The sequence below is a fragment of the Pseudomonas sp. LBUM1651 genome (genome assembly GCF_059716135.1).
Map to the genome: position 1 here is coordinate 3,662,136 of NZ_CP166805.1, position 114,674 is coordinate 3,776,809.

Annotated in this window: 106 protein-coding genes and 5 pseudogenes; 62 read left to right on the forward strand and 49 right to left on the reverse strand. The window is 57.0% G+C overall.

The features are described from left to right. Positions 1–434: 434 nt before the first annotated feature. On the reverse strand, positions 435–1,010 hold the full coding sequence (locus ACA066_RS16975) for a TetR/AcrR family transcriptional regulator (RefSeq protein ID WP_497695849.1): 576 nt from the start codon (positions 1,008–1,010) through the stop codon (positions 435–437). Positions 1,011–1,330: 320 nt separating this feature from the next. Here ACA066_RS16975 and ACA066_RS16980 point away from each other — a divergent pair, with 320 nt between their 5' ends. From ACA066_RS16980 to ACA066_RS17000, 5 genes are all read left to right on the forward strand, one after another. Further along, positions 1,331–2,047 (forward strand): hypothetical protein, encoded by a 717-nt coding sequence (locus ACA066_RS16980; RefSeq protein ID WP_497695850.1) that lies wholly within the window; start codon positions 1,331–1,333, stop codon positions 2,045–2,047. A gap of 331 nt (positions 2,048–2,378) precedes the next feature. Then, complete coding sequence (locus tag ACA066_RS16985; RefSeq protein ID WP_497695851.1) at positions 2,379–2,981, forward strand: flavin reductase family protein; 603 nt, start codon at positions 2,379–2,381, stop codon at positions 2,979–2,981. A gap of 203 nt (positions 2,982–3,184) precedes the next feature. Further along, a complete protein-coding gene (locus tag ACA066_RS16990; RefSeq protein WP_497695852.1) occupies positions 3,185–4,504 on the forward strand; it encodes an MFS transporter in 1,320 nt (439 codons plus the stop codon). A 25-nt stretch (positions 4,505–4,529) separates the two neighbouring features. Next, positions 4,530–5,282, forward strand: coding sequence for a maleate cis-trans isomerase family protein (locus tag ACA066_RS16995; protein WP_497695853.1), 753 nt, complete (start codon positions 4,530–4,532; stop codon positions 5,280–5,282). Between the two features lie 21 nt (positions 5,283–5,303). Then, the gene (locus ACA066_RS17000) at positions 5,304–6,224 is read left to right on the forward strand and encodes a LysR family transcriptional regulator (RefSeq protein WP_497695854.1); all 921 of its coding nucleotides are present in this window, start codon (positions 5,304–5,306) and stop codon (positions 6,222–6,224) included. 139 nt (positions 6,225–6,363) lie between these two features. Here ACA066_RS17000 and ACA066_RS17005 read toward each other — a convergent pair whose 3' ends face one another. Both ACA066_RS17005 and ACA066_RS17010 read right to left on the reverse strand, forming a co-directional pair. Further along, positions 6,364–7,104, reverse strand: a complete 741-nt coding sequence (locus ACA066_RS17005) for an SDR family oxidoreductase (protein WP_497695855.1) — start codon at positions 7,102–7,104, stop codon at positions 6,364–6,366. 249 nt (positions 7,105–7,353) lie between these two features. Next, positions 7,354–7,944 (reverse strand): 2-hydroxychromene-2-carboxylate isomerase, encoded by a 591-nt coding sequence (locus tag ACA066_RS17010; protein WP_497695856.1) that lies wholly within the window; start codon positions 7,942–7,944, stop codon positions 7,354–7,356. A gap of 83 nt (positions 7,945–8,027) precedes the next feature. On the opposite strand from ACA066_RS17010, the gene ACA066_RS17015 reads away from it, so the two are divergent. The 3 genes from ACA066_RS17015 (at position 8,028) to ACA066_RS17025 (ending at position 11,284) form a co-directional block, all read left to right on the forward strand. Then, positions 8,028–8,594, forward strand: coding sequence for a TetR/AcrR family transcriptional regulator (locus ACA066_RS17015; protein WP_497695857.1), 567 nt, complete (start codon positions 8,028–8,030; stop codon positions 8,592–8,594). Positions 8,595–8,956: 362 nt separating this feature from the next. Then, positions 8,957–10,168 (forward strand): MFS transporter, encoded by a 1,212-nt coding sequence (locus tag ACA066_RS17020; protein WP_497695858.1) that lies wholly within the window; start codon positions 8,957–8,959, stop codon positions 10,166–10,168. 21 nt (positions 10,169–10,189) lie between these two features. Then, the gene (locus ACA066_RS17025; RefSeq protein WP_497695859.1) at positions 10,190–11,284 is read left to right on the forward strand and encodes a Gfo/Idh/MocA family protein; all 1,095 of its coding nucleotides are present in this window, start codon (positions 10,190–10,192) and stop codon (positions 11,282–11,284) included. Positions 11,285–11,288: 4 nt separating this feature from the next. Here ACA066_RS17025 and ACA066_RS17030 read toward each other — a convergent pair whose 3' ends face one another. Beyond that, complete coding sequence (locus ACA066_RS17030) at positions 11,289–12,173, reverse strand: LysR family transcriptional regulator (protein ID WP_497695860.1); 885 nt, start codon at positions 12,171–12,173, stop codon at positions 11,289–11,291. A gap of 147 nt (positions 12,174–12,320) precedes the next feature. On the opposite strand from ACA066_RS17030, the gene ACA066_RS17035 reads away from it, so the two are divergent. The 6 genes from ACA066_RS17035 to ACA066_RS17060 all read left to right on the forward strand — a co-directional run bounded on the left by ACA066_RS17035 (position 12,321) and on the right by ACA066_RS17060 (position 18,783). Further along, complete coding sequence (locus ACA066_RS17035; protein ID WP_497695861.1) at positions 12,321–13,421, forward strand: alkene reductase; 1,101 nt, start codon at positions 12,321–12,323, stop codon at positions 13,419–13,421. Between the two features lie 284 nt (positions 13,422–13,705). Beyond that, positions 13,706–14,593, forward strand: coding sequence for a LysR family transcriptional regulator (locus tag ACA066_RS17040; protein ID WP_497695862.1), 888 nt, complete (start codon positions 13,706–13,708; stop codon positions 14,591–14,593). A 361-nt stretch (positions 14,594–14,954) separates the two neighbouring features. Continuing rightward, the gene (locus tag ACA066_RS17045) at positions 14,955–15,713 is read left to right on the forward strand and encodes an SDR family oxidoreductase (RefSeq protein ID WP_497695863.1); all 759 of its coding nucleotides are present in this window, start codon (positions 14,955–14,957) and stop codon (positions 15,711–15,713) included. 517 nt (positions 15,714–16,230) lie between these two features. Further along, on the forward strand, positions 16,231–17,352 hold the full coding sequence (locus tag ACA066_RS17050) for an alkene reductase (RefSeq protein ID WP_497695864.1): 1,122 nt from the start codon (positions 16,231–16,233) through the stop codon (positions 17,350–17,352). Positions 17,353–17,417: 65 nt separating this feature from the next. Beyond that, on the forward strand, positions 17,418–17,819 hold the full coding sequence (locus tag ACA066_RS17055) for a nuclear transport factor 2 family protein (RefSeq protein ID WP_497695865.1): 402 nt from the start codon (positions 17,418–17,420) through the stop codon (positions 17,817–17,819). 394 nt (positions 17,820–18,213) lie between these two features. Next, positions 18,214–18,783: a TetR/AcrR family transcriptional regulator gene (locus tag ACA066_RS17060; protein WP_497695866.1), complete on the forward strand. Its 570-nt coding sequence runs from the start codon at positions 18,214–18,216 to the stop codon at positions 18,781–18,783. Between the two features lie 292 nt (positions 18,784–19,075). Here ACA066_RS17060 and ACA066_RS17065 read toward each other — a convergent pair whose 3' ends face one another. After that, positions 19,076–19,594: a winged helix-turn-helix transcriptional regulator gene (locus tag ACA066_RS17065; protein WP_497695867.1), complete on the reverse strand. Its 519-nt coding sequence runs from the start codon at positions 19,592–19,594 to the stop codon at positions 19,076–19,078. A 177-nt stretch (positions 19,595–19,771) separates the two neighbouring features. Here ACA066_RS17065 and ACA066_RS17070 point away from each other — a divergent pair, with 177 nt between their 5' ends. The 5 genes from ACA066_RS17070 (at position 19,772) to ACA066_RS17090 (ending at position 24,315) form a co-directional block, all read left to right on the forward strand. Next, complete coding sequence (locus tag ACA066_RS17070) at positions 19,772–20,557, forward strand: SDR family NAD(P)-dependent oxidoreductase (RefSeq protein ID WP_497695868.1); 786 nt, start codon at positions 19,772–19,774, stop codon at positions 20,555–20,557. 62 nt (positions 20,558–20,619) lie between these two features. Continuing rightward, complete coding sequence (locus ACA066_RS17075; protein ID WP_497695869.1) at positions 20,620–21,042, forward strand: tautomerase family protein; 423 nt, start codon at positions 20,620–20,622, stop codon at positions 21,040–21,042. A gap of 191 nt (positions 21,043–21,233) precedes the next feature. Continuing rightward, positions 21,234–21,869, forward strand: a complete 636-nt coding sequence (locus ACA066_RS17080; RefSeq protein WP_497695870.1) for a YbhB/YbcL family Raf kinase inhibitor-like protein — start codon at positions 21,234–21,236, stop codon at positions 21,867–21,869. Positions 21,870–22,020: 151 nt separating this feature from the next. Then, complete coding sequence (locus ACA066_RS17085) at positions 22,021–22,761, forward strand: enoyl-CoA hydratase-related protein (protein WP_497695871.1); 741 nt, start codon at positions 22,021–22,023, stop codon at positions 22,759–22,761. Positions 22,762–23,454: 693 nt separating this feature from the next. Then, positions 23,455–24,315: an aldo/keto reductase gene (locus ACA066_RS17090; RefSeq protein ID WP_497695872.1), complete on the forward strand. Its 861-nt coding sequence runs from the start codon at positions 23,455–23,457 to the stop codon at positions 24,313–24,315. A 133-nt stretch (positions 24,316–24,448) separates the two neighbouring features. On the opposite strand, the gene ACA066_RS17095 is transcribed toward ACA066_RS17090, so the two are convergent. Continuing rightward, positions 24,449–25,666, reverse strand: coding sequence for a hypothetical protein (locus ACA066_RS17095; protein WP_497695873.1), 1,218 nt, complete (start codon positions 25,664–25,666; stop codon positions 24,449–24,451). 409 nt (positions 25,667–26,075) lie between these two features. Further along, complete coding sequence (locus tag ACA066_RS17100; RefSeq protein WP_497695874.1) at positions 26,076–26,441, reverse strand: histone-like nucleoid-structuring protein, MvaT/MvaU family; 366 nt, start codon at positions 26,439–26,441, stop codon at positions 26,076–26,078. 972 nt (positions 26,442–27,413) lie between these two features. Between ACA066_RS17100 and ACA066_RS17105 the strand changes: the two genes are divergently transcribed. Further along, a complete protein-coding gene (locus ACA066_RS17105; protein ID WP_497695875.1) occupies positions 27,414–28,679 on the forward strand; it encodes an OmpP1/FadL family transporter in 1,266 nt (421 codons plus the stop codon). Positions 28,680–28,872: 193 nt separating this feature from the next. Next, positions 28,873–29,364 carry a DUF302 domain-containing protein gene (locus tag ACA066_RS17110; RefSeq protein ID WP_497695876.1) on the forward strand — a complete coding sequence of 164 codons (492 nt, stop codon included), beginning with the start codon at positions 28,873–28,875 and terminating at the stop codon, positions 29,362–29,364. 196 nt (positions 29,365–29,560) lie between these two features. On the opposite strand, the gene ACA066_RS17115 is transcribed toward ACA066_RS17110, so the two are convergent. Both ACA066_RS17115 and ACA066_RS17120 read right to left on the reverse strand, forming a co-directional pair. Next, positions 29,561–30,538, reverse strand: coding sequence for a hypothetical protein (locus ACA066_RS17115; protein WP_497695877.1), 978 nt, complete (start codon positions 30,536–30,538; stop codon positions 29,561–29,563). 927 nt (positions 30,539–31,465) lie between these two features. Then, complete coding sequence (locus ACA066_RS17120) at positions 31,466–32,389, reverse strand: site-specific integrase (protein ID WP_497695878.1); 924 nt, start codon at positions 32,387–32,389, stop codon at positions 31,466–31,468. 138 nt (positions 32,390–32,527) lie between these two features. Between ACA066_RS17120 and ACA066_RS17125 the strand changes: the two genes are divergently transcribed. From ACA066_RS17125 to ACA066_RS17135, 3 genes are all read left to right on the forward strand, one after another. After that, positions 32,528–33,478, forward strand: a complete 951-nt coding sequence (locus ACA066_RS17125; protein WP_497695879.1) for a DNA-binding protein — start codon at positions 32,528–32,530, stop codon at positions 33,476–33,478. Between the two features lie 242 nt (positions 33,479–33,720). Further along, positions 33,721–34,032 carry a DNA-binding protein gene (locus ACA066_RS17130; RefSeq protein ID WP_497695880.1) on the forward strand — a complete coding sequence of 104 codons (312 nt, stop codon included), beginning with the start codon at positions 33,721–33,723 and terminating at the stop codon, positions 34,030–34,032. 244 nt (positions 34,033–34,276) lie between these two features. After that, positions 34,277–34,489, forward strand: a complete 213-nt coding sequence (locus ACA066_RS17135) for a hypothetical protein (protein ID WP_497695881.1) — start codon at positions 34,277–34,279, stop codon at positions 34,487–34,489. 52 nt (positions 34,490–34,541) lie between these two features. Here the strand turns inward: ACA066_RS17135 and ACA066_RS17140 are convergent, their stop codons facing one another. Continuing rightward, positions 34,542–35,030, reverse strand: coding sequence for a hypothetical protein (locus tag ACA066_RS17140; protein ID WP_497695882.1), 489 nt, complete (start codon positions 35,028–35,030; stop codon positions 34,542–34,544). Positions 35,031–36,454: 1,424 nt separating this feature from the next. Between ACA066_RS17140 and ACA066_RS17145 the strand changes: the two genes are divergently transcribed. The 5 genes and pseudogenes from ACA066_RS17145 to ACA066_RS17165 all read left to right on the forward strand — a co-directional run. Then, on the forward strand, positions 36,455–37,102 hold the full coding sequence (locus ACA066_RS17145; protein ID WP_497695883.1) for a hypothetical protein: 648 nt from the start codon (positions 36,455–36,457) through the stop codon (positions 37,100–37,102). Then, positions 37,089–38,972, forward strand: a complete 1,884-nt coding sequence (locus ACA066_RS17150) for a TnsB C-terminal domain-containing protein (RefSeq protein ID WP_497695884.1) — start codon at positions 37,089–37,091, stop codon at positions 38,970–38,972. The genes ACA066_RS17145 and ACA066_RS17150 overlap by 14 nt, the downstream gene beginning before the upstream one ends. Before the next feature lie 234 nt (positions 38,973–39,206). Continuing rightward, complete coding sequence (locus ACA066_RS17155) at positions 39,207–40,163, forward strand: TniB family NTP-binding protein (RefSeq protein WP_497695885.1); 957 nt, start codon at positions 39,207–39,209, stop codon at positions 40,161–40,163. Next, the gene (locus ACA066_RS17160; protein ID WP_497695886.1) at positions 40,156–42,648 is read left to right on the forward strand and encodes a TniQ family protein; all 2,493 of its coding nucleotides are present in this window, start codon (positions 40,156–40,158) and stop codon (positions 42,646–42,648) included. The genes ACA066_RS17155 and ACA066_RS17160 overlap by 8 nt, the downstream gene beginning before the upstream one ends. 258 nt (positions 42,649–42,906) lie before the next feature. Then, positions 42,907–43,260 (forward strand): annotated as a pseudogene (locus ACA066_RS17165) (glutathione S-transferase); the annotation flags it as partial. Positions 43,261–43,552: 292 nt separating this feature from the next. Here ACA066_RS17165 and ACA066_RS17170 read toward each other — a convergent pair. Together ACA066_RS17170 and ACA066_RS17175 are read right to left on the reverse strand one after the other, a co-directional pair. Continuing rightward, positions 43,553–44,485 (reverse strand): hypothetical protein, encoded by a 933-nt coding sequence (locus tag ACA066_RS17170; RefSeq protein ID WP_497695887.1) that lies wholly within the window; start codon positions 44,483–44,485, stop codon positions 43,553–43,555. A 187-nt stretch (positions 44,486–44,672) separates the two neighbouring features. Beyond that, the gene (locus tag ACA066_RS17175; protein ID WP_497699898.1) at positions 44,673–45,023 is read right to left on the reverse strand and encodes a YdcA family protein; all 351 of its coding nucleotides are present in this window, start codon (positions 45,021–45,023) and stop codon (positions 44,673–44,675) included. Between the two features lie 132 nt (positions 45,024–45,155). Here ACA066_RS17175 and ACA066_RS17180 point away from each other — a divergent pair, with 132 nt between their 5' ends. Both ACA066_RS17180 and ACA066_RS17185 read left to right on the forward strand, forming a co-directional pair. Next, positions 45,156–45,839, forward strand: coding sequence for a response regulator transcription factor (locus tag ACA066_RS17180; protein ID WP_497695888.1), 684 nt, complete (start codon positions 45,156–45,158; stop codon positions 45,837–45,839). Beyond that, positions 45,817–47,211 carry a sensor histidine kinase gene (locus ACA066_RS17185; RefSeq protein ID WP_497695889.1) on the forward strand — a complete coding sequence of 465 codons (1,395 nt, stop codon included), beginning with the start codon at positions 45,817–45,819 and terminating at the stop codon, positions 47,209–47,211. The genes ACA066_RS17180 and ACA066_RS17185 overlap by 23 nt, the downstream gene beginning before the upstream one ends. 141 nt (positions 47,212–47,352) lie before the next feature. Here the strand turns inward: ACA066_RS17185 and ACA066_RS17190 are convergent, their stop codons facing one another. The 3 genes from ACA066_RS17190 to ACA066_RS17200 are packed head-to-tail and all read right to left on the reverse strand — an operon-like array spanning position 47,353 to position 49,608. Then, a complete protein-coding gene (locus ACA066_RS17190) occupies positions 47,353–47,763 on the reverse strand; it encodes an SRPBCC family protein (RefSeq protein ID WP_497695890.1) in 411 nt (136 codons plus the stop codon). Positions 47,764–47,791: 28 nt separating this feature from the next. Further along, positions 47,792–48,589: an SDR family NAD(P)-dependent oxidoreductase gene (locus tag ACA066_RS17195; RefSeq protein ID WP_214384449.1), complete on the reverse strand. Its 798-nt coding sequence runs from the start codon at positions 48,587–48,589 to the stop codon at positions 47,792–47,794. 2 nt (positions 48,590–48,591) lie between these two features. After that, entirely contained in the window at positions 48,592–49,608 is a 1,017-nt protein-coding gene (locus ACA066_RS17200) for an aldo/keto reductase (RefSeq protein WP_497695891.1), read from the reverse strand. A 116-nt stretch (positions 49,609–49,724) separates the two neighbouring features. On the opposite strand from ACA066_RS17200, the gene ACA066_RS17205 reads away from it, so the two are divergent. Both ACA066_RS17205 and ACA066_RS17210 read left to right on the forward strand, forming a co-directional pair. Continuing rightward, positions 49,725–50,624 carry a LysR substrate-binding domain-containing protein gene (locus ACA066_RS17205; protein WP_497695892.1) on the forward strand — a complete coding sequence of 300 codons (900 nt, stop codon included), beginning with the start codon at positions 49,725–49,727 and terminating at the stop codon, positions 50,622–50,624. Between the two features lie 240 nt (positions 50,625–50,864). After that, positions 50,865–51,782 carry a LysR substrate-binding domain-containing protein gene (locus tag ACA066_RS17210; protein WP_497695893.1) on the forward strand — a complete coding sequence of 306 codons (918 nt, stop codon included), beginning with the start codon at positions 50,865–50,867 and terminating at the stop codon, positions 51,780–51,782. Here the strand turns inward: ACA066_RS17210 and ACA066_RS17215 are convergent. Beyond that, positions 51,703–52,296, reverse strand: coding sequence for a DinB family protein (locus ACA066_RS17215; protein ID WP_497695894.1), 594 nt, complete (start codon positions 52,294–52,296; stop codon positions 51,703–51,705). The two genes, ACA066_RS17210 and ACA066_RS17215, sit on opposite strands and share 80 nt — an antisense overlap. Before the next feature lie 430 nt (positions 52,297–52,726). Between ACA066_RS17215 and ACA066_RS17220 the strand changes: the two genes are divergently transcribed. Next, the gene (locus ACA066_RS17220; protein ID WP_461950043.1) at positions 52,727–53,044 is read left to right on the forward strand and encodes a DUF2388 domain-containing protein; all 318 of its coding nucleotides are present in this window, start codon (positions 52,727–52,729) and stop codon (positions 53,042–53,044) included. A 68-nt stretch (positions 53,045–53,112) separates the two neighbouring features. Here the strand turns inward: ACA066_RS17220 and ACA066_RS17225 are convergent, their stop codons facing one another. Together ACA066_RS17225 and ACA066_RS17230 are read right to left on the reverse strand one after the other, a co-directional pair. Continuing rightward, a complete protein-coding gene (locus ACA066_RS17225; protein WP_497695895.1) occupies positions 53,113–54,042 on the reverse strand; it encodes a pyridoxal-phosphate dependent enzyme in 930 nt (309 codons plus the stop codon). Positions 54,043–54,144: 102 nt separating this feature from the next. Next, entirely contained in the window at positions 54,145–54,936 is a 792-nt protein-coding gene (locus tag ACA066_RS17230; protein WP_497695896.1) for an SDR family NAD(P)-dependent oxidoreductase, read from the reverse strand. 123 nt (positions 54,937–55,059) lie between these two features. Here ACA066_RS17230 and ACA066_RS17235 point away from each other — a divergent pair, with 123 nt between their 5' ends. Beyond that, positions 55,060–56,004, forward strand: coding sequence for a GlxA family transcriptional regulator (locus ACA066_RS17235; RefSeq protein WP_497695897.1), 945 nt, complete (start codon positions 55,060–55,062; stop codon positions 56,002–56,004). Between the two features lie 113 nt (positions 56,005–56,117). Continuing rightward, on the forward strand, positions 56,118–56,777 hold the full coding sequence (locus tag ACA066_RS17240) for a methyltransferase family protein (RefSeq protein ID WP_497699899.1): 660 nt from the start codon (positions 56,118–56,120) through the stop codon (positions 56,775–56,777). A gap of 124 nt (positions 56,778–56,901) precedes the next feature. Here ACA066_RS17240 and ACA066_RS17245 read toward each other — a convergent pair whose 3' ends face one another. The 5 genes from ACA066_RS17245 to ACA066_RS17265 form a co-directional block, all read right to left on the reverse strand. Then, positions 56,902–57,570 carry an HAD-IA family hydrolase gene (locus ACA066_RS17245; protein WP_497695898.1) on the reverse strand — a complete coding sequence of 223 codons (669 nt, stop codon included), beginning with the start codon at positions 57,568–57,570 and terminating at the stop codon, positions 56,902–56,904. 88 nt (positions 57,571–57,658) lie between these two features. Further along, on the reverse strand, positions 57,659–58,066 hold the full coding sequence (locus tag ACA066_RS17250) for a response regulator (RefSeq protein ID WP_497695899.1): 408 nt from the start codon (positions 58,064–58,066) through the stop codon (positions 57,659–57,661). Positions 58,067–58,482: 416 nt separating this feature from the next. Further along, positions 58,483–58,743 carry a pentapeptide MXKDX repeat protein gene (locus ACA066_RS17255; protein ID WP_497695900.1) on the reverse strand — a complete coding sequence of 87 codons (261 nt, stop codon included), beginning with the start codon at positions 58,741–58,743 and terminating at the stop codon, positions 58,483–58,485. Positions 58,744–58,795: 52 nt separating this feature from the next. After that, positions 58,796–59,575: a molybdopterin-dependent oxidoreductase gene (locus tag ACA066_RS17260; RefSeq protein WP_497695901.1), complete on the reverse strand. Its 780-nt coding sequence runs from the start codon at positions 59,573–59,575 to the stop codon at positions 58,796–58,798. Beyond that, the gene (locus ACA066_RS17265) at positions 59,572–60,192 is read right to left on the reverse strand and encodes a cytochrome b/b6 domain-containing protein (RefSeq protein ID WP_497695902.1); all 621 of its coding nucleotides are present in this window, start codon (positions 60,190–60,192) and stop codon (positions 59,572–59,574) included. Before ACA066_RS17265 ends, ACA066_RS17260 begins: the two co-directional genes overlap by 4 nt. A gap of 188 nt (positions 60,193–60,380) precedes the next feature. Here ACA066_RS17265 and ACA066_RS17270 point away from each other — a divergent pair, with 188 nt between their 5' ends. Beyond that, a complete protein-coding gene (locus ACA066_RS17270) occupies positions 60,381–61,316 on the forward strand; it encodes a class I SAM-dependent methyltransferase (RefSeq protein WP_497695903.1) in 936 nt (311 codons plus the stop codon). Between the two features lie 135 nt (positions 61,317–61,451). Here the strand turns inward: ACA066_RS17270 and ACA066_RS17275 are convergent, their stop codons facing one another. Then, positions 61,452–62,225 carry a helix-turn-helix transcriptional regulator gene (locus ACA066_RS17275; RefSeq protein ID WP_497695904.1) on the reverse strand — a complete coding sequence of 258 codons (774 nt, stop codon included), beginning with the start codon at positions 62,223–62,225 and terminating at the stop codon, positions 61,452–61,454. 111 nt (positions 62,226–62,336) lie between these two features. Here ACA066_RS17275 and ACA066_RS17280 point away from each other — a divergent pair, with 111 nt between their 5' ends. Further along, positions 62,337–63,440, forward strand: coding sequence for a polyamine ABC transporter substrate-binding protein (locus ACA066_RS17280; RefSeq protein ID WP_497695905.1), 1,104 nt, complete (start codon positions 62,337–62,339; stop codon positions 63,438–63,440). A 173-nt stretch (positions 63,441–63,613) separates the two neighbouring features. Continuing rightward, on the forward strand, positions 63,614–64,732 hold the full coding sequence (locus ACA066_RS17285; RefSeq protein ID WP_497695906.1) for a DmpA family aminopeptidase: 1,119 nt from the start codon (positions 63,614–63,616) through the stop codon (positions 64,730–64,732). Here ACA066_RS17285 and ACA066_RS17290 read toward each other — a convergent pair. Then, a pseudogene (locus tag ACA066_RS17290) lies at positions 64,689–64,895 on the reverse strand (flavodoxin family protein); the annotation flags it as partial. The gene ACA066_RS17285 and the pseudogene ACA066_RS17290 overlap by 44 nt on opposite strands. A 1-nt stretch (position 64,896) precedes the next feature. Here ACA066_RS17290 and ACA066_RS17295 point away from each other — a divergent pair. Then, a pseudogene (locus tag ACA066_RS17295) lies at positions 64,897–65,190 on the forward strand (TetR/AcrR family transcriptional regulator); the annotation flags it as partial. 232 nt (positions 65,191–65,422) lie between these two features. Here the strand turns inward: ACA066_RS17295 and ACA066_RS17300 are convergent. Further along, positions 65,423–66,040 (reverse strand): TetR/AcrR family transcriptional regulator, encoded by a 618-nt coding sequence (locus ACA066_RS17300; protein ID WP_497699900.1) that lies wholly within the window; start codon positions 66,038–66,040, stop codon positions 65,423–65,425. A 164-nt stretch (positions 66,041–66,204) separates the two neighbouring features. On the opposite strand from ACA066_RS17300, the gene ACA066_RS17305 reads away from it, so the two are divergent. Continuing rightward, entirely contained in the window at positions 66,205–66,645 is a 441-nt protein-coding gene (locus tag ACA066_RS17305) for a hotdog fold domain-containing protein (RefSeq protein WP_497695907.1), read from the forward strand. 127 nt (positions 66,646–66,772) lie between these two features. Here ACA066_RS17305 and ACA066_RS17310 read toward each other — a convergent pair whose 3' ends face one another. The 4 genes from ACA066_RS17310 to ACA066_RS17325 all read right to left on the reverse strand — a co-directional run bounded on the left by ACA066_RS17310 (position 66,773) and on the right by ACA066_RS17325 (position 69,494). Further along, positions 66,773–67,462: a GNAT family N-acetyltransferase gene (locus ACA066_RS17310; RefSeq protein WP_497695908.1), complete on the reverse strand. Its 690-nt coding sequence runs from the start codon at positions 67,460–67,462 to the stop codon at positions 66,773–66,775. Between the two features lie 268 nt (positions 67,463–67,730). Next, a complete protein-coding gene (locus ACA066_RS17315; protein WP_497695909.1) occupies positions 67,731–68,300 on the reverse strand; it encodes a YceI family protein in 570 nt (189 codons plus the stop codon). 217 nt (positions 68,301–68,517) lie between these two features. Beyond that, entirely contained in the window at positions 68,518–68,970 is a 453-nt protein-coding gene (locus ACA066_RS17320; protein WP_497695910.1) for an Ohr family peroxiredoxin, read from the reverse strand. 71 nt (positions 68,971–69,041) lie between these two features. Then, positions 69,042–69,494: an Ohr family peroxiredoxin gene (locus ACA066_RS17325; RefSeq protein WP_497695911.1), complete on the reverse strand. Its 453-nt coding sequence runs from the start codon at positions 69,492–69,494 to the stop codon at positions 69,042–69,044. A 279-nt stretch (positions 69,495–69,773) separates the two neighbouring features. Between ACA066_RS17325 and ACA066_RS17330 the strand changes: the two genes are divergently transcribed. From ACA066_RS17330 to phnE, 4 genes are read left to right on the forward strand one after another with little or no spacing between them, the layout of a single operon-like run. After that, positions 69,774–70,625, forward strand: a complete 852-nt coding sequence (locus tag ACA066_RS17330; RefSeq protein ID WP_497695912.1) for a putative selenate ABC transporter substrate-binding protein — start codon at positions 69,774–69,776, stop codon at positions 70,623–70,625. Then, positions 70,622–71,419: a phosphonate ABC transporter ATP-binding protein gene (locus tag ACA066_RS17335; protein ID WP_497695913.1), complete on the forward strand. Its 798-nt coding sequence runs from the start codon at positions 70,622–70,624 to the stop codon at positions 71,417–71,419. Before ACA066_RS17330 ends, ACA066_RS17335 begins: the two co-directional genes overlap by 4 nt. Then, on the forward strand, positions 71,413–72,240 hold the full coding sequence (locus tag ACA066_RS17340; RefSeq protein ID WP_497695914.1) for a PhnE/PtxC family ABC transporter permease: 828 nt from the start codon (positions 71,413–71,415) through the stop codon (positions 72,238–72,240). The genes ACA066_RS17335 and ACA066_RS17340 overlap by 7 nt, the downstream gene beginning before the upstream one ends. After that, positions 72,237–73,004, forward strand: coding sequence for a phosphonate ABC transporter, permease protein PhnE (gene phnE / locus ACA066_RS17345; protein ID WP_497695915.1), 768 nt, complete (start codon positions 72,237–72,239; stop codon positions 73,002–73,004). Before ACA066_RS17340 ends, phnE begins: the two co-directional genes overlap by 4 nt. A gap of 17 nt (positions 73,005–73,021) precedes the next feature. Here the strand turns inward: phnE and cydB are convergent, their stop codons facing one another. The 5 genes from cydB to ACA066_RS17370 form a co-directional block, all read right to left on the reverse strand. Then, positions 73,022–74,020 carry a cytochrome d ubiquinol oxidase subunit II gene (cydB, locus tag ACA066_RS17350; protein ID WP_497695916.1) on the reverse strand — a complete coding sequence of 333 codons (999 nt, stop codon included), beginning with the start codon at positions 74,018–74,020 and terminating at the stop codon, positions 73,022–73,024. Further along, entirely contained in the window at positions 74,020–75,396 is a 1,377-nt protein-coding gene (locus ACA066_RS17355) for a cytochrome ubiquinol oxidase subunit I (protein ID WP_497695917.1), read from the reverse strand. Before ACA066_RS17355 ends, cydB begins: the two co-directional genes overlap by 1 nt. Before the next feature lie 170 nt (positions 75,397–75,566). Further along, on the reverse strand, positions 75,567–76,262 hold the full coding sequence (locus ACA066_RS17360; RefSeq protein WP_497695918.1) for a phosphoribosyltransferase: 696 nt from the start codon (positions 76,260–76,262) through the stop codon (positions 75,567–75,569). 213 nt (positions 76,263–76,475) lie between these two features. After that, on the reverse strand, positions 76,476–77,123 hold the full coding sequence (locus ACA066_RS17365) for a hypothetical protein (RefSeq protein WP_497695919.1): 648 nt from the start codon (positions 77,121–77,123) through the stop codon (positions 76,476–76,478). 646 nt (positions 77,124–77,769) lie between these two features. Next, the gene (locus ACA066_RS17370; RefSeq protein ID WP_497695920.1) at positions 77,770–79,128 is read right to left on the reverse strand and encodes an MATE family efflux transporter; all 1,359 of its coding nucleotides are present in this window, start codon (positions 79,126–79,128) and stop codon (positions 77,770–77,772) included. A 440-nt stretch (positions 79,129–79,568) separates the two neighbouring features. On the opposite strand from ACA066_RS17370, the gene ACA066_RS17375 reads away from it, so the two are divergent. Next, positions 79,569–79,841, forward strand: coding sequence for a hypothetical protein (locus ACA066_RS17375; protein WP_497695921.1), 273 nt, complete (start codon positions 79,569–79,571; stop codon positions 79,839–79,841). A 69-nt stretch (positions 79,842–79,910) separates the two neighbouring features. On the opposite strand, the gene ACA066_RS17380 is transcribed toward ACA066_RS17375, so the two are convergent. Genes ACA066_RS17380 through ACA066_RS17390 form a run of 3 tightly spaced genes read right to left on the reverse strand, consistent with a single transcriptional unit; the run spans position 79,911 to position 81,456 of the window. Further along, positions 79,911–80,198, reverse strand: coding sequence for a hypothetical protein (locus ACA066_RS17380; protein ID WP_497695922.1), 288 nt, complete (start codon positions 80,196–80,198; stop codon positions 79,911–79,913). Beyond that, positions 80,195–80,917 carry a peptidoglycan recognition protein family protein gene (locus ACA066_RS17385; RefSeq protein ID WP_497695923.1) on the reverse strand — a complete coding sequence of 241 codons (723 nt, stop codon included), beginning with the start codon at positions 80,915–80,917 and terminating at the stop codon, positions 80,195–80,197. Before ACA066_RS17385 ends, ACA066_RS17380 begins: the two co-directional genes overlap by 4 nt. Then, positions 80,917–81,456: a PAAR domain-containing protein gene (locus tag ACA066_RS17390; protein WP_497695924.1), complete on the reverse strand. Its 540-nt coding sequence runs from the start codon at positions 81,454–81,456 to the stop codon at positions 80,917–80,919. Before ACA066_RS17390 ends, ACA066_RS17385 begins: the two co-directional genes overlap by 1 nt. A gap of 460 nt (positions 81,457–81,916) precedes the next feature. On the opposite strand from ACA066_RS17390, the gene ACA066_RS17395 reads away from it, so the two are divergent. From ACA066_RS17395 to ACA066_RS17410, 4 genes are all read left to right on the forward strand, one after another. Beyond that, positions 81,917–82,189 carry a hypothetical protein gene (locus ACA066_RS17395; protein ID WP_497695925.1) on the forward strand — a complete coding sequence of 91 codons (273 nt, stop codon included), beginning with the start codon at positions 81,917–81,919 and terminating at the stop codon, positions 82,187–82,189. A 310-nt stretch (positions 82,190–82,499) separates the two neighbouring features. Next, on the forward strand, positions 82,500–83,045 hold the full coding sequence (locus tag ACA066_RS17400) for a PAAR domain-containing protein (RefSeq protein ID WP_497695926.1): 546 nt from the start codon (positions 82,500–82,502) through the stop codon (positions 83,043–83,045). Positions 83,046–83,055: 10 nt separating this feature from the next. Next, a complete protein-coding gene (locus ACA066_RS17405) occupies positions 83,056–83,850 on the forward strand; it encodes a hypothetical protein (RefSeq protein WP_497695927.1) in 795 nt (264 codons plus the stop codon). Then, entirely contained in the window at positions 83,847–84,197 is a 351-nt protein-coding gene (locus tag ACA066_RS17410; RefSeq protein ID WP_497699901.1) for a DUF7079 family protein, read from the forward strand. The genes ACA066_RS17405 and ACA066_RS17410 overlap by 4 nt, the downstream gene beginning before the upstream one ends. Positions 84,198–84,268: 71 nt before the next feature. Here the strand turns inward: ACA066_RS17410 and ACA066_RS17415 are convergent, their stop codons facing one another. Further along, a complete protein-coding gene (locus tag ACA066_RS17415) occupies positions 84,269–84,682 on the reverse strand; it encodes a winged helix-turn-helix transcriptional regulator (protein WP_497699902.1) in 414 nt (137 codons plus the stop codon). A gap of 99 nt (positions 84,683–84,781) precedes the next feature. On the opposite strand from ACA066_RS17415, the gene ACA066_RS17420 reads away from it, so the two are divergent. From ACA066_RS17420 to ACA066_RS17430, 3 genes are all read left to right on the forward strand, one after another. Next, positions 84,782–85,702, forward strand: coding sequence for an aromatic alcohol reductase (locus tag ACA066_RS17420; protein WP_497699903.1), 921 nt, complete (start codon positions 84,782–84,784; stop codon positions 85,700–85,702). 182 nt (positions 85,703–85,884) lie between these two features. Next, positions 85,885–87,018 carry an aminotransferase class V-fold PLP-dependent enzyme gene (locus ACA066_RS17425; protein ID WP_497695928.1) on the forward strand — a complete coding sequence of 378 codons (1,134 nt, stop codon included), beginning with the start codon at positions 85,885–85,887 and terminating at the stop codon, positions 87,016–87,018. 229 nt (positions 87,019–87,247) lie between these two features. Continuing rightward, positions 87,248–87,556, forward strand: coding sequence for a hypothetical protein (locus ACA066_RS17430; RefSeq protein WP_497695929.1), 309 nt, complete (start codon positions 87,248–87,250; stop codon positions 87,554–87,556). A 111-nt stretch (positions 87,557–87,667) separates the two neighbouring features. Here ACA066_RS17430 and ACA066_RS17435 read toward each other — a convergent pair whose 3' ends face one another. After that, complete coding sequence (locus ACA066_RS17435; RefSeq protein WP_497699904.1) at positions 87,668–87,982, reverse strand: DCC1-like thiol-disulfide oxidoreductase family protein; 315 nt, start codon at positions 87,980–87,982, stop codon at positions 87,668–87,670. 207 nt (positions 87,983–88,189) lie between these two features. Here ACA066_RS17435 and ACA066_RS17440 point away from each other — a divergent pair, with 207 nt between their 5' ends. Further along, a complete protein-coding gene (locus ACA066_RS17440) occupies positions 88,190–88,741 on the forward strand; it encodes a chalcone isomerase family protein (RefSeq protein WP_497695930.1) in 552 nt (183 codons plus the stop codon). A gap of 19 nt (positions 88,742–88,760) precedes the next feature. Continuing rightward, positions 88,761–89,285 (forward strand): DUF3833 domain-containing protein, encoded by a 525-nt coding sequence (locus ACA066_RS17445; protein ID WP_497695931.1) that lies wholly within the window; start codon positions 88,761–88,763, stop codon positions 89,283–89,285. Positions 89,286–89,698: 413 nt separating this feature from the next. On the opposite strand, the gene ACA066_RS17450 is transcribed toward ACA066_RS17445, so the two are convergent. Next, positions 89,699–90,193: a cupin domain-containing protein gene (locus ACA066_RS17450; protein ID WP_497695932.1), complete on the reverse strand. Its 495-nt coding sequence runs from the start codon at positions 90,191–90,193 to the stop codon at positions 89,699–89,701. Between the two features lie 296 nt (positions 90,194–90,489). Between ACA066_RS17450 and ACA066_RS17455 the strand changes: the two genes are divergently transcribed. Next, a complete protein-coding gene (locus ACA066_RS17455; protein WP_497695933.1) occupies positions 90,490–90,930 on the forward strand; it encodes a phage infection protein in 441 nt (146 codons plus the stop codon). Positions 90,931–91,016: 86 nt separating this feature from the next. Here the strand turns inward: ACA066_RS17455 and ACA066_RS17460 are convergent, their stop codons facing one another. From ACA066_RS17460 to ACA066_RS17475, 4 genes and pseudogenes are all read right to left on the reverse strand, one after another. Beyond that, positions 91,017–91,361, reverse strand: coding sequence for a cupin domain-containing protein (locus ACA066_RS17460; RefSeq protein ID WP_497695934.1), 345 nt, complete (start codon positions 91,359–91,361; stop codon positions 91,017–91,019). A 238-nt stretch (positions 91,362–91,599) separates the two neighbouring features. Beyond that, on the reverse strand, positions 91,600–92,664 hold the full coding sequence (locus ACA066_RS17465; RefSeq protein ID WP_497695935.1) for an alpha/beta hydrolase family protein: 1,065 nt from the start codon (positions 92,662–92,664) through the stop codon (positions 91,600–91,602). Between the two features lie 157 nt (positions 92,665–92,821). Further along, complete coding sequence (locus tag ACA066_RS17470) at positions 92,822–93,148, reverse strand: low molecular weight protein tyrosine phosphatase family protein (protein ID WP_497695936.1); 327 nt, start codon at positions 93,146–93,148, stop codon at positions 92,822–92,824. Positions 93,149–93,196: 48 nt separating this feature from the next. Continuing rightward, positions 93,197–93,286, reverse strand: a pseudogene (locus ACA066_RS17475) (winged helix-turn-helix transcriptional regulator); the annotation flags it as partial. A gap of 408 nt (positions 93,287–93,694) precedes the next feature. Here ACA066_RS17475 and ACA066_RS17480 point away from each other — a divergent pair. Together ACA066_RS17480 and cls are read left to right on the forward strand one after the other, a co-directional pair. Next, entirely contained in the window at positions 93,695–94,255 is a 561-nt protein-coding gene (locus ACA066_RS17480; RefSeq protein ID WP_497695937.1) for a lipid-binding SYLF domain-containing protein, read from the forward strand. Positions 94,256–94,448: 193 nt separating this feature from the next. Then, the gene (gene cls, locus ACA066_RS17485; RefSeq protein WP_497695938.1) at positions 94,449–95,744 is read left to right on the forward strand and encodes a cardiolipin synthase; all 1,296 of its coding nucleotides are present in this window, start codon (positions 94,449–94,451) and stop codon (positions 95,742–95,744) included. 58 nt (positions 95,745–95,802) lie between these two features. Here cls and ACA066_RS17490 read toward each other — a convergent pair whose 3' ends face one another. After that, positions 95,803–96,492 carry a winged helix-turn-helix transcriptional regulator gene (locus tag ACA066_RS17490; protein WP_497695939.1) on the reverse strand — a complete coding sequence of 230 codons (690 nt, stop codon included), beginning with the start codon at positions 96,490–96,492 and terminating at the stop codon, positions 95,803–95,805. Positions 96,493–96,595: 103 nt separating this feature from the next. On the opposite strand from ACA066_RS17490, the gene ACA066_RS17495 reads away from it, so the two are divergent. Then, on the forward strand, positions 96,596–97,537 hold the full coding sequence (locus ACA066_RS17495; RefSeq protein ID WP_497695940.1) for a carbon-nitrogen hydrolase family protein: 942 nt from the start codon (positions 96,596–96,598) through the stop codon (positions 97,535–97,537). A gap of 72 nt (positions 97,538–97,609) precedes the next feature. Next, positions 97,610–98,044, forward strand: a complete 435-nt coding sequence (locus tag ACA066_RS17500; protein WP_497695941.1) for a GFA family protein — start codon at positions 97,610–97,612, stop codon at positions 98,042–98,044. A 79-nt stretch (positions 98,045–98,123) separates the two neighbouring features. On the opposite strand, the pseudogene ACA066_RS17505 reads toward ACA066_RS17500, so the two are convergent. Next, positions 98,124–98,333 (reverse strand): annotated as a pseudogene (locus tag ACA066_RS17505) (hypothetical protein); the annotation flags it as partial. A 222-nt stretch (positions 98,334–98,555) separates the two neighbouring features. Here ACA066_RS17505 and ACA066_RS17510 point away from each other — a divergent pair. Then, positions 98,556–100,052 (forward strand): methyl-accepting chemotaxis protein, encoded by a 1,497-nt coding sequence (locus tag ACA066_RS17510; protein ID WP_497695942.1) that lies wholly within the window; start codon positions 98,556–98,558, stop codon positions 100,050–100,052. A 377-nt stretch (positions 100,053–100,429) separates the two neighbouring features. Here ACA066_RS17510 and ACA066_RS17515 read toward each other — a convergent pair whose 3' ends face one another. Then, positions 100,430–101,890: an L-lactate permease gene (locus ACA066_RS17515; protein ID WP_497695943.1), complete on the reverse strand. Its 1,461-nt coding sequence runs from the start codon at positions 101,888–101,890 to the stop codon at positions 100,430–100,432. Between the two features lie 130 nt (positions 101,891–102,020). Here ACA066_RS17515 and ACA066_RS17520 point away from each other — a divergent pair, with 130 nt between their 5' ends. After that, complete coding sequence (locus ACA066_RS17520) at positions 102,021–102,509, forward strand: Lrp/AsnC family transcriptional regulator (RefSeq protein WP_497695944.1); 489 nt, start codon at positions 102,021–102,023, stop codon at positions 102,507–102,509. Between the two features lie 740 nt (positions 102,510–103,249). On the opposite strand, the gene ACA066_RS17525 is transcribed toward ACA066_RS17520, so the two are convergent. Beyond that, entirely contained in the window at positions 103,250–114,073 is a 10,824-nt protein-coding gene (locus tag ACA066_RS17525; protein ID WP_497695945.1) for a peroxidase family protein, read from the reverse strand. Positions 114,074–114,674 lie beyond the last annotated feature (601 nt).

The following is a 114,674-nucleotide window of genomic DNA, read 5'->3' on the forward strand; positions in this document are numbered from 1 at the left end:
TGACCGCCTTGAGCGGTCTCGAATACGACGCCGACACCGCTGAACGCTGCGGCTGGATCAATCGTGGGTTACTAGCCACAAAAATCCGCGACTTCGTTCAGCTAGCACGCATCGCGAGCTTTTCCGCCTCTCGCAATCATCAAGTTGGTCGCTATCCAAACAAGCACGATTAGCTCCACGTGTTAAGTGAGGGCTCCCCGCAGTTCTGGAGAGAAATCCAATTGTCGGAGGTACAAGAGCGCCTTACTTAAATGCTCGCGAATGGCGATCACACGAAAGGACCGATGGAGGAACTCGGAACGAACCTCACGTCCTTTGCTGAAAAAATTTGCTCGTTAGGAGGGAAGCTCTGACCCAACTGGGGCATACGTCGGTAAGCAGCTGCTAATCGATTACTGATCTCAGGAACGGTGATCGTATTACAGAGCCAACCTTCATGCAGTGACGCCATGAGATTGAAGTATCAACGCTTTCATATTGGCTAAAATTTCCCGGGCGAGATCAACATCACCCACTGCGCGCGACATGCTAACCGCGCCAACAAGTGCCGTAAGTATGGCTATTGCCTGAGCCCTCCCCCCCTCTCCAGCTTCAACGGTCTGAGCAATTTGCCCTACATTCCTGGTGAACTGCTCAGCAATGACCCGCTGGACTTGCGGCCCAGCATATCTCGCCTCCCCCACGAGTACACAAATGCCACAACCACCCGGCACCAATGCATGTGCCGGGCTAAGCCACACATCCACCAGATCTACTAGTCGGGGCTTCTTACCAGACAAAAAAATTTCGTCGATTTTTGACTGGCCTTTCTGCATTGCCCGTGCGGCAGCTTCTGCAATCATCGCATCACGCGACTCGAAGTGCCCGTAGAACGCACCTTTTGTGAGTCCAGCGCTTTGCATCAACTCCCCGACGGCAATGCTATCCAACCCTCGTTCGCTTATCTGGCGGGCAGCCGCGTCCAAAATACGCTCCCGGCTGGCCGCTTTCGCTGCCTGTGAATACCCCATTTTGTGTTCACCGAAAAAATCTTGACAAAATAAAGTACGACCGTAATATTTTATCAGCAGTACGATCGACCTGCAGATTGTAAGACATTTGAACGCGTTGGTCTCTGCTTGTACTGAAGGTCGTTTACAGGACCTGCGTCGACAAAAAATGAGGTTAACTCCCTGATGATCGAATGGGAGGAATGCTTCCGTGGATTTGTTGAAGGAGTTCTTTCCGTGCCTCGTACGATGTAAACAGCTGGCGAAACTCGGAAAGGTAAGCCGCATCTTTTCGACCTGATTGCAGCGCAATGAAGATCAACACCACGAGCGAGTGCGTTATGAATACATTACTTGAGCAAGCGGTTGCAGCGCACGGTGGGCTTGCGACCTGGAAGAAGCTACATGGAGTGTCCGCCCAACTCGACATCGGCGGATTCATTTGGCACGCCAAAGGCCAGCCTGACATGTTCAAAGACGTCGCACTGGAGGCGGATCTGCAAGATCAAAGCGTCACCATGATCTCACGGACGTCCGGGTGGAAAGGTGACTACACGCCAGACTTGGTTCGAGTCGAATCAACAGGCTCGGTCGAGCAGCGCTACGAACCGCGGAAATCCTTTGATGGACATGTACAGCAAACGCAATGGGATCGACTGCACGCTTTGTACTTCTGCAGCTACGCACTCTGGACCTATCTAAGCATTCCGTTTATCTACACCCGACCTGATTTCCACACGGAGGAACTATCCGAGCACGAGGAAAATGGAGAACGCTGGAGGCGGTTGAAGATCACGTTTCCGGACTCGATTGCCAGCCACTGCCGTGAGCAGATTTCGTACTTCGGTGAAGACGGCTTACTTCGCCGCCACGACTACACGGTAAATGTGTTGGGGGGTGCACCCGGTGCTAACTATGCGTCGAATTATCAAAATGTAGGCGGCATCCTCGTTCCGATGTCCCGACGGGTATTTGCATATGACGCATCGGGAAAAAAGATTGATGACCCACTTCTCGTGTCCATCGATTTTCGCTCGATTGCCTGGCGCACAAACTGAGCGCTGATCCAAAAACCTTTCCTTCAAACCAAGCCATCGACGCTAAAAACTCTACGATAAGCCGAGAATCCAGCGTATTCCGACCCTCTTTGGAGGCGGTTCGAGCTTGGTGTGAATGATTTTTTTCGGCAGCATGTCGCATCGAATTCCGTTTAAGCCGGTTTCTAAGGTGTCGGGATTCCGCTCTCTTTTCGGCTCTGTCGCGAAAACCTCTCCAATGTGCCCTGCACCTTTTTATGCAGCGCATCACCCCCATCAATGCATTGCACGCCCCCTTCCCGCGCAGCGCGGGCCTCGCCTTTCAAGAAGGATTTCAAGCATGGTTGATAAAATGTATTACTACGAACCGGCTCAAGGCCATGGTTTGCCCCACGACCCTTTCAATGCCATCGTTGGCCCCCGGCCCATTGGCTGGATCTCTTCACACGACAACGACGGTCGCCTGAACCTGGCGCCCTACAGCTTTTTCAGCGCCTTCAACTACTCTCCGCCGATCATCGGTTTTTGCAGTGTCGGCCGTAAAGACAGCCTGAACAACATCGAACAAACCGGCGAGTTCGCCTGGAACCTGGCCACCCGGCCATTAGCCGAGGCCATGAACCAGAGCAGCGCGATGGTCGTTCCGGATGTAGACGAGTTCGCCTTAAGCGGTTTGACCGCTGCTCCCTCAAAAGTCATCGCAGTACCCCGAGTGCTGCAGAGCCCCGTCTCGTTCGAGTGCAAGGTGACGCAAATAATCCAATTGCAGCAGCTCAATCAGGAAAAGGTGCCGAGCTGGCTGATACTTGGTGAAGTGGTTGCTGTACACATCGACAAGGAGTTGCTCAAGGACGGGATTTACCATACGGCTACCGCTAAACCGATCCTGCGAGGTGGTGGCGCGGGTGATTATTTTGAACTGGGCGAGCTCTTCCAGATGTGCCGACCAAGGTAATCAAGTAGCACACCCTCATTGATTGCCATTCTCTATGGCACCTCACCCGCCATCGCTATCCGCGATGGCAGGCTCGTGAATAGCTGATATACGACATTTTTTCCCCTCCTAACATCGGTCGCACATGAGCACTCGTTCGCCGATGGCCTTCTTCGGCGAACGGGTATCCAAAAATAATAATGTGAGTCCCGCGAGGTTTAACTATGAAATCCGTAACTGCCAGCTCCACGGCCGGCGCCCCTGTAGTGGATGGAGTTGGTCAATTGACCACCAGTCAGCGGTACGTGACGTTGGGGGGCTCCTGGGCTGCCTGGCTGTTTGATGCGTTGGATGCGACAGTCTTTGGTTTTGTTCTGCTGGCGGTCGCCAAAACCTTCTCAGTTGGGCTGGGCGACGTGGTCTCCACGGTTGCCTGGTTCCTGCTGGCCACCGGTATCGGTGGATTCTTCCTCGGTAATCTTTCCGACAAGATTGGCCGCAAGAAAACCATGATGCTGTCGGTGTTCGTCTACGGTACCGGCACCTTGCTCTGTGCTTTTGCCGACAGCCTGTGGCAGCTCAATGTGTTCCGCTTCTGTGTCGGCATCGCCGTGGGAGGTTTGTGGTCCGCTGCGGCCGCGTTGGTGTCGGAGATCTGGCCGCCGGCCGGACGCGCCAAGGCCTTTGCTGTGATGCAGACCGGTTGGTCGGGTGGCGGTTTGCTGGCCGCAATTTTCGCCTGGACGATCCTCGACGGCGGCAACCCTGAATCCTGGCGAAACCTGTTCATCTACGCCTCAATTCCAGCCTATTTTACCCTGGTGTTCATCTGGCTGTTCGTCAAGGAATCGCCGGTCTGGCTGGCCAACCGCGAGTTCATGCGCAACAACACCGACAAGGGCCGATTGATGGAAATCTTCCGCCCGCAATACCTGAAAGTGACGCTGCTGGGACTGAGCATTTCAGTACTGGGTATGTACGGCTACTGGATCATCACCACCTTCATGCCGGCCTACCTGCAGAACATACTGAACGTTCGAATCGACCAGGCTCCGGTGTTTGTTATCTGGATCGGTATCGGCGCCACCATCGGTTATCTGGCCTACGGCTACCTGGCGGAAAGCATTGGCCGTCGTTTGTCGTTCGCAGTGTTCTTTGCCGGCATGGCGATCATGGTGCCGGTATTTGCCTACTCCGCGACCTTGATGCCGTTGACCGACGGCAAGTTGCTGTTCACCACCCAGAACGTTATTACCCTCGGTTCGCTGGCCGCACTGTTGGGCTTCTTCACCGGTTATTTCAGTGGTTTCGGCGCCTGGTACTCGGAGTTGTTCCCGACCAGCATCCGTTCTACCGCGTCGGGCTTCTGCTTCAACTTCGGGCGAGTCGGTGCTATCGCCGGCATCAAGCTGGTACCGGTGCTGATCCCGCTCATCGGTTTCACGGCCACTATTTCTCTCGCCTCCGTTTCCTACGTCATCGCCGCTGTCATGGTGTTCACGTTGCAGGAAACCAAAGGTACCCAACTCACCAGCGGCAACTGATCAGCACTGTACAAAGGAAAAACCTATGAAAAACTTTCGAATCGGCCAAATCGTACCCAGCTCCAACACCACGATGGAAACCGAAATCCCGGCAATGCTGACCTCACGCTACGGGCTATTTCCCGAAGAGCATTTCACCTTCCACTCCTCGCGCATGCGCATGATGCACGTCAGCCCTGAAGAGTTGAAAAAGATGGACATCGACAGTGACCGCTGCGCGCTGGAACTGAGCGATGCGCGAGTGGATGTCATGGCTTATGCCTGCTTGGTGGCGATCATGTGCCAGGGCCCGGGCTATCATAAAGTCTCGCAAGAGCGCTTGAGTAAAACCGTGGCATCCAACCACTCGACCGCTCCTGTACTCAGTTCCGCGGGTGCGTTGATCGATAGCCTGCACATGCTCGACTACAAGAAAATCTCGATCATTACGCCGTACATGAAACCGCTGACCCAGCAGGTCATCGACTACATTGAGGCGGCTGGCATCGAAGTGGTCGATTCCATCAGCCTGGAAGTGTCCGACAACCTGGAAGTCGGTCGTCTGGACCCGATGAACCTGGTGGCCCACGCCGACCGGCTGAACATTGGACAAGCCGATGGCGTGGTGTTGTCGTGCTGCGTGCAGATGCCGTCGTTGCCGGCGATCCAGACCGTGCAAGATCGCCTCGACAAACCAGTGCTATCGGCGTCGATCGCCACCGTTTACCAGATGCTGAAAACCCTGGGTCTCAAGGCCGAAGTGCCGAACGCCGGTCATCTGTTGTCCGGGGCATTCTGAGGCGTTGCTGATGAAGGTACTATGCTGGCCATTCAGGCCAGCCATCCGGTACTCCCCATGAAACTCGATCCGGTCTCGTTACGACTCTTCGTCAGCGTCGTCGAAGAAGGCACCATCGCTGCCGCCGCCAAGCGCGAACACATCGCCGCGGCGGCGGTTAGCAAGCGGCTCAGCGAACTGGAAGAATTGCTCAATTCGAAACTGCTCAACCGCACCAACAAAGGCATTACGCCGACCGACGCCGGCCTGTCGTTGTTATTCATGGCTCGCAGTGCCCTGAACAACCTGAACGAAATCGTTGTGCAGATGCGCGACTACTCCCACGGTCGTCGTGGCTCGGTGCATGTGCTGGCCAACATCTCCGCCATCACTCAATTTCTGCCCGGCCTGATCAAGTCGTTCATGGAACTGTACCCACTGATCGACGTCAGCCTCGAAGAAAAGCAAAGCCTGGCGATCACCAAAGCGGTGTCCGAAAATGGCACCGACATCGGCATTTTCACACGCCTGCCCCATGGGGCCGACATCGAAGTCTTCCCGTTTCGCACTGATCGGCTGATTTTGCTCGTGCCTAATGGACATCCGTTGGCCGAACACAAATCCGTCAAATTCAGCGAAACCCTGGAGCACGAATACATCGCCTTGCGCAGCGGCACTCACCTCAATTTTCAATTGATCAAGGCGGCCAACGACCAGGGACGCTCGCTTAAAATACGTATGGAAGTCTCCAGTTACGACGCGCTTTGCCTGATGGTTCAGGCCGGGTTGGGCATTGGCATCATGCCTGAGGGGAGCGCGGCGATTTACAAGATGGAGGGAGCGAAGGTGGTCACACTGGATGAACCGTGGGCGTCCCGCGAACTGAGCGTGTGCGTGAGATCGCAAGAGGCGTTGTCCGTCGCTGCTAGATTATTCTTAGAGCACTTGCTCGAAAGGGAGTAATTAATGTCAGTTTCAATGGCTCGCAGGCAAAGTCTAGCCTTGCCCCAGCGCATCGAAAAACATGCGGTGTTAACTCGCGGCAGCACGAACTAACACCACTTGAGGAACGTAGGGATAAGCTTCGAAAGTTATGCTGGGCTCACCATTTCTCAATCCACGGACGTAGATCCAGTTCGAAAGTCCAGGCATCACGTGGTTGAGCGTGCAGGTACCAATAGCTATCCGCAATGTGTTCAGGATTCAGGATCCCGTCCTCATCTTTGAGTGCATAACGTTCAGGAAAATTGGTGCGAATGAAGTCAGTATCAATCGCACCGTCCACAACCACATGCGCGACATGGATGTTTTGAGGGCCCAATTCGCGAGCCGCACTTTGCGCAAGCGCACGCAGTGCATGCTTAGCCCCAGCAAAGGCAGAAAAATTCGCGGAACCTCGCAAACCCGCAGTGGCTCCGGTAAAGAGCATCGTGCCCTTTTGGCGCGTCACCATGCGCTTGGCGACTTCCCTTGCGTTGAGAAAAGCTGAAAAGCATGCCATTTCCCATATCTTGAAATACTTGCGTCCTGTTTCTTCAAGAAGGCTGCATGGGACATTCGCCCCTATGTTGAACACAAAAACCTCGATAGGTCCCAGCTCTGCCTCGATTCGCTCGATCAGGGCGACGACCTCCTCTTCCTTGCGTGCATCAGAAGCAAAACCGTGAGCAATACCTCCACTCGCGCGAATACTGTCTACCAATGGCTGAAGTTTGTCGGCGTCGCGCCGGGTCAAGCACGTAGTAAACCCTTCAGCGGCAAACCGTTTAGCAATGGCGCCACCGGTGGCATCACCCGCGCCAATGATGAGGGCAACTTTCGGAGAGGAGGAAGCATCTGACATGAAGAAGGATCCTTATGTTAAGCAATCGTTTATTGATCAACGTTTTCCAAGCATGAGGCATCCAATGAAGACGTCGCATCGCCCACACGAATAGCTCAAGCCAACTCGGAGCCCCCTGCAGGGGGGGCACTCGATCTACCTGAAGGTCTTGATAAAGGTCGACAGTTTACTAGGGCGATCGACCACAATCTTGAGAGGATGGAGACCCCACTGCGGTGTTACTCATTTTTTGCATCGCGGGGCGACAGTTCAGGTAATTGCTTCTCTAACGAATTCGAGACGGTCCTGACCGAAGAACATTTCATCTCCTACAAACATCGTTGGTGCTCCAAATACACCGCGGCGCAGGGCCTCATCTGTGTTTGCTTTCAAAGCAGACTTGATTTCAGGGTCGTTCATCAACGCTTGAATCTCTTCAAGCGTAAATCCTGCCTCAACGATAGTGGTGGCAATCAACTCAGGTAAATTCAGATTTAACGTATCAACCCACAGCGCCTTGAAAATCGCCGTCAGAATAATTTCAAAGCGCTCAGGCTGCCTGATTTGGACGCCTATGACGACTCGCATCAGGTTTAGCGTATTGATTGGGAAATGTGGGTTTGAGAGGAACGGCACATTGTACCTTCGGGCATAACGCTGGAAATCAATCGTTGTATAGCGTGCCTTTACTGGTACCGCGGCAGGTGAGGCATTTCCAGTTGCCTGAAATATCCCCCCCAACAGCATCGGCTTGAAAATCAAGTTTGCCCTTTTCTCTGCACACAGTCGTGGTAGCTGGGTCCACGCCAAATATGACGCAGGGCTACCAACATCAAAGTAGAACTCTACGGTCTTCGCCATGTTCGCCCCATTGTAAAACGATCGTTTAGTAAACGGACCATATGCTACGATTTATCCAATGTCAATCGATCCGAGGAAGGTGAATGCGCTACTCCAAAACCCACAAAGATGAGACGCGTGCGAAGCTGATTGAGACGGCCAGGGCGATCACGAAGAAAGGTGGTTTCAGCTCAACGGGCGTCGATGCAATGATGTCCGCCATCGGGATGACCGGAGGGGCTTTCTACAGTCACTTCCCCTCAAAGCAGGCGTTGTTTCAGGCAGTGATTGAGGATGAAATCCGAAACAGCACTGAAATGCTGGCGGGCGGACAAAACGCTTCAGGCGACCAGTTGGAGCAATGCTTACGTAGCTATCTCAGCACCTTTCATGTCCTTCATCCTGAAGAAGGTTGTGTTCTTCCAGCCCTGGGTGGAGAGATTGCACGCGCCGAACCGGAGGTACGAGTAACTGTCGAAAAAGGACTGAAACAAGTACAAAAAGCTTGGGCCGATCGTCTCGGTAGCCGGGATGCGGCATGGGCCGTCATTGCTCAATGTGTGGGGGCGCTGGTTCTGTCACGAGTAGTCGAGACAGAACGGACTCGCAAGGAAATCATTGCCTCGACCCGCAAAGCTATTGAGAAGAGCTATTTTCCCCCAGAAAAATAAAAGAACCCTTCTAGGTTCGCCCCACTCAATGACCAGGCATGAGACCAACTGAATTTTAGTTGTTGTTTGTAGCCCGCTCTTCGCTACCCCCTTCTTTCTTGCAGAGGAGCCGCCCATTGGCTCCTAAGGGTGATCGGCGCTCAAGGTCAAGCTCGAAAAATATCTCTTACGCTGAAATGGGCATGTTGGCGCACCGTGGCGCCGGCACAGTCATGAGCGAAAATTGCACGTCTTTAGCTAGACCGAACCGAATTGCCAATTACGGACACAGACGTCCGAAATGTTCGGACGTCTAGCGTATTTTTCCTGGCTGCATCTATTCCTACACTGGGTCCATCAACTTTTCCGCAGCTGGAAATACTATGGACTCAACCCAATTCATCAAGGGCAAACGGCCGCTGTATTGGCTGGCCTTAGGCACATTTGCCGTCGGTACCGAAAGCTTCATGATTGCGGGTTTGCTTCCCGGCATGGCGACAGATCTTGACGTTAGCGTCGGCGTGGCGGGCCAGTTAGTCACTGTATTTGCACTGGCCTATGCACTGAGTTCTCCGGTGCTGGCTGCGCTGACCGGGAACCTGAATCGGCGCAGGCTGCTGATCGGTGCCATGGCGTTTTTTGCGGTGGCCAACCTGCTGGCCTTTACTGCCAGTGGCTACTGGTCGTTGATGGCGGCGCGAGTGGTGTTAGCACTAGCAGCAGCGGTGTATGTACCCGGTGCGAATGCACTGGCCAGCGTGGTTGTGCCACCCGAACAGCGTGGCCGCGCCATCGCCATCGTCAACGGTGGCCTGTCGCTCGCCATCGCCCTCGGTGTTCCGGCGGGCACCGTGCTGGGTGCGGCAATGGGGTGGCGCGCCACGTTCGGCAGCGTCGCGATCATTTCCGCATTGGCCGTTGCCGGTTTGCTAATGGGACTTCCACGCGAAATAGGGGCCGGCCTTGCCACCGCCAGCCTCCGCCAACGCGTTTCAACCGCGGCTCAGCCAGCGGTATTGCGTACGCTGCTGATCACTACGTTGTGGGCAATGGCCAGCTACACCACTTACACCTACCTCGCTCCGCTTTTGGAAGCCACCACCCTGATAAATGGCCCGGCAATAGGTTTCGTGCTGTTTGGCTGGGGTATTTCAGCCGCAATCGGCCTGGCCATCAGCGGCCCGGCGGTAGACCGCAAAGGTCCGCGCGCGGTGATCCTGCCGGCGTTGGCGACATCCACTACCGCCTTCATCGTTCTGTCACTGGCGCCGCACGTTTTCGGCCAGCAGATCGTGGTCGTGCCGATTGTCCTCGCCATCGCGGCCTGGGGCGTGGCGCACTGGGCTTTTTATCCTGCCCAGCAAACCACCTTGGTCGGTGTGGCTGGTGCTGCGAGCGCGCCGGTGGTGTTGTCGCTCAATGCCTCCTTTATGTACCTCGGTTTCTCACTGGGTGCGGGTCTCGGCTCCCTGACTTTGCGCTACAGCTCGTTGGCCAACCTTGGCTTTGTCAGTGCCCTCTGCGCGGCGGCGGCCTTGACCTTGGCCTATGCCTCTGGCCGCCGACCCGCACCACAACCTTACCCTTCAAACTGAGCTCAGGAGCTTTGCATAACCATGCCATCTAAAATTCGAGTGGGTCTGATTGGCGTCGGTAATTGGGCCGAGTACGGCCACTTACCTGCCCTCAAGCTGCTTCCCGACTATGAGCTGACGGCAGTCCACAGTCGCGACCCAGCCAAAGCCACCCAACTGGCGCAGCGCCACGGCATCCGCTTTGCGCTCGATTCTGTGGAAGCGCTGGTGAACCATCCGGAAGTGGACCTGGTGGTGGTGCTTAACACGGCACCGCAGCACGAGGCCACCGTGCGGGCAGCCATAGCAGCCGGCAAAGATGTGTACTGCGAATGGCCGCTGACACCCAGCAAGGCCGTGTCGCAGGAACTGATGGAGCTTGCTGAGAAAGCCGGCGTTCGGCATCTCATCGGATTGCAGCGGCGACTGAACCCGGACTATCGCTACGTGCGCGACCTGTTAAAGGACGGCTACATCGGGGAACTGCGTTCGGTGCGGCTGCATATCAGTGTCGAATACTTCCAGCGGGAACGCTTGGCCGCCCTACACTTCACCATCCCGCCGGAGAACTTCTCCAGCCTGCTCTCCATCTACGGTGGTCACTACTTCGATGCGGTATTCACCCTGCTGGGCCATCCGGACAGCATCAGCGCTCTCACTGTCAATCAGTTCCCGGAAGTGACGCTGATCGAGACGGGTGAAGTACTAAAACATACGACCGCCGACCAGATCGTGGTCAACGGAACCTTCCCCAACGGAGCGGTGCTCACTGTCCATATCGAAGCCGGGAAACGCAACAACTACGGCATGCAACTGGACCTGACCGGCACCCAAGGCGATCTCAAGATCTGGAACACCACCAGCTTCGGCAACGAATTCAACATCATCGATGCGGCCCAGGGAGACTCGCAGCCTCTGCGCACACTCAAGGTCCCGCCGCGCTACAACTGGTTGCCAGAGAACAACCTGGGAGGCAGCCAGCAGGAACTGGCCAATTTGTATGCCGCCTACGCAAAGGATGCGCGCAACGGGACACACCTGGCGCCCACTTTCGCAGACGCCTTGCGCATGCACGAATTGATCGACGCCATCGAGATCTCCAACCGCGACGGCGTGCGCCTAAGGCTGGAGGCATGAGGAATCAAATGCGCAAGTGCGCACTCATGTAGTCAATGAAAACACGCAGCTTGGGCGAGGCATAACGGCTGGCTGGCCACAGCATCCAGAAGACGACTTGGCGGTCCATGTAGTCGTCCAGCACGGTGACCAGTTGGCCGCTTTCCAGCGCTTCGCGCACCAGGAAGGTAGGCAGAAAGGCAATACCCCTGCCCTGGATTGCGGCATAGGCAAGGGGTTCGATCGTGTTCGCCGTCATGGTCGCGGGTAGCACCAATTCAGCCTCGGAGGCTTCGAGCCGCAGCGGCCAACGCTCCAGCTTTCCCGTTGCGGGGAATTTGTGTTGCAGGCATAAATGGCTCTCCAGTTCACGCGGATAAGTGGGTACACCATGCCGCTTGAGATACGTGGGGGACGCCACCAGCACATGTGCGCAGGCACCCAAGCGACGCGCGGACAAGCGTGAATCGGTTTGCTCGCCGGTCCGAATCACCGCGTCGAACCCCTCCTCGATCACATCGACCATGCGGTCGCAAAAATCGATATCCAGTTCGACTTCTGGATACCGCTCCATGAACCCGTCAAAGGCCGGCATCATCAGGTCGCCCAGTAGAGGTGTGCCCACGCGAAGCCGCCCACGTGGACTGCCAGCCAGGCCTGATAGCTCGGACTCGGCAGCGGTGACCTCGCTGAGGATACGGCGGCATCGCTCAAGGAACAGTGTCCCCTCGGCGGTCAGCGTGATACTGCGTGTACTGCGATGAAACAGCCGTACACGCAAGCGCTCCTCCATCCGGGCGATGGTTTTGCCCACGGTCGAGGACGACACCCCCAACTGCCGGGCGGACTCGGTAAAGCTGCGCGTTTCGGCAACCTGCACGAACATTGAGATGCCACTCAGACTTTCCATCACTCTTCCTGCTTGCTCCGCTAGCCCCCCACCAACAAGGCGGGATTACGGAAAAATCATCCGAAATGTTCAGCATCGCGGGATGTTTTTCTTCACGCATTTTACGCCTACATTGCGCCCATCCCACCACTGATAGGTATCGTTGTCATGTCCAAACTACATACAAGCATCCAAATAGGCCCATACCAAATTTCCCATCGCGTCGTTTTGGCGCCGCTGACCCGTATGCGTGCCGAGCCGGGTGCCATCCCTGGCCCGCTGATGGCCGAGTACTACGCCCAGCGTACCACCGCCGGTGGCCTGCTCATCGGCGAAGCCACTATCGCCGCAGCCAATGGTAACGGATACCTCGGTGCTCCCGGTTTGTATGACGACAGCCAAATCGCCGGCTGGAAGCTCGTGACCGACGCCGTCCATGCCAAGGGCGGCAAAATTTTTCTGCAGCTCTATCATGCGGGGCGCCAGTCAAATAGCCTCTTGCAGCCAGGCGGCGCCCAGCCGGTGGCCCCTTCCGTCGTGGACCATGGCGGACTCGCCTTCACCGAGACTGGCTGGACCCCCGGCAGCCCGGCGCGCGAATTGACCATCGCGGAAATCCACGGTCTGGTGGACAGCTTCCGCGCTGCAGCTGTACGCGGCATTGCTGCAGGTTTCGATGGTGTGGAACTGCATGCAGCCAACGGCTACCTGTTTGATCAGTTCCTTCAGGACGGTAGCAATAAACGCGCTGACGCCTACGGCGGCTCATTCGAGAACCGCAGCCGGTTCCTGCTGGAAACGGTAGAGGCCGTGACCTCCGTTTGGGGAAACAACCGGGTAGCCGTTCGTCTCGGTCCGAGCGGCAATTTCGGCGACATGTCCGACAGTGACCCTGTTGGCCTATTCACCTATGTCGCGCGCGAGCTGGACAAGCTGGACCTCGCCTATCTGCATCTGATTGAGCCGCGCATCCTAGGTGTCGTCGAGGATGAGCGCCGGGACCAGAATCCGGTGGCGTCCCAGCTCCTTCGCAAACACTACAAGGGCACGCTGATCGCAGCAGGCGGTTTCTCCGGTGAATCGGCCAAGGCGATCCTTGCGGCCGGCGATGCAGACTTGGTCGCTTTTGGCCGCCACTTCATCGCCAACCCTGACTTGCCAGAACGCCTGCGTAACGGCTGGCCACTGAACCCATACGACCGCGAAACCTTCTTCGGTGGCACCAAGGTGGGTTACACGGACTATCCTGCCCATACCGAAGCTGCCTGAAAATCTGCACCGCTGGCATCTGGGGTCATAGGGCCCCAGCTGTCACTAATGGCTGGTTCACCTTCTCACAGGCTATTTTCTGTTTCGACGTCACAGACGAAGGAGTCAAATTAGCCTTCCGTTGCTGAGCCCAATCAAAGACTAAATAATCTTGGTCTTGTACGGCTAGATACGCGAGACTTGCTGTAGTCAGTTGTGAGCTAGCCCGACGCCACTCCCCGTTACGCAGAAGCTCATGTCAGTGGACTCAAGATGCATTCTGGCTGATCTGAGGCGCTAAACGCATGAAGGACCTTTTCAGCTACAGGCTTTTCACCCGGGTGGCTCGATTGGGCAGTTTTTCGGCTGCTGCACGCGAGGTGGGTCTTTCTCAGCCCCAAGTTTCCAGAATTGTGGCAGAACTCGAAACCGATCTCGGCACCCTACTGCTGGCAAGATCGACACGCGCCGTGGTGCCGACCGAGGCAGGAGCGGATTTTCTGTCACGCATGGAGCCCATCCTTGCAGCGGTGGAAGAAGCCGAGCAAAGCGTGCGCGGCGGCGGCGAGCTGCGTGGCGTAGTCCGAATCAGCATGCCCACAAGCATCGGCGTCAGGGAAGTCATTCCGCGATTAGCGCCCTTCGCAGCGCTGCACCCCAACCTTCATGTCCAGGTCCTACTCGCCGATCACTGGCAGGATCTGGTCCGCGAAAATATCGACGTTGCGATACGACTCGGGCGGCTATTGGACTCCACTGCAACAAGCCGACAAATCATGACGATCTCTAGGTTTATTCTCGCCTCACCGACTTACTTGCGTGCCGCCGGAGAACCAAAGACACCCGAGGATCTGCAATCACATCGCATCATCGCCGGTCCAGCCTCAATTGTTCCGAGCGGCTGGGCGTTCACCCGCGACGGTGAGAGCAAGACCATTCAGCTCGAGGCTCATTTCTCGACCGACGAAAATGAGGGAGCAGTCGCTGCCGCAGTTGCTGGGTTGGGAATTACATCAACAACAGCCTGGGCATGCCGACGTGAGCTGGAAAATGGAGAACTCGTCAAGCTGCTCACCGATTGGACGACCGAATCCGTACCCGTTCATGCCTACTTCCCCCATGGCTCGCGAACCAGGAGTGCTGGCCGCGCCTTGATCGAGCATCTTGTAGCCAGTCTTCTTGGCTCGGGATGAGACTTCAAGCTAGCAGAGTGATCACGCTCGATGATTGATCTCAGGTGACACCCAAGCCGGGTTACAGTCGCTTGGCTGAGTCTCCCCCTCTAGAAAGTTTGCTGCGACCGTTTTTAGGGTGAAGACAACCTGAAACGGTCATCCTGATTGACAGCCTCCTCCAATCGTCCCCATGCAACCTCTCTGCATAGTGCAGTGAAGCCTATGCATTTTTTACATAAATGATAGCGGAAAAGAGTGTCTACTCAGAAATCGCCGAGACTGCCAATTTAGCGTCGCTACCTGCACGACACATCGGTCGACTTGTTCATCCGCGGCGACGGGCTGGGAGCTCCTTACTCATATTTCCAGGAGAAGCGTCATGCGTATGACCGGCAATACTATCTTTATCACTGGTGGCGGCTCCGGCATCGGCCAAGGTTTGGCCGAAGCCTTCCACAAGCTCGGCAACAAAGTGATCATCTCTGGCCGACGCAAAGAACGGCTGCAGAATACGCTCGATGCCAATCCTGGCATGGCGGCCATTGAGCTCGACGTTACTGACCCGAACAGCATCCAGGCCGCAGCGCAGAAGCTCATCTCCACTTATCCAGACGTGAATGTGCTGATTAACAACGCCGGCATCATGCTGCTCGATCACGCAGAAGGGCCGGTGGACGATGAGCTTGCCCTATCGACCGTTACCACTAACCTGCTTGGCCCGATCCGCATGACCTCGGCACTCATCGAGCATCTGAAGGCGAAGCCTGATGCGGTCATTGCCAACGTCTCCTCCGTGCTCGGCTTCGTGCCGATGGCTGTAACAGCGGTCTACTCGGCGACCAAGGCCGCGATTCATTCCTATACGTTGTCACAGCGCTATCTGCTTCGTGAGCACGGCATTCAACTGGTCGAAATCGCTCCGCCTTGGGTGCGCACCGAGTTGCTCAATAGCACTGAAGAAGAGCGCGCCATTCCTCTTGACCAATTCGTTACAGAAGCGATGAAGCAGTTCGAAAGCGGCGTGGACGAAATCCTCGTATCACCCGCCGAGGCCATGCGCGCCAATCCCGGTCCGAAGGAGCATGCGTGGGTCAATCAGTTCAATGACATAGTCGCAAATGGGCCAGCTTTTGGCTGATCGCGACTGCTTCAGAATGGTTAGGTCCACACTGGCATCACCGTTACTGGGGTGAACCACATTCTTGGCCTTGCGCTCTACGTCCGCGTTCGTGTACCCGACAATTGCGCTGTCGTGACACTCGAATGCGGACACGTAGTCATGGGCTCCTTACAGCACCTCTGCCCCTCGAAACAGCTTTGATGCTTGCTTTCTGCCCTACACGAAACGTGCCGTCTTCCCTAAGAGGGTCTCTGCTTAACCGCGCTGATCAAAGCTCGTGTATTTGGCTGTTCACGGTTTATTCCTCTCCACGCCACTTAGCGCGCGACGGCGAAAGGTAGACAATCTCGAACAAAGTAGGGGGGATGCCCTTGGGCTTGCCGTCTGGCTAGTCGTGCACGCTACCCGAGGTGCAAGCAGAGGAAGAGGTGCGATTCATGTATATGACGCATAACTCTTATTGAAAAAAATCAGCTACCGGCACACCTGCCAACGAACGATATTACAGGCATAATTTTTAAAGGAGGCAGATCTCATGATCGATGCCACTTCAAACACGGGTCCCTTGTTCCAGTCGGCCCGCATGGGTGACCTCATACTCAACAACCGCATCGTTATGTCACCGCTAACCCGGATGCGGGCCGCCAATCCCGGGTTGGTGCCAACTGAACTGCATGCCGAATATTACGCACAACGTGCATCGGCAGGACTCATCATCTCCGAAGGCGCGTCCATCAGCCGAGAGGCGGTCGGCTGGGCCGACACGCCAGGCCTGTGGAGCGAGGAGCAGTTGAAAGGGTGGTCACGTGTGCTGGAAGCCGTACATGCCAAAGGTGGTCGGATGGTTGCACAACTCTGGCATACCGGTGCTATTTCTCACCCCGACTTCGGCGCCGTACCAATGTCCGCTTCGAATGTGAATGTCGGCAATGAAAGCACCACGCCCCTTGGTCGAAAACCCACGGTGACGCCCCGTCCGATGACCATCGAAGATATCCACCGGACAGTCTCCGATTATGCGAAAGCGGCTCGTAATGCCATGAGCGTCGGCTTCGATGGCGTGCAAATTCAGGCCAATTATCTGTATCTCATTGCACAGTTTCTGAACTGCACAACCAACCGGCGAACCGATGATTATGGAGGCAGCCTGGAAAAACGGGCGCGCTTTTTGTTCGAAGTGATCGAAGCAGTGCTGCAAGAGGTTGATCCGCGCCGGGTCGGCGTCCGTATTGGTCCGATGAACGAGGTTGGCGCCTTCGCTGCAAACGACGAAACGTTGCCTACGGCCGAATACGCGATTCGAGAACTCAGTGGCTACGGTCTGTCCCATGCCTTGATCATGGGGGCAACGACGGATTTCATTGGCACCCCTCTAGAGTCGCTCGCCGGTGATGCCATGTTTCAGCACTTCCGCTCCATTTTCAAAGGGACTTTGATCGCCAATGTCGGGATGGACGCTGAACGCGGTAACCGACTTATTGCTGAAGGCAGTGCTGATCTGATCGCCTTTGGGCGGCCCTTCATTTCCAATCCGGATCTGGTCGAACGACTCGCCGTCGGAGCACCGCTTGCCGAGATTGATTGGAACTCAGTCTATGCATCGGGAGCACAAGGTTACACCGATTATCCGCGCCACATTTCTACCGAGTTCGCCTGACACCACAAGGCAACATTGGGCCGCCCTTGAGCCGCCTACCCTATACATTAAGCAGGATCCAGACTATGACTGTACGTACACCCGCCGAAAACAAAGCCATCGTCCTCGAAGGTTTTGCAACCCTGTTCAATCGCAAAGATTTGGCTGCAGCCGAACGCTACTGGTCACCCTCTTACATCCAACACAGTGCACATGTCCCACCAGGTCGCGAGGGTCTGTTCGAGTTGGTCGCCGCCGGATCGCCCGATATGCGTTACGAATGCCAGCTTGCAGTAGCGGAAGGTGACTTCGTCATGTTGCATGGTCGGTTCACCGGGCTCGGTCAACCGACGAACTGGGTCGTGGTCGATATTCTACGCCTTGAAGATGGGGTAATGGTCGAACACTGGGATGTGATCCAGGACGAGGCGACACGTGAAAGTTCCGCTGGCGGCTACCCCATGTTTGGGGATCAGTTCCCAGGCTAACGCTTCGGAACAACGCCCTCGCTTAACCGGAGTTGCATCACTGTAGCAACGCGGCCCCTCGATTTCGCTAAGAGACTTGAGGGGCCCGCAGTCTTCAGACACTTCGCTACCATCGTTCAGACCGTTCGCAGCTCACGAGAGCTTTAATTTAAAGTCTTGAAACGTATTGAGTTTCGAATAGCCACTTTAATATAGCGCTTAGATATTTTTTGAGTTTTCCGCTTCAATCATTAGCAGCTTTGGCAGCTTGAATTGCAAGACAAACGGTATCGGCGCCTTGCTGAAACTGCTCCTTACCCAAGCTATGTAACTCGCATTGATAGGTCTCTGCTCTCGGTGAACATAGTGTAGAACGTTGGCCGAATTTGGTAATTCCGCACTCAGGAGAAAACCATTGGATAATTCAAAACGCAACCCGGCAGATACCACCCGCCTTAAAATTTTAACCTCTGCGTCGAGCCTATTTAGTAAACATCGCATCTCAGACGTCACCGTTGGTAAAATCATGGCTGAAATTGGCATGACCCACGGCGCGTTCTACAAATACTTCAAATCCAAAGAGGATCTTGCCGAAGAGGTTTGCAATACGGAGTTTCAAAGGACTCTGCGACTATGGCAAGACAGTATTCTTGAAGCAGACGTAATCTCACAATGCCCGGCTCGCCATATGATGAGCCAGTACCTCTTCAACGCTTATGAGGGTGACTGCCCAATAGTCACGTTCAGCCACGACGCTATTGATCAATCGCACGGTACTTCATTCCTTCAAGCCTATCGCGAAGGAACCATGGCTCTATTGAACACGCTACTACCCTTAATGGGAGAGCATTCTAGCAGCCAGGCTCGTGAGCAGTTGCTGGTACAGTTTTCTGCAATGATTGGCATTGGATTTCTGACCCAAACCTTTGGAAAAGATACTTGGTTTCAGGAAATAAAAAGCTCTCTTCTTAAAAACCTAGAATAGGTTGACCGGTGCAGGGATGGAGCATTAACCAATGATAATTGAGTTTACAATTTCGCTCGCCACCTCTTTCGGGACCAGCAACTTTCGGAAGCCAGCACGCCTAAATCCACATAGAGCAAAGCGAGCGTGAGATCTGTCACCCCTTCCGGGCGGGATAAGTTACTGCGACGCAAGGCCCGAATTCGACAAGCAATGCGTGGCTATTTTAATGAAGTAGGCAGTCGTATTTGCACCGACGCAGCCACAAGCGGATTAGCCCATGCGATAACGGCAACTTGGTTAAATTGCACATCTACTTTTTCCCGCTACGCACCGCAGCGTGTTCTTGACGCTTTGATAATCTCCAGCGCACCAGCTCGTCTGCGGCGGGCCCCTCCTCAATCCGGATATCTCGCAAGCGAACCGTCTCACCTGTTGTTTCATCAAGCAGAGCCAGCTTAACCCCCTGCCCTGAGTTCGCATTAATGAATCTTAGAGGTGGTCCTCCTAGATCGCCCACGTCCCATTTGTCGCCGACTTGTGCAAGCGCCATAAGGACCAGCGCCGTGTCTGCCCCCCTTGACGTCAACACATACTCATAGCGATCCGGGCGCGATTGGTACTGCCGCCGCTCAATCAGCTCATTCTGCTCCAGCGCCTTCAATCGATCTGACAACGTAGCGTTGGTAATCCCCGTGGAGTGGCGCAGATCATCGTAGCGTCGAAGCCCCAAGAGCATGTCTCGCAGAATCAGTGTCCCCCACCGGTCGCCTATGGCGCCCAGCACACTCGCAATCGAGCACGTCATACCCTCGAAGCCTTTGGATCGCATGGATATCAGCCTTATTTCGAAACGTTTGGATTCAGGATCACCCTGTCGCAGTAGCCTGACCAAAGGGCAAGTCAGGGCAAATAATAGGCCTTGATTACTCCAATTACTAGAGTTATGGTTAGTTACTCCAGTTATTAGAGTTAGCTGGATCATCGACCACAACAAGAGGAATTCCGCATGAGCACATCGAAAGGGACCGCGCTGGTGACTGGCGCATCATCCGGTATTGGCGCTGTTTATGCCGCTCGCCTTGCCGAACGTGGCCACGACCTGATTCTCGTGGCCCGACGGCTTGAGCGTCTCGAGGAGTTGGCCGAGCAATTGCGCAACGACTACGGCCGAACTATTCAGGTCGTCACTGCCGACCTCGCAAATGAGCAGGACGCGTCGAAAATCGAGGCCCTGGTCGGCAGCGCTGCTGATCTGCGCGTGCTGGTCAATTGCGCAGGCCTGGGTGCACTGGGCATGACCACCAGTATTGATCCAGCGGTGGCGGACAACATGCTCAAGGTCAACGTTCTGGCGCTGACTCGCTTGTCGCTGGCAGCCGCACGACGCTTCGCTCCAGCCAAGGAAGGAACCATCATCAATATCGGATCGATCGTCGCCTATATGCCCGTACCGGGCGCCGGTGGGTACAGCGGTTCCAAAGCCTATGTTCTGAACTTCACCCGTTCACTTCAGGCAGAACTCGCTGAAAGCAATGTCACCGTCCAGGTGGTCATGCCTGGCCCCGTGCGTTCCGAGTTCTTTGGTGACAAACCTGCACCGTTCCCGGATCAGCTGTTTATCTCCCCGGAAGCACTGGTAGACGCCGCTCTAAGCTCCCTGGACCAAGGAGAAGTCGTGTGCTTCCCCACACTTCACGACATATCTGCATGGCAGAACACTGAGATCGCCCGGGGAGGCCTCGTCAAGGCGCTCACTCAGAATGGCAAGCCTGCCGATCGCTACACCAACTAAGCAGCTGCTCGGGATACCCGGCGATCCGCGTCGGGTATATGAAAACAAGAAGGAGAAAAAACATGCCGCTCTGGAAGGTCTATCACCCTGAGGAAGCATTCTCGTCGGATGACAAGCAAGCCATCTCTCAGCGCATCACCAGCATCTATCGCGAGCTACCTCCCTTTTATGTCGGGGTGGTGTTCGAGGCGATACCGAAATCATCGTTTTACATCGGTGGTGAGCCAGCCGACGATTTTGTCCGCATCTCCGTGGACCATATCGCGCGTACGCTCAATGAAGATGAGATGAAGCAACGATTCCTCAATGCCGTTGCAAAGCTGCTGGCGCCATTCATCGCTGAGCGTGGATTGCGCTGGGAGATGCATGTGGATGAAACGCCATTCACTCTTTGGACAGTGGGCGGGTATCGCCCACCTCTGCCGGGAACTCCTGACGAGATCCGCTGGCGCACTGAGAATCGGCCTTCGCCCTTACAGTCCTGAGCCAGGATACCGACCCGTGGTGTTGCCCACGGGTCGGTTGCTAATTAAACGCTCAGTAGGTAATTACCGCGAATACGCCAATTAACCACTCTCTCGAATTGAAAATCATACGGTTCAACAGAACGGATTTGGCAGCGCAGATACGTGTGCGCTAGCGATTCTCTTGCCAACAACATAGGTCAATATTTCACATGCAGCTCATCAGCCAAAGTTTCCAGGACGGGCAAAAAATAGGTGGCGAATATGCATTCGCGGTACCCGATGCGATCTCGCACATTGCATTATCGTCAAACAGCAACCCTCACCTTGTATGGAGCGATGTCCCAGAAGGAACGCAATCTTTCGTTGTGGTCTGTCACGACCCGGATGTTCCTAGTCGTGGCGATGATGTAAACCAGGTGGGTCGAGAAGTCCCATCGTCGCTGCCGCGCGTTGATTTTTACCATTGGCTGCTGCTCGACATTCCAGGCTCGATTACTCAAATACCAGCCGGTTCGCATTCGAACGGCGTTACCGCACGCGGTAAATCCGGGCCCGACGCCCCCAATGGATGGCGGCATGGGATCAACGACTACACAAGCTGGTTCGCCAATGACGAGCAGATGAAAGGCGACTATTACGGCTACGACGGTCCCTGCCCGCCATGGAATGACACACTGGTTCATCACTACATTTTCACGGTTTACGCACTTGCTACACCAACGCTCCAAGTCTCAGGGCCATTGACTGGCGTAAACATTCTTGCGGCACTTGGTTCGGCTCAAGTCCTAGCAAAAGCCAGTTTGACCGGCCTGTATAGTTTGAACCCCTCACTTTCACTGAGTTGATCACCAGATAAACAAAATTTGAACGTGACTTCGTCGAAAGCCATTCAACGTTAGCCTCCCCTTCAGGCACCGCAATGTCAGTCGATTAGTCGGTGGTGTGACGCCGCTTGGCACCTTTAACATTAGTACTCTAAAGAGCGAGGCAAGGAAGATGATTGAAGTACAAAAACAACTCCAAAACAGCACTCTCATTTTGCGCCTGAACCGTCCAGATAAATACAACGCGCTCACCGGCGCAATGTATGCGAGCTTAGCTGACGCGCTCGTTGAGGCTGATGGTGACAACGCCATTCGCGCCGTTCTTATCACCGGCGGTGAAACCTGCTTCTCCAGTGGTAACGATCTAAGAGACTTTCTCGACAATCCACCGCAGTCGCTCGACGCACCAGTCTTTCGCTTCATGGACTCAGTGCTGTCATTAAAGAAACCTCTGATCGCCGCAGTTTGTGGACCTGCAATTGGCATAGGCACTACGCTCTTGTTGCATTGCGACTTGGTTTACATCACCAATAACAGCAAACTCAGCGTCCCATTTGTAAAACTTGGACTCAGCCCGGAGTTTGGCTCAAGCATGCTTTTACCTAGACTTGTGGGACCTGTTTTAGCTTCCCAACTGCTGCTATGCGGGGATACGTTCTCAGGGCAAGACGCCGTTGCCTGGGGAATTGCAAATGCTGGTTTTGATAATCCTAATGATTGCCTCGGCCAAGCGTTGCTCCAAGCCAATCGTTTTGCGCTGGCTGACCAGGTGGCTTTGCGGGAGAGTAAACGACTGCTTCGGGAATCACGCCCCGAACTCCGCTCCGTGATCCGCGCTGAAAGTGAAGCATTCATCGCAATGGTTCAAAGAGAAGAAACACGTAAGGCTATCGGTCATCTAATCAAAGCCTAGACAAGTACAGAGGGCATCCCATCAGATGCTCTTTGCCCGAAATAGGAGCATCATCATACAGTAACGGCATAGCCGAGCAGCCAATAGCGGTAACTGGCTTCATTCAGTCGCCCCGCCAAAGCCGTAGCTCTCCCACCATAAGCAAAAAAGCAAACGCTTTTCACCAAGCTCAGCAAATTTTAGAGATGACAATTCCTGCGATTAACAAGGTTGAGGGGAACGGAAACGGAATTATCAGTGCTTAAACTTGACCTTAATCTCGCACATACTTCCCGACATCACCTAACACGCCAAGAAGGCTTCAGTTTTTTTCATAAAACGATTGAAAAGCACTAAATCAGGCCTAATTAATCCCCGCCTTAAAAGCTCTATCACCCGTCCTTCAACGATTTTTTAAAGCTCCAAAGTGCAGCTAAAAAAAGGTCCGCGCATGCGCGGACCTAAAGGATCAAACCAGAAGTAGAAGCGAAACCAACGATTGAGATTCCTTTCTCCAACCATTCGCCCCTAGCTAATCCTAACACTCTCGACAACTTCTTAAAATCATAACCAATAATATTCACTATCAACAATGGCAATCGTTAATTGACTTATAATACAGAACATCGTGGAGTGCAAACTCAGGCAAAGGCAGCATGCCTTCATCGCATGTCCTGCACAGGAAGCGACGTTATCAATTGGTAGGGTGTAAAAATGAATAGAGAAAAATCCAGTTTGGCTAGAACATTTAAGGTCGGTGGAGAGATCACAGTTAACCGACTAGGCTTCGGTGCCATGCGAATTACAGGCCGAGGAATTTGGGGACCTCCTGAAGATCGTGAAGAAGTACTTCGCACCCTTCGCCGTCTTCCCGAGTTGAGCATTAACCTCATTGACACGGCGGACTCCTACGGCCCGGATACTTCAGAAGAGTTAATTCGCGAAGCATTACACCCCTACTCTTCGAAAATGCTGATTGCGACAAAAGCTGGACTAACACGCAGCGGCCCGGACCGTTGGGCCCCATTGGGGCGTCCTGAATACCTAATCCAGCAAGCCAAAAGCAGTCGTGAGCGCTTAGGTGTCGAGCAAATTGACCTTTGGCAGCTGCATCGAATTGATCCTGCAGTCCCACGTGACGAACAGTTCGGAGCAATTCGACAATTACTCGATGAAGGGGTGATACGTCACGTCGGCCTTAGCGAAGTATCTATTATGGATATAAAACAGGCTTCAAAAATTTTCAAAGTTGCGACTGTTCAAAACCGGTTTAACCTCATAGATCGTAATAGTTCGGATGTTCTCGATTACTGTACGACCGAAGGTATCGGTTTTATCCCTTGGTACCCGCTAGCTGCAGGCAGCCTTATTCAGCCAGGGGCATTATTAGATACCCTCTCCCGTAAATTAGGTGCAACACCAGGGCAAATCGCGATTGCGTGGTTACTGCAACGTAGTCCCGTGACGCTTCCAATTCCTGGCACCTCAAAACAATCACACTTGGAGCAAAATGTAGCGGCTTTGGATCTTTATCTTTCCGATGAAGATGTCATGGCCCTCGATGCGCTTTTTTAGGGGGCTGCTGGCTGCAAATCGGTCTAGGTTCGCCAAGGCGTGTCAAACTTCGCCTTGGTGAGTGCCTCTTGGAAATTCGTACCGCATCGTAGGGCGCGTGTACCTCGTGTGCCGAAATCTGTGTTTGCTCAGATTACGGTTTTTTAGAATTGTCCAGGATCCTGTCGAAGAGGAAACTCAAGCCTTCGCCCGCCTTGAACTGCCAGAATACACGTTCACCATGCTCGTTCTTGAAACTGAGACTGTTCTGCCCGGTGTACTCGGGAATGGAAAGCTGGCAAAAAGCAGTCAGCCTTGCAAAGATATCGCGATATTTCCCTGAAGACCGGTGCGCGATACTGCCGGCAGTTAGAAACGCCGAATAAGCAAGACTCTTGTGGGCGCGAGCAATGATCAACGCCTTGCTGTCGGGAGGATTACTCAATAGTTCACAGGCTTCGACAAAACTCAAGTATTTTTCAAGCGCTCTTCTGGGGTCCCAATAAGACCAAAGACCACTTACCATAATTGGCAAATTACAATCAACTTCCTCATCACCGAAGTTCAGCGCCCTATCCCAATCGGGACAGATGTCACCACCTTCCAAAGCTTGCAAGTCCGCACCTACTCGGTATTTGAAGTATTCCGGAAAACAATCTATCGCGTCTTTCAGCGCCTCGGCAAAAAAACTTGAATGGACATTGTTAGTCAATGCATCATTCGCCTCATATACAACCCTAGCCTTGTCAACATCATTTCCGGAGAATATCCCACCAAAAGGACCATCCAGGCTCCAAGTTGTTGCGCCAATTTTCTCCAAGTCTTTTTCTTTATAATGCTCGATCGGGACTACAAATCTCCTGAACAAATTCGAGTAACTTTTTGGAAAGTAACGCGCAGCAAACAACCAACCCACGACGCTATCTTTATCAAGAAGCCGAGATTCGATATCGGAATTTTTTATAATCTCGTAGTCAAAAGGAATGATTTTATTGCTTTTCAATCCTTCCAACTTAGTGATCAATGGGGCGCTAGGAGTTGTAGAGTAAAATCCTATAAATTTGGTGCAGCCATTCGAATAGACAGCTGACACGGGGTCAAGCTCCTGGTCAGCTCCAACAGCGTTATCGCCATGGGCATAATGCTTGCAACTGACCAGGATTATCTCACCATTTAATTCAACCTTGAGATCCAAATCATTATCAGGCCCTCTCATGGTGCCTGCCAATACAACACCACCTAATACCTTCTCAAAATACTCTTCCGCAAATTTTTCAAATGCATCCAGGTCCTCCTTCACAAATGCTTTTTTTCTAGCCTTTCGCAGTTGTGGACTCGCAGAAGGGATTTCACGAAAATCGAGGATACCCATACAACCAGCTCTCCATGACTCATACCGGATCTCTCAAGGAGTTGATCGATAGAGCAAAAATGATAATGGTAAAACGAGATGATATCAGATCACCCCTTGCAAGACGGGCTCAACTGGCATTCAACTGCACCAGCCAATAGCGTTTTCCCACCGGCATTCAGTGCGTTATTGAACGCGCTCAAAGCTCATTTGCCGCAAACCAACTCGCTGCCTCGGAGAAATCGACGATCAGGTGCAGGCAATCTACCTGTTTAAGTGTCGTGGGCAAATCCGATGCAAATAGCTGGTCAGGTCAAATGTAATCCGCTGAGCAAGTATAGGCTGTTTTCGATAGGGTAAGCTCAACCAAATCCCGTTAAAAACCATATATAAAAAGGCCCATGAAGGGCCTTTCTTAGTTGAAGAAAAATTACTTGGCAAGCCAAGATTCGACAATGGCTGAGCCGTATTCTGCTTTCCACTCCTTCAATGTTTTGTGATTGCCACCTTTGGTTTCAACGACTTCACCTGTGTGAGGATTCTTAAAAACCTTTACTTGCCGGGGTTTACGAGTACTGGCTTTGGACTCCGCAGCAGGTGCGTGACGAATTGCGTGAGGATCAAGCAGGTTGATCACATTTGTCAGGCTATAACCGTATTCTGCGAGCAAAGCGCGCAGCTTCGACTCAAATTCAATTTCTTTCTTGAGACCAGCATCGCCTTTCAGCGCTTCGAGTGCTAGGAGTTGCTCTGCAAGGTGTTTTTCAAGCTGGCGGAACTCTGCGAGTTTAGACATGACGAATCTCTTTTCAATAGATGCCTAACAGTATATTGCAAATAGTTCAACATACTAAAGATATCTTAAGCGAAATGAGGTCTACGCCTCCCACTTGTGTCACTTTTTACCCCCTCGTCACATCATGATCGCGGGCCTAATGCCTTGAGGCGGCCCCGCCACTTCGTGCTCGGCGGGCATTGCGATTTCATTGTGACGAACCCGTATTCAGATCCGTTGCAGTGCAATTTCATGCTTTTTTTCAACGTAGGAATAGTGTCGGAACGCGCCTCTCCAACCGGACAAACGTTGGTTTATTACCGCGCCGTAGATGCCGGAATCATTGTTGAACAGCCGGTATGTTTTGGCGGCGGAGGTCATCGGCTTGGGCGCATAGGCGGTGATATTTACGTCGTGACATGCCAAGTTTTGCTCGCTTTTGAAATAACCTCAGTAAGCCCCCACCGACAGTGTTTTTGACGTTGTCACCTCGCGGCCTGCCGAGTTGATCGCGGCCGGAACCGATGATGGTCACCTTATGCGCAACGATCCAAGGTACTGGGTAACGCTGCCACCAATGCCTGACCACGGCCGAAGCTTAGCTAGACGATAGGCCTTGATTACTCTAATTACTAGAGTTATTGTCACTCACTCCAATAACAAGAGCAGCTAGACCATCAACCACAACAATCGAACTCAGCATGAGTACATCGAAGGGAGCGTGCTAGTGATCGTCGCCTCATCAGGCATCCCCGACACTTCACGAGCTCTCCACTTGGCAGAACACAGAAATGGTTCGGGCCGGCTTGGTCAGGGCGCTCATCCAGAAGGGAACTCCTGCCGAACATTCGAATAAGGCCATCGGGCCTCTATCAAGCCTGAGCAATCAAACCTGTGGGCTGGCCAAATAGGCCCTAGCGGGCCATCAGCCCCAGGAAAGGTGCGTCTGCACCAAACAAAAACTCCAACTGTCTCAAAAAGAACTTTCTAATAATGAAAAAAGTAATGTTCAAGTCCGCACTCAGCCTAGCTGCAGGCCTCGTTTCGACCCAGCTCTTCGCGAGCGGCTTCACCCTGAACGAACAAAGTGTCAGTGGAATGGGCACCAGTTATGCGGGCCGTTCTTCTGCTGCCGAAGACGCCAGCACCGTGTTCGGCAACCCCGCTGGTATGTCGAAATTGAAACGCGAAGAAATCAGCCTTGGCGCCGCCGTGATCGACGCCAGCACCGACATCAAACATGCCAGTGGCCAACCCGGTAGCACCAACAAGGGCGACATGGTACCGGCCACCGTTGTTCCGATGGGCTACTACGTCAAGCCCATCGATGACGACTGGGCTATTGGCTTGGGCATCTATGTACCTTTCGGTCTGCTCACTGACTATGAAAAGAGCTTCCAGGGCCGCTACTATGGTGACAAGAGTGAGATCTCGGTCATCACCATTCAGCCGACCGTCAGCTACAAGATCAACGAATTCGTGGCAGTGGGTTTCGGTCCGAGCTTCAACCACATCGAGGGGGAGCTGACCTCTGCCATACAACTGAACCCTGCCGGCAACAACGATGGCAAGGCGCGCATCAGCGGTGAAGACAACGCCTGGGGCTATACCGCCGGCATCCTGTTCACACCGGTTGAGAGTACCCAGATCGGTGTGACGTATCACTCCAAGGTCAGCTACAAGGCGGAAATCAACACCAAGTACAGCGGTACCCCTTTTGGTCCTAATGGTCTGAAATTCGACGGTAGCCTGGACCTCGACACCCCGGAATCAGTGGACTTCTCGGTAACACATAAGCTCAACAGCGACTGGACCCTGTACGCAGGCAGTACCTGGACTCGCTGGAGTCGTTTCAAGGAAATCAGTGTACTGAACGAAGGTGTGCCAGCCGTTCTAGGCGGCAACGCCGGTCCTTTGGGGACGATCACTGAGCAAGAAAACTGGCATAACACTTGGGCGCACGCCATCGGTGCGGCGTACCGCCTGAACAAGCAGCTAGTACTACGTGCTGGCTTGTCAGTTGACCAATCGCCAACTAACAACACCGACCGCTCGGTCCGTATCCCGACAGGTGATCGCCGCTCGATCAGTTTGGGCGCAGGCTGGAGCCCAACCGATGACGTGACCATCGACGTTGCTTACTCCTACTTGAAGGAAGAAAGTACGTCAGTCAACGACTCCGGCAAAGGTGCACCGTACAGCGCGTCTTACCACAACAGCGCCAACGGTTTCGGTGCGTCTTTGACTTACCGCTTCTGATGCGCCGGTCCTCGTGACCAACAATAATAATGAAGACATTAGGCTAACGATCAATTCATGCGAACTGGCGCGCCGATTGCCTAGCGCGCAGGTCACCATACTTGGGGGCCTGCCGCGACGGCATCTTCCAGTACGACACCAACCATCGGGGTATTCCCGTGTCCATTCGTACACTTTTCGAAAGGAGCCAGCAATGCCCATCACTGAAGTGACATCCAGACTGATCACCATCGAACACGTCAGGATTACCTGCAAGCGCCCCTTCACCCAGGTACGCACCGCCATTGAGACCAATCTCCCCAAAATCGACGCGAATCTCAAAATGATGTTGAGCAGCGGCGATCAGGAGAGCATCAAGAACTTTGAGGAGCATGGACCAAAGCTCTTCATGTTTCTCGAGCGCGATCATGGTGAAATACTTGCGATTGCGGGGGGTAAGCGCAACGCCGTCCAATACGAAATTGGAAATCCAATCACGGCTTCGAAGATGACACGATACAAGCTAGGTGCTGCGCTCTATGCGCCGCTCCGCGTCGCCCTCTTTGAAACTGAAAACGGGGAAGTCGTATTCGAATACGACAAACCTTCCACGCTCTTCGGCCAATTTGGTGATGAGCGGGTCACAGAAGTCGGGCGCTATCTCGACCGAGAACTGGAGGCAGCACTCATCAAGGCGGCCAGTTAAACGGCAGTGGGCGCGCGACGCCCACCGTTCCCCGTTTGACGTCTCTCACGGCGACCGCTGACCTAAGCCTCGGATGCGCCTCGACAGCACGGCTAAGGGCCGCGTCGGACCCATGTCAGTTCTGCATCGGGGGGCGGTCCGGCCGCAGAGGCTGGCGGAGCCCTCCGACCAGTCCCCACTTTGTGGCCATAGAGGGCTACGCGGGCATTTGACCAACCGTGCCTGCAATCCCCAGATGTATGCTCTGCATAAAATGGTTCAGATGGGTGCCAATCGACTCCGCAACAAGGTCTTGTCGACCAATAGGATTCGCCAGTTTTGCAATCTTGAGTACTGTGGGCACTTCATTAAATCCAGGTAATCGTAATCTGACGACCGCCTGGGCAAAGAAGAACACAACCGGCGCGGTCCGATTCGCAAATAATGGTTCCCAGTCCGAAAGGGGTCGATCAGCTTCGGCCGCATGGATGATGGCATCTATCTGCGCCAGCAAGTCCGCTTTCGCGTCGTCCAGAGAGTTATACGTACTCTTCCAGAGTTTTTCATGCTGCAATGAGCCCTTAAGGTTTATGACCACCATACCTCGATCCGCAGGGCACGCGGCAGCGTCAATCTGCTTTGCGGCCTTCTGGATGTTCTCGAAAATTGTTTGGCCTGTACGAGAACTAACAGTCTTGATGGCCAACGCCCAAAGAGACGGAGTTCCCTCCTCCGGCCTGAGCTCAAACATCACGTCGGGGTTGTCACCCTTTGAGTTCACCGGATGGTCCAGCTGAATATCGAAAGCGAAATGCACCGCAAGCGAGCCCAGATATAGCTCAGCGAGTTTTCGGTTTACGTCATCCCGAATATCCCCTTTCTTCGGCTGTACAGCTGTCGAAAACTCAGCTTCCGCTTCAAACAGCTTCAAATGCGGGATAAAGGAGGCGAATTCTGGTTGAGACTCAACAGCTAGAAGCTTTGCCGCAAGGTCGTACATACCTGCGGCGTCGGCAAGCAACTCTGGGTTAGCAACCAATGCACCAAGATTGCGGGTCGATTCCAGTAGCTCCAATGGAGAGAGGAATTCACTCTCGATTTTTGAGCCGATCGCAGGAGTTACACCATGTCCATGTAACACGTTGATGAATCGGTCAACGATCTTGTCCGCATCTTCAAAGCTGGTGAAACTCATCAGACCTCCAGGTCCCCAAATCGTAAAACAGCGAGTTCTGCAGAGCAGAGCAGCGATCTATCAGCAGTCAGCTTTTCACACCACTTCGCACCTTCTGATCGTTTGTGAATTCACATTAGGGTACAACGTAAGTTCTGCATTTTGCAGCAGATGTCCCGTTGCTTCCGTATAAGATCCACGTCGTCAAATTCTGACCTGCCCCTTCCCGGCTTTTCCAGTTCAACATTAAACAACTCGCCCTTGAAGCCGCCATCCTGAAACTCACAAACGGGCTGAGCAACGCAGATCGGCAGCGATCACCCAGATAACATCCAATTTTTAAGTAGTTCGAAGTCGCCTACCCCATAACCAAGGCAGCGCTCGTCACAGAGTTTTAATTGTGGGGAGTGGACGTACAATTCTACAGCCCCACCGAAATCGTCCTATAACGTTGACATGAAGAATAAATACCACTGGCCTCATTTTGTCGACTGGAGTTTTCCCGTGGTAACGATGTAAGTGAAATCCTCGTCGCTATGGACGGAGAATAACGAAGCACTGAGGTGATCGGCCAATGACGGCTATCGGTTGTTTACCGCCCTTTGCGACAGGCTGCAACCGGCCCAGAGTGTGTAAACACGCCTCCGGGCTCTGCGCTTGATGGCGTCCGACGCAGTTCTCTGCCTGGTAAATCGCCTACAGCCTACACCTAAACCAAGACGGCACATTGACTCTACAGCCAGGATCGGTCCGTACTTTTCGTGAATAACTCCCCTCTCCTCCTCGGCGTACTGCCAATCGAGTCTCTGAGTGCCAAAAAATGTCATGGGGTTTGAGAATCTTGGTTTCTCAAACCTGTTGATCCGCAGATTTCCAGCGGTAAATAACCCTGTTGTACAGCTGTAATAACGTAGGCCGTAGCGCGGTACGAAATCGTCGTTAGCGCAGTCATTTTGACTCATCTGGGTTGCGCCGCCAGTCGCCAAACGGCGCGTCGGCCTCCACGTAGCGCATGGCGCTGTGCACATCACGCCAGCCGACATATTCCATCAAAGCTTTCGGACTCCACTGATTGCGCGTGGCCCAAGTGGCGAAACCGCGGCGTAAAGAATGACCACTGTAGCGCTCGCCAGCGATGCCGCCGCGCGTCAAGGCCCGGCGCAATACCCGTGCCACGCTGTACGGATGCATGGCCTCATTAGAGAGATGCCCCCAGCGGTCGATGCCACAAAACACCGGCCCCTGCTGCAATCGACTGAGGCTCAACCACTCCTCGTACGCCTGCACCGGGCAAAGTCGTTTTAACGCCGGCACACTGACGGTGCGGCCCTGATGATCACGGTCGGATTTGCTGCTGGAGAGAAACAGGGTTAGCCCTTCCCCCGGTAGCAACTGGTTGCTTTCAATGCGCAGGCGGCATAAATCATCACTGCGAAACGCCCGCCAAAAACCCAGCAACAGCAAGGTCCGATCGCGCCCGGAACGCAAGCGCACGGCCAGATCCGGCGAGGTCTGCTCCAACTGCAGCGCAGCCACGCACTGTTCCAGCTCACGCAACTGCAGGGGTTCGGCCTGACGCACTGGCCGCGGATGCAAGACCTGGATGCCGCGTAATACGTCCCGCACTTGCGGGGCTTTGGTGGGATCGACAAACCCATGGTTCAGATGCCAGCGCGCCAAGGCCGCCAGATTACTGCGCAAGGTACTGATGGACAGCTCCGCGTGCTCGGCTAGGTAACGCACGATGCTCTCGCTGGAGGCCGGCAAAAAACCGCCCCAGCCAATCTCGTAATGCTCCAAGGCCTGCTGGTAACGCCGAATGGTACTTTCGCGCCGTGCGGCCTGAAGATACCGCTCTGCAGCCGTCGTCATATGTCTACCCTCCTCGCCCCCACCGCGGATTGCCCCCTGCCTACGTGAACGGTGTCGCGATCACCGTTCAACACCGAGCAAGTCGACCACCATGCGCCATACTGCATAACTACCGGGAACCCTACAGGAGCTCCTGACATGGCCCGTGGCGGTATCAACAAAGCCTTGGTGCATTCCGCTCGTGACGCGTTGCTGGCCCGTGGGCTTCACCCCAGCATCGACTTGGTGCGCGTGGAGCTGGGCAATACCGGCTCGAAAAGCACGATCCAACGCTACCTGAAGGAACTTCGTACCCCCCCTGCCGTCGACGCCACGTCACTTCCAACTGTCAGCGAAGAAATGCTCTCATTGGTGACGAGTCTATCCGAACGGCTGACTCAACAAGCGCAAGAGGCGGTGGCTGAAGAATGGGCGCAACTCGATCGGCAGCAGACGACCTATCACCAGGAGCATGCGCAACTGCGCGAACGCCTGGATCAAGCATTGGAAACGAACTCCGCCCAAACGAATGAAATAGAAACGCAGCGTCAGCGTGAACGGCAGCTGCACGAGCAGTTACAAGACAGCGAAGGTGAACGCCAACGCTTGCATCAGTTGGTTGCGGGCCAGCAACAGATGCTCGAGGAGCGTGCCAACCAAGTGAAGTCACTGGAGGAAAAACATCAACATGCCCGGGAGGGGCTAGAGCACTATCGGCAAGAGCAACTGGCCCAACGCGGACAAGAACTGCGCCGACACGACCAGCAAATCCAAGAGTTACGCCAGGAGCTCCGAACATTGCAGAATGCGCATTTGGCCAAACAGGAAGAATTGGTTAGCGTGTATCGCGAACACGAACGCCTGCTTAGTGACCATCGTAGGCAACAGGAGCAGCTCCGACAACACACAAAAACCATACGCGACCATCAGCAAACCAACGACACATTAAGCGAACAGGTGGGTCAATTACTGACTGAACAAGCCGTATTGCGTGACCGGGTCAACCCCTACCTGCTTCAGCACCGCAACGATAGGCGTCAGTTACGCGAGCAGGCGCGTCAAATTGAGACGCTACAAATATTGCTGCGCCAGCTGACAACCACTTCCTAGATCTTGGTATTTCGTAGTGCTATGTGTGCTTGCAGTACTTCAACGGCACACCTCGGGGCAAGATCAGCTCGACGTTCGCGAGTTCAACGCGCTCGTTACCCAAAAAGCGTCTGGTCACGCTCTCCGCCATTCATGGTGCATGCTCAAACGCCAGGCCGTCGCTCACTCCGACTGACCTTAGGCAGTTGTCCCTCATAGGCTTCCATACTGCATCACACCGCACGATATCGTAGGCGGCGGTCATGGCGCTCGAAGCACTGCTCACGCGCAGCGTCTATCCAAGCATCGATGCCACTCGTGTCGAACTCGGCCATACCGGCTCCAGAAGCTCCATCCAGCGTCACCTGAAGGAGCTAAGCGCACCGCAGGCGCTAACAGTGTCTGAGGGCTTTGACGATGAACTGATTCGTTTGCCTCTCAGAACCGAACGTCTGCATGAAAACGCAACAGGTGAATTGATCGACTCGCTGCAAGAGCGCGGGCGCCACCTCAGACTCAACTTGGACGAGTACCCTGCGCGTGAACACGAGTTGCAGGCTGCTCATGATGCATAGCAATAACAGCTACATGTTCTGAACCGGACACTCAGCGAACAAGTGTTGCGGGTTCAATCCACTCTCCAGGGTAACGTGCACTTACGAAACTCACTGACGTACATCCGTGAGCAACATCTTCAGCAACAGGCCGAGAAACTGAACATCACGTTCAGCCGGTCCTGCTACTGACAAAAGAGCAGCGAACCCTGCAAACGAGCTTGCCGCAGAAACAGAAGGAGCTCGCCCACCTTTAACCGCGAAAATGTACACCTATGGCCAAGCAGGCATCACAGAAGAACTCGCCGCTCAGAAGACCAAAGCCGACTGGGAGCAGCTTGCCCAGCGACATCCGCAGGCGAAGTGGCGGACCGAGCAGGCCGATCTCCTCAGCCAACTGCGCAGCGCCCTACTGAAGCTGCGCCAGATCGAACAGCTGCCGCACCTACTGGAGGCGGTGCCCAGCCCCCTCACTTGAAGAGGGCGAGGACCAGGACGGCGTCATTGCTGACGGCTAGCTCGTGTGCATTTTATCCAACGGCTCCGACGATCACATCCAGCCGCGGGTCCAGTTCCCTCATAAGCTGGCGAAGCAGCGGTGGACAGCGACGGACACCGCGACTCAGGCTCTGATTGAGCTTATCCAACAGAAACGGGCTAGCGAGGCAAATAGTCCATTGCATTGCCATGCTGCATCGCGTCGGCTGGTTAGACGATGGCAGCCAGCCGTAGTCAATCAGTTCGTCGCGGCCTGTCTGCCAGACTGCGCGCTGATACTCGAACTGCTCCGCATCATCGGCCCAGGCCAACGGCAAGAGTTGACCGTTGCACTTCAGCCAAACATCTAGCAACGCCCATAAGTCTTTGAAACACTGGTGGTAAGCGGGCGCCAGCGAGGCAAGCGCCACGTAATGGCTAAAACTCTGCTGCAACCAGCGTTGTTGCGGGCTCAAGGGCGGTACTGGGTTGCGCAACAATGCTAACGGCAGAACGAAGAGGGTCCAATCGGGGACGCCCAAGGCCCATTTCATCCGCGCATTAATGCGACAAGGATACGAAGAACTCTGAAGTGCGACGCAGTGTGGCCGTCGAGTCGCCAAGTACATTGCTGGCAGCTGGCGATCATTGCTGTCCCAGCCCAGAACCTCCCATAGGGGATGGTTGTAAACCGCCCTCAGCTGTGGAAAAGCACTCATCAAGTGGTTCAGGCAGTGTTCATGCAACTGGACGCCCTCGTCCAGCAACCTAAGCCATTTGGGATTAACTCCAACCGACGGCTCCCCGACGGAGCCCGGTGCGGTGAATAGCTGCGGACGATCTAGATGATCGCACCAGCGGGCATACTCCGTGCGTGATGGCGCGCCGGAAAGTTGGTATAGCGTTGCCCCGAGAAACCGATTACGGCAACGGCGAACAGAAGCACTGGAAAGTGTCGACACTTGTCACCTCATGCCCCCAATCACCCAGGACGCCACTATACGCCCATACATACCGGCTTGGACTTGTCTGCTCGCCCTGCCCCCAAATGATAACCCTCGATAGGTGGTAATGCGCGCTTACGGATTCCTGCAAGTTGCTGATTTTCCGGCGGCATAACCTACATCTACGGGACGGTTGTCAGCTATTTCCGTACATCAGTCGCCGGATTGGACTGATTAGGAGTTGTGCGCAAACTTTGTCTATCCAAGTCCCTGATTATGTGGGGGATAGAGCTCGTCTATGGCATTTTTTGACGTGTTTCCGTGCAGCGAAATCCAGGTACGTACTGGTTAGAGTGAACGTCAATCCGACATTTCGCTGGATCAGCCTGGAGGACAAAAGGATGCAAGCTCATCATCGACACCAGCTTTCTGCAGTGCGCGTCGTGGCCCCAGTTGCGCCGTGGCGTTCGCGGTTTCGCCCTTTCGCTAGACCACCAGTGGCGGTTGTCTGCCCCACCAGCCAGAGGCGAGTCCTCAGCCGATCTGACTGGGTAATGGTAATGACCATCTCCGAGTGGTGGACGTTGGGCACGGGCCGAGAATTCACAATTGCCTTAGTTCGGTCCGAAACTGGCGGAGTGATCCACTATAAATTTACCTCGGCCATGAGGATCCGAAAGTCCCGACAGTGAAGCTTTGCATGGTGTTTACGTCTCCGACCTCGCCTTCCGATGGTATTGGCGTTGACGCCAGGCCGCACCTCGCTAGTGCGTACTGCCTCAGCGCTGACGACTCCACGCACCACCAGGGCTCGGTCGAATCGCCAATCCGCCCAGTGCCAGTCGGCGGCTGGTACAGACTACAGCGGAAGCCGGTGGATCTGCCGCCCGTCACTAATTGTGAAACCCTCGCGGCGATTTGCGACCGCCCTAAATCTACAGCATGCGGTGATTTCACGGTCGGGTACGCGTCGATTGTCTACCGATTTGCTCGATTCATCCCGTACCACAGAGGTGGCTACCATGCTTGCACTAAGAAACTCTCCCATTGAAGCACTCGCCCGTACCTCCTTGAACAAAGGCCGGGGCGGCAGTCGCGTCACGTTTTTCCCTTCCCAAAAAAACTGCGGGCCGGTGGTCTGCAACAACCTGATGCAGGCCGACTACTGTGTCCATCTTGAGTATCGCCACGATGTCCTCAGTTACCAATGCCGGCCTGCCGCCCTGCGCCGTGGCGACACTCTATACAAAGCCGACTTTCTGGTGCTCCAGGACAGCGGACTGAGCGTCTATCACAAATTTCTGCGCCCCGAGGGCCAAAGGGGCAGCCACACGCGGGACTGGACGCAGGCGGTCGAAGCCATGCTGCTGGACGGCGACTATGTGTTCCGCTGGCTCACGCCAGACCAACTCGCTCCCTCGCTCGTCACCTATAACCTGCGCTTTCTCTATCACTACGGTTTCGGCTGTTCCATACGCGCGGCACAGCAGGTTCGCGCCAAAGTACTGGCGCTGGGCAAACAGGGGACGACTCTCAATGCCTTACTCGCCAGCGACACCCCTTCACAGGCTATCTGTTACGCCATTTTCCTAGATGAGCTACGTATTGACCTAGGGCAAAAAATCACTTCGCAAACACAGATCCACGAAGGCCACCATGGACAGTCTTGAGCTTAAAACCGGCGAACATTACCGCTACCGCGGTCAGCGGTTTCAGATTGTCGAGATTCACGGCGATAGCGTGCAGTTGCGCGCAATCGAAGGCCCCAAGATCGTACTGCGCCAAACCATCACGGTTTTGTACCGAGCTACTAGGCGCGGTGATTTTGTCAAGGTGCAGGAAGCTGCTGTCGAGAAGAGTCCACACAAGATCCTTGCGGGGCTGCCCAAACCCTATGCCTTGGCATTCGAACGGCGCTGGCATTACGTACAAACGCTCATGGCTCAGTTCCACGGGCGCATGCCGGCACAGCGTGCCGAATCGCTGATTAACAAACTGGCGGAGCAAATTAACGACATCAGCGCACCTAGCCTGAGCACCGCGCGCAGCTGGGTTCGCGCGTTTCGACAGTCGGGTCAAAGCTGCCTAGCGCTCATACCTGGTAAGCGTCGGAAGGACAAACACCGACTGGATCGCCAGCCCGCAGAATTTCAGCAGATCATCAATCAGCAGGTCGGACTGCTTTATCTGAAGCGTGAACCCGCCCGCAAAACCGAGGTGATCGATTCAATTGTCGAGGAGCTGGAAGCTTTCAATGCTGACCGGCCGGCACACGACAAGTTACCTGTACCTTCCACGTCAACGCTCAACCGAATCCTACGAGAAGTGGACGCTTACCAACTGGCATTGACTCAACTCGGCAGCAAATATGCCCAGAAACAGCACGACTGGACGCGCAAACGGCCTCGCCCTCGGCGCCTGTTCGAGCTCGTGGAAGCCGATACACAAGAACTCCACGTGATGGTGGTCGATGAGGACGGAGAGGTGATCGGCCGCCCTTATCTGACTGTTTTCCTTGAAGTCAGAACACGGATGGTGATCGCCTGGACGATCGCTTTTAATCCACCATCGCTGGACACCACCCTGCAGGCGTTCAAGCTGTCGATCTCCAGTGACAACTCCTACGGCGGGATTGGCCTGCGTTACATCTTTGATAGCGGGCCCGAATTTATTGAGCAGAACCTTCGGCGCATCATCGCGATGTTGGGCGGTGAGGTGTGCTATTGCGAACCTGCTGCAGGCAATCAAAAACCTCACGTGGAAGCTTTTTTTGGCGTGTGGTCGAAAGAGATCGCGCACGTAATGCCAGGCACGACCTTCTCAAACGTTGCAGCACGTGGCGACTACAGCTCCGAAAAAAACGCGCGCCTGACACTGGCGATGGTCAGAGAAACGTTTCGCCGCTGGTTGACCGAGGTGTACCACGAACGAGTGCACAGCAGTCTGAACAAACCGCCCCGGATAGAGTGGGAGGCTGCCTACTCGGCCATGTTCCCACCCCGCCGCTTTTCACCTTCCGAACTCAACCAGCATTTCTGGAGCGCGTTTGAAGCCACTCCTCAAAAAGGACGGCTGCGCCACAAATCGTTGTTTTGGACAGGACCAGCGGTGGGGTACTTGGCTAATCGCCAACCCAAAGTGGACAAACTCCGTGTCTATTACGACCCAAGTGATCTGTGTCGTGCTTGGGCCTGCCATCCTAGCTATCCCGATGAGGTCCTTGAACTGCAGGCAGTCGATCCGGACTACCAGGACGGACTCACGATGCACTTGCATCAATTGATACTTAAACGTCTGAAGACGGAACGCGAAACCTTCAATCCGCGTAAGGCAAAGCGAGCCCGAATAACCCTGCTTCGTGAGCTGGCCCAGGTCAAAACCCCGGCACAACGGCGCCAGCATCAACGTGCCGCGGAAAAAGGTTCGCTTCAGAATCCACACAAACACTCTACGAGTGCAACGGCCAACAAATCTAATTCGCCTGACGATTATCGCCATCACGGCGATACACCCGACGATTATTCGTCTGTGGAGATTTGACGCGATGCACATCCTTCCTTGCACAGTTTTGCCCGCGCAGGCCGCACATTGCCAAACGGACGCTCCTTAAGCGACTGTCAATGTAGGAGCGCTCAAGTAATCCTCGGTGAAAGCGATGTATCCAGGCATTTGTAGTGCCGCGGAACGCGGCTCTTGGCTGGGTACATCACCCGCCACCCTCTGCCCCACCATTCAGCCTATCCATTAGATCTGAACAAAACGAGGTGCATTGCTATGGAATCCGACATCCAAAAAATCGTTAAAGCATTCAAAGCCAAAATTGTCTTCCATCCGCGCTATCGGCAGGCGTGTTCGCAAATCCAGAACGCGATCGAAAACACTCAAGCGCTGGGCGAACCGGTATGCGCCTTGCTTTGCGGGCCTAGCGGCACTGGAAAATCCACGCTTTGTCATTACTTTCAAAAGCTTTACAACGGTGACGCGGTGATCCTCCGTGATGATGGGACCTATGCCAATCTGCCCGTCTTCTATTGCGAAGTCCCATCCCCGACGACCGTAAAAGGGTTAATCACAAACATGCTCCGCTTTCTGATTGACGAAACTCCCAATGGTACCATTGAAAAACTCACCCACCAGCTCATCACTTGCCTGAAAACGTGCCAGGTGCAGATAATTTTTCTCGACGAGATTCAACGACTCTGTATTTCCACCGTCTCCGAAAAGGTGCGTCTCGACTCGCTTCAATGGATTGTCTCACTTCTCAATGGCTCGGGAATTCCCGTGATCCTTTCTGGTACTAAGCTCTGTAAAGACATCCGGCGTGAAGATGAGGCGTTTGAAAATCGATATCCGTATTTCGCGGAACTAACACACTTTACTTATGACACGGGAGTCAACTCCAATTTTTTCGCGACATTGAAACAATTAGATACCGTAATGTACGAGATTGCAGCGCTCTCCAAGGGTATTCACCTTAACGATCCAACTATAGCGGCACCACTCTACGTTGGTACCTGCGGCAATTTGAAGAGAATGCGTTTGATCATTAATGACGCACTAAAAACATGCTTACGCCGAGACGCTCCGCATGAATTGAAAGCAAGTGACTTCTACACAGCCTGCCAGTATGTAGGCTTACCGAAAAGCTTGTCAGATGGGAATCCATTTGCCCTACCTTATGACAACTTACTGAAACTTATTATAAACTACGAGGAAGTTAAATATGAGTAAAATACTATTCACTCCTCGACCGCTACCTGAAGAAAGTCCAACCAGTATCCTAAAACGCATGGCCCTTATGCATGGTTGCGTTTTACGCTCGGACTTCCGGGCTCTTTTTGGCCGGACATATTTTAACGGGTCCCTAATTTCCCAATCGCACCCCATCATTCAAGAAATCTCCAAACGGGCGGGTGCAGCAGGCGATGAATTTCTGAGTGGTTTTTATGAGCCAATTGGTGCGTTACATCACGCTCCCCCCCTAAAAATCGCAGGACTCTCCGTTAGCGCTGACATGATACGGAAGAGAGAGGCTGCATATTGCTCCGAATGCTGGGAAAACGGCAAAGAGCATTTCATCAAAGATCTCAAACTCTCAAGCTACTGCCCCTTTCACTTCAGAAAATATCTGTCAAAATGCCCTAGCTGCCAAGTCAAACTTTATTGGCATGCATTTCATAAAAAATGTAGGTGTAATCACCTTCTGGTTTCGCCACCATGCTCGGTCGATGTAGCGGAAAATGAACAGAAACTCCTCGATATCTTCAGAAAAGGCGACGCACAAAAATTTTTCCAACTTTGCAATTACCTAAATGACTTGGGATATCGCGTGGAGCGCGATACTGAATGCCCAGCCAACAGGTGTTTATTGGCAATAGCGTTCGCCTTACTTGAGGACAATATGGAAAAAGTATTGGCCCACCTCAAAAAACTAAAAAAATTATACCCAGAAATACCTGCATTCATCATCGCTGCAAAACTCTCATTATATTCACATATCAAGATACGGGATTGCGTGCGAGACTTCATCAAGTATAGCTCACATGAATACGCCGAGGAGAGCGAAACGTTTACAACAGCACCGCTTCATACCTTTTCTTTAACAAAGCGGCAAATAGGAACTTGGCTTAGCATTCGTGCGCACCACTGGAAAGTCATACGCCTAACAATAAGCATTAAACCGGATAGGTTTCGATACAGCTGGCAGCAAGCTCTAATGTTTTCCAAACAAGTACTAACAATCAAACTTTGTAACGGCTTCAAGAAGAAAAAAGTACAAAACTCTAAAAGGCCTCCAAAAAACATCCAAGAAAAGCTTCAGTTAAGCGCTGGAGCGATAAAAGGTGCAATTGAGCAGCATCTCCTGACGCCAAAATGGAAGAGAAATCACGAGATGTATTTTGAACCACACGACATAGAAATATTTTCTAAAAATTTCATTTCTGTGAAGCTTTTATCTTCCCAAACCAAAATCCCCACCAAACTGCTCCGCAGAGCTATGGCGCATCTGATGATAGAACCGCTAAGTGTAGAAAACAGCACACTTCGCCTTCAGATTATCAGCACTCAAACTAGCCAGGCAGTTACTGAATGGTGCAACGAAATTGAAAAACCTCCAAGGAAGGCCATAAGAGCTTCGGCAACACCTATACGATACATCCCTACTGGTGACGAGATTTGGTTATCCTCTGCTGCTGCTGCGGAATACCTGGAAACCTGGCTACATGTTATACATCACCTTATAAAAATCGGATCCCTCACTAGAGTTACCAAATCTGGAAATAGAGGTGGATATCTCGTAGACGCCAGAGAACTAAAAGACTTTAAAGCACAATTCGTAAGCGCCACAGAAGCAACTAAATTGTTGGGTTGTAGTCGCGGAAATTCTGCAAGAACGCTCAAAAAACTTGGAGTTTTACCTGTCTATGGGCCAAGCAACGATCATACCCCCTCAAAATTCTACGCACGAGAGAAAATTTTGTTGTGCACCATCACAGGCAATAAATCATTATGCGAAAAGAGCAATGGATACACAATACTGCAAGCATCCGAAAAACTTCAGGTTCCGACAAAAGCAATTTTCAACATGATAGCGATCGGCGCCCTCCAACTTTCAGACTCTAAACCAACAATCAATCAAATTATAAAGCCAAGTAGCATCGATACATTTTATAAATACTACGCCAAGTCATCAACCGTAGCCCGATGGATAAGAACCCGTGAACCTTTCGTTTACAACATACTAAACAGACTTGGCGTAACTCCATTAAGTGGCTCTCCAACAGATGATCCTTCGCAATTTATATACGCTATCGATGACGTCGCACAATATTTCTCAATCCCCAACCTACAACAAATCCACCAAGGAGACCAGGAGCTCAAATCTACCCTAATAAAGGTATCTGACCTTTGGAAAAGGTACGACATTAGGGGCATCTCTTTCGGACGGTTATTTTTAAATTCAGGACTCACAAATCCAATCCGCATTGGTGCGACTACATACCTACTTCAAAATGACGCATCTAAAGTGGAGGAAATTTTAGAAAAATACTATACCTTTTCACAAGCGGATAGATATTTAGGCCATAAACATTCGAGAAATTTAAGAAAAAGAAATAAACTTAATGTAAGTTACCCTTTGAAAGGTTATTCGAATCATCCGATGATCGATAAAATCCAGGTACATGATTACGCCAGTAAGCACGGCTTCGTATGATCCCACCGCGCCACCCTACTTACACCTAAACGCTTGGCAACTGTTAAAAATACGAAAAATCCACGCATCTCTCCAATTAAAATTAAATAACATCCACTGATACCCAGAGTCTACAAATCTGAGTTATTTTGCCTAGCTTTCACAAACTCCGACTGATTTTGAAATTCTATCTCCAAGTCATTTTGACAAATACTAGGAAAATTAAGGGGTGATTTTTCCAACAAACGTGAAAAATGGGGGATGCCCGGCGAACTCGATCAACGCCTGCGTTCGTTACGGTTGATCGGCCTGGCGCTGGCAGCGTGTGAGAAGTCGGTGCAGCTTTATTACGAACGCAACCTGCGGCCGGCGGAGATTCAGTTTGAGCCGTGGGTGGAACGGGTCGAGGGGCAACTGGCGGCAGCGTATTCGGCGCTGGAGCGGGAGCTGGAAATGCAACCGCTGAAGACTGACGGTTCGATCGATCAGGACGGGATTACGCTGGCGGTGGCCTGGAGCTTCACCAATCTTGTGGTGCCTGATCAGGTGGAGGCTGCGTCGTTTCCACGGATCAGGGCGTTTGCCGACTATGCCGAGAGGCTTGAGGCGTTTGTGAAAACGCCTATCGAGTAGGTGGATTTTTTTGCCTGATCTGGCCCCTTCGCGAGCAAGCCCGCTCCCACAGTTGATTCTGTGTGCACTGGAGATCTGATGTGGGAGCGGGCTTGCTCGCGAAGGGGCCGTCACATTCAATATCAATCTGACAGCCAGTCCACTCAATCAAAAATGCCGCTTCTACCAGAGGCAGAAGCGGCAGAGGCATGAGCCCCGGAAAATCTTTACGTGAACAGGGCGATCAGGATGATGATCGGGATAGGTATTCCGAGAAAGAGCAACAGTAATGAACGCATGATGATTCTCCAGGTTAGCGAACAGGTACGGTAGTCGCATAAGTGTCGGTTTCCAGATACACCACGGCATCCCGACGACGACCGCCGAATGTAGCGGCGAAGCTGGCGAAAAACGCACCGATCAACAGCGCGATGAACATCCAAAGCGACGTCCATGCAGCGACTTTGGCGGCAGTGTCAGCGGCTTGTTGGGCGGCCAGTTTCGCGTCCGCAACAGCTTTTTGGGTACGGGCATAGACTTCATCGACACGTCGTTCAGCGTCCGCTTGCGTGAGGTTGGTCCGTTGGGCCACCAGTTGCGCCAGATACGTGCGGTCTTCGGCAGCCAGTTGACCGTCGTTGCTCAGCGAGCGCACGAAGATGCGGGTCACAGTGCCGCGAGCAGCGTCATCACTGACGGCGGCCGGGTTATCGGTGCGGAACAGACTGTCGACAAAATAGCCGTACTGATCGCTGTTGGTATTACCGGCTGCGGTGCCAGCCGCTTGAGTCGCGGCACTTGCAGCACCACCGACAACATTCGCACCGGCCTGCACACCACCGCTAACAATGCTACTGACCGAACCGACGACCAGCGTCGCCGTCACCAGTGTTGCCACGCACCAAGCCAGGAAGCCGTGCGCCGTGTCGCGAAAGTAGACTTCATCACCGTGCATGTTCGCCCACTTCACCCGCAGGCGACCGGCGATGTAACCACCTAGCCCGGACGCGACGATTTGGGTCACGGCCAGCCAAATGATTGTTGAAATGCCCAGGCCCTTGGCGCTCACGCCTTCATGGGCCCAAGGGGAAACTGCTGAAAAACCCAGTCCGAAACCGAGCAGCACCAGGATCAGCGACAACGCCGCCGCCGCAGCGGCCCCGGCGAAAATCGCACCCCAGGAAACGCCCGACAGCGAGCTTGATTCTTCCGCGGTAGCATAGAAACCATCAGAGGATCTATTCATTGTTATGTCGCTCCAGGCAGGAAAGATGTTGTTACAACTCGTCATATGAAGAATTGCAGTCAACGTGCCAGTCGCAAGATTTCAATAAATAAATATATTTCAATGACTTACAAATTTTGAATTTCTCAGGTCCATGCAATTTGCAAGGACCGGCCAATCGCAGCGGGTTTTATGCATTACGGTTGAACTACTTGCGCTTGTAGCTCTTGTTACCACTGGGTGTCAGGCAATACACCCCGCCTCGTGGCCCCGTACAAAATGAGCCCGAGCCGCACGTGCAGCCATCGGCGCTCTTCAATAATGTTTGTGGGCGAGCCTGGCTTGAATCTCCATAAATAGACGAACAACTTTTCTTCGACGCGCTGATAGAGCCGTCATTACACAGGAACAGGTCGCCATCACAGCGACCGATACCGCCCTTCTTTCCCGAACACGGCGTGTTACCCGCCCAGGCACTACCGCTGATGACGCACAGCAACAACACAAAAACCGGCACCCCGCCACGGCGAATCAAAGTGCGCACAGTCGAGCTCCCCATAAGAGTTATGGCCATATGATATCAATGAATCTTTCGTCCCATGACCCACATGAAAGTTAATTTAAAAAGTCATCGGCAATTCTTGGCAGAATGCCCACACACTTGCCTTGAACTGACTATCAGGTCCGCCCTATGACCCGCATCTTGACCATCGAAGACGACGCCGTGACCGCCCGGGAAATCGTCGTTGAATTGAGCAGCCACGGCCTCGACGTGGATTGGGTCGACAATGGCCGCGAAGGCCTTGAGCGCGCGGTCAGCGGCAACTACGACCTGATTACTCTCGATCGCATGCTGCCCGAGCTCGATGGCCTGGCGATTGTCACGACGCTGCGGACCATGGGCGTGGCCACGCCGATCCTGATGATCAGCGCCCTCTCCGATGTCGATGAGCGCGTGCGCGGTTTGCGTGCCGGCGGGGACGATTACCTGACCAAACCCTTCGCCACGGATGAAATGGCCGCGCGGGTCGAAGTGTTGCTGCGTCGGCAGAACACCGTGACCGCCCAGGCCACCACGCTGCGGGTGGCAGATCTGGAACTGAACCTGATCAGCCACGAAGCCAGCCGCGACGGTCAACTGCTGACGCTGTTGCCCACCGAATACAAGTTGCTGGAATTCCTGATGCGCAACACCGGGCAGATTCTGTCGCGGATGATGATTTTCGAAGAGGTCTGGGGCTATCACTTCGACCCCGGCACCAACCTGATCGACGTGCACATCGGCCGACTGCGCAAGAAGATCGACCCGCCCGGCAATGTCCCCCTGATTCGGACTGTGCGAGGCTCGGGTTATGTCATTGCCGAACCCCTCTAAAGGCTGGCGTTCTTCCAGCAGCCGCTTGCTGGCGCTCTACAGTTCGCTGTTCGTGCTCTGGAGCGGAATTCTCATGGGGGTCATGTATTACGAGGTGTCCGCGTACCTGGACAACCTGGCCAAGCACTCGCTGATGCAACGTCAGCATCTGTTCTCGCGCTTTTCCGGCGAACAACTGGTGGACGCCCTCGCCGTCAGCATGACCTTCGACATTCGCGGCCTCGACGCCTACGGCCTGTTCGATGCCGAGCATCGCTACCTCAGCGGTGCCCTGCGGCACATACCCGCAGGCCTGCCGCTGGACGGCAGGATTCATATGCTCAACGACTGCGCCGAATCCGACGACCCGACCCTGCCCAGCGACAGTTGCGATGCGGTGGCGACCCAGACGCGTGATGGTCGCTGGCTGATACTCGTGCGCGACAACGGCTCGCTGTTCGCCGTGACCCGGATCATCCTCCACGCGCTGTTCTGGGGCGTGACCCTGACCATTTTGCCAGGCATCGTTGGATGGCACCTGTTGCGCCGTCGACCGCTGCGGCGCATTCGCGGGATTCAGGCCAGTGCCGAGGCGATTGTGGCCGGGGATCTGACCCGGCGTTTGCCGCTGTCCAATCGCCGCGACGAACTGGACATGCTCGCCGCCATCGTCAACGCCATGCTCGAACGCATCGAACGTTTGATGAACGAGGTCAAGGGTGTGTGCGACAACATTGCCCACGACTTGCGCACGCCACTGACCCGCTTGCGGGCGCAGTTGTACCGCATGCAGCAACAGGCGGGCGAAGGTTCCCAGGAAGCCGCGCAACTGGATTCAGTGTTGAGTGAAGCGGACACGCTGATGGCGCGCTTTCGCGGTTTGCTGCGGATTTCCGAGCTGGAAGACCGGCAGCGGCGCTCCGGTTTTGTGCAGCTCGACCCGGTGCCGTTGTTGCAGGAACTGCACGACTTTTATCTGCCGCTGGCGGAGGAAGACGAGCTGGTTTTCAAGCTGCAATTGCCCGAATCATTGCCGGCGCTGAATGGCGATCGGGCGCTGCTGTTCGAAGCCGTGGCGAATTTGTTGAGCAATTCGATCAAATTCACACCGCCGGGCGGCGAGGTGATTTTGCGCGGGGTCAATGAAAATGGGCATACGCGGATCGAAGTGCTCGACTCCGGACCGGGCATTCCTGCGGCCGAACGGGAAGCCGTGTTCCAGCGCTTCTATCGCGCCGAAGGTGGCAATCAGCAAAGCGGATTCGGGCTGGGGCTGTCGATCGTGGCGGCGATTGTGAGCCTGCATGGGTTTTCGCTTGAAGTGGATACCAGTGAGTTGGGTGGAGCGAAATTAGTGCTCGACTGCCGGCAGAGCCTGATGCCCCAGACCTGACACAAATCTCCTGAACTGACACAAAACCTGTGGGAGCGAGCCTGCTCGCGAAGGCTGCCTTCCAGTCAACATTGATGTTGTCTGACACGACGCTTTCGCCGGCAAGCCGGTCTCGCTCCCACAGGGGATTCGTGGTGTTTGTCAGGCCGGGTAGTTGGCTCGAAGGGCATCAAGTCCACCCTGGTAGATGCCGCCAAACAGCGCCGTCACCTCCTCCTCACTCACACCAACCGGAGCAAACCGACCCGACCAGGTCACCCGCGCCCCCTCCCCCCGCGCTTCAACGCGAATCGTCGCCAGGTAATCAGTCGCCGGGAACGGCGCCTGCAATATCGAGTAGCTGTACGTCTTCCCGGCGTTATCAAACGCCTCCAGCCGCTCAACCACCACCGCGCCATCCGCCGTTTGCAGACTGCGCACACGCCCGCCTTCGCTCAGCTCACTTTTGGGAATGAACGGCAGCCAGTCCGGCAGCGAATTGAAGCCACCGATCAATTGCCAAACCTGGTCGGCCGAAGCCGGGATGTCGATAAACGCTGATGCAGTTGCCATGTAATTTTCTCTCTCAATCAAAAAAAATTCAGATCGCCATGCTGTCGACGACACCGCCGTCGACTCGAAGGGCTGCACCGGTTGTTGCCGACGACAGCGGCGAAGCGATATAGGCCACCAGGTTGGCGACTTCCTCGACATTCGCCACGCGCTGGATGATCGACGTCGGCCGGGCCTTGCGCACGAAGGCGTCGGCTTCTTCCCGGACACTGCGCCCGGATTCAGCCGTGGCGTCCTTGAGCATCTGCTCCAGACCATCGGTCAACGTCGGGCCGGGCAGGATCGCATTGACCGTCACGCCAGTGCCCGCCAGCCGCTTGGCCAGGCCATGGGATACCGCGAGGTTGGCGCTTTTGGTCACGCCATAGTTGAGCATGTCGGCCGGAATCGCGATCCCGGATTCCGAGGAGAGGAAGATCACCCGGCCCCAGCCCTGCTTGACCATGTCCGGCACGTAATGCCGTGACAGGCGCACACCGGAGATCACGTTGACCTCGTAGAACCGCGTCCACTCGCTGTCCGGCGTGTCGAAGAAATCCACCTCGTTAAAGATGCCGAGGTTGTTGACCAGAATGTCGGCGCGCGGCTCGGCGGCGAACAATTGCTCGGCGCCTTCGGCGGTGCCGAGGTCTGCGGTCAGGCCGCGCAACTGTGCGCCCGGCACGCTCTGGCGAATGCTCGCCAGCGCTTGCTCGACCTTGGCCGTCTCGCGGCCGATCACCACCACCGTGGCGCCGGACTCGGCCAGTGCCTTGCTGATGCCCAGGCCAATGCCGGCGGTGCTGCCGCTAACGATGGCGAGTTTTCCCGTCAGATCGATCTTCATGTTCAAACTCCTGTGACAGGCAATGGAGCGCGTTCAGACACCAGCTTCGCTTCGCGCATCGCTTGCCAGAACGCAGCGGGAATGACTGCCGACAACGCAGCCACATCTTCAGCAATCCGGTCCGGACGGCTGGACCCCGGAATCACCGCCGCGACGGCAGGATTTGCCAGGGAGAACTGCAACGCAGCGGCCTTGATGTCGACGCCGTGGGCCGCCGCGATGCGTTTGATCTGCTCGACTTTATGGATGATCGCCGGGCTGGCCTTCTGGTATTCGAAGTGCGCGCCACCGACCAGAATGCCCGAGCTGTAAGGGCCACCGACCACGATCTCGACATTCTGTGCCAAGGCAGCGTCCATCAAACGTTGCAGGGCACGATCGTGATCCAACAGCGTGTAGCGGCCCGCCAGCAGAAAACCGTCCGGTTGGGCCTCGGTCAGATCAAGGGTCAACTCGCAAGGCTCGACCTTGTTCACACCCAAGCCCCAGCCTTTGATTACGCCTTCTTCACGCAAACGGGTCAGTACCTTGAAAGCGCCGGTGCGGGCCTGGTTGAAGTACTCCAGCCATTGATCTCCGTAGAAGTCCTGCGCGATGTCATGCACCCAAACGATGTCCAGGCGATCGGTTTGCAGGCGCTTGAGGCTGTCTTCGATGGAACGCATCGTTGCGTCAGCGCTGTAGTCGTTGACGATCTTGTTCGGGCGACCGTGCTCGAACACCCCGCTCTTCTCGCCCAGATCACGGGCAGCGGCGTCTTCGATTTCGTCGAGAATCACCCGACCGACCTTGCTGCTCAGTACGTAGTCGTCGCGGTTGTATTGGGCCAGCGCGGCGCCGAGGCGGATCTCCGACAGGCCCGAACCGTAAAACGGCGCAGTGTCGAAGTAACGCACACCGGCATCCCAGGCGGCGTGCACGGTGGCCATCGCCTCTTCTTCCGGGATGGCGCGGAACATGTTGCCCAAGGGGGCAGTGCCGAAACCCAGCGTGCCGGGCAGTTTGTCTTTCAAGCTCATGGGTGATTCCTCTTGATGTCAGTGGTCAGTCAGATGACCGATGAGCCAATCCTAGATTGCGAGGATCGGACCGTCCAAGACATAATGTGCAGCACTTGAGTCTCTAAAGGTCTTACATGATCGACATTCGCCAATTGCGCTACTTCGTTGCCGTCGCCGAAGAAGAACACGTCGGTCGCGCCGCCGAACGCCTGCACATTTCCCAGTCGCCCCTGAGCCGGCAGATCGCCCAGCTTGAGGAACGGCTGGGCCTCACCCTGTTCGAGCGCAGCCAGCAGCGCATTCGGCTGACTCGCGACGGCCAGACCTTTCTCGCCGAAACCCGCGCCCTGCTGACCCACGCCAATCGCCTGGAGTCCCTCGGCAAACGCCTCGGTCGTGGCGAAGAAGGCGGCCTATGTATCGGCTACATCGAAAACGCCATGCACGCCGGCGTCCTGCCGAATGCCTTGCGGGTGTTGCGGGTGGACCGACCAAACGTGCACGTCGCGCTGTACAACCTCAGCTCCGCCGAACAACTCGAAGGCCTGCGTCAGCGTAGCCTCGATATCGCGCTGGTCAGCGAACCGCCCGTCGCCGACGATCCGGACTTGCTGGGTTTTCAGGTGCTCGACGACCCGATGCTGCTGGCGCTGCCCGAGCACCATCCCCTCGCACACCAAGCGACATTGACCCCGGCAGACCTCGCCGATCAGGAATGGATCGGCGTGCAACACCGACAGAACTGTGCCAGCCGCGAAGACTTCGTCAGTGCCTGCATCCGCGCCGGTTTCACCCCGGACATCCGCATGGAAGCCACCGAACCCTTTACCGCGTTGGGGTTGGTGGCGTCAGGGTTGGGCATCGCGATGATTCAGAAAGGCTTGAGCCGAAATGCGCCGCCGGGCGTGGTGTTGCGGGAAGTGCCGTGGATTGCGTTCACCACGCCGCTGTGGGCGGCGTGGCACCGGATCAATTTGCGGCCGTTGGTGGAGACGTTCAGGAAGGTGTTGACTGAGCCGGGTTCGGCTACATAAGACAAGGCGGATGATCCCGATGCCCTTCAGTTAATGCAGTCCATGTGGGAGCGGGCTTGCTCGCGAAGGCGGTGTGTCAGGCAAAAACAATGTCGACTGACACACCGCCTTCGCGAGCAAGCCCGCTCCCACATTTGTTTTGCATTCACTGATGAAATCGCCGGTCTGCCGGCTTTCACCGCAGGCTCAAGGTTTGCTGCTTTACTGAAAAGACCCCGCCCCCCTGCGAGTAACCCCGCCATGAACCGCAACGACCTGCGCCGCGTGGACATGAACCTGTTGGTGGTTTTCGAAACCCTGATGTTCGAAAAAAACCTGACCCGGGCCGGGGAAAAGCTGTTCCTCGGTCAGCCTGCCGTCAGTGCCTCGCTGGCCAAGTTGCGCGATCTGTTCGACGACCCGCTGCTGGTGCGCAACGGTCGTGTGCTGGAGCCAACCCAGCGCGCACTCCAGATTCTTAAAGAGTTGCAGCCAGCAATGGATACCATTTCCGGCGCGGTCAGCCGGGCCAAGGATTTTGACCCGTCCACCAGCCGCGACGTGTTTCGCATCGGTCTGTCGGACGACGCCGAGTTCGGCCTGTTTCCGCCGCTGCTCAAGCAAATCCGCGAAGAGGCGCAGAACGTTGTGGTGGTAGTGCGGCGGGTGAATTTCCTGCTGATGTCGTCGATGCTCGCCAGCGGCGAGATTTCCGTCGGGATCAGCTACACCACGGAACTGCCGGCCAACGCCAAGCGTAAGAAACTGCGGGACCTGAGCGTGAAGATCCTGCGCGGCGACAATCGTCCCGGCGCCCTGACGCTGGATGATTACTGCGAACGGCCTCATGCCCTGGTGTCGTTTTCCGGGGACCTGACCGGCGCTATCGACAACGATCTGGCGCGCATCGGTCGCTCACGCCGCGTGGTGCTGGCGGTGCCGCAGTTCGCCGGACTACGCGCCCTGCTGGCCGGCACCGACATGCTCGCCACGGTGCCGGATTACGCCGCGTCTGCGCTGATCGAAGGCAGCCAGTTGCGAGCCGACGACCCGCCGTTTGACATCAACCTGTCCGAGCTGTCGATGGTGTGGAACGGGGTCAACGATAACGATCCGGCAGAACGTTGGTTGCGCTCGCGAATAGCCCAACACATGTCGGCGCCACTGCCGGGGCATTGACCGCGTTGAAGCCCGGATCGGTCTCGCGCAGGAAAATCGGCAGGTCCGTCATCGGCGGCATGGCCGGAATGTCGAAATACATCTGGATCACCCAGCCACGGTGGTAACTGGCGTGATTGACCACGTGCAGCAGCATCGCGCCGGCGCTCATGGTGCCGCTTTCGCCCGAGACAAACGTGAACTCGACGGGTTTATCCAGCGACGCCTCGGTCTGCCATTCGCTCCAGTTGCAGTACCAATGATCGATGTCCTTTTGCGCCATGCGCAGGTCAGCAAGGTCGGGATGCAGCAGATCGTGTGAAGTCTTGAAACCGTGCCCCCGGCCTTCGAGGTGAGCCTTCCAGATGCAGTCCACCACGTAGATGTGGTTCAAGGTGCCGATTATGTTCTTGAACACCGAGACCCGCGCTTTGTTGACCTCGCCCGGCGGCAAATCGGCCAGGCTGTCAAAGAGCCGCTGATCGGCCCAGCGTTTGTAATCGGCCAGCATGCGGGCCGTGCGTACGTTGATCATCAGAGGTCTCCCATTGCAATGGGCGCTCTGCAAAGCATAGTCCTCATGGCGTGGGGGACGTGCGGACACTGATCGTCGGTCGGTCAGCGGCCAGGCTCAGTACAGGCAGTTGCTGCAAGCGAAGCGGTTTTCACGGTGAATGATAGAAGATCAAAAGTTCGCAGCCTGCGGCAGCTCCTACAGGGGTCGCGTACACCCGATAAATCCCGGTTGCATGCAGTCGGTGTAGGAGCTGGCGCAGCCTGCGATCTTTTAAAGGCGACGTGTCAATGCACACTCACTGGCCCGCGCGTGTGGCGAGGCCAGGCTGGCAGATCCGCGGCTGCTGGTTGAAGTGATAGTTTGTGCCGCAAGGAACTCCTGACGGCCGCCGCATATCCTAAACTGTAAGGTACTTCCTTTACGCTTCACGCTTTCGGAGGAAACCGTCATGCGCCGTCTGATCATCATCTCTTCCCTTGTGTTGTGCTTACCCTTCGGTTCGGCTCTCGCGAAAGTGGATGCGGGCGATGTGGCCACCTCGGCCGGGGTTTCTGCTTCGCTGTACTCGACGTTCAAAGACGACAAACTCATGATCCCAGCCCGGGATGATGCCTCCAGCTTCGTGGCCAGTGGCGGTGCGATTCGTGGCGTGTATCTGGAGTCGGTCATGAAGCAGATCCGCCAGGACAATCCCGGGCTGAACGCCAGCGACGAAGACCTGGCCAGAGCCATTCTGATCCAGGACGGCGCTGCAGCGGGGCAATGAAGGCTGAAACAGTCGCGGTGGGCGTGTGACACCTGGCCAGGCGTTTGCGGCCCGGCTTTGCTTTCCGGCTACTTTGCGCTTTCAGCGGATGAACGCGCCCATCCGGCAACGAGTTGTGCGTTGATGCTGACGCCACCGCACACCACGATCACCACGTCATGGGCACCGGCAATTGCCGGGTGGTCCAGATAGCCGATGGCCAACGAAACACCGCACGCCGGTTCAACCAGCTGACGCAAATCGTTGGCGTAACGCACCACGCCCATGATCGCTTCGTCATCGCCGAGCACCACGCATTGGTGAGGAAAATCGAGGATATGTTGCACTGGCCAGGCAGCCACTTGAGCCGCGCCGAGGGAGGTGGCGACGGTGTCGATGCGCGAAAGCCTGACGGGATGCCCGGCCTTGACCGCAGCCGCAAAAGACGCCGCACCCTCGGTTTCGCAAGCGACGATACGGCAATCCATACGGCCATGCCGAATCAATCCCGTGAGAAGGCCTGCCAGCAAACCCCCGCCCCCCACCGACGTCACCAGCGTATCGACTTGAGGACAGTCCTCGAGAATCTCATCGATCATCGTGCTGTGCCCTTCCCACAACACCGGATGATCGAAGGCCGGCACGTATTCGGTGTCCGCCCCTTGTGAAAGCTCCTTCGCCCGCTGATTGGCGTCGTCCCAGACCTTGCCGTGAACGATCACTTCGGCACCGGTTTTGCGAATCCTCGCGCGAGTGCTTTCCGGGGTGGTGTGCGGCACCACGATGCAGGCTTGCAAGCCCAGGCTGGCCGCCGCGACAGCGGTGGCGAAACCGGCGTTGCCCCCAGAAGGACAGACCACCTTGCGCTTGCCCGCGGCCTTTGCCTGGCTGCACAACAGCCCCATGCCACGCAGTTTGAACGAGCCACTGGGTTGCAGGTTTTCCAGCTTGAGCCAGATTCGCCGAATGGAGGTCGACAAGCCCGGGTGCAGGATCAAGGGGGTTCTGATGTGAAGCATGTTGGGTTCCTCGGGCGCGCACCGACTTATCGAGTGGTTCAACGAGTCGGTGTTGAGCGGTCCTTATCCAAGCTTAGATCACCCTGGCCCGAGCTTGCCGTTTCAGCGATAACGCGGTGCCGCCGCGGAGTTGCCGAACAGGCCCGACAGGGTTTTGCGCTGGGCTTCGTAACGGTCCCATTGCGAGCCGTCGTGCAGGCCCGGAATGGTCACAACTTCTCCATTCGCCAGCCCTGCCAGCGCAGCATCGACCATGTCCTCGGCGGTCATGACGATTTCCTGAGGCAGGTTTTCCACCGGGTTGCCCGCCTCGCTCCAAAAATCGGTGGCGGTGGCGCCAGGCAGTACGGCCTGAATGCGAATGCCTTTGTCGGCCAGCTCATGGTGCATCGACTGGCTCAGGCCCAGAACGAACGCCTTGGTCCCGCCGTACACGCCATTAAGAATCTCGGGGGCAATCGCCACGATCGAGGAGATGTTGATCACGGTGCCGTTGCCACGGGCGACGAACCCGGGCGCTACCGCGTAGGCCAAACGCATCAGTGCGGTGACATTCAGGGTGATCATGTCTTCCATGTCATCCACCGGGCTCCCCAGCAGCGGCATGACGGCGCCGACCCCGGCGTTGTTGACCAGCAAGGTGATGCTGGCATCGGTGCGTAGAATCCTTTCGACCCGCTGCAGATCGGCCTTGTCTTTCAGATCGGCAGCGACGACCTCCACGGCGCGACCGGTTTCGTTGCTCAGGTGATTGGCCAGGGCGTTCAACTTGGCCTGGCTGCGGGCGACCAGAATCAGATCGTAACCCTGACGGGCGAGACGATCGGCGTAGACCGCGCCGATGCCGGAAGAAGCGCCCGTGATCAGGGCGGTGCCTTTGGATGAGAGAGCCATGTTCAGTGTCCTTCACAGTGAGGCGAGGTATTCGCCGGGTGTGACAGTTATAAATTGACTGACCTTCGTCTCAAATGACGTTTAAAGTACGCTTTTAGGACATGTCCTTTTGAGGGCCTATCGATGACTTCCGTGGCGTTTGTGGTGTTTGAGGGTTTTCAGTCCATGGCGCTGGCGGCCATGCCGGTGTTCGAGTACGCCAACTTCAGCGCCGACGAAGCGCTTTACGAAGTCAGCGTACTGTCCGAGGACGGCCGCACCTTGCGTGCTTCCGGTGGTTTGAGTGTCGGCACTCAGGCGTTCGATGAGCGGGTGTTCGATACGGTGATCGTGGTCGGCGGCGATGCCATTCTCGAACAGGCGCCCGAGGGTGTGCTGGATTACCTGCGCGCCAGCGTTAAAACCGCGCGGCGCACGGCGTCGATTTGCTCCGGGGCGTTCGTCCTGGCCCAGGCCGGTTTGCTCGAGGGACGGCGGGCGACCACGCACTGGGCTTATGCACGGGAACTGCAAGCGCGGTTTCCGTCGATCAAGGTCGAAGAGGACCGCATTTACGTGATTGACGGCTCGATCTGGACTTCAGCCGGCATGACTGCCGGTATCGACCTGGCGCTGGCGATGGTCGAAAAGGATCACGGCCCCGAACTCGCCCGTTCCGTGGCGCAGAAACTGGTGATGTACCACCGGCGTGCGGGCGGCCAGTCCCAGCATTCGGCGCTGCTGGAACTGGAGCCGAAATCCGACCGCATCCAGACCGTCCTCGGCTACGCCCGGGAACACCTCGCCGAGGCGTTGTCGGTGGAACAACTGGCAGACGTGGCGCGCCTCAGTCCGCGCCAGTTCAGCCGGGCGTTTCGTGCTGAAACCGGCCAGTCGCCGGCCAAGGCCGTTGAAAACCTGCGCCTGGAAGCGGCACGACAGATGCTGGAACGCGGACGATTGAACCTCGATCAGATCGCCACCGAAGCCGGCTTCAGTGATCGCCGGCGTATGCGCGAAGCCTTCCTCAGAGCCTTCGGCCAACCGCCGCAAGTGATTCGCCGCAGTGCCCGAGCCGAGCCCCTGTAGGAGCCGGCTTGCTGGCGATTGGACCTTGAAGCAGGTGGTGATTTTGAGAACGCCATCGCCGGCAAGCCAGCTCCTACAATGTATGGAGTATTCGTTCGAAGTGCGGGGTGACTATGAAAATCTCGGCCAGACTGGCGTTTTTCGCCATCGTGAGCACCCTCGCCTACCTTGGGCTCGCCGTATGGGGGTTGGGCGGGTTTGCGGCGTTTTTCTCTCATGCGGCGTTGGTGGTCGTTGCCCTGGCGACCCTGGCGATGGCGATCGCGTCGCTGTTTACCGAGGTCAATCTCAGCTCCGGCGAACGGGAAGACCGGGCCAATCGCTGGGTGCTGCCGGCCTTCGGGGTGATCGGGATAGTGAGCGGTTTTTTACCGGCCTACGCCGACCGGATCGATTTTTGGACCTTCGGTGGCGAAGGCGTGCGCTGGCTCGGGGCGTTGCTGTACATCGTCGGCGGTGTCTTGCGCATGTGGCCGGTGTTTGTGCTGGGCAAGCGTTTCAGCGGACTGGTGGCGATTCAACCGGGGCACCGACTGATCACCGACGGGATTTATCGAACGTTGCGCAACCCCAGTTATCTGGGGATGTTGGTCATTGCCCTGGGATGGGCGCTGGCGTTTCGTTCCGGCGTTGGCCTGTTGCTGGCAGCGTTGACGGTGATCCCGCTGATCTCCCGCATTCACGCCGAAGAAGCGCTGCTGCGCGCGCAGTTTGGTGGTGAATATGAGGCTTATTGCAGCCGTAGCTGGCGGTTGATTCCCGGTTTGTACTGAAGAAAAACGACCTGTAGGAGCGAGGCTTGCCCGCGAAGGCGTCGGCACAAGCAACAACAATCCCATGATCCACCGCGACGAACCATTCGCGGGCAAGCCCCGCTCCTACAAGGGCCGGTGTCGGTTAGGAGGCAAGCAGGCGGACTTGACCATCGGGGTCCACCTGGACGGCAACAGAGTCATAACTAACCATCGTTGCATGCGGCGTTTCAATCGGATGCTCGTGGGTCGAGGTGATGATCACAAGGTCAGCCCCCGCCGCCTCTGCCGCGAGAATACCCACCGTGGCATCTTCGAAGATCAGGCAATCGATCACTTCGACGCCCAACCGTCGCGCCGCCAATCGATAACCCGCAGGATCGGGTTTACCAGCGCTGACATCTTCCGCCGTCACCATCACCGCAGGTTCCGGAATCCCCGCTGCCGCCATCCGTCGCAGCGCCAGTGCCCTGGGCGCAGACGTCACGATGGCCCACTGATTGGTCGGCAGCGAGGTCAGGAAATCCGCCGCACTGGCCACCTCGACAATCCCCTCGACGTCCTCGATTTCCGCTTGGGTAATCCATGCCGCTTCAGCCTCGGCATTGACACCCGGCAAGGCCTGGCGGTTAACCGTGTCGATGGCCCGGGCGCCATGAATGGTCGGCAGGAAGGACTCGACATCCACGCCGTGGCGCAAGGCCCAGGTGGTCCAGATGCGCTCGGCGGCGGCGATGGAATTGAGGACGGTGCCGTCCATATCAAACAGAAAGGCGCGATAAGGTTTGTTGAAAACCGAATGTTGAGCTGACAAGGATGAGCGTCCTTTTACAAGAGCCGGGCGGGTTTGCCGAGCAATGTAGCATTTGCGAGTTGCGCTGGGCTCAACCGCCCGCTGATATTCAGCCCACCGTCTTCGACTTCAATGCACGTTCCACGCAATCGAGCAATTGCCCCAGCGCCCAGGGTTTCTTGATGAAAGACACTTCATGTCTCACCCCGGAAGAATCCGGTGTTTCGAAGCCGGACATGATCATGATCGGCTTGTCCGGCCAACGGTCGCCGAACAGATTGGCCAGGTCCGCGCCATTGAGTTGGCCGGGCATGGTGATGTCCGTCAGCAGCAGTATCACGTTGTCGGCGTGCTGCTCCAGGTAACCTGCCGCAGCATCCGCGCTGGTCTGTGGTTCAACTACAAAACCCTCCTCCTGAAGAATTTCGCAGAGAAACTCCAGGATCAGCGGGTCATCCTCCACCACAAGAATCAACCCACCAGGAAGGTGCTCGCCCGCCATCGATACTGGACACATGACTTTGCCACTCCCTGATTGCCTAATGATTTTCCGCGGGCTCAACTCCGCTACTTACAGGTATGAGCAGCGGGCTCGGCGGAAATTCATTTTTGATACAGGCAAGTGAAAAAATCAGGCGTCCTGCAAAATCAGATCGGCGCCCTTCTCCGTCACCATAAGCACCGCCGCATGCGTATTGCCGGACGTTTCTCATGGGTGAAAACGCTTGTTTTTGTTGTTGATGAGCTGTGTTTGCGATTTTTTAACACTGGGGGTTGGCGGGGCTGTAACCATTAAAAGTCATACCCTGGAATGCACAACCCTGTAGGAGCAGAGCTTGCTCGCGAAAGCGGAGTGTCAGGCAACAAAGATGTCAGCTGACACTCCGCTTTCGCGAGCAAGCTCTGCTCCTACAGAGGATCGCGTTGATTGGATTACTGCGACATGTTGTCCTTTTTCATGGCGTCTTTGGGCATGGCGTCCTTCTTCATCGAATCCTTGGACATGGCATCTTTCTTCATTGTGTCCTTGCTCATGGCGTCCTTTTTCATCGTGTCTTTTTTCATGGCGTCCTTGGACATCGAATCCTTGCTCATGCTGTCATTGCTCATGCCGTTGGTGGCTTCAGCGGCAAACACACTGGCAGCACCCATGGCGAGGCACATGGACAGAACGACGGTGGTCAGCTTTTTCATGATGAAACTCCTTGAAGCACAGGTTGCGGGTAAGTGAAGTTGTCGGGCACCGTCAGCTGCCACCGAACCAGTTGTAGCCCTGGTCTTCCCAGTAGCCGCCGCTGTAGGTGTTGCTGACGAAAATCGCCTGGATATGTTTGGGGTTTTTGTAGCCGAGCTTGGTGGGCATGTGCAGCTTCATCGGGAAGCCGTATTCGCGCGGCAGCACCGCGCCGTCATAGGTCAGCACCAGCAGGGTCTGCGAGTGCAGCGCGGTGGCCATGTCGATGCTGGTGTAGTAGTCGTCGGCGCATTTGAAACCGACATATCTGGCACCGGTGTCGGCCCCGACCCGTTTCAGGAAATCGCTGAATCGCACGCCGCCCCAACGCCCGATCGCGCTCCAGCCTTCGACGCAAATATGCCGGGTGATCTGCTCGTTCTGTGCCATGGCACGCAGCTCTTCGAGGCGCCAGCTGCGTTTGTCGGCCACCAGCCCAGTGACCTCCAGTCGATAGCTTTCTTCCTCGACGGTGGGTGCCTCGTCGATGCCGTAAAAGGCATTGAACGGAAACGGCCGGGTGATCATCGACGCCGGATAGGTCGGCGCCAGCGCATTGGGATTGAACAGCCAGCCCTGCACCCGATCGTTGAACCGCGACATGGAGGACAACGCAGTCTCGACGCTTTCGTTGTCGGTGATGTTGCAGCCGGACAACATGGCCACGCCGCCGAGGGTCAACCCACGCATCAGGAACGAGCGGCGTGAGCGGTCCTCGATCTGCGGCGCAATGATTTTCCGGGCGTCTTTCAGGATGGACGACTCGTCCAGAACCTCGATGCGCTTTTTCATACGGGCTCCTTGCGACCGACGATCATGGCCAACAGCGTTTTGGGAACGAGCGCGACCATCACCAGATGCACCGCCACAAAGGCCATCAACAGCGCCATTGCGATGAAATGCACATGACGCGCGGTTTCGTAGCCGCCGAGCAATTCACGCAACAGCGGAAACTGGACGGACTTCCACAACACCAGCCCGGAGATCACCAGCAGCGTGATGTCGACCATCACGAACAGGTACGCCAGCCGTTGCACCTGGTTGTAATGACTCAGGTCGGCATGCCCCAGACGCCCGCGCAATGCGGCCCCAAGGTCATGCAAAACACCTTTTGGCGACACCGGGAAAAAGCGCCGTGACAGACGACCGCTGGCGAGGTTGATGATCAGGTAGACGAGGCCGTTGATGGCGAGGAACCACATCGCCGCGAAATGCCATTGCAACGCACCCCCGAGCCAGCCGCCCAACGTGATGCCTTTGGGAAAACTGAAGTCGTAAAGCGGGGAAGCGTTGTAGATACGCCAACCGCTGGTGACCATGACCAGCACCGCAAGTGCGTTCAGCCAATGGGTGAGCCGTAGCCAGCGAGGATGAGTGCTGACCGTAGGTGAAGCAGGCAACTGCGACATGATGGGCTCCCGGCGGTTGTTGTTATTCGTTGGAGCCGAGTATGGAAGCCGACAGATCGCCAAATCCTCACGTAAAGTTAAATTAACCGTGATAACTAACCCCTCGATAACCTGTGGGAGCGAGTCACCCGCCCACTCGCTGCAAATGTGGTTAAAATGCCGCCCCCTCAAATCGCCGACCCGACCCGATGAATTCAGAAGCGCTTTCCACCCTCCAGGACCATTTGCTCAAAGCCCTGGCGGCAGCCCCGGAAGAAACCCGCCGACTGTTCCACGGTCGCGGTCGATGCTGGCCGGGTCTGGAGCAACTGACCGTCGACTGGCTGCAGGGCGTGGTGCTGGTGTCGCTGTTCAAGGAGCCTGAAGCGGCGCAGCTGGATGCGTTGAAACAGCGGCTGATGGAGATCACCCGGTCGCCCGAGTGGACGCAATCCGGTGCGCATACCCTGGCGCTGCAGCATCGTTATCTGTTGCAAAGCACCACCGAATGGCTGGTCGGGGAAGTGATCGAGGACATGACCATCACCGAGGGCGGCCTGCGTTATCGTGTGGACCTGGGTCGCAAGCAGAACACCGGGCTGTTCCTCGACATGCGCTACGGCCGCGATTGGGTGCGCGCCAATGCCCAGGGCAAGCGCGTGTTGAACCTGTTTGCCTACACCTGCGGTTTTTCGGTGGCGGCCATCGAGGGGGGCGCGGAACACGTGGTCAACCTGGACATGTCCAGCCCGGCCCTGAGCCGTGGCCGCGACAATCACCGGCTCAACGGGCACGACCTGGGCAAGGTGAGTTTTCTCGGACACGACCTGTTCAAATCCTGGGGCAAGGTGATCGGCAAGGGCCCGTATGACCTGGTGATCATTGACCCGCCGTCGTTTCAGAAAGGCAGCTTTTTGCTGACCAAGGATTACCAGCGCGTGCTGCGTCGGTTGCCGGAATTGCTCAGCCCGCAGGGCACGGTTCTGGCCTGCATGAATGACCCGGCGTTTGGTGCGGATTTCCTCATCGAGGGTGTGATGCGTGAAGCGCCAAGCCTGCGGTTTGAGCAACGGCTGGAGAACCCGCCGGAGTTTCCGGATGCGGATGTCGAGTGTGGGTTGAAGGCGTTGGTGTTTCGGCAGTGAGACCGAGTCGCGGCCTTCGCGAGCAGGCTCGCTCCCACATTGGAATGCGGTCAAATGTGGGAGCGGCGGTGCGACGATTCGACTTGCTCGCGAAGGCGGCCTGACAGTCGATCAATATTTCTGAGATGTACCCAATCAACGCGGCCGCAACACCAACGCAAACAACTCCCCATGTCCGTTCACATTGAGCTTGTGATAGACGTTGCGCCGATGCACCTTCACCGTTTCCGGCGAGATCCCCAGTTGCTGGGCAATCGCCTTGCTGGAGAAGCCCTGAAGAATCAGCCGCGCCGTTTCGATTTCCCTCACCGTCAAACGCGCATCAAAGCGATCCAGCAGGGTCGCCAGATCCCCGGCCACGGCCTCGGTGGCCGGGCCTTCCGGTGGCATCCATTGCAGGTGACGGCGCATCGCGGCCAACACCCAGTCACGCACACAGAGCAGACGGCCCTGCTCTTCCAGGGTAAAGCGCGTCGAGCGACCCAGTGACAAACCGAGCACGGCACCTTCGGCGTTGATCATGAACTGCAACTCATCACCACCCACCACCGTGCGGAAGTAGCTCAGGTAGTACTCGCTCTGCTGAAACTGGTCGGGGGCCACCGATTCGAGGCTGTGCAAACCGTCGGCGATGCCGGCGCAGGCCGCCTGATAAAACGGATCGAGCAGGTACATGCCGGCGCTGTAGTCGGCCAGTTCTTCAGGTTCGTTGCCGCTGCCCCTGGTGTCGAAATCAATCAGCAGGCGCGGCACTCGCCCAGGCGTCATCACCGCGACCAAGGCGTTGTCCAGCGGCACCAGCAGCCGCAGCGTGTCGACCAGCGCGCGCCAGAAACCGTCCTGCCCCAACGCGCCAAACACCCGCGCCAGGCCCTGGTGCACCGGCAATTCCTTCAGCAACGCGTCCACGCTCTACCCCTTTCGAGTAACCCATGATGGGAGTGGGTGTGTCCCCGGCCCGCCGATACGCTGCAAGCACCTGTTCATCACCGGCCTGCAGCAGGCCAGGAGTGCCGCATCATGAGTCGTCCCCGTCAACAGATCAATCTTGGGCTAAGCGCCTGTTTGTGCGTCTCGCTGTCGGCGGTGGCTGCCGAGGGCCCGACGGTTCACGTCTACAACTGGTATGACTACATCGGCCCCAACACCCTGCACGACTTCAAGCGCGACACGGGAATCTCGCCGGTTTACGACACCTTCGACAGCGCCGAAGTGCTGGAAGGAAAACTGCTCACCAGCCGCAGCGGCTATGACGTGGTGGTGGCCAGTAACTTCAGCCTGCCGACCCTGATCAAGGCTGGCGCACTCGCACCCCTGCCCCATGCGCAGATGCCTGACTTCAAAAATATGGACGCTGATCTGTTGGCGAAACTGGCCAACAACGATCCGGGCAATCAGTACGCCGTACCGTACCTGTGGGGCACTAACGGCATCGGCTACAACATCGACAAGGTTCGCGCCGCGCTGGGCGACAAGGCGCCGGTGGATTCCTGGGAGCTGGTGTTCAACGAAGCCAACCTGGCCAAACTCGGCCAGTGCGGCGTGGCCATGCTCGACTCGCCGTCCGAGATGCTGCCGGTCGCCCTGCACTACCTCGGTCTGTCGCCCAACAGCACCAACCCCGAGGACTACAAGAAAGCTGAAGCGCTGATGCTCAAACTGCGTCCGCACATCGCCTACTTCAACTCGTCGAAGTTCATCAGCGACCTGGCCAACGGCAACATTTGCGTGGCGGTGGGTTGGTCGGGCGCGATGCTCGAAGCCAAGACCAACGCCGAGCAAGCCAACAACGGCGTGAAGATCGCCTACAGCCTGCCGAAGGAAGGCGCGCCGGTGTGGTTCGACACCCTCGTGTTGCTCAAGGATGCGCCGCACCCGGAGCAAGGGCTGGCGTTCATCGATTACTTGATGCGCCCTGAAGTGATTGCCCCGGTCAGTGATCACCTCAACTACCCCAACGGCAACCGCAGCGCCACGCCACTGGTGGCCGAAGCGACCCGCAACAATCCGGCGGTGTATCCGTCCGCCGAGGCCTTGGCCACGTTGTTCACCCTTCAGCCGCTGCCGCCGGCCACCGAGCGGGTGCGGACGCGGATCTGGAGCAAAGTCAAAAACGGTCAGTGAACCACCGCAAAAACCTGTGGGAGCGAGACCGGCTTGCCGGCGAAGAGGGAGTGTCGGTCGACATCATCTTTGCCTGACACACCGCCATCGCCGGCAAGCCGGTCTCGCTCCCACAGGGTCCGCGTCCAACCTTACCCACTTTTTTCTGCCACGAATTGAAGATGAGAGAACCCATGAAACCACGTGCCCGTGACCTGAACCTCCAGTTCGGCCAACTGCAACCTGGCCCGCTCAATGCCATCACCGATGTACCCGACGTCCGGGTCGGCCACAGCAATGTGCGGGGCCGCAGCGCGAATGGCCGCGACATCCTGACCGGCGTCACCGTGATCGAGCCGCGCGCCGGTTCCACCAGTGAGCAGCCGTGCTTCGCCGGCGTACATGTACTCAACGGCAACGGCGATGCGACCGGTCTTGAGTGGATTCGCGAAGCCGGTCTGTTGACCAGTCCGGTCGCCTTCACCAACACCCACAGCCTGGGTGTGGTGCGCGATGCGCTGATCGTGCTGGACCGTGAACAGCAACCCGACGACGGACGACTTTACTGGAACATGCCGGTGGTGCTGGAAACCTTCGACGGCTTGCTCAACGACATCAATGGCTTTCACGTGAAGCCCGAGCATGTGGCCGAAGCCCTGCGCACGGCAACAGGCGGGCCAGTGACCGAAGGCGCAGTCGGTGGCGGCAGCGGCATGATCTGTCACGAATTCAAGGGCGGCATCGGCACCGCTTCGCGACGCCTGAGCAGCGCCCAGGGCGGTTGGACCGTCGGCGCCATCGTCCAGGCCAACCACGGCATCCGCAACGAATTGCGCGTCGACGGTTACCCGGTCGGGCGCTACATGGAAAAGGCTGACTCGCCATTTCTCAAGGCCTCGTTGCCCCATCCGGGCATGGGTTCGATCGTCGTTTGCCTGGCCACCGATGCGCCGTTGTTACCGCATCAATGCACCCGCCTCGCCCAGCGCGCCAGCCTCGGCCTCGCGCGCACCGGCGGCGGTAACGAAGACCATAGCGGCGACATCTTCATCGCGTTCGCCACCGGCAACGATGTCCCACCCGCTGCTTATGAAAGCAAGAAGGCGCCGACAACAGACAACCTGAGCATGGTCAACAACGACCACATCAGCGAGTTATTCCTGGCCGCCACCGAAGCCGTGGAGGAAGCGATCATTAATGCCCTGCTGGCCTCCGACACCGCCGAGGGCAATGGCCATGCGGTGCCGGGACTGGACGCCGATACGCTGCTCAAAGCCTTGCGTCGAGCCGGCTGGCCGGGCGAACAGGCATAACGGAATCGGGATGTCCGGACGCCGTCAGGAGCTTGAGCCCCAAGGCTCGTGCGGCGTCCAGATGCACCGCCGGGTCCTGGATTTCCGACTCCAGCAGCAGTTCGGACGTCAACACCTGCGCACCGCAGTAATCAAAAATCCCGTAGTCGATCTGCGTTTTCATCGGCGTGATCGCTGCGTTGGCCAGCTCGCCGGAACTGGAGAAGATCAAGCGCGAGTACGAAGCGATCTTCCTGAACAAATGCCGATCCGCCCTCGTCCCCTTCGCTGGCGCGGGTGAGATCACGGCAGCGGGTTTGCGGGCCATGCTCGGTGCGGTGGAAGCCTTGTCCCACGCTGCCGCGACGGGCGAAATCAGCGCCGGACAGGCGCAGGACGAGCTGTTCGAAACCATCGTCGCAATGGTTGAAAGATGCGCGCGTGGCAGGGCTGGCACGGATGCGACTAGCGGTACTTGAGTGCCAAACCTCATCTTCCTACGATGATTCTACGCAGCCGTTTGTTTGCTCAACTCAGCGGTTGCGTAGGTGGTGAGTGATCTGAACCCCTACCAAGCTCACCGCTTGTTTCACGTGCATCTTGAGCCTCAAGGGCTCTACTTCCTCCCCATCAAAGAGCCTTGAGGCTCTTTTTTAAGTGCACGAATTCCAGACAGGAAAAAGCCCGGCATCTGACCGGGCTTTGTACTGATCAGTCGCCGGAAATCGATCGCCACGCCGCTTGTGCAAGCTTGTCCCTGTACACCTTCGGACTGCCCTTTACCCGGCCTGATAACCATGTCCTGCAATAGTTGTCTGCCTGGCCAATGATCAGCGACAGCAGCAATTCGGCCGGAGAGCCTTTCAACTCGTCGCCTCTGGCCGAAGCCGACAGCCATTCCAACAGTTGCTTGTTGCGCGCCTTGTTGCGGGCAGTCAGTTCGTCCTTGAAAGGCCCTTTGGTGACGGCAAATCGCGCGTGGTACTGGAAGCGCGCCCAATCGGGTTGGCTGTCGACCCAATCCACATAACTGTGCACCAACGCATACACGCCTTCTTGCGTCGTTTTCGCGTCGCTCAAATAGCTGTCGCGCAGCCTGGCCTGATCGTCCAGGGCGGTGAAAAACAGCGCGGCCACCAAACCTTCCTTGTTCCCGAAGTGGTGATAAATCGCGCCCACGCTGGTGTCGCATTCGGCGCGGATCATTTCAATGGTCGTGGCCTCGATCCCCTGCTCGTTGAACAGCGTGAGGGCCTTTCGAAAAATATCTCGCTTGAGTTCAGCGCGTCTTCCGGGGTAGCAGCGCTCGAGTAAATCTGACGTTTCCATGCTCAAAACAGTCCCAAAAAATCAATGGTGAAGGCAGGTGACGGCCATCGGACACGTGGGACTAGGTTGACAGATTTCCCGTCGACAGAATACTGTTCCGTCACAGAACAATATTCTGTAACAGAACAATATTCTGATAATCCGATCATCAGTGAGGGTTCAAAATGAGTCAGTTTCTCAGCATGTTTAACAGCGCCGGCCCGCAAGCCTTCAGCAAAATGGCCTGCCAGGTTGCGCCCTACTTCAGCACCATCAATCCGCTGGTCACGGAGTTGCGAAAAGGCTCCGCGACAGTGCAGGTGCCGTTCGCCAGGGAAATCACCAACCACCTGGGCACCGTGCACGCCATTGCCATGTGCAATGCGGCTGAACTGGCGGCGGGAATGATGACCGACGTGTCGATTCCCGAAGGCGCACGCTGGATTCCAAAAGGCATGACGGTCGAGTACCTGGCGAAAGCAAAAACCGACGTTACGGCAGTGGCTGATGGGGGTGGCGTCGACTGGACCACGGAAGGCGACAAGATCGTGCCGGTGGACATTCTCGACGTCGAAGGCAGGAAGGTGTTCACGGCGCGGATCACCATGAACGTGAAGCTTTCTTGAACGCTGGCCGAACCGCCTGAGTGAATGCAGAACAACTGTGGGAGCGAGCCTGCTCGCGATGGCGGTGGGTCATCCACCATTTACATCGACTGGCCCGCCGCCATCGCGAGCAGGCTCGCTCCCACAGTTAACCGAGTTTGCCCGTGTGCTCGCGGACAAACTCATTGGCCTTGTACGTCAGCTGATCCAGATGCCGGTCCCGCTGTTTCTCTGCATCGAGCATCGCGCGCTTGCCGTGCTTTTGCAGCAGATAGGTATGAATCTGCCGCACCTCCAGCGAGCTGTAGATTGACGCCACATCCAGCAGCCCCATCAAACCGCCGGAGCGATGATCGCGGGTGTTCATCAGCACCTGAGTACCGCGCACGCCCACCACCTGGAACCCCATCGACTCAAACCACGGCACTTTGGCAACAGCGCAGGTCAGCTCGGCATGCGGGTAGCGACCGACCATTTCCCGCAGCATCTTGCGCGCCACGCCCTGACGCCGATGACCGGCCTGCACCGCCATGTACGCCACGCCGCACGCCTCGGGATCGTCCTTGACCGGCAGGTACAGCAAGAAGCCGATGACGGTTTCCGGATCATCCACGTCCGTCGCGACGATCAACTCCACTGCAATCCCTTTCGCCCCGCTCAGCGCCTCCAGATAGAGGTGAACCTCATAGCCGATCGCGTACTGGTACACGTTGTACAACAGGTTGCTCGGCGGGATGGCGACCATGCTGATGTCGGTCAGGTTGTCGACCACCATCTGCAGGATCTGGCTGGAGACGGGCTCGGGGCACGGGGTTTTGAAGTGGGTGATCTGGGGCATTGAGGCTCTGAACTCTGGGGGCGGACGGGCGTGCGTATCATAACGTGCTGGAGTGACCGAAGGGGGGTGTCAGTTGGCAGCTGTGCCGGTTGTTCGGGCCTCATCGCGAGCAGGCTCCCACATTAGATCTTCAGTGAACACGAAATCTGTGTACGCCGAAGGCCCACTGTGGGAGCGAGCCTGCTCGCGAAGAGGCCAGAAGCAACAACACTAAACCGTGGCTTTGAAACCATGACAAGGCAAGCGACTTAAAGCCGCGACGTGCACCCTATTGCTGCGGCGCAACCATGCGGAAGCGGATGTTGATATCGTCGGAAACCACCGTGTCCGCCCACTCGCCCTCGCCTATTTTGAAATCGCTGCGTTTGAGCGTCAGCTGGCCATCGAAGATGCCGATGGCGTTCTCGGCCTTCAACTGCACGGGCACTTTCACCACGCGGGTGATGCCCCTGAGTGTGAGTTTGCCGGTGATCGAGTAGCGGTTGTTACCCAATGATTTCACACCGGTCGACTCAAACGTCGCCACCGGCGAGTTCGCAATGTCGAACCAGGCTGGCTTTTTCAATTCTTCGTTGGCGTCACTGCTGCCGGCATCGATGCTGTCGAGCTGGATCGTGAGCAAGGCGTGGGCCGCTGAAGGGTTTGCGGTGTCGAAATCCAGCGTGCCTTCGAATTTGCGGAACGTGCCATAGACCCGCGAACTGAACTGGTTGTAAGTGAACGAAAGCGTGCTGGCGGTCGCATTGACGTTTTTGTACTCGACGGCATCGGCGCAAGACAAGGCGCCGAAGGTGAGCGCGACCACCCATGCGGCGAAAGGCGGAAATCGAGGATTCATGGGACTCTCCGGGCGGGGCTCCCGTTTGCATTGAGGGCTGCACGCGCAGGCCAGCCACAGGTGGACTAAAGCAAAGATCCACCGTTTATGCCACTGGCAACAATGCCCGTCTGATTCCATCGGTTTGATCCGGTTGTTGCGCAGTTTCACCACCGGCTTTTGCAATGGCGTGAACTCGTCCGGCACCAGCCCCGTGGTGCCGGCGAGTTCTGTTGCATCACTCGGTGATGACGTTCAGTGCCACATCGATGTTGCCGCGGGTGGCTTTCGAGTACGGGCAGATCTGGTCGGCAGTGTGCGCCAGCTTCGTTGCGATCTCGTTTGACAGGCCCGGTACGCGCAGGGTCAATCGAGCCTGCAGGAAGTACGCCTGGCCGGTCTGGCCCAGATCGACTTCGATCTCCACTGCCGTATCCACCGGCAGTGTCACGTTCAGGTCCTTGGCCACCAGTCCGACGGCGGCGGTGTAGCAGGCGGACCAGGCGCCGGCGAACAATTGCTCGGCGGTCGGGTGCGGCTGGGTGTTGGAGAACACGTGTGCCGGTGTGGCGCTGCCAGGCGACGACAGCACGATGTCGAGGCTCCCGCTATGACCGCGCGAGGTCTTGCCGGCGGCGCTGACGGTGGTGTGGGTTTTGCCGGTGGCCAGTACTTTTTCGATCTTGCTCATGATGATTACCTTAAGATATTTTTGCGTATGCGCTGTTATCGCACGCGATATTTGTGAGATTAAAAAAAGACTTAAACAGTGATGACGTTCAGCGCCACGTCGATGTTGCCGCGGGTCGCTTTCGAGTACGGGCAGATCTGATCGGCAGTGTGCGCCAGCGTCGTCGCGATCTCGTGCGACAGGCCCGGTACACGCAGCGTCAGTCGAGCTTGAAGGAAGTACTCCGCACCGCCCTGCCCCAGGTCGACTTCGATGTCGACCGACAGATCCGCCGGCAGCACCACGTTCAAGTCATTCGCCACCAGACCGACCGCTGCGGTGTAGCAAGCCGACCATGCACCGGCGAACAGTTGCTCGGCAGTCGGGTGTGGCTGGGTCGCGGCGAATACGTGGGCCGGCTTGGCATTGCCCGGCGTCGACAGGGTGATGTCGAGGGTGCCGTTATGGCCGCGGGACGTGTTGCCGGCAGCGCTGGCAGTGGTGTGGGTTTTGCCGGTGGCCAGGACTTTTTCGATCTTGCTCATGGGGTGAATCCTCTACGGTGCAATGGGTTTGATTTCTTGTCGCGTTCGATTGTGTCGTGTACGATGTATTAATATTCACTCAGAGACGCATCGGTGTCAATAGGTTATCGTGCACCTCGTCGACGAACGGTAGTTACCTCATCTGCCACCGCCGATTCCGCGGCATGCTTGTACCGGGGCCAAAAGCAACCAGCCTCGCCGCGTTTCGTCTAACCTCACAAAGCGCCTGGTCGTGGGCGGCGCCGCGATCGTGTTTCGTTAATGCACCGGAGAATTTCCATGTTCAAGCGTACCCTTGCATTGACTGCCGGCCTGGCCCTGTCTTTTTGCACCCTGCTGTCGCAGGCCGCCGACACCCTGAAGGTCAGCGCGATTCCCGATGAAGCGCCCACCGAACTGCTGCGTAAATTCAAGCCGCTGGGCGCCTATCTGGAACAGCAATTGGGCATGAAGGTCGAGTTCGTGCCCGTCAGCGATTACCCGGCCGTGGTCGAGGCGCTGGCCACCGACCGGATCGACCTGGCCTGGCTGGGCGGCTTCACGTTCGTGCAGGCACGCCTGAAAACCGGCAACGCGATTCCACTGGTACAACGCGAACAGGATGCCCAGTTCACCAGCAAGTTCATCACCGCCGACCCCGCCGTCAAATCCCTCGCCGACCTCAAGGGCAAGACCTTTGCCTTCGGCTCGGTGTCCTCGACATCGGGCAGTCTCATGCCGCGCTATTTCATGCTGAAGGACGGTATCAAACCGGAAACCTACTTCAGCCGCGTTGGCTACTCCGGCGCCCATGACGCCACGGTCGCGTGGGTCCAGGCCGGCAAGGTGGACGCCGGGGTGCTGAACGCCAGCGTGTGGGAAAAACTGGTCGCGGCCGGCAAGGTCGACACCAACAAGGTCAAAGTGTTTGCGACCACCCCCGCCTACTTCGACTACAACTGGACGGTACGCGGGACCCTCGACCCGGCGCTGGCGGCCAAGATAAAAGCCGCGTTCCTCGCACTTGATCCGGCGAATCCGAAGGACAAGGAGATTCTGGATTTGCAGGCCGCCAGCCGATTCATCGAAACCAATCCTGAAAACTACAAGGGCATCGAGGAAGCCGCACGCGCCGCCGAACTGCTCAAATGACGTTGCATCTGACCCAGGTCAGCCTGACCCACGCCAACGGCGTTCAGGCGCTGCGTGGCGTGGACCTGCACATCGAGGCCCGCGAACAGGTCGCCATTATCGGTCCGTCCGGCGCGGGCAAGTCGAGCCTGCTCAACCTGCTGGCCACCGCCCTGCGACCGGGCGACGGTGAGCTGCAGGTGCTCGGCGAACACGCCTGGCAACTGTCGGCCGGTCAGCGTCAGCGCCTTCGCGCGCGCATCGGTTTGATCCATCAATCGCCGCCCTTGCCACCGCGCCAGCGTGTGGTCACGGCGGTTCTGGCCGGCAAGCTGGGTCAATGGGGTTTGGGCAAGAGTCTGCTGAATTTGCTGTATCCGCTGGATATTCCGGGGGCGCGCGCAGCCTTGTCCAGGCTGGACCTGAGCGACAAACTGTTTACCCAATGCCAGCAGTTGTCCGGGGGACAGTTGCAGCGCGTGGGCATTGCCCGGGTGTTGTATCAAGCGCCCGAGGTGTTGCTGGCCGATGAGCCGGTGTCGGCCATGGACCCGGTGCTGGCCGAGCACACGCTGTCGGTGCTCTGCCGCCATGCCCGGGAGCACAACGTCACGCTGGTCGCCAGCCTGCACGCGGTGGAGCTGGCCCTGGCGCATTTTTCGCGGATCATCGGCCTGCGTGACGGGCAGATTCTGTTCGACCTGCCGGCCAATGCCGTCGACCGCGAGCGGCTCGACACACTTTACGCCAATGAACAGTTGGAACGTTCGCCGGTGCCCCCCGCTCACTTGAGTGTGCAGATTCCCCGATGCTGACGTCCGGCACCCGCGATCCCGCTGCCCTGCCGCGCCTGCTGCTCAGCCTGCTGGCCATCGCCCTGCTGTGGCCGGGCATCCGCTACAGCGAGCTGGACCTCAGTGTGCTGATCGCGAGTGACAGCCAGAGTGAAATGGGCCGGTTCGTGTCCGCCTTCTGGCCACCGGCCCATGACGCAGCGTTCATCGAGCTGTTGTGGCAAGCCACCCTGCAAACCCTGGCCATCGCCACGGCGGGCATGGCCCTGGCGTTGCTGTTGGCGATTCCCGCCAGCCTGTTGGCCAGTCGAGCACTGTCGTTGTCTGCGGCGTCTCGTGCGGGTCGCCCGAACTACTGGGGCCAACTGCTGCGCTGGCCGGTGCGCGGGCTGCTGATTTTCCTGCGCAGCGTGCCGGAAATCGTCTGGGCCTTGTTGTTCGTGCGCGCCGTCGGCCTTGGCCCGACCGCCGGGGTGCTGGCGATTGCCATTACCTACAGCGGCATGCTGGGCAAGGTCTACGCAGAAATTTTCGAATCGGTTGATCAACGCCCGGCCCATGCGCTGCTGCAGTCCGGCAGTGGTCGGCTCGCGGCCTTTTGCTACGGGATCCTGCCCAATGTCGCGGCGGAATTGCTGTCGTACACGGTGTATCGCTGGGAATGCGCGATCCGCGCCTCGGTGGTGATGGGCTTTGTCGGCGCCGGCGGGCTGGGTCAGCAGATGGACCTGTCGTTACGCATGTTCGCCGGCGGTGAAGTGGCCAGTCTGTTACTGACGTTCCTGGTGCTGGTGCTGCTCGCCGATCAACTCAGCCGCCTGCTGCGCTGGAGGCTGGCATGAATCGCCTGTTCAACCTCGCGCTGCTGCTCGGCATCGGCGCCGCCGTCATCGCCTCGTTCATCTACCTCGGCATCGACCTCGGCGAACTCGGCAGCACCGGCAACCTGAACCAGATGGGCGCTTATGCGCAGCGCTTTCTCAGCCCGGACCTGAGCCCGAATCATCTGCAAGCCATCGCCCATGGCGCCCTGGAAACCATCGCCATGTCCGCCCTCGGCACCCTGCTCGCGGCGGTGTTCGGTTTGCTGTTGGCATTGCCCGCGGCCGGGCGTTTCGGTTGGCCGTTGCAGAGCGCATCGCGGCTGGTGCTCAACGCGTTGCGCGCGGTGCCGGAACTGGTGTGGGCCGCGCTGATGGTGCTCGCCGCCGGTCTCGGCCCCAACGCCGGCACACTGGCCTTGGCGCTGCACACCACCGGCGTGCTCGGCCGGCTGTTCGCCGAAGCGCTGGAAAACACCCCGCCCGAACCGGCCGACGCCATCCGTTTGCAGGGTGGCAACGCCGTGTGGGCATTCTGTTATGGCACCCTGCCCAACCTGTTGCCACAGCTGCTGGCGTACATTTTGTACCGCTGGGAAAACAACATCCGCATGGCCAGTGTGCTCGGCTTCGTCGGCGCCGGTGGCCTGGGGCAAATGCTCTATGTCAGCCTCAGCCTGTTTCAGGAAGCGCAAGCCAGCACGGTGATTCTGGCGATGCTGATCCTGGTCTTCGCCGTCGATACCTTGAGCAGCTGGAGTCGGCAACGCTGGGTCAAGGCCTGACGGCCCAAACCCGATGGTCAATCACGCACCGCACGCACCTTGCCGCTGAAGACGCTGAAGCCGTAGGTGTTGTAGATCAGCGTCACCGGTATCAACACGGCGAAACCGATCAACATGAACACCTGACTGGTCGGGCTGGAAGCGGCCGCGTGCAAGGTCAGATGCGGTGGAACGATCAGCGGATAGAGCGCCACGATCATCAAGGCAAACGCCAACACGAAAACGCCCAACGCCGCGAACAGTGGCAGCGCATGACGACGACTTCGAAACCCCAGCACAAAGCCGATCAGCAGCGCGATGAGCAACGTCGCGGCCGGCATCCACACCCGCCAATCTGAAAGCCGTTGCGCATAGCGAGTGTCCAGTGTCGCAGTCCAGGCAACCAACACGATCAACAACATCACAGTCACCAAGGCCAACGCCTTCGCCTGAATAGCCGATCGCCGCTGGAGTTCGTCTTCAGTGCGCCAATAAAGCCAACAGGCGCCCAGCCACGTGTAGCCCACCACAAGCACGGCGCCACAAAACAGTGGAAACACACCCCGCCACTCCGAGCCGTCACCGCTGTACTGCCCGGCGTGTTCAGGTATGCCTTGAACCAGCGTGCCCAGGACCACCCCCTGAGTTGCACCGGCCAGCACCGAACCGCACATCAGCAAGCCATCGACCGCGCGCTTGATTCCGGCATTGGGCGCGTAGTCCCGAAACTCCAACGCGACCGCTCGCAGAATCAACGCCAAAAACATCAGGATAAAAGGCAAATAAAGCGCGGGCAGCAGGATGGCGTACGCCAACGGAAACAACGCCAGCAGGCCGCCGCCTCCCAGCACGAGCCACGTTTCGTTGGCGTCCCAGATCGGCAGGATCGTCACCGCCATGGTACGGCGATGCCGGCTGCCTCGCGTAATGCCCATCAGCACCCCGACGCCGAGATCAGTGCCATCCAGCAGCACATAATTCATGACCGAGAACGCCAGAGCCGCCCCGGATAGCAGTGTTATCCAGTCATTGTCCATCAGGATTCACCTGTCTCGTCCGCCAGGGTCGGCTGCGGCCCAGGCTCGTCCTCGTGCGGTGGCTCTCGCAGTATTCGAAGCAGCACCCACAGCCCGATGCCGAATATCAGCAGGTAAAACATCAGAATCAACCAGGTCGAGCCGACCACCTGCTGTCGAGACACCGACGACACACTGTCCGCCGTGCGCAGCAATCCATAGACGGTAAAGGGTTGCCGGCCCACCTCGGTCACGACCCAGCCACTGAGCATTGCGAGAAATCCCGCCGGGGCCATTAGCACACACACCCGCAGCATCCAACGCGCGGCGTACAACCGACCTCGCCAGCGCAACACCAGACTGGTCAGCCCCTGCCCCACCATCAACAGACCCAGGCCGACCATGAAGCGAAAAGCGAAAAACACCACCGGCACCGGCGGAATGTCCGCAGGCGGGAACTCATCCAGCGCGGCGATGGTGCCACTCAGGTCATGCGTCAAATACAGCGAACCGATACGCGGAATCGCCACTTCCCAATGATTGCGCCGCTCCGCCATGTCCGGAATGGCAAACAAACGTAGCGGTTCGCCCGCGCCCTCCGGCGGACGCGTCCACGAACCTTCGATGGCCGCGACCTTCTGTGGTTGCACCTTGAGGCTGTGCTGACCATGAAGGTCACCCACCACGATTTGCAGGGGCGTCAGCACGACAATTGTCCACAGCGCCATGGAAAATTGCAGACGCGCTCGCGGGTTGTGCGGCGCCCTCAACAGTTGCCAGGCGCTGGCACCGGCCACCAGCGTCGCCGTGCCGAGCAACGCGGCCAACGTCATGTGCGCCAGCCGATAAGGAAACGACGGATTGAAAATGATCGCCCACCAATTCTCGGCCATGAAGCGGCCATCCGCGCCTATGGCGTAACCGGCGGGTGTCTGCATCCAGGAATTGGCCGACAGGATCCAGAACGCGCTGATCAACGAGCCGAGGGCCACCGCGCAGGTGGCGAAAAAATGCAGACGAGGGCCGACCTTTTTCAGGCCGAACAGCATGATGCCGAGGAAGCCCGCCTCCAGAAAAAACGCCGCCAGCACTTCGTAGAACATCAACGGGCCGAGGATATCGCCTGCCTGAGTCGAGAGCCGCGACCAATTGAGCCCGAACTGGTACTCCAGAATCAGACCCGACGCCGTGCCCACCGCCACGTTGAGGGCAAATATTTTCAGCCAGTAAAGGTAAACATCCAGATAGATTTTTCGGCCACGCCACAGCCAAAGCGCTTCAAGCACCATCAGAAAGTTGGCCAGACCGATCGTGAGCGCGGCCAGCACAATATGAAAACTGATGGTGATCGCAAACTGCGCGCGTGCCGCCATCAGCGCCGAATCAACCGCGTCCATGCGGGTCCTGATGCTCGCGTGCCTTGATGGAAATGCGGCAGCTGCTAGACATGATAATTGTCCGAGGGTGGGCTTACTGGTTGACCCCTTCGATTCTGGTCCATTCCATGAACCTTGCCAGCGTTGGATCGCGGTTTTTCTCCAATGAATGAACGGCTGTTTGCACGTTGTCACTCCTGACCGGAGCCCTGCCCGGCGAGGTTGGCCTCTTTCAGCCAGGCCCGCTGCAACAGCCTGATGACTTCGGCATCCGCAGTCTGGGAAAAATCCATGTACCAATGCCCGATCGACATGAACCATTCGGCGGTAATCGGGCACACCAACTCATCCACCTCACTGCGCAGCGCCTCCGCCGTCTCAACCGGCGCCACTGGCACCGCAACGACAAGGCGCGCCGGCGTATGCACCCGCACCGCGTGAATCGCCGCCATCATTGACGCGCCTGTCGCCAGCCCATCGTCGATCAGAATCACCACCTGATCCTTGAGCTGCACCGGCGCGCGCGTTCCCCGGTAAGCCTGCTCGCGACGCGACAACTCCCTGGTTTCCCGAGCGACCACCGCATCGAACGCCGCCTTATCAATCGGGTGCGCCCGCAGCGCGTGTTCATTGAGGATTTGAATACCGCCGCTGGCAATCGCCCCCATCGCCAGTTCCTGATGGGTCGGAACGCCAAGTTTGCGCACCAGCATCAGGTCGAGGCGTACGTCCAGCGCCGACGCCACTTCATAAGCCACCGGCACACCGCCACGGGGCAACGCGAGAACGATGACATCGGGGCGATGCGCGTACTTGAGCAACGGCGCCACCAGCCGCCGACCGGCAGCGGCGCGGTCTTGCAGAATGGTGGGCGATGAAGGATTCATGTTGAAAACCTCCCCAGGCGATCACGCCTGTCGGTTTGCATCACAGCCACTCAAGATTGTCAGTCCGAAGGTGGCCGACAGCAAGTCCGCCCGATCGCGAAAACAAACTGAAGACTGCCGCAACTTTTGACGCAAATAAAAAGAGCCACCCTGTTACAGGTGGCCCTCTTTTTAAAACCGGCGATATCCGGGAAGTTCAGCCAAGGCTAAAGCCTAGCAAGCACTCGCAACGGTCCGCTGCGGCACCACAGCGTAGTGCTGTTGTTTCACTCGTTGAGTCAATGCCAGCATTGTCAGGAAACCCAGTGCAATCAACAGCGGATACGCCATCAACAGTTCAGAGAGTGAATACTTCCAGGCCAACGGGCGTCCGACGCCCAGCAGGGCGGCATACATCCAGGACACTGCCGACAGCGAACCGCAAAACAGCGCCAGCATCCGTGCGCTAAACCCGAGCTTGAGCAGCGAGCCTGCCTTTTGCATTGCCGGCAATACCAGGCGGTGCAACAAAATGCCGTTGTAAGTCAACAACATGACAATGATCACTTTGGCCTGAAGCTTTGGATTCTTAAAGTATTCCATTCCTTTTTCCAGGTAATCAATACCCACAATTGCGATACCGGTGAACCACAATGCAATCAATGCAACGACGACAGACGTTTGAAGACTTTCCAGATGAGCATTATCGTGCTCCGACAATACTTTACCCTTCAACAAATTCTTAACCATGGCAATATCACTGGTCAACACCAGACCAATGGCAACACAACAGGCGACCAAGTGCGCATAAACAACACCCAACCGCACAAACTCCATACATTCTTTATTTTCGATCACACTCATGATTGTATTTATTGTCACGGTAGTATCTCCAACTGTTTCTACAGTTCAGACCATTAGTTTGACGGGGCATTAATCAAGTTAAAAACCCTGTGCGGTCCGACTGATTCAAGACAAGCCAAATCATAGACCTGGCACGGCTGAACCGATTGATTTGCCTGGCAAACAAGCAACCGGCTAGGTGTTGGCTCCTGAATTTCGGGTAAAAAAATCCTCATTTGCAATCAATGCATATGAGGTTCAGTTTCCACTTCTTTTCTGCGCTTGCAGGAGCAGGTCATGGTGACGTGCTGGAGTATCTGAGGGCATCGAAGCTCAAATGTTCATTTTTTGAGCAGACTACCGACAAACGGTTAGTTCAGATGATGCAATTCATCTAGATGGAAAATCTCTAACTTCCCTGAAAGCCGCGCACTAACTGGCCTGGTAAATTAGATAAGGCTTGAGATCCTTCTATTGGATCCATTAGTTGTTATGTCACTAACGAAAAGTGCAATAGAGATCCAATCGTATCCAGAACTAATAAAGTCATACTTATTATGTTTCATGATTGAAACACCGGGATCCAATCTACACCAAAAAGTTTGTAATACAGCACCTGCAAAACCTACATCCCATTGTGGCGAGCGAGCTTGCTCGCGCTGGGCTGCGCAGCAGCCCCATCCGCTTACACCAACCGCTCAATCTTCTGATGCTGCCAAACCATCTTGTAATACGCCGTCTGCAACACCAGCATCCCCAGATACGCCACCGGAAACGCCATCCACACACCCTGCAACCCGAACTGCCCGTCCAGCACATACGCCACCGGCAACTGCACGCCCACCACACACACAATCGAAATCGCCATCGGTACCAACACCGTGCCGCTAGCGCGCATGATCCCACCGATGATCGCCTGGAAGCCAAACAGCAGCAGACTCCACAGCATGATGTGCAACAGATGCTCCGCCTTCGCCCGAGTCAAATCATCCGTCAGAAACAACCCAAGCAACCAGTGCGACAACGCGTAACCCAACACCACCAACCCACCGGTCAGGCACACGTTAATCAAAAGCCCCGTTCGCAGAATCGGCCCGATCCGCTCAACCCGCCCCGCCCCAATCGCCTGCGCCCCAAGAATCGACGCCGTGATCGCAATCGACAACGCCGGAAACTGCACGTAATTGACGATCTGCGTCACCGCCCCATACGCCGCCGTCGCCTGCGAACCGTGCTGATTCACCAGCGCCAGAATCACCAACTCCGACACCGACAACACCACCATCTGCAACCCGGTCGGCAAACCGATGCGCAACACCTTGCCGAGAATCACCCGATCCAGCCGCATCGCTGCAAACATCTCCCGATCCGGCGCCAACGGATGCCCCTTACTGATCAACCGCCACGCCAGCCACCCCATCGCCGACAAATTCCCCACCAACCCCGCATACGCCGCACTCTGAATCCCCAACATCGGCAACCCGAACCACCCGCGAATCAATGCCGGCGTCAGCGCCAACCCGATGCAGGTCGACACAACCAACGCAATCAGCGGCGATACCGTATCGCTCACCCCGCGCAGCAACTGGGTGAACAGGACGTAGACCAACAGCGACGGCATGATCCACATCATCACGTGGGCGTAGGACACGGCGTCGTCGAGTACGTCGGCCGGGGTTCCCAAACCCTGCAACGCGGGCCTCGCGAATACACTGCCCAATACCGCCGCTGTCAGGCCGATGATTGCGCCCAGCAGCAAGGTGGTGGCGGCGATGGTTTTCACCAAGTGTGGTTCGCGGGCGCCCCAGGCTTGGCCGATGAGCACGCCAGCACCCGCGCCGAGGCCGATGACCAGGGCGATGAAGAAGAAGACGATGGGGAACATGCCGGAAACGGCCGCCAGGGCTTGGGTGCCGAGCATTTGGCCGATGTAGATGCTGTTGACGGTGCCCGACATGGATTGGAGGAAATTGGAGAGGACCATGGGGGCGAGGAAAAGGAGGTAGGTTTTCCAGAGGGGGTGTTGGGTGGTGGGGGTTTGCATTGGGGTGGAGGTCCGTCTCGACTGCGGGGTTTGGATTCTAGAGGATAGCGTTAGCTGGGATGAACAAGTTGGATGAATGTTTTGGCGTTAATTCGATCAATTCAGCAACGTTGATTATTGGTCCTAGGACGCCATAAAAACTCCTACACAAACCTCGGAATGCGTCACCTTCCCCGCTGTTCTGATGAGGCTTATAGTCGGCCCCGTCGCCCAAAATGGCGATACGGGTTTGGCGACCCGAGATACGAATGCGAGGGCCGCCTGCTCATTTGCAGGCGTCGTCGCAACTGCAAAACCGCTGTACTATGGCGGTTGCGCGCGGGAGACCTTCGGGTCTGCCGGTTACTCGTTCCCGGTTCGCCAACCTGCGCGCAACTGCCACCCTATTCTTTTGGCGACGATCTGTTGGCGGTTTCCTCTAACTGAACGAGATCTCACCTATGGAAAGATACATGCCCCTCACCGGAATCGACCTGATCCCGGCCTCCCTGCTCATCGACACCCAAGCTCCACTCGACGTTCTGCAAGCTGCGGCTGATCACCGCATCCGCACGGTTACGCAGGTATTGGAAAACATCGCCTACCGCGCCGAGCTTGGTTGCGACACAGTGGTGTTGAAGGACTTTTCTCAGCTGCTGGCTATTCCGTTGCGCGATGGTTGTGACTTGATGGATGTGATCGGTCGGCGATTGCTGGCGCAGGTTAAGGAGTGAATGAAAACGGGCGCTACAAGCGCCCGTTTTTGTCGCTGGATCTGACCACCATCGTTTCCCAACCGCTGATTATTTTTTTCTACAAATTTCAACGTCGTCCTGAGTCTCTAACGCCGTGTCGATTCCTAATCTGTATCTGCAGTAATCGATAATCCACTTCCGCTCCTCCTCCGTAAGGCGCTCTACTCTCCGGATCTCTCCATCATTGGCGTGGATGTTGTAGAACTTCATCTGAACAGTCGGGTGTTTTTTGATAAACAGAATGGTCTCGATGTCACCATCTTCAAGCGCTTCGTAGTACCCGACGTAGAGCACGGCCAGCACCAAAAGCATCGCTGCGATTAACAGCTTTTTCATGGCTGTGGCGCCGGTGGAGGTAACAGCTGGGTTTTCGCCCTGATATTTTTGACCAATTCCATTCCGATGTTACCGGGACAGATTTTTCCTTCGGAAGCCTGTCCTGGGTACTCCCTGTGACCACCAAAGTGCTTGATGACGAACACACTTTTCAATGCGTCAATCAAGTGCATCAACGCGTCAATTTGCGCAGCTGGTATCACGTTGGTTGTGCTGTAGCCGATGCTGTCGAGGGCTACACGCCCCTTCGCGACCCAGTCGCCCCCCTCTTCCGGCGTCGTCAGGTTTTCCAGCAGGACAACGCCAATAAGGCCAGTGTTGTATTTCAGAACACTTGAGCCCTGAAACCTGATGTCACGTCCTTCGAGTATCTGCCCGGTGCAATCGATCCCGTAGTGATAGCCGATATCGTCATACTTCTGGCTCAGATGGCCTTTTTGAATCTCCTGCATCTGCTCCGCGCCTGGTGTGCAGCTATGACTGCGACCGGCGTGGTGCAGCGCAATCATGGAGTAGTCCCAATCCATGACCATCTCCGGTTTGCCTTTCACAGCTCCCCAAGACGAGCGCTCGACAAACGTCGCACTCAACGACTGAACCTTTTTGATAATTGCCTCACGTGTGGCAGCTCGGTCATTCACGGAAATCGGGATCGGGCACATAAACTCGCCAGGTTTTATTTCTTGCGCGGTCGCCTGCGTTGCAAAGTTGGCAGCCATTATTGTTTCTCCGATAACTCGTGAAGCGTTCGCGCGGGGGCGTTGAATTTGATGTGAAGCGAAATTTTGGCGTCCGGGGTCGGCGTCTTGATGTGGGCAATGCCATCAACGTCGGTTACGCCAGTGGTCTCCACACCATTGACTGTTGCGACATAGTCACGAAAGGGCAAAGGATTGCCCGTCACGCTGTCGGTGACGCTAAAGGATTGTCCGTAAACTTTCTGAATGGCGAGAGGCACGGGAGGGATGAAAGGTACGGGGGTATGCGAATCGCCAATGATTACGGTACCAGAGCCGCCAATCACGATGTCTCCGTGGCTTCCCGCAGTATCGATCAGCGCGGCATTTCTACCATTGATGAACACAGTCATCGCAACGCCCGAAACCAGCGCGCTGCCGCATGTGCAGGTGTCACCTTTGCGGGCGGCTGCGAGGCCATCAAAAAACACATCAGAGGACCCGGAGGCAATGGCTTTGGCGCCATGTCCGGGCATAGGGCAAGTAGTCGGATCGGTAACGCGTGCGGCCGTCTTAGCCATGCATGACTCCCTGTCAGCGATTAAAACGATGGAAGACTTTATCAGAGGTGCCTTGGAAGAAGACGCACTAATTTTGCCGCTGCTAGCTCAGAGGAGGTGAATCATTCACAGGGCTAATTAATCGGGGCTGGTGTAACGGTCCTAGGACGGCATAAAAATTCCTACACAAACCTCGGAATCCCTCACCTTCCCCGCCGTTCTGATGAAGCTTATAGTCCGATCCGTCGCCCAAAATGGCGATTCAGGTTTGGCGACCTGATCGGTCGGATGCAAAAGCGCTGTGCTTTAATGCAGTCGCTTTTGCATGCCCGCAAAGTTGTCTTTATGGCAGCTGTGCGCGGGAGACCTTCGGGTCTGCCGGTATCCCGATCCCGGTTCGCCAACCTGCGTACAGCTGTCACCCATTCGTTTGGCGACGATTGAAGGACAGTCAACCTTTGCCTTGATCGGAGTTTCACCTATGGAAAGATACATGCCCCTCACCGGAATCGACCTGATCCCGGCCTCCCTGCTCATCGATACCCAAGCTCCACTCGACGTTCTCCAAGCCGCCGCTGATTACCGTATTCGCACAGTCACTCAGGTGCTCGAAAACATCGCCTTTCGCGCCGAGCTTGGTTGCGACACAGTAGTGCTTAAGGACTTTTCTCATCTGCTGGCTATTCCGTTGCGCGATGGCTGTGACTTGATGGATGTGATCGGTCGACGATTGCGGGCGCAGACGAAGGAGTGAATGAAAACGGGCGCTGAAGGCGTCCTTTTTTTGATCAATGTCTAGTCCTGAAATCGGTTTACACCTGTTTCACCCCAACGCCCGATGCATCGCATCGGGCGTTTTGTATTTCAGAGACAGGAACATTCGACAGAGAGCTCCTGACACCGGTTTGATTGACATTACTGGTTTTCAAAGTGCAGATGCAGCCAGATTCCAAGCAAGCGAAATAGCGGAACAAACCAGCCAAGTGTGCTTGTGTGCGTGGGCCATCTATCAGAGCAAGTCTGATACAGTCGGGTCTAGTTAATTCGTTGACAGGAAGTCAAGCATGGCAAAGCCAGCCGCACGCATCACCGACCCCACCAGCTGTCCCATGTCTGGGCACGGCCCCAAAGCTATCGCCTCCGGATCCCCCGACGTGTTCTTCGATAGTCTTGCCGCCGCCCGGAAAGATGACACTTGCACATGCGGCAGCGCTTTAGCCTCGGCGGTGTCAGCCACTGTGTTCATCAACGGCAAAAATGCCGCAATGGTCGGCACGGTCGCTACTCACGGAGACGTCGTGGTCGGTGGGTCGGGTACGATCATCATCGGTGACTCCCATACGCCGACACCGTTCACGGCTCCTGTTCCCATGACCATTCATGGCAACTGGATCGGTTTTAAGATTCCGACCGCCGAGAGCTATGAAGGGCTTTCCTGCGTTGCACACTTCGAAGACGGATCGGTGATGCAAGGCATGTTTGATGCAAAGAACACCGTCAAATTTTCAAACCCCACAGGCAAGACCTGTACCGCAATCGATTACGGCATCGAAGACGCCTCCGACAGCGCTTCGATCCTCGAATCCATCCTCAGTACAATCCAGAGATAAGGATCATCTCGTGACGGAACCCATGCTCATTACGGGCAGCTACATCTTGAAAAGAGAGCATGATTTACATAGCTCACCTTTGGAAATGGCGATTGCGGGCATGGAAGGTGCGGCGGCACGTTTCGCCACTGACGCGATCAAGGACGCCAATACTCGCTTGAAGTACCAAAGCAAGATTAAAGAAATGTCTCGCCTGGTTGAAGCCGAGGTGTTGGCGGGTAACGTTAGCGCTAAGGACGGCGTGGCGTACTGCCAAGAAATGCGTAATAACATTATGAATGAGCATCGGAAGTTTACATCTGCTCAAGGTGTTGCCGTTGCGCAATATATCAAGCTCAACGGGCCGACCCTACAAACCACCCTGGATAAGTACGCCCACTCGCTCTACAAGAAAAATTTTGATCTTTTAACCGATGTGGAAAAACCCAAAGTTCATTACCTGATTTTGAAAAAATCTGGCGTGGATAACGCCAATGTTACTCGTGGCACCAAGAGAATGAATGTGACGGGAAAGGTCGCGTGGATCGTTACCGCAGCCTTTGCCGCCTCGGAAATTTACGAGGCCGACAATAAAACCAAGGAAGCCGGACGCCAAGGAATCATTCTGGGTGGTGGCGCAGCCGGTGGGGCGTTGGCAGGCCTGAGCGTTTCAATCCTGTGCGGCCCTGCTGCGCCAATTTGCGCCATCGCAGTTGTAGTCGCAGTTGTAGTCGCAGGTGGTATTGCGGGCGGCATTCTTGGCGACTACGTCGCTGACAGTCTTGACGAAGAACTGGAGGAGTTTTTGACATGGGACGTTCAATGACTGACGAGGAACGTTCCTATGTGTACTGGGCTTTGTCCGACGCGTTTGTCGATACTGAAGTTGACTACGAAGCCATCGCACGCCAAACCGAAGATTACGACCCGGAAGAAGTCAAAAGAATTCTTTATCATGAAGTTGCACCTGTCTGTCATACAAACCTTGAGACAGTAATTCCCATGATATGGTCTGCCTTCAACTTTGAGAACTTAAACACAAATATAAAAAATACGTTGCAAGCCAGAAAAAACAGCTATTTTCGACGACAGAAAGACAAATTATTAATTCGCTGGCTTGAGTTTAGATATAACTATATTTGGAGAGAGATATCCAAAAACTATCGCAAGTAAACTTGCACCTTTCCGTCCACACCCATTAGCCGTTCTCAAGTCAAGGTTAATGGGTGTCCCCTTTTCTTTTTTTATGCCTCACCAGATCTGTTCTCAGCATCAAACCGCACCCGCGCAGCACGAAAACCATCCGCATTTTCCAATAGCCAAGTCCACAGCGGCACCATACGCGCCAAAAAACTACGCCCCAGCGGTGTCAGCTCATAATCAACCCTCGGCGGCACCTCGCCGTGATCGAAACGCACAATCAATCCGTCACGTTCCAGTTGCCTCAGACTGCGGGTGAGCATGCGTTGCGTGACGCCCTGCAAGCGCCGGCCGATTTCGGCGTGGCGCAATTTTCCCGTGCAGCCCAGGGTATGGACGATACCCAGCGACCAGCGATTGCCCGCATGGGTCAGCACTTCGCGCTTGAGTCCGTCGTCCTCGGCGCTGAGCGCATCGCACGCGGCTTGGGACTGGCGGATCACCTCTTCTTCACTCATTTCGTCATGCGGTATCACGCGTGTGCCTTCTTCTGAACGTTCGCCAAGGGTGACAGGATAGGAAAACAATCATTGCCGATCATTCATTGGGAGTTGTCGATGCACCCGCTCAATCCTGCAAAAACCGAAAACATTCTGGTATTAGGTGCCGGCGAGCTTGGCATGGCCGTACTGCGCGAGCTGGCCGCTCGGCCGGAGGCTCGCGTCACGGTGATGCTGCGACCGTCGGCCATCGATACCATGTCCGCGCATAAACGCCAAACGCTCGAAGAACTGGACACGCTGGGTATCGAGGTGCTGCCGGGCGATGTGGTGAACGATTCCATAGAGCAGCTTGCCGCGCGGTTTAGCGGTTTCGATACGCTGGTCAGTTGCCTCGGTTTCGTCGCCGGTCGCGGGACGCAAGTCAAACTTGCCCGCGCCGCGTTGCAGTCGGATGTGAAGCGGTATGTGCCGTGGCAGTTCGGCGTGGACTACGACGTGATTGGTCGGGGCAGCTCGCAAGATCTGTTTGACGAGCAACTGGACGTGCGTGAGTTGCTGCGTGCTCAATCGCGGTTGCAATGGCTGATCATTTCGACCGGCATGTTCACCAGTTTCCTGTTCGAGCCCGCGTTCGGCGTGGTCGATCTGGCGCAGAACACCGTACGCGCCTTGGGCAGTTGGAACACCGCCGTGACGGTCACCACGCCGGAGGACATCGGCCGGCTGACCGCCGTTATTCTGTTCGATCCGGTGCTGGTGAATCGGGTTGTCTACATCACCGGTGACACCCTCACCTACGGGCAATTGGCCGACACCGTCGACCGCGTGCTGAGCCGCACGGTCGAGCGTGTCGAATGGACAGTGCCCGCGCTCATGGCCGATCTGGCCGCCGCACCCGATAATCCGACGCGCAAGTACCGGGCGGTGTTCGCCGAGGGCAAAGGTGTCGCCTGGGACAAGGCGCAGAGTTACAACGCCGAACGGCAAATCGAAACCACCAACGTTGCACAGTGGATCGAGCAGCATTTGCTCTGATCGCGGAGCTTTTCTGGATACAGCAAGGGGGTAAATAAATACGGATTCTTGATGCGCTCAGTAATCGACCTGATATGCCAGCCGCTCGACAGAAGTCGCATTTCAATCCCGAGCATTCTTGTCATTTGCCAAGGCTTAAGGCAGGGTCGATACCACTGAGATCTCTGCCAAGGAGTCACCCCATGTCAAAGCTATATCCCAGTATCGATCCCGAAGGGCTGGTCGAGTACTCGGTGGTCTACACCGACCGCTCGCTCAACCACATGTCGCAGTCGTTTCAAGGCGTGATGAAGAACATTTCCAGGACCCTGAAACAGGTCTACAACGCCCAGGCTGTTGCGGTGGTCCCGGGCAGCGGCACATTCGGCATGGAAGCGGTGGCGCGACAGTTTGCCACCGACCAGCAATGCCTGGTGATACGCAACGGCTGGTTCAGTTATCGCTGGAGCCAGATCCTTGAGATGGGCAACATCCCGGCGGCCACCACGGTGCTGAAAGCCCGACCGGTCGACACGGGTCGCCAGGCTGCCTACGCCCCACCCCCTCTGGACGAAGTGCTGGCAGCCATTCAGGCGCAGAAGCCGCAGATTGTTTTCGCCCCCCACGTTGAAACCTCATCAGGGATTATCCTGCCCGACGAGTACCTGCGGGCCGTCGGCGACGCCGTGCATGCGGTGGGTGGCCTGTTCGTGCTGGACTGCATCGCCTCAGGCACGCTTTGGGTTGATATGCAGAAATGCGCAGTCGACCTGCTGATCAGCGCACCGCAGAAAGGCTGGAGCGCCTCCCCTTGCTGCGCCCTGGTCATGCTCAGTTCTTTGGCTCTCGAGCGCATCGAACAGACGCAGAGCAGCAGCTTCGCCTGCGATCTGAAAAAGTGGCTTCAGATCATGCAGGCCTACGAACAGGGCGGACATGCCTACCATGCGACCATGCCCAGCGATTCCCTCGCGCGATTTAACGAAGTGATGAAAGAGACGCAAGCCTACGGTTTCGACAAGGTCCGCGACGAACAGCAGGCTCTGGGCGATCGGGTGCGCGCAATGTTGACCGGCAAAGGCATCAAAAGCGTGGCCGCAGCCGGCTTTCAGGCCCCTGGCGTAGTGGTGAGCTACACCGATGACGCCGACATCAAGAGCGGTAAGAAATTTGCCAACCACGGCCTACAGATCGCCGCCGGAGTGCCGTTGCAATGCGACGAGCCGGCCGATTTCCAGACCTTCCGCATCGGTCTGTTCGGACTCGAAAAGCTGCACAATATCGAGCGCACGGTCAGCACCCTCGAGCGGGCACTGGACGAGGTGATGGTTAGCTAAGCCGGCAGAAATCGGCCCACAGCAGACGGTCACGACCGACCGCTTATGGCCGATTTCTGCCTATTGCAAACGGTCGCAACGACCCTCAGCTGCCCTTCGCGGCAGGGAGATACCGGTCGAGAACTGCCCTTGGGGTCTAAGATAAATCGGGTGTACTTCACCGATCGCTTGCGGATCAATCAGGCTTCGGTCTGTGCTTGGCGACTGCATAAATCGACAGGGACAGGACATGAGAAAATATATGGTTTTGTTATTGGTTGGCGCCGCAGGTATTGCTCAGGCGCAATCCATGTGCACTTACCCATGGTATCAATCGATCGATAAGAAACTGCACGCAGCCGATGCGCAAGGGCATGGGCCGGATATAGGCTCTGACGAATGGAAATCGGTGATCGAGTTCAAGTTAGGGGTTCGCGGTGGGGCAAATGTCCCTGAACGAAGCTCCGAACAGTGGTGCCAGTACATTGATCAGCAGACCAATGCGATGCAGCCGACTGGGGACGGCCTTCATCGGTTTTATGGCGGCTCTCGGAGATGATTTCTCCCGGGAACGTTTGTTGGAGGAGACTTCTCCATCATAGCGGGAGTGAAAATGTGCTGAACGACAGATTATTGGGTTTGAACCAGCAAATCGCAAAAGCTACCGCTGCTATGCGATGCAAACTCGTGGCGTCTGATACTGATCATTGCTGATGTCAACAAATCGCAGCCGGGCGTCTATGGCGCGCCGCCGCAGGAACTTTATTTTCCGAGTGCAGAGCGGGCATTCACCGTCAAAGTGAAGCGTGAGTGGCCACTGCTTTTTGTTGTACATGTCCGATAAATTTGTATATGCCTTGTGCAAGATAGGCCTAAAAAGCCAACGGACAATGGCCACTTCAGCACCTTTTTCTGACCTCCAGATCACCAGGCGACGCTGCCGGCTCATTAACGCGTGCCGAAGCCAACCCCTGGCACCCCTCATTGGTGGAATATTTTCGTCAAAGTGTGCCTCGCGCTCGCCTCTTTTTTTCGGTGCAGATGGCGTTCGAATGCATGGCAATCAAGTCATTTGACCGGGGCTGTGCTGTCTGTTTTTGTGGGTGCAGTCGAGTTTGAGACATTAGCTGTACAAAATAAGAATTTGGTATAACTTTTAAAGGCGCCTTTTGAGTCATATCGAGGGCTTTGCATGACTAGGCAGACGGGCCGCTTAATCCGCCACGCTATCTGTTTTGTTCTGATGCTCCAGAGCGCAGAACTATTTGCTGATTGGCGCGAATCTATTCCCAATGCTCGTCGGCTGGGTTACGGGGAGATGCGCGTATTCGGGTTTTCCGTTTATAGCGCGCAGTTCTGGAGCTCACGCCTCATTGCCGGTGAAACGCTGGATGCGGATGTGCCTTTTGCGCTGGAGCTGACCTACAGTCGCGCTATTAGTCGCGATGATCTGGTTGAGGCCAGCATCAAGGAAATCCGTCGCCTGTCGCCCAACACGCTGAATTCAGAGCTGATGGCCCGCTGGGAGTCGGAGATGTTTCAGGCGTTTGTCGATGTGCGTGCCGGTGACCGCATCACCGGAGTTTATATGCCTGGAGAGGGCGCACGTTTTTACGTCGGTGAGAACCTTCAGCATGTGGTGAGAGATGTTGCGTTCGCCAAAGCCTTTTTTGCTATATGGCTTGACCCCCGAACACGCAACCCGGAGCTGCGCGCCCAATTGCTGGGTGCAGCTAAACCCTGAGACCGTTGAGGAAATGCACATGTTGAAGATAGGGGTACTGCTGCTTTGCATTGGCCTTGCAAGTTGCAGCCGGGTGGATGTGCAAACCTACAGCCAGGAGACGCCCACGCTTGAGTTGCGAGAATTCTTCGAGGGTCGGGTTGAAGCCTGGGGTATGTTTCAAAAGCGTTCTGGCGTGGTCACCAAGCGCTTCCACGTGGAGATCAATGGCCACTCCGAAGGTAGCAGGCTGATACTCGACGAATCATTTACGTACAGCGACGGTACTAAGCAAAAACGAGTGTGGACGTTAACCCCGGTTGGCTCCAGTCAATGGCGCGGAACTACTGGCGACGTGGTCGGCGAGGCGCTTGGTGAAGTGGCAGGCAATACACTGCGCTGGAGATATGTGCTGAGCCTACCGGTGGATGGCAAGGAGTATCAGGTTCAGTTAGACGACTGGATGTACCTTATGGACAAGAACACTATGATCAATCGCTCGTTCATGACCAAGTTCGGGGTGGAGGTAGGCCAGATCACCTTGTTCTTCCGCAAGCAGCCTTGATTCAAAAACAGACTGCGCCATGCAGACGCATCGCGAAGTGCGCCAGCCGGGGTTTCATCATGGAGATTGCACGACGGCCCCGGAACTGTTGGTTGTCAGGAACTTCGCTATTTGTTGTGGGGTACGGCAAGTGGCCGCTTTTGGCCGATTGTGTTGAAAAAGTCGGTCCTTCCAGACTGCCCGCGCACTGACTGCTGAAAATGCCTTTTTTTGCGCGCAGCTACGCGAAATCTGAGCACGGAATCCTCTGCTCAAAGTAAAGAATTCAATCTCAAGCGCGTACTTTTCTGCCGTGGAAACCATGGCCGACTTTTTCAACAGAATCGGCCAAAAGCGGTTGCGTGCAAGAATGCTTCACCAAGGTGTCAAAGACCTAACCTGAACGATATGGATAGACGCTATTTTAAGTGAAGTTACTTCGACGCATTACGAGGATCATCATGGCTATCAATGTACTCAAGGCCTAGCGGACCCGTTCCGTAAACTTGTGAAATGTACTCGCCTGATTTGGCCCAGTGAAAGTGTGGCGTATTGGCCGGAAGTATCACTACGCTGCCTGGACCGTAAGCAACCAGCTTGGCCGGATCGAAAACCTTACCGAAGCCAATATAGAAAACACCGGACATGACGGTATAGATACGATCCTCAGGATGTGTATGGGGCATTAATTTTGTGCCATTCGGCACTTTGACTCTTACAACGTAGGGTGCTGGCTTGCTCGGGTCGCCGGCCAACACAGCCAGTTTCACTTCTTTCGGGAAAGCTGGAAAGCTGCGCCACTCGACGTCTTCATTACGTAAATCACCGACTTTATCGAGTGGCAATGGTTGTGCCTGGACGAACGACATTGTTGCGCTGGTGACAATAAGTGCAGCCAGACAAGCAGTTTTCATCATGTTCTTGACCATTAAAGGCACCTTAATTACGTGGGCAAATCGAGGCGAGTCGCGTGCGGCTTACTGTATTTGTCACTGGCGGTAATGAGAATGGCGTTGTCGCGCATTACAGTTGATACGCAATGTAATCAATGGTCTGTCACAACCCGGTTGCCAGGGCTGCACCCCATCATCACGCTCACCAGAGGTAGGCCGCTCACCCTATCAATGCCGTCGATGGTCACCATCACGTCAATGAAGTTCTCTTAAAAAATCCGCGGCGTAACATCTGCTCCATACCAACCAACAACACCCCGGAGCACACGATCATGAAACGCCAAACCATTCTCAGCATCGCTTTCTCGGTTTTTGCAGTTAACGCTTTCGCCGCTACCTCGACTCACCCGGTTGTCGCTGAAGGCGGCTCGGATCGTCTGATTGAAAGTCGTGTGGCTGAAGGTGGTTCGGATCGTTTGATCGAAAGTCGTGTAGCTGAAGGTGGTTCGGATCGTTTGATCGAAAACCGCGTTGCCGAAGGTGGTTCCGACCGCCTGATCGAAAACCGTGTTGCTGAAGGTGGCTCGGATCGTCTGATCGAAAAACGCGTTGCTGAAGGTGGCTCGGATCGTCTGATCGAAAAACGCGTTGCCGAAGGTGGTTCCGATCGCCTGATCGAAAACCGCGTTGCCGAAGGTGGTTCCGATCGCCTGATCGAAAACCGCGTTGCTGAAGGTGGTTCCGACCGCCTGATCGAAAGCCGCGCTGTATAAACAAATCGCGTCACCGCAATACCCAAAAAGCCCGGCCTGATCAGCCGGGCTTTTTCGTGTTCATTGTCTCGATGCAGTCAGCAAGCTCACCCTTGCCTGACAATATCAACCGAGATCTCCACCGCCGCAATTGTGCCTCTGTTCTCAAGCCAGTGCGTGGTGTTCCTGTCCTCGGGCCAGCCCACTCCCGGCCCATAGTCCGTGGCGACTCCGTCTCGGTGGTCAGTGATCGTTCCTTGCAGTATGTAGACGGTGCCTGGTCTGTCTTTATGGTTATGAATCGGCCCGAAGACGCCCCCAGGATCGATGGTCACCAAACGCATTCTAAGTTGGCGCCCTGCCATACCCTCGATCTCAGAGTCGAGATCGACCGTTGCCAGTAACTTCACCGCCACCCCTTTCGTTTCAGGGGCCATCTGTTCATTGCTCATCGCGCTCTTCTCTGTACAGACAGGGTCTGACTAGAAGTAAACACCCTTAAAGGTGTGATCAGTCGGGAGGCGACAAAGGGTCAAACCCAGACTCATGTGGCTTCTTTTTTTTGGGGGCCGTTCGGACGGTGACGGAGGAGCTGACGCTCAGGGAAGCAGTTCAGAATTTGATGATTAATGAAAAGAGGTACAAAACACCCGATGAATACATCGGGTGTTTGGTGATACAGGTGTAAACCTATTTCAGGACTGAATAACTGTCTTCCTTGTCGATAGATGACTGAAGAAACTCTGCTATCAGCGATGTAATCTGCTGTTGAATCACCTCACGCGGGCGGCCGCTGTCGCCATCCCGGCAAATGATGCCATCGCCAGGTACGTCTTCTTCGAGCATTGCCTCTGCGCCAGGTTTGCACATCGACATGAAGCTGAAATGGCTCGCGTCGCTGATTTCGACGTAACGGCTTGACGCCGGAGGCAGGCGTTTGGCCAGGTTGGCAGACTCCAACTCGGCGGGAAGGTCGTGCGACGGTACGCCGGCAGCGATCACCAGCGTGGGTACCGGCAGCGCGGCCAGGCTTTCATCGGTCAGGCCCCGTGAAAGGCCCAGGTCCAATGTCACCACGGCAGTGACGCGTTTATCGCGCAAATCGGCGGCCAACGCGGCCTTTGATTCTGCGGTGCTTGCGGGGCTTATCTTTCCATAGACGGTGCAACTTGCTAACTGCGGGTGGGCTTTGCAGTCTTGCGCGAAGCGGTCTGGATCGAAACGAGCACCGGCGATCTCCAGGGCAGTCCAGCCGCCGAGTGAATGGCCCACTACTGCAATTCGGTCATTGGCGACCAAGCCGAATTTTTCAGGTTGAGTCGTGACGCTATCAATGGCTCGGCGCACATCACCGGGCCGCTGCCATAACTGCGCCGCTGCTTGAGGGCTACGGTCATGAGTGGTGGTGCCAGGGTGATTGATTGCAGCGACGATAAAACCCCTATGAGCCAGAGCACTGGCAAGCCAGATCTGGTTGCTCCAGTTACCTCTGTACCCGTGGGAGAGCACCAGCAATGGATGCTTGCCAGCAGCGGGCGGCGCGTCACGAACGGCAGAAGCCCCGACGAACACCACATCATCGCCAATCATTTGCGTGGCGGCGGTAGTTGCACTGGGGTACCAGACGACCATCTCCAGTGAGCGGTCATTGTGCGCGTCCGCCAGTGTGGAAGAGTGGAAGCCGACAGGGTTCTCGTCAGCGAGTGCGATAGTAGTAAGACAGGTCAAAAACAGGGCGCCGAAAGCTATTTTCAATGTCGTTTCTTCCTTGATTAGATAAGTGCATAGCAACTTTAGCCATTAGGCGCATCCACCTTCGTACGGAGTCGAAGTTAATGTGGCCGCCTATACGCACGGGCATTAAAGCCCACCTTCGAACCGCCGTGCATAACTTTGATCGTTGAACCTCACCTCAGGAAGGCAAATACCGCCTAACCCTCGTATCCAATACCTTGATCAGTGCAGGCTCCATGTACTGATAAACATCAGGTATGTCCAAACAAACAACGCGTTTGTCCACCAGCTCCGAACCAAATCGAGCCACCAGTTTGTTGCGATGAATCGGCTCCATGACAAATACCAGTTCAGCCCACTGCAGCAGTTCCAGGCTGACTGGAACATACGCATCGTTGCTAATTCCCGCCGACGCAGTTTCCACGCCCGGCCAGTCAGCAAAATGGTGTTCGGCCGTGGGGCTGCGCAGGCGGTTTTGGCTGCAGATGAAAAGTACGTTCAACATCGGGTTAACTCCAAACAGTTAACGTGACTCGGGCTCAGGCCAGCGCGATTACCGAGTTACCGCCGCGCTCCGGGTGCCCGCAAACGCACGCGCGCCATCCACACGCAGCTCTCGCGACTGAAGCACTTCCCGCGGTGTGCAGTGCGCTTGCTGCCGCACAGCAGCTCGTGCACGACCAATGATATCCTCACAAAATAAATCTGAGAATCATTTGGCCGGCCTCCCCACCTCACGGAGGTGGCGCAAAAATCAAGGTGCGAACTTAGTCTTTTGCTGTGAAGAGGCCGTGATGAAATTCTGTGGCATAGACCTGCATTCGAACAACAGTGTTGTGGTGGTGACCGACGAACCCGGGCCATCTACAGAGGTCCAAGCAGGTGACGGCATCGCGAATGATCTAAGGCCTCTGGCGTGCTTCATTCAAGGGCGAAGCCAGTAGTTCACACACTTTAGGGTGCGCCGGATAAATTTCAGTAGGCTCGGATTCTGCCCGGGGCAGGCGCCGACTGCTGCTCTCGTCCAATGCTCCCTTATCGGAGTACGAAAATGACTCAGTCAATGCGGTTCTTCCTATCAATCTTCCTGGCGACAGCATCATTGGCGTCAGCGAGCCTCCTGAACAATGCAGGTGCGGCAACCGCCGAGGATCTGAATGCCGACTCCCGGCAAGCGTTGCAAACTCTTTACAAGGCCACTCCATTTGCCGAAACCATTTCGCACAATGCCAAAGCGGTGCTTGTCTTCCCGAAAATCATCAAGGCCGGCCTTGTGTTTGGTGGCAGCTATGGCGAAGGCGTGCTGATGAAGGGCTCGAAAGTGGAGGGTTATTACAACTCCGTAACGGGATCATGGGGGCTGCAGGCAGGCGCCCAATCGTACGGTTATGCGGTGTTCCTGATGACTGATAAAGCCGTGAATTATGTACGTGAGACCAAAGGCTGGGAACTCGGCGTGGGACCCACCGTTGTCGTGGTTGACGAAGGGGTCGCGAAGAATCTGTCGAGTTCGACACTAAAGGATGATGCCTACGCGTTCATATTTGACCAGCAAGGGTTAATGGCTGGGGTCAGCATCGAGGGCACGAAAGTCTCCCTTATCAAGCGCTGAAACCCGTCCATCAAGGCGCCTTGCATAGTCCGCAAGACGCCCGGACAGAGTGTTATCACCGTCCTCGCCAAGAGGAGGCCTAATGAATCTTCTAACCAGATGTAAGGGTGCATGTATTCCTCTGGTGCTGTGCGTGGCGGTGTTACTGACATTGGTGATTTCCTGCAGTACATTGCCGAGGATAGTGCCAGACATGGCTCATGCTCCCTCTGCGCCAGTGCAACTCGACGGGATACACGGACCTCTGTCAGCCGAGCGCAGCAAAGCCATTCTCGACCGACTCAAGTCCACCGGCGCAGAAACCAACATCTTCGATGTGCACCTCGCTATCGAAGAATCCGTTGCCGGTAGCCCGCTAACGGAAGGAAACAAGGTCGATTTGCTGCAGGACGGCCCCAGCACCTACCAGTCGATGATCAAAGCCGTGGAAGCCGCGCGCGACCACATCAACATGGAGACCTACATCTTTGACGATGATGAAGTCGGTCAGCGCTTCGCCGCCGCACTGATCGCTCAGCAACACAAAGGTGTACAGGTCAATCTGATCCATGACAGCGTCGGAACCCTTGGAACACCCTCAGCGTTTTTCGCTCGATTGACCGAAGCCGGCGTCAAGGTGCTGGAGTACAACCCGGTCAATCCGGCGACGGCCAAAGCGGGCTGGGACGTGAACCAGCGCGACCACCGAAAGCTGCTGATAGTGGACGGTCGTATTGCCTTTCTCGGCGGGATCAACATCAGCAGCGTCTATTCGGGGGGCTCGTTCAGCTCTCACTCCAAGACTCGCCCAACGGGTGATTTGCCCTGGCGCGATACCGACTTGCGCATCGAGGGGCCCGTAGTTACGGATCTGCAGAAGCTGTTCATCGGTACTTGGACTACCCAGAAAGGTGAACCACTCGCGGCTCGCCAGTACTTTCCGCCACCTGAGCGCAAAGGCACCGAGGTGGTGCGCGCCATCGGCAGCTCGCCAGATGAGCCGTTCAGCCTGATCTACGCCACGTTGATTTCGGCGCTGCATAGCGCGCAGACCGAGATATGGCTGACGAACGCCTACTTTGTGCCCGACCCGCAATTGCTGGCGGCACTCAAGGAGGCGGCGGCACGTGGAGTCGACGTCAAGCTGGTGCTGCCCAGCAGCACCGATTCGTGGCTGGTGTTCCATGCTGGACGCGCCTACTACAGCGAGTTGCTGAAGGCCAACGTCAAACTTTACGAACGCCGTGATGCGCTACTCCACGTCAAGACTGCAGTCATCGATGGCGTGTGGTCGAGTGTCGGCTCCACCAACCTCGACTGGCGCAGCTTCCTGCATAACGATGAAGTCAACGTGGTTGTGCTGGGCACCGGGTTCGGAAAAAAGATGCAGGCGGCATTCATGGCTGATCTGGCCAAATCGAACGAAATCAAGCTGGAAAAGTGGCAGCGCCGCTCGTTCGCGGTGAAAGCCAAAGAGCAGATGGCGCGACTCTGGGAATACTGGCTATGAGTCGAGTGGCGCGTCGCTGGGATGCGCTGTTCTGCTCCCTGATTGGTATTTCGCCAACCTACCGAGTCACCGCCGCACTCCGCGTCCCCGCAAACGCACTCGTACCCAGCCAACGCCACAAGCTTTCCGCATCCTTCACCGCACCATCCACTCGAAGCTCTCTCGACTGAAGAACCTCCCGCGGCGTGCGGTCGCCCGACCACACCTCGGTCAACGCGCGCACGCTGGAGTCGACGACGAGGGTCAGTTCGCGGCCAGGGTCGTCGCGGCACAGGTCGGCCACGCCCTCCTCGACCACGAGCCACCACGCTTGCTCGCCGGGCCGAGCGTCGCGGAATTTGAAGTGGATGACCACCGGTCGGGACGGGAATGTTTCGATGCGCACGAACCGGCGCACGTCCCACATCAGCAGGCCCGCGTCGAGTTCGTCATCGCGCAGGCGACTGCCGATCCAGCGCGCGCCCCAATGACCCAGCGCCATGATGATGGGGCGCAGTTCCTCGCCCGCCTCGGTCAGGCTGTACTCCCAGACTTTGCCGGTGGCCGTGCGGTGCACGACGCCGATTTCTTCCAGATGGCGCAGCCGCTGTGCCAGCAGGTTGGTGGACATCCGGGGTACGCCGCGGTGCAGTTCATTGAAGCGCTTACTGCCGCACAACAGTTCGCGCACGACCAAGGGTGTCCAGCGCTCGCACAGTGCTTCGGCACCGCGTGCAACCGTGCAGAACTGACCGTAGCTTTCTTCCATCGTCCGGGCTCCGCAACTGAAACGCTTCAGATTTTGAACTAGCCCCGCCACTTCGCCACGCGCACGCTGAAACCTCGAAAGCCATCCGTCAAAGGAGAACGCCATGACCAAGGTAGCCATTATTCAGCGCCCGCCAGTGCTGCTCGATCGCAGCGCGACGATCGCCCGGGCCGTGCAATCGGTCGCGGAGGCAGCGGCGGCGGGAGCCTCGCTGATCGTTTTGCCCGAACAGTTTATTCCAGGTTACCCGTCATGGATCTGGCGGCTGGCGGCAGGAAGGGACGGGGCTCTAATGGGCCAGTTGCATGCGCGGCTGCTGGCCAACGCCGTCGATATCGCGAACGGTGACCTGAGCGAATTGTGCGAGGCCTCCAGAGTTCACGCCGTGACGATCGTGTGCGGCATCAATGAATGCGACCGGCTCCATGGCGGCGGCACGCTCTACAACAGCGTAGTCGTTATCGGCGCGAACGGCGAAGTGCTCAATCGACACCGCAAGCTGATGCCAACCAATCCCGAGCGCATGGTGCATGGCTTCGGTGATGCAACCGGGTTGCGCACGGTCGATACACCGGTCGGCCGCGTTGGCACGCTCATCTGCTGGGAAAGCTACATGCCGCTGGCACGCTATTCACTGTATGCCCAAGGGGTGGAGATCTACGTCGCACCCACGTACGACAGTGGCGATGGCTGGATCAGCACGATGCGCCATATCGCACTCGAAGGCCGCTGTTGGGTGCTCGGCAGCGGCACCTTGCTGCGTGGCAGCGACATCCCCGACGACTTCCCGGCGCGTGCGCAACTGTTTCCCGATCCGGATGAATGGATCAACGACGGCGACTCGGTGGTGGTCAATCCGCAAGGCCGGATCGTCGCCGGTCCATTGCACCGCGAGGCCGGCATTTTGTATGCGGACATCGACGTCGCACTCGTGGCGCCAGCGCGGCGAGCGCTCGACGTGACCGGCCATTACGCGCGCCCTGACATTTTCGAACTGCAGGTGCGGCGCACGCCGGCGACGCCGGTGCGCTACATCGACGAGTGAAGGTAGGCAACGTTCAGGCGATCCATGCCATCTCTGGCGGTATCGCCTGACAATTGATCAAGGAGTCATGCCATGAGCATTGAACGGTCTTACAAGGGCAGTTGTTTTTGCGGCGCAGTCGAGTTCACCGTCAGCGGCGAGCCGGCCGCGATGGGCTATTGCCATTGCGAGTCGTGTCGGCATTGGTCAGCAGGGCCGGTCAATGCCTTCACGCTGTGGAAACCCGAGGCGGTGCAAGTGACTCGGGGGGCTGACAACATCGGCACCTTCAACAAGACGCCGCAGAGTTACCGCAAGTGGTGCAAGACATGCGGTGGGCACCTCTTCTCTGAACACCCGGGAATGGGGCTGATCGACGTGTATGCCGCGGTCATCCCGGATCTCGCGTACTCGCCAGGCGTTCACGTGCACTATCAGGAGAGCGTGCTGCGTATCAAGGATGGATTGCCCAAGCTGAAGGATGTCCCCAGCGAACTGGGAGGATCGGGCATCAGCGTGGACGAATAGCGCTTGCACGTACAAATGAAAACGGGCGCCTTGTCGGGCGCCCGTTTTGTTTAGTGTCGCGTGCTGCGAGTAACGCTGATCAGTGCGACTTCTTTGATAACGACGTCCCGGCTTTACTCAACCCTTTCGCGTTGTGATCCCCTGGTGTCGAGGCCGAGATCGCAGTGGCCTTGGCCACGCCGCGCGTAGCTTTGGAATGGGCGATACCTGAAGTCGTTGCGCCATGACCGCGCTCACCATTGCGATCATTGCCGTAGTGGTTTCCGCTTTCGCCGTGGTCGTTACTTGCCTCTATTTCTGACATTGTTTCGCCTAGGCCCCCTCGAATACACCAAAAGTGATGGCAAACTGCTAGTCCCTTCACGGTGTCTCAAGTACCGATTGGAATCGTTGGCTCTGCAAGATCGATCCGGAGATAGGCCTGGCGACAAATGACCTGTGGCGAGGGGACGGTGTCAGGTTTTTGATCGGCATTTCTTCACCCCGGCTCAATTACATGGAGTAAGCGTGCATGCCCTTCCCCCCTCGCTTTCTTGAGCACTACCGCAAAGCCGACCGCATCATGCTGGGCCTGATCTGGCTGATGTTCTTCTTCGCGCTGGTCCTGGCGTTCTGGCACGACACCTTTATCCAGGCGTTTGTGGTGGGCGGTGGCACGAGCCTTTTGCTGACGGTGCTGTATCGCGCCATCGGCGGAACGCGGTGGATGCGCTGTTTTCTGGCCATCGGTTTGATGGTCATGGCCGCGTTGCACATCAATCAGGCCGAGGGCGTCATCGAATCCCACTTCGGGATTTTCGCGTTGCTGGCGGTGCTGACGTTTTATCGCGACTGGCTGCCGATTCTGGTCGCTGCGGCGACGATTGCCGGGCACCACGTGGTTTTTCATGTTTTGCAGCATCAGGGTTTTCCGGTGTTCGTGATGGCGCATCACGGCGGATGGACGATGATTTTCGTTCACGCCTTCTATGTGGTGATGGAGACGGTCGCCCTGCTCTATCTGTCCGTGCACAGTCAGGCCGATGCGGTGGAGAGTCAGGACATGCTGGACAAGATGCTCGCCGCCACATCACAGCTCGCCGTCGATGCGGGCAAGGGCGACAAGGCCACCATCCATGTCTCGCTCGCGGAGCGTTTCGATCAATTTCTGGCGCAGATTACTGCGTTGGTTGACGGGGTGGTTCGCGACTCTCACGGCCTCGGTGAACTGGGCCACGAACTGGCCAAGGCGAGCACTACGCTAGAGAAAGGCGCCCGGCATCAACTTACGGAAATTGCCCAGATGACAGGTTCAGTGCAGCGCATGGGCGACGCGATGGAGCACATTGCCGTGCACGTCGAGCATGCCGCTGAACATGCCTGCCAGGCCAGTGTGCAAATCACTCGCGGGCAGGAAAGCGTGAACCGCGCCCAGCATGAAATCACGCAGCTGGCGTCACGCATCAAAGGCACCCACTCAACCGTGCAGGTGCTGGCGGGCCAGGCGGAGCAAATCGGTACGGTGCTGGAAGTCATCAGCAGCATTGCCGAACAAACCAACCTGCTGGCCCTCAACGCCGCCATCGAAGCCGCCCGCGCTGGCGAGCAAGGCCGGGGCTTTGCCGTGGTGGCGGATGAGGTGCGCAGCCTGGCGCAGCGCACGGCCATCTCCACCACGGAAATCAGGGCGATCATCGAGGCCTTGCAGCAAGGCAGCCGCCAAGCGGTCGAGGCGATGCATGCCAGCCATGAAGGTGTGGAACGTTGTGTCGAGGACAGTCAACTGGCGGCGACGATGTTGCAGGCGATTGGCAGCGACATCTCGCACATCGATGAACTCAATGGGCGCATTGTCACCACCACTCGTGAGCAATCCACAGCAAGCTTCGAGATTGTCGGGCGTTTGCAGTCGGTGCAGACCATTGCGCAGAACACGGCGGATGATGTGGAGACGCTGGCGCTGAGTAGCCAGCGGTTACCGCCGATTGCGGTGAGGCTGGATGCGTTGGGTCGAACCTTTCATCAGTGATTTTCAACGCGCAACTGCTTTGGGTCGTTTGCTACTCGTTACCACTATAGCGATCCGACAGACAAATACTTATAGAGCATAGTTAATTCTTTGTAGTTGATTTTTAAACACACTCTTTGAAACGCAGTTCAAACGCCTCTGCGCCCTGCCGTTTCTGGTCATCAGCGGCCCATAGGATTAGTCCAGAGCTGCTGTACCTTTTCGAACCTCGGCGAGGTGCTTTGACGCCAACCAAATCATTTACACGGAAGATGTCCTGCGCCTAACTCACCTGAGAGGTGGTCTTGATGGCCGCGTACTCACCCTTGAGTTGCTCAAAGCCATATTTGCTTTCAAGCCTTTTGACGATGGCCCCCTTTCTAGGCTAACGCGCAATGCTATCCCATCCATCCACTCAGCAACCCTGCGCCCAGCGCCACCAACGCCGTATTGAGACAGACCAGCGCGAAGCCAAACCTTACCAGGTCGCCCTCTTCCGTGGCCTGGGTTTTGGCAAGTCCCAGGATCAGCATGACGATCGACAGCGAGCCCAGTGCCGCATGCCCTGCCGAGCTGTTCTGTACCGCCGCCAGCAACAATCGAGAGGGTTCGGGCAACATCGCGATGGCCGGCATGAAGATCGCGTTGCCGCCTACATTCGACCCCGTCATGTAGCCTGACAGCGCGCCAAACAGGGCCACCAGCGATGTCGCGGCGGTGGGCGACAGGCCCGCCAGCAGTTGCATCAAACCCGCCAGGAAACCAGCCTTCACCATCATCTGCGACATCGCGAGAAAGAAGAAAATGGTCAGCAATGGCCGCTTCGCGCGCGCCGCCAACGCAGCAGGCACACTGACGTCGGACGCTGTTTGGCGTGGTGTGTTGCGCGTGTGAAATCCTAGTCCGATCAGTACCAGAATCAGTGCCAGGCCCGGTGAGGCCAGTGGCTTCCAAGTGACTCGGGCACCCTGTACGACCCAGCTATCCTGCCAGGAGGTGATCGTCCACACCATCTTCAACGCGACGATGTAGACAATCAACAACAGATACGGCCAGGCCTGACGCGGCCATTGCACCGCACCGCGCTCGTCATCGCTGCGGCGAAGGCGCCACAGCCCGGCAGAGAGTACAGCTGCTGCCGTCACCAGGCCCGCGGCGACACCGGCCACTTCCGGCCCCAGCCACCGACTGGCACTGTAAAGCACACCCACAAACAGCAACCAGAAAACGCCCAGCGCCCTCCACTCCTGCGACTCACGAACGCCTGCCAGATAGAGCGCCACCGCACTGAGGGCGAAAAAAACCGGTGCGCTGGTAAGTGCCGAGGTCGAAGCCAGCGCGGCGGCGTCCAGGTGAGCCAGCGAGGCGCCAATGACCGTTGCCAGGCCCAGCGTTCCCCACGGCATGATTGCCATGCCGGCCAGCGCTATGCGTAGCGCGACCCGGCGCTCGAAGAGGCTGAGCAGCAGGGGCACCGTTGCGATCAATGACACGCCGAAGCCGGTCATCGCTTCCAGTAACGGTGCCAGTCCGAGGACGATAAACGCCACTTGATCGCCGCGGCGCAAACCCAGTGAACGCACCCATTGGCTAAGCGCCAGGTTGACGCCCAGGCGCTCGATAAAAATCACGAAGGCCAGACCCGGCACGATCACGAAGGCCGTACTTGCAAACAACACGGCGGTATCTTGAGCGGCGGCCACCATACTACCCGGGTGCCACGCGTCGGCGGCGCCGGCGAGCCAGAGCACCACGACCAGCAGAGTGCCGGCGATGGCAGCGTGAACGGGGGGCCGGCGCAGCACGACGAGCATGGCTGTCACCAACAGGACAGGGGAAAGATGAAACAGTGCGAGCATGCCAATTATCCTGTGTGAGTTCCCGATCAAGGCTGCGAGAGCAGTCTGCAGGCAAGATAATATTTCTCGTAGCTAGATAAAGGGCCGCTGTTTTCTGGTAGTTTTCGAGAAAATTTCTCGCGGACTTACCATGGCAAAAAACGACGCTGCCTCTGAATCGCTGGACAAATTCGACCATGCCATCCTGGACCTCGTCCAGCGCGACAACACCACACCGCTGCGCCTGATGGCCGAGCAGGTCAATCTCTCCACGGCCGCCGTGCAGCGCCGCATCAAGCGGATGGAAGAAAGGGGCGTCATCACGGGCAATGTAGCCATCGTTGACCCGACCGCCGTAGGACGGCCGATCACAATCATTGTGGAAGTGATGGCCGAGCGCACGAGCATCGAGGCACTGGAGGCGATGAAGGCACACTTCGCGGTGCCCGAAGTTCAGCAGTGCTACTACGTCACCGGCGAAGTGGATTTCGTCCTGGTGTTAACCGTTGCCAGCATGCAGGAATACCAGGCGTTGGCGCGGCGATTGTTTGCCGAGAATGCCAACGTAACCTGGTTCAAGACCATCGTGGCGCTGGACCGTGTGAAAGTCGGGCTTGATGTACCGAGCGTGCCTTGGTAAACACTGGTTCAAGAGCGTCTTGCGCAGAATCGCCCCCCCTGTACCAACTTAAACCTCCCTGCGATATCCCCCACGATCAGAAAAAATCCCCCATAAACGGGCTGTATTACCCGCATCCTGCGTGAACTTTTATTGGCCCGGAAATCAGATTGCGCCGCCAGCAGGGAGTTATGGGCTGTTGAATTTTTTGGCATAGAGAATGCTGTGCGTTCACTAGTGCATTAATTGAAAGTTTGAAGTTGTTAGCACGGGCAAAACAGCCTTGCTAAAACACCAGCGCCGCAGATCAGCCGCGCATTGCCAGCCCTTCTGAGGAGTTACCTTCATGAGAAGTCAGCCGCTAATCCTCACGTTGATACTCATGCTCTTCATCTTTTGGATTGGGGCAGCCTGGAGTCTTTTCATCTTTTTCAGCAGTTAAGCGTTGTTTCTGTTGCGGACAGGATGAAGTCCAGGTCGAAGACCGGAATAACCCCGGTAGCAGTAGCGCGAGCGAAACCAACAGGCTGCTCATGACTCAGGTAGCCGAAGTGTTCAAGGCTGAGTTCCCCCTTTTTCCATTCCCCTGGTCGAATGTTGATCGAGCGTTTCCCACTCTCCGATATACCGACTTGCCCGGTTGGCTCACGCATTGTCAGCCGAACTAACAGCCAGGCTCTTTTTTTAATAGAAAGAAAGGGAGGGCATTGCTGCCCTCCCCTGCGCTTTCCACGCTTTTTGCGACAGTACTGATCAGGACCTCAAGTGGCGAGAATGAAGTCTGTCGCAGTGACGGTTGTTGCATCGGCCACACCGACCAGGCGGATGGAGTCAGCTCCAGCGAAGCTGACCAGGGTATCCGCACCGACATCGGCGATGGTGATGTTGCCGGCAAAGGTCGCAGCCGTGATGTTGAACGCGGAGATATCGAGCCGGTCCTGGCCTCCTCCCGCGATGGCATCGAAGCCGATGATCTGATCGGTCCCGAAGCCCGCTGCGAACATGAAGATATCGTTGCCACTGCTGGCAACCATCATGTCGTTGCCGGCACCACCCGTGACCGTATCGTTGCCCGCACCGCCATCGATAAAGTCATTGCCGATACCACCCAACAAGGTGTCGTTAGCGTCACCACCCAGCAGCGTATCGTTGCCGTCGCCGCCCTGGAGCAGATCGCTGCCGGTACCGCCATCCAGGCTGTCATCGCCCAGTCCGCCGAGCAACGTGTCGTTGCCTGCCCCACCATTCATTACATCCGCCCCGTCACCGCCGTCGAGGCTGTCATCGCCATTGCCGCCGTTCAGGGTATCCGTGCCTATGCCACCGAACAGTTGGTCGTTACCGGCGTCGCCATTCAGTGTGTCGTTGCCGCCGTTGCCGTTGAGGATGTCGTTGCCGCCGCCACCATTGAGGGTGTCATTCCCCACCCCGGCGGTGATGACGTTGTTCAGCCCGTTGCCGTTGCCGGCGAAGTTGCCGACTCCGGTGTAGGTCAGGTTTTCGACATTACCGCCCAGCGTGTAGCCGGCCAGCGAAGTCTGCACGGTGTCCGTACCGCCACCCGCCACCTCGACCACCACGTCTGCGGCTGCATCGACAATGTAGGTATCGTTGCCGGCGCCCCCCACCATCCGGTCAACCCCCGCACCGCCATCGAGGAGGTCGTTGCCCACCCCGCCGGTGATGGTGTTGGCCAGTGCGTTGCCGGTACCGGTGAAGTTACCGGCGCCGGTATAGGTCAGATTCTCGACGTTGGCACCGAGCTGGTAGCTCGTGAAACTGGTTTGCACCAGATCGGTACCACCACCCAGCGCCTCGGTGACAAGGTCACCGACGTTGTCGACCACAAACGTGTCGTTGCCGGCACCGCCGTTCATGGCATCCGCGCCAAGCCCACCGTTGAGGGTGTCGTTGCCGTCCTCGCCATTGAGGATGTCGTCGTCGTTGCCGCCATTGAGGATGTCGTTGCCAGTGCCGCCAAACAACTGGTCGATACCAGCCAGGCCATTCAGCGTATCGTTCCCGCCCAGGCCAAGCAGTACATCGTTACCTGCGGTGCCGGTGAGGGTGTTCGCCTGTGCGTTACCCTGCAGCACTACGCCACTCAGTACCGCAACCGCCGCCGTTGCCGCAGAGGTCAGCGACTCCAACGTGCCGAAGCCGTCGTTGTAGCGCACGATCACCCGCAATTGCAGGTTGCCCTGCGCCACACCCGGGGTGAAGGTCGAGGCAGTCGCGCCGTTGATGTTGGTGAAGGAATCACCGACACCTTGCTGCCATTGGTAGCTGAAGGTGCCCAGCCCATCCACATCGGCAATCCCGGCAGTCAGCGCGGTCAGCACCTGTCCTTGATCCGGCGTCGTGTCGCTGATCAGCAACGCGCCTGTCGGTGCGTCGTTGACGTTGTCCACCGGCCCTACGATGTTGGACGAAACGCTTTCGGCCACACCGAAGTCATCCACGTAACCGATCACCACGCGCACTTCCTTGTCGACCTGAGCCTGGCCAAGCGCGAGCGTGCTACCGGTAGCGCCGGCGATGTTGACGAAGCCAAGCCCGTCGTTCGCCTGCCACTGGTAGGTGAACTGCGGATTGCTCAAGCCATCAACGTCGATGATGCTCGACGGGTCAGCGGTCAACACCTGGTTCTGCACAGCAAGCCCGGTAACGGTCGCCCCTTCGGTCGGCGCACTGTTTCCGGACGAGTCGACGATCTCCAGCGTGCCCTTGGCATCCTGGTACACCGCCCGGACGCGGATGTTCAGACCCGCCTCATCGGCCCCCACCCGGAAGGTGCTGCCAGTCGCCCGCGATGCCTCGCCAGCGGCGAGAAAGGTGATGTCTTCATAGACACCCGTACCGGGAATGTTTTCGACCTGCCAGTAGTAAGCCACCCCACCGGTCACCGCACCGGTCGGATTGGCCACGCTTTGGTTGTCCGCGTCGCGTACCGCCGAACCACTGACGCGCAGCAACTGGCCGGCGACAGGCGTATCTTCACGCGCACCGGTAGCCGCATCGAGGATTGCCAGATGACCCGATGGGTCGTTGTTTTGCGCGGTGCCGACTCCGGACGATAGTGCAACGTCAGCGAACTGCAGACGCTCGATGCCCGTCAGGCGATCGACGCCATCACGCCCTGCCACCGAGTCGGTCACAATGACCGTGTCGCCATCGATCTCGACGCCGTATTCCGCAAAACTACCGGAGAACAACGCCGTGTCGAAGCTGTCATTGCCGGTCAGAATCTCCCGCACGATGACCAACTGGCCCGGGTTGTAAGTACCGTTCAGCATAAACGGCACCAGCGGCTCCATGCTGTCGAACGTGGCGATTTCATCGCCAGTGCCATCAGGGTTCTCCCGTACGCTGATGCGTACGTTCAGCCACTTGTCACCATCGATGATGTCGTCACCACCGCGACCTTCGATCAGGTCGCTTCCGCTACCGCCGAGGATGATATTGCCGCCATCGAAGAACGTCGCTCCGGCGGGCAGCAGATCCGCCAGGCCGTCGATCAGGTCAATGTTGGTCAGCACACTGCCGGTTGCACCCGCGGTGGGCAGCGACGTGGCATCTTCGTTGTCACCGCGCAGGAAGTCACCGTACGACGAACCCGACAGACCTTCCATGATGTCGAAACGCACCTGCGCCGAAGCACCAGAACCCGGTACCGGCGGAACATCGAAAAAGCGGTCGGTGAAATCGATGGACACGCCCTGGGCGAGCCCCTTGAAGGTTGCCCAGTCATAGCCGGAGCCGCCGATATAGCGGTCACCCAGGCCGAGACTGCCGACCATGATGTCGTCGCCGCCCTCGCCGTTGAACTTGTCGTTCTCGCCACCGCCGATGTACACATCGTGGCCGATGATAGGGTCGTTGCCGAGCGGGTCGAAGTTGTCGCCAGGTGCACCGTCCGAAGTGCCCTTCTCGATCCAGTCGTCACCTTCGTTGCCCATGTCCTGTTCGTTGGCTTTGCTGCCCAGAATGAAGTCGTTGCCGTGGCCACCAATTGCCTCGGAAGCGTCCTCGCCGGTCACGATGAAGTCATTGCCGAACCCGCCAATGATCAGGTTGACGCCGTTGCCACCGTGCAGCACGTCGTTGCCGTCGCCACCCTGGATATTATCGTCGCCGCCGCGGTCGGTGATGATGTCGTCGCCGGCGCCACCGCGCAGTTGGTCGTTGCCGTCACCGCCTTCGATGCGATCGTTGCCGCCGTCGCCCCAGACCGTGTCATCGCCTTCACTGGCGACGAGGATGTCTGCATTGTTGGTACCGCCCAGCACGATGTGCTCATCACCCGTGTACTTGATGTAGTTGGTGTCCGGCCCCGCGGTCAGCGGGTTGTCGCGGAACACCACCTGCTCGCCGTTCTCGCCAAGCGGATCGGCGTTGCCCAGGCCATCGTTGTACTGCTTGCTCTGGTCCCTTTCCAGATAAAACCCAGGGTCCGAGAACACCAGGCCCGGCAAATGCGTAGCCGAGGTGTTGGCCATGATCAGCTTGGCGAACGAGTTGCTTTCCAGTTCGGCATTCATCGACAGGCCAGCGGTACGCTCCAGATAGTAGAAGCGGTCGCCGTCCTGCAGTTTTTCCAGCTGGTTCTCGAACACGAAGTTGAAGGTCGAGCCGAGCATGCCGCCGAACGGAGTTTTCGCTTCAGCCAGGCCGCCGATCCACAGGTCGATGGCATCGACGCCCGTGATAGTCACACCCTTGAGATCGTCGGCAGTACCCAGCAGCCCATCCTTGCCGGCCCGCGTTACGTTGGCCCAGTCACCGGTGCCGTTGAGGAAGGCCATGCGGTCAGCCGGCGCCCCCGTACCACCGAATACCAGCGCCATGGCTGCAGCGCGTTTGTCTTCCAGGGTGGTCGCTGTCGTGATCGACTCATGGGTGCCATAGGCCGCGATGAAGTTGATCAACGACTCCGGATGTTTGAGGTGCTGCACCAGATCAACCCAGCTGGTGTACGGCTTGAGTTGGGTATCACCGGTCTGGCTGTAGATGTCGCGGCGGATCTCGTTGAGTGAGGGGATCCCCACGTCGCGGCCACGGGCGATGTTGATCGCCGGCAAGTCGAGCGGCAGGCCGAGCAGGTTATTGCGCAGCGCCTCGGTCACGAACTCGTCGATTTCGTTACCGGCTTGCCGAGTCACCCCACGTATGATCGCACTGGTCGCATCCTCTGGCGTCACGCCACTGGCGGCGTACGCCAACGGGTTGAGGAACGCCGCGATCAAGCCAAGTTGCTGATCGGGATCAGCGCTGTTCGGATCGCCCACTACGTTGAAATTGACGTCATAGCGATCGACGGTCTCGGTCAGCATCGAGTGGCCAAACCGGTACACGGTGTGAGCGAACTCGGCGACGATCGAGGCATCGAGGTCGACGTCATAGACCTGAGTCGGTGCAAAGAACAGGTCGACGTTGGGCTGGATGGTTCGCGCGAACTCCTCGAACACCAGGTGCTGATACTGCATCTCGGTGCCGAACTTGGCAGCCTGGAACAAACGCTCGCCATTCCACACCAGCGCATCGATTTCGGCCTGGTTGGCGGGCAAGCCGCTCACCGGAGTCAGCAGCCACTCGTTGAGGAAGGCCAGGTCAGCCGAATCGAGCACGGTGTCCATGGTCTGCGCGACCAGCCGATTGTGCTCGGCGTGGAAGATCGCATGCACCGCGGTCAGGCCGATGTTCTCGTTGACCCGGCCGTCGCCGGCGATGTAGTGCGCATCCAGCAACTCGTTGTCGTAGGCCTGGTTGGCCCCGGTCTGCGGATTGACCGGCACTGCGTTGCCAATTTCGGAACCCGCGTCAGGCGCGAGCACGCCACCGCTGAACACCGGCGCTGCATTGTGGGCAATGTCGGCGAGGAACTGGTGACCGGTGCGCACCGCATTGGTCAGGTCAACGGGGGCAAGCGGATTGCCCTCGACAAGAACGTCATCCGCCGTGCCGCCCAGACCGTCAACACCCTTCATCACGACCATCGGGAAGCCGTTCGGCCCCTTGATGAAATTGCCGTAGGCGTCGGTCGCCAACAGCGGGCCGCTATTGACGTCGGCATCGGTCAGACGAATACCCAGGATGTCGTTGGCTTGCGCCTTGACCACCTTCCAGGTCGCCATACCGCCGATTTCGGTGTCGTCTGCGCCTCCAAACTTGCCGTCCGCCCCCAGGTCACGGTTAGTGATCAGCCTGCCGGTCGCGATGGGGCCGTTGTCGGTCAGCTCATAACCGCGCAGGAATACCTGGTGCGACGGGTGCGAGCTGTAGGTCTGGTTTTGGTCCACGAACGGCGACGTGGTGTTGGTGTGTTCACGGATGTCGTCGGCCGTGCCGAGAACGCCGTCCGCCCCTGGCTGATTGGTCGCGCGGGACAGCACCATGAAGTTGGTGTTACCCCCTGGCACATACAGCGGATCATCCGGTTGCAGCGGGATGAAGATGGTGCCCGAACCGCCTTTGGTCAGCAGGTCCAGCCCATGATCGAAGAACTGCCCGAAGAAGGTCATCCAGGCGTTGAACGGCGCGGACAACCCTGCGTCCGGCGCGGTGTTCTCGAACAGGTACACATCATGGTCGTCGGCAGTACCGAACTGACCATCCATGCCGGGGCTGGCGACTATCCGTGTGCCCTCCTTGAGCACGTCGTCGTTACCCGTCGCGCCGTAGTTGAGCACACCGTCCGCACCCACGTCGTACGCCGTGGCATAAGCCGCCGGGTTGTTCGACGTCTGGTCAACGATCAGATTGCTGATGGTGCGCGGCTGCGAATCAAACACGGCGCCGCTGGTCTGCTGATACGACGATCCCGGAATGGCCGGCGAACCGGGGCCAAAGAACCCCGCAGGAGCACCTTCCGCCGGATTGAAGACCGGATCGCTCACGCGCGGGAAGACGTTGTCGGCTGCACCGAACTCGGTGTTGTTGATGCCGTTGAGGTTCATCAGGTTGTTGTTCGAGCCATCGACCGTACGCAGACCCAACGGCGCGCGGATATTCGGGATCAGCGAAAGGATGTCCTGACCGTCCGCGTCAGCCTCGGCAATCTTGATCTGATCAAGAATGAAGTTGAGGTCGGAGCGGACCATGTGCAGGCCCTCGCCGCCCTCGGTGGCATTGACTACCGGTGCCTGCGCCGTCGGCACAACCGGCGCGCCGGGTTCCACCACGGCAGTCGGCTGCGAGAACAGCACTTCAGTCGTGCCATGACCATCCTGATAGATCGCCTTGACCCTCAGGGACAGCCCGGCAAGATCAGGCGAGACCTTGAAGGTGGTGCCGTCGGCGCTCTGGAACGCCAGGTCACCGGCTGGCAACAGAATGATGTCTTCGAACACGCCGGTGCCGGGGTCGGCTTCGAACTGCCAATAGTAGGACACCGAGGCGTTGTTGATAAAACCCTGCAGATTACCCACCGCGATGTTGTTCCCGTCGCGCACCCCGGCCACGCTCACCGTCAGTGTGTCGCCCACTGTGATTGCGCCGCCGTTTCCATCCGCGACGGTCGGCCTGCCCGTCGGTTGTGCGTTCAGCGCCGGCACCAGCACTCGCTGGGTATCGGCGAACTGCAGGCGTTCGATATGCAGCAAGGTATCGGTGCCGTCGCGACCCACTTCGGTATCGGTCACCGTCCAGACATCGTCCGCCACACTGGCCGTGCCGCGGTTGTCGAGCGTCACCACATACTCGGATTGAAGCCCGGTGAAAATGGCAGTGTCAAAGGCCGCCCCGCCCGTCGAGGTGCCGGGCAGGATTTCCCGCACGGCCTTGAGCTGACCCGGGTTATAGGTGGCGTCGAGCATGAATGGAATCATATCGACCATGCTGTCGAAGCTGGCGATCTCGGGGCCGGTATGATTGACGTCACCGACGTCATACACCGCAATTCTGACGTTGAGCCATTTGTCGCCATCAATCAGATCATCACCACCGCGGCCCTCGATCAGATCGCTGCCATTGCCACCCAGGATAATGTTGCCCGTGGCAAAGCCGGTGGTGGGCAGACCGGCATCGGCCAGAAACTGCTCCAGTCCGCGGATCAACGCCACATTGGTCAGCGCACTGCCCGTGGTGCCACCATGGTCGACGATAGTGATCGCATCAACATTATCGCCCTTGAGCACATCGCCGAATTGCGAACCGGACAAGCCTTCGACCTCGGCAAAACGGTCGAGTATCGAGGCCGGCGACGCGCCGACCGGATTGAACGGCCCGTTGTTCTGGTTTGGCGCGTTGCCGTGTGGCTGCGCCAGCGCGGCCATGGTCAGGTCAACAGTCACGCCGACTCTGTCATTTTTGTGGGTCACCCAGTCGAAACCGGACATGCCGTCCATATTGTCCTGGGCGTCGCTGCCGACAAAGATGTCATCGCCACCCTCGCCGATCATTTCGTCGAAGCCACCACCACCGACAAAGATGTCGTTGCCGATCACACCGTCATCGAGCAAAGGTGAGGCGTTATCGCCAGGTGCACCGTCCTGGGTGCCCTTCTCGATCCAGTCATCCCCTTCGTTGCCGGTGGCTGGCAGGTTGGTCTTGGCGCCGAGGATGAAATCATCACCCTGACCGCCGAAGGTGGTGCTCACGTCCTCGGTGGTGATGATGAAGTCCTGGCCATCGCCCCCCAGGATCAGGTTGCCTCCAACCAGCATGCTACCGGCGACGATCACATCGTTACCGGCATTGCCTTCCAGACGGTTGTCACCGAACGAGTCGGTGATGATGTCATCGCCCGCGCCGCCGAGGACCGCATCGTTCCCCGCGCCCCCTTCGAGGCGATCGTTGCCGCCGTCGCCGTAAACGGTGTCATCGCCCTCACCGGAGATGATGATGTCATTGTCGGCGGTGCCGCCGAGGACGACATGATCTTCACCGGTGTAATGCAGAAAATTACTGTCCGTACCCTCGGTGTCGGGGTTGTCGCGGATCACCAGCGACACGATTTCCACGCCGTTGATCATGAGGCCGCCCGTTGGATCGGCGCGACCGCCGACGCCCAGGCCAGTGTACTGATTGGCCTGATTCACCTCGAGGGTGAACGTCGGCGTCAGGAACACGGTGTTCGACAGGTGGGTGACATCGGTGTTGAGCATGATCAGCTTGGCAAAGGAGTTGTTTTCCAGCTCGGTGCCGAAGTTCAGGCCCGCGACGCGCGACAGATAGTAGAAGCGGTCGCCGTTCTGCAACGCCTCCATCTGGGTCTCAAACACGAAGTTGAACGACGAGCCGAGCATACCGCCGAACGGCATCTTCTCTTCGGCGAGGCCACCGACCCAAAAGTCAATGTCGTCAACGCCGGTAATCGTTACACCCGTCAGGTCGTCTGCGGTACCCAGCACCCCATCCCTGCCGGCCGTCGTGACGTTGGCCCAGTCACCGCTGCCATTGAGGAAGTCCAGGCGGTCAGCCGGCGCACCGGGACCACCGAATACCAGCGCCAGGGCAGCATCGCGTTTGCCTGCGAGCGTAGTCTCGGAAGTAATGGTGTCATGCGTGCCATAAGCCGCGATGAAGTTGACCAACGACTCGGGGTGTTTGAGGTTGTCCGCCCAGTCAGCCCAACTGATGTACGGTTTGAGTTGGCTGTCACCGGTTGATTGGTAAAACTCACGCCGCGCCTCATTCAACGTGGGGATGCCAGTGTCGCGACCACGCGCCAGGTTCAGGGCCGGCAAATCGAGGGGCAGACCGAGCAGATTGTTGCGCAACGCTTCGGTGACGAACTCGTCGATCTCGTTGCCGAGCTGGCGGGTCACACCGCGAATGATCGCCCCTGCCGCTTCGTCCGCGGTAGCCCCGCTGCCGGCGAACGCCAGCGGATTGAGGAACGCCGCGATCAGCCCCATTTGCGAGTCCGGGTTGTTCGGGTCAGTGAGCAGCGGATTGAATTCGGGGTCGAAGCGATCGACCGTCTCGGTCAACATCGAGTGACCAAAGCGGTACACCACGTGGGCGAACTCGGCGAGGATGGCCGGGTTGATCGAGGTGTCATACCCGTTGGGGGCCAGGAATTCGTCGACCTGCGGCTGAACGGTCCGCGCAAACTCCTCGAACACCAGGTGCTGATACTGCATCTCGGTGCCGAACTTGGCGGCCTGAAACAGCCGTTCGCCGTCCCACACCAATGCTGCGATTTCGGCGGGTGTAGTCGGTATCGCCGCGACGTCGTCGGCCAGCCACTCATTGAGGAACGCCAGATCGCCGGAGGCCAGGATGGTTTCCTTGGATTGCTGGACCAGGCGGTTGTGCTCGGAGTGGAACACATGGTGCACGGCGGTCAGGCCGATGTTTTCGTTCGCCCGGCCATCGCCGGCAATGTAGTGAGCGTCGAGCAGTTCGTTGTCGTAGGTCAGGTTGTTGCCGCCCGTGCCCGGTGGCTGCGCATTGCCGATCTCGGCGTCAGTATCCGCCTGCAGAACCCCGCCGACGACGACCGGCGCGGCATTGTGGGCGATGTCGTCAAGGAAGCCATGCCCGGTGCTCACGGCGCTGGCCAGACTGATCGGAGCATCCCGGTTGCCTTCGACCAGTTGCGTGACGTCATCAGCCGTACCGGCAATACCGTCATCGCCGTTACTGATGCGCATCACCACCTGCGGCATACCGTTCGGGCCGCGGATGAAGCTGCCATACGCATCGGTCGCCAGCAGCGGCACGTTGTGCACATCGGCGTCGGTCAGGTTGATGCCGAGAATGTCACGGGCCTGAGCCTTGACCACTGCCCAGGTCGCCATGCCGCCATTTTCGGCACCGCCATCATCGCCAGTGCCGAACTTGCCATCCCCGCCCAGATCGCGGTTGGTAATCAAGCGCCCCGTAGAAACCGGGTCACCTGCCGCGTTGAGAACGTACTCGCGCAGGAACACCTGATGCGACGGGTGCGAACTGTAAGTCTGGCTCTGGTCTACGAACGGCGAGGTGGTGTTGGGCTGGCCATCATCGGCAGTGCCGACAATTCCGTCCGCGCCGGCTGTACGCACTGCCCGTGGCAGCACCATGAAATTGGGGCTGCCCGGTACGAACAACGGATCGTCCGGCTGCAACGGAATAAACACGACGTCAGTACTGCTCTTGCTGAGCAGGTCGAGACCGTGGTCGAAGAACTGGCCAAAGAAGGTCATCCACGAGTTGAAACCGGCGGTCAGACCGGCGTCCGGCGACTGGTTGGGGATGAAGAACACTTGCGTGTCGTCATCCGTACCGAAGACACCGTCGGGACCTGGGCTGATCACCGGGTCGGCACCGCCGTTCGCCGCAACCGCGGCCGGGTTGTTGGCGGTCTGATCATTGATCAGGTTACTGATAATCCGTGGCTGCGGGTCGACCACCGACCCTGTCCCGGTGTATGACGCCAGAAACGAGGGATCAAGCAGGCGCGGGAAAGCATTGTCCGCGGCGCCAAACTCACTTTGCCCGGCGACCAGGTTGTTGTAGCTGCCATCGACGGTACGCAGGCCGAATGGTACCTGACTGTTGGGTAGCAAATCACTGAGGCTGGCGCCGTTGGCGTGCGCTTCTGCGATGAAAATTTGCTTGAGGATGAACTCCAGATCGGACTTGTTGAAATTGGCCATTTGCTTGCCCTCGATCTCTTTGGGGAAGGACACGGGACGATAAGAATCCGCCCACGCCCAGTCAGGTGCTGACTTGCGCAGTGTGTTGGTTCATTTTTTTTGGCGAGAGCAGTCGCGGGAAGGCAAAGCCGTTACAAGGCCCCCCCGGGATGCGCGCCTGGAATTCGCGAAAGAATGGCTCGCTGTGCGATCAGGCAGAGCGAACCCCAGCCCTGGGCGGGCCATGGAAACTTGAAGTCAAGGCGAACTTCCTGAGTAACCCCTTCCCTCTGCAGAAGAACGAAATGATCGACATGGTGCGCTCCCTCGGGAAAATCTCAGCGCCTTGCGTTGCCAAAGAGTTGACAGGCTTCAGGCGGACAGTGACGTCAATGAATAAGACTAAAGGTGCATAGCAAAAAATTGTCAATTTTACGACGCACAAACCAGACGATCGGCATTTGACCTCTCAACTAGCTGTTTTAAAAAGACTTATAGAAAGTTCGACGCACCATTAGAGCGAAATGTTATTTCAGGTTGTTTCGCAGCAACCTACGCTGCTGGCATGGGAGCAACGCGGAAATTGGCAGGAGATTCGCCTTAGAGCGAACAGCCTGCGTCG

Coding starts and splice junctions, on each gene's coding strand:
- ACA066_RS16975 (WP_497695849.1), bottom strand. CDS start 1,010: ATGGGGTATTCACAGGCAGCGAAAGCGGCCAGCCGGGAGCGTATTTTG.
- ACA066_RS16980 (WP_497695850.1), top strand. CDS start 1,331: ATGAATACATTACTTGAGCAAGCGGTTGCAGCGCACGGTGGGCTTGCG.
- ACA066_RS16985 (WP_497695851.1), top strand. CDS start 2,379: ATGTATTACTACGAACCGGCTCAAGGCCATGGTTTGCCCCACGACCCT.
- ACA066_RS16990 (WP_497695852.1), top strand. CDS start 3,185: ATGAAATCCGTAACTGCCAGCTCCACGGCCGGCGCCCCTGTAGTGGAT.
- ACA066_RS16995 (WP_497695853.1), top strand. CDS start 4,530: ATGAAAAACTTTCGAATCGGCCAAATCGTACCCAGCTCCAACACCACG.
- ACA066_RS17000 (WP_497695854.1), top strand. CDS start 5,304: ATGCTGGCCATTCAGGCCAGCCATCCGGTACTCCCCATGAAACTCGAT.
- ACA066_RS17005 (WP_497695855.1), bottom strand. CDS start 7,104: ATGTCAGATGCTTCCTCCTCTCCGAAAGTTGCCCTCATCATTGGCGCG.
- ACA066_RS17010 (WP_497695856.1), bottom strand. CDS start 7,944: ATGGCGAAGACCGTAGAGTTCTACTTTGATGTTGGTAGCCCTGCGTCA.
- ACA066_RS17015 (WP_497695857.1), top strand. CDS start 8,028: ATGCGCTACTCCAAAACCCACAAAGATGAGACGCGTGCGAAGCTGATT.
- ACA066_RS17020 (WP_497695858.1), top strand. CDS start 8,957: ATGGACTCAACCCAATTCATCAAGGGCAAACGGCCGCTGTATTGGCTG.
- ACA066_RS17025 (WP_497695859.1), top strand. CDS start 10,190: ATGCCATCTAAAATTCGAGTGGGTCTGATTGGCGTCGGTAATTGGGCC.
- ACA066_RS17030 (WP_497695860.1), bottom strand. CDS start 12,173: ATGGAAAGTCTGAGTGGCATCTCAATGTTCGTGCAGGTTGCCGAAACG.
- ACA066_RS17035 (WP_497695861.1), top strand. CDS start 12,321: ATGTCCAAACTACATACAAGCATCCAAATAGGCCCATACCAAATTTCC.
- ACA066_RS17040 (WP_497695862.1), top strand. CDS start 13,706: ATGAAGGACCTTTTCAGCTACAGGCTTTTCACCCGGGTGGCTCGATTG.
- ACA066_RS17045 (WP_497695863.1), top strand. CDS start 14,955: ATGCGTATGACCGGCAATACTATCTTTATCACTGGTGGCGGCTCCGGC.
- ACA066_RS17050 (WP_497695864.1), top strand. CDS start 16,231: ATGATCGATGCCACTTCAAACACGGGTCCCTTGTTCCAGTCGGCCCGC.
- ACA066_RS17055 (WP_497695865.1), top strand. CDS start 17,418: ATGACTGTACGTACACCCGCCGAAAACAAAGCCATCGTCCTCGAAGGT.
- ACA066_RS17065 (WP_497695867.1), bottom strand. CDS start 19,594: ATGCGATCCAAAGGCTTCGAGGGTATGACGTGCTCGATTGCGAGTGTG.
- ACA066_RS17070 (WP_497695868.1), top strand. CDS start 19,772: ATGAGCACATCGAAAGGGACCGCGCTGGTGACTGGCGCATCATCCGGT.
- ACA066_RS17075 (WP_497695869.1), top strand. CDS start 20,620: ATGCCGCTCTGGAAGGTCTATCACCCTGAGGAAGCATTCTCGTCGGAT.
- ACA066_RS17080 (WP_497695870.1), top strand. CDS start 21,234: ATGCAGCTCATCAGCCAAAGTTTCCAGGACGGGCAAAAAATAGGTGGC.
- ACA066_RS17085 (WP_497695871.1), top strand. CDS start 22,021: ATGATTGAAGTACAAAAACAACTCCAAAACAGCACTCTCATTTTGCGC.
- ACA066_RS17090 (WP_497695872.1), top strand. CDS start 23,455: ATGAATAGAGAAAAATCCAGTTTGGCTAGAACATTTAAGGTCGGTGGA.
- ACA066_RS17095 (WP_497695873.1), bottom strand. CDS start 25,666: ATGGGTATCCTCGATTTTCGTGAAATCCCTTCTGCGAGTCCACAACTG.
- ACA066_RS17100 (WP_497695874.1), bottom strand. CDS start 26,441: ATGTCTAAACTCGCAGAGTTCCGCCAGCTTGAAAAACACCTTGCAGAG.
- ACA066_RS17105 (WP_497695875.1), top strand. CDS start 27,414: ATGAAAAAAGTAATGTTCAAGTCCGCACTCAGCCTAGCTGCAGGCCTC.
- ACA066_RS17110 (WP_497695876.1), top strand. CDS start 28,873: ATGCCCATCACTGAAGTGACATCCAGACTGATCACCATCGAACACGTC.
- ACA066_RS17115 (WP_497695877.1), bottom strand. CDS start 30,538: ATGAGTTTCACCAGCTTTGAAGATGCGGACAAGATCGTTGACCGATTC.
- ACA066_RS17120 (WP_497695878.1), bottom strand. CDS start 32,389: ATGACGACGGCTGCAGAGCGGTATCTTCAGGCCGCACGGCGCGAAAGT.
- ACA066_RS17125 (WP_497695879.1), top strand. CDS start 32,528: ATGGCCCGTGGCGGTATCAACAAAGCCTTGGTGCATTCCGCTCGTGAC.
- ACA066_RS17130 (WP_497695880.1), top strand. CDS start 33,721: ATGGCGCTCGAAGCACTGCTCACGCGCAGCGTCTATCCAAGCATCGAT.
- ACA066_RS17135 (WP_497695881.1), top strand. CDS start 34,277: ATGTACACCTATGGCCAAGCAGGCATCACAGAAGAACTCGCCGCTCAG.
- ACA066_RS17145 (WP_497695883.1), top strand. CDS start 36,455: ATGCTTGCACTAAGAAACTCTCCCATTGAAGCACTCGCCCGTACCTCC.
- ACA066_RS17150 (WP_497695884.1), top strand. CDS start 37,089: ATGGACAGTCTTGAGCTTAAAACCGGCGAACATTACCGCTACCGCGGT.
- ACA066_RS17155 (WP_497695885.1), top strand. CDS start 39,207: ATGGAATCCGACATCCAAAAAATCGTTAAAGCATTCAAAGCCAAAATT.
- ACA066_RS17160 (WP_497695886.1), top strand. CDS start 40,156: ATGAGTAAAATACTATTCACTCCTCGACCGCTACCTGAAGAAAGTCCA.
- ACA066_RS17170 (WP_497695887.1), bottom strand. CDS start 44,485: ATGAATAGATCCTCTGATGGTTTCTATGCTACCGCGGAAGAATCAAGC.
- ACA066_RS17175 (WP_497699898.1), bottom strand. CDS start 45,023: ATGGGGAGCTCGACTGTGCGCACTTTGATTCGCCGTGGCGGGGTGCCG.
- ACA066_RS17180 (WP_497695888.1), top strand. CDS start 45,156: ATGACCCGCATCTTGACCATCGAAGACGACGCCGTGACCGCCCGGGAA.
- ACA066_RS17185 (WP_497695889.1), top strand. CDS start 45,817: ATGTCATTGCCGAACCCCTCTAAAGGCTGGCGTTCTTCCAGCAGCCGC.
- ACA066_RS17190 (WP_497695890.1), bottom strand. CDS start 47,763: ATGGCAACTGCATCAGCGTTTATCGACATCCCGGCTTCGGCCGACCAG.
- ACA066_RS17195 (WP_214384449.1), bottom strand. CDS start 48,589: ATGAAGATCGATCTGACGGGAAAACTCGCCATCGTTAGCGGCAGCACC.
- ACA066_RS17200 (WP_497695891.1), bottom strand. CDS start 49,608: ATGAGCTTGAAAGACAAACTGCCCGGCACGCTGGGTTTCGGCACTGCC.
- ACA066_RS17205 (WP_497695892.1), top strand. CDS start 49,725: ATGATCGACATTCGCCAATTGCGCTACTTCGTTGCCGTCGCCGAAGAA.
- ACA066_RS17210 (WP_497695893.1), top strand. CDS start 50,865: ATGAACCGCAACGACCTGCGCCGCGTGGACATGAACCTGTTGGTGGTT.
- ACA066_RS17215 (WP_497695894.1), bottom strand. CDS start 52,296: ATGATCAACGTACGCACGGCCCGCATGCTGGCCGATTACAAACGCTGG.
- ACA066_RS17220 (WP_461950043.1), top strand. CDS start 52,727: ATGCGCCGTCTGATCATCATCTCTTCCCTTGTGTTGTGCTTACCCTTC.
- ACA066_RS17225 (WP_497695895.1), bottom strand. CDS start 54,042: ATGCTTCACATCAGAACCCCCTTGATCCTGCACCCGGGCTTGTCGACC.
- ACA066_RS17230 (WP_497695896.1), bottom strand. CDS start 54,936: ATGGCTCTCTCATCCAAAGGCACCGCCCTGATCACGGGCGCTTCTTCC.
- ACA066_RS17235 (WP_497695897.1), top strand. CDS start 55,060: ATGACTTCCGTGGCGTTTGTGGTGTTTGAGGGTTTTCAGTCCATGGCG.
- ACA066_RS17240 (WP_497699899.1), top strand. CDS start 56,118: ATGAAAATCTCGGCCAGACTGGCGTTTTTCGCCATCGTGAGCACCCTC.
- ACA066_RS17250 (WP_497695899.1), bottom strand. CDS start 58,066: ATGTGTCCAGTATCGATGGCGGGCGAGCACCTTCCTGGTGGGTTGATT.
- ACA066_RS17255 (WP_497695900.1), bottom strand. CDS start 58,743: ATGAAAAAGCTGACCACCGTCGTTCTGTCCATGTGCCTCGCCATGGGT.
- ACA066_RS17260 (WP_497695901.1), bottom strand. CDS start 59,575: ATGAAAAAGCGCATCGAGGTTCTGGACGAGTCGTCCATCCTGAAAGAC.
- ACA066_RS17265 (WP_497695902.1), bottom strand. CDS start 60,192: ATGTCGCAGTTGCCTGCTTCACCTACGGTCAGCACTCATCCTCGCTGG.
- ACA066_RS17270 (WP_497695903.1), top strand. CDS start 60,381: ATGAATTCAGAAGCGCTTTCCACCCTCCAGGACCATTTGCTCAAAGCC.
- ACA066_RS17280 (WP_497695905.1), top strand. CDS start 62,337: ATGAGTCGTCCCCGTCAACAGATCAATCTTGGGCTAAGCGCCTGTTTG.
- ACA066_RS17285 (WP_497695906.1), top strand. CDS start 63,614: ATGAAACCACGTGCCCGTGACCTGAACCTCCAGTTCGGCCAACTGCAA.
- ACA066_RS17300 (WP_497699900.1), bottom strand. CDS start 66,040: ATGGAAACGTCAGATTTACTCGAGCGCTGCTACCCCGGAAGACGCGCT.
- ACA066_RS17305 (WP_497695907.1), top strand. CDS start 66,205: ATGAGTCAGTTTCTCAGCATGTTTAACAGCGCCGGCCCGCAAGCCTTC.
- ACA066_RS17310 (WP_497695908.1), bottom strand. CDS start 67,462: ATGCCCCAGATCACCCACTTCAAAACCCCGTGCCCCGAGCCCGTCTCC.
- ACA066_RS17315 (WP_497695909.1), bottom strand. CDS start 68,300: ATGAATCCTCGATTTCCGCCTTTCGCCGCATGGGTGGTCGCGCTCACC.
- ACA066_RS17320 (WP_497695910.1), bottom strand. CDS start 68,970: ATGAGCAAGATCGAAAAAGTACTGGCCACCGGCAAAACCCACACCACC.
- ACA066_RS17325 (WP_497695911.1), bottom strand. CDS start 69,494: ATGAGCAAGATCGAAAAAGTCCTGGCCACCGGCAAAACCCACACCACT.
- ACA066_RS17330 (WP_497695912.1), top strand. CDS start 69,774: ATGTTCAAGCGTACCCTTGCATTGACTGCCGGCCTGGCCCTGTCTTTT.
- ACA066_RS17335 (WP_497695913.1), top strand. CDS start 70,622: ATGACGTTGCATCTGACCCAGGTCAGCCTGACCCACGCCAACGGCGTT.
- ACA066_RS17340 (WP_497695914.1), top strand. CDS start 71,413: ATGCTGACGTCCGGCACCCGCGATCCCGCTGCCCTGCCGCGCCTGCTG.
- phnE (WP_497695915.1), top strand. CDS start 72,237: ATGAATCGCCTGTTCAACCTCGCGCTGCTGCTCGGCATCGGCGCCGCC.
- cydB (WP_497695916.1), bottom strand. CDS start 74,020: ATGGACAATGACTGGATAACACTGCTATCCGGGGCGGCTCTGGCGTTC.
- ACA066_RS17355 (WP_497695917.1), bottom strand. CDS start 75,396: ATGGACGCGGTTGATTCGGCGCTGATGGCGGCACGCGCGCAGTTTGCG.
- ACA066_RS17360 (WP_497695918.1), bottom strand. CDS start 76,262: ATGAATCCTTCATCGCCCACCATTCTGCAAGACCGCGCCGCTGCCGGT.
- ACA066_RS17370 (WP_497695920.1), bottom strand. CDS start 79,128: ATGCAAACCCCCACCACCCAACACCCCCTCTGGAAAACCTACCTCCTT.
- ACA066_RS17375 (WP_497695921.1), top strand. CDS start 79,569: ATGGAAAGATACATGCCCCTCACCGGAATCGACCTGATCCCGGCCTCC.
- ACA066_RS17380 (WP_497695922.1), bottom strand. CDS start 80,198: ATGAAAAAGCTGTTAATCGCAGCGATGCTTTTGGTGCTGGCCGTGCTC.
- ACA066_RS17385 (WP_497695923.1), bottom strand. CDS start 80,917: ATGGCTGCCAACTTTGCAACGCAGGCGACCGCGCAAGAAATAAAACCT.
- ACA066_RS17390 (WP_497695924.1), bottom strand. CDS start 81,456: ATGGCTAAGACGGCCGCACGCGTTACCGATCCGACTACTTGCCCTATG.
- ACA066_RS17395 (WP_497695925.1), top strand. CDS start 81,917: ATGGAAAGATACATGCCCCTCACCGGAATCGACCTGATCCCGGCCTCC.
- ACA066_RS17400 (WP_497695926.1), top strand. CDS start 82,500: ATGGCAAAGCCAGCCGCACGCATCACCGACCCCACCAGCTGTCCCATG.
- ACA066_RS17410 (WP_497699901.1), top strand. CDS start 83,847: ATGACTGACGAGGAACGTTCCTATGTGTACTGGGCTTTGTCCGACGCG.
- ACA066_RS17415 (WP_497699902.1), bottom strand. CDS start 84,682: ATGAGTGAAGAAGAGGTGATCCGCCAGTCCCAAGCCGCGTGCGATGCG.
- ACA066_RS17420 (WP_497699903.1), top strand. CDS start 84,782: ATGCACCCGCTCAATCCTGCAAAAACCGAAAACATTCTGGTATTAGGT.
- ACA066_RS17425 (WP_497695928.1), top strand. CDS start 85,885: ATGTCAAAGCTATATCCCAGTATCGATCCCGAAGGGCTGGTCGAGTAC.
- ACA066_RS17430 (WP_497695929.1), top strand. CDS start 87,248: ATGAGAAAATATATGGTTTTGTTATTGGTTGGCGCCGCAGGTATTGCT.
- ACA066_RS17435 (WP_497699904.1), bottom strand. CDS start 87,982: ATGAGGGGTGCCAGGGGTTGGCTTCGGCACGCGTTAATGAGCCGGCAG.
- ACA066_RS17440 (WP_497695930.1), top strand. CDS start 88,190: ATGACTAGGCAGACGGGCCGCTTAATCCGCCACGCTATCTGTTTTGTT.
- ACA066_RS17445 (WP_497695931.1), top strand. CDS start 88,761: ATGTTGAAGATAGGGGTACTGCTGCTTTGCATTGGCCTTGCAAGTTGC.
- ACA066_RS17450 (WP_497695932.1), bottom strand. CDS start 90,193: ATGGTCAAGAACATGATGAAAACTGCTTGTCTGGCTGCACTTATTGTC.
- ACA066_RS17455 (WP_497695933.1), top strand. CDS start 90,490: ATGAAACGCCAAACCATTCTCAGCATCGCTTTCTCGGTTTTTGCAGTT.
- ACA066_RS17460 (WP_497695934.1), bottom strand. CDS start 91,361: ATGAGCAATGAACAGATGGCCCCTGAAACGAAAGGGGTGGCGGTGAAG.
- ACA066_RS17470 (WP_497695936.1), bottom strand. CDS start 93,148: ATGTTGAACGTACTTTTCATCTGCAGCCAAAACCGCCTGCGCAGCCCC.
- ACA066_RS17480 (WP_497695937.1), top strand. CDS start 93,695: ATGACTCAGTCAATGCGGTTCTTCCTATCAATCTTCCTGGCGACAGCA.
- cls (WP_497695938.1), top strand. CDS start 94,449: ATGGCTCATGCTCCCTCTGCGCCAGTGCAACTCGACGGGATACACGGA.
- ACA066_RS17490 (WP_497695939.1), bottom strand. CDS start 96,492: ATGGAAGAAAGCTACGGTCAGTTCTGCACGGTTGCACGCGGTGCCGAA.
- ACA066_RS17495 (WP_497695940.1), top strand. CDS start 96,596: ATGACCAAGGTAGCCATTATTCAGCGCCCGCCAGTGCTGCTCGATCGC.
- ACA066_RS17500 (WP_497695941.1), top strand. CDS start 97,610: ATGAGCATTGAACGGTCTTACAAGGGCAGTTGTTTTTGCGGCGCAGTC.
- ACA066_RS17510 (WP_497695942.1), top strand. CDS start 98,556: ATGCCCTTCCCCCCTCGCTTTCTTGAGCACTACCGCAAAGCCGACCGC.
- ACA066_RS17515 (WP_497695943.1), bottom strand. CDS start 101,890: ATGCTCGCACTGTTTCATCTTTCCCCTGTCCTGTTGGTGACAGCCATG.
- ACA066_RS17520 (WP_497695944.1), top strand. CDS start 102,021: ATGGCAAAAAACGACGCTGCCTCTGAATCGCTGGACAAATTCGACCAT.
- ACA066_RS17525 (WP_497695945.1), bottom strand. CDS start 114,073: ATGGCCAATTTCAACAAGTCCGATCTGGAGTTCATCCTCAAGCAAATT.